Annotated in this window: 103 protein-coding genes (2 of these 103 only partly in view); 56 read left to right on the top strand and 47 right to left on the bottom strand. The window is 70.6% G+C overall.

Annotated elements, in window-relative coordinates; genetic code table 11:
* The 4 genes from AC3RX1_RS03035 to AC3RX1_RS03020 all read left to right on the top strand — a co-directional run.
* On the top strand, positions 1-934 hold the 3' portion of the coding sequence (locus tag AC3RX1_RS03035) for an RNA polymerase sigma factor (protein WP_491500085.1). 281 nt of this gene lie to the left of the window's left edge; the window shows 934 of its 1,215 coding nt (coding positions 282-1,215); the start codon falls outside the window, past its left edge; its stop codon occupies positions 932-934.
* 52 nt (positions 935-986) lie between these two features.
* Entirely contained in the window at positions 987-1,592 is a 606-nt protein-coding gene (locus AC3RX1_RS03030; protein ID WP_491499765.1) for a dihydrofolate reductase family protein, read from the top strand.
* A 139-nt stretch (positions 1,593-1,731) separates the two neighbouring features.
* Positions 1,732-2,286: a peptide-methionine (S)-S-oxide reductase MsrA gene (msrA, locus tag AC3RX1_RS03025; RefSeq protein WP_491500084.1), complete on the top strand. Its 555-nt coding sequence runs from the start codon at positions 1,732-1,734 to the stop codon at positions 2,284-2,286.
* Positions 2,287-2,385: 99 nt separating this feature from the next.
* Positions 2,386-2,571 carry a DUF2795 domain-containing protein gene (locus AC3RX1_RS03020; RefSeq protein ID WP_491499764.1) on the top strand — a complete coding sequence of 62 codons (186 nt, stop codon included), beginning with the start codon at positions 2,386-2,388 and terminating at the stop codon, positions 2,569-2,571.
* A 57-nt stretch (positions 2,572-2,628) separates the two neighbouring features.
* On the opposite strand, the gene AC3RX1_RS03015 is transcribed toward AC3RX1_RS03020, so the two are convergent.
* The 6 genes from AC3RX1_RS03015 to AC3RX1_RS02990 all read right to left on the bottom strand — a co-directional run bounded on the left by AC3RX1_RS03015 (position 2,629) and on the right by AC3RX1_RS02990 (position 8,765).
* On the bottom strand, positions 2,629-3,180 hold the full coding sequence (locus AC3RX1_RS03015) for a gluconokinase (protein WP_491499763.1): 552 nt from the start codon (positions 3,178-3,180) through the stop codon (positions 2,629-2,631).
* Positions 3,177-4,415 (bottom strand): D-mannonate dehydratase ManD, encoded by a 1,239-nt coding sequence (gene manD / locus AC3RX1_RS03010; RefSeq protein ID WP_491499762.1) that lies wholly within the window; start codon positions 4,413-4,415, stop codon positions 3,177-3,179. The genes AC3RX1_RS03015 and manD overlap by 4 nt, the downstream gene beginning before the upstream one ends.
* A gap of 13 nt (positions 4,416-4,428) precedes the next feature.
* Positions 4,429-5,574 carry a galactonate dehydratase gene (dgoD, locus tag AC3RX1_RS03005; RefSeq protein ID WP_491499761.1) on the bottom strand — a complete coding sequence of 382 codons (1,146 nt, stop codon included), beginning with the start codon at positions 5,572-5,574 and terminating at the stop codon, positions 4,429-4,431.
* Positions 5,575-5,578: 4 nt separating this feature from the next.
* Positions 5,579-6,463: a carbohydrate ABC transporter permease gene (locus tag AC3RX1_RS03000; protein WP_491499760.1), complete on the bottom strand. Its 885-nt coding sequence runs from the start codon at positions 6,461-6,463 to the stop codon at positions 5,579-5,581.
* The gene (locus AC3RX1_RS02995) at positions 6,460-7,386 is read right to left on the bottom strand and encodes a carbohydrate ABC transporter permease (RefSeq protein WP_491499759.1); all 927 of its coding nucleotides are present in this window, start codon (positions 7,384-7,386) and stop codon (positions 6,460-6,462) included. The genes AC3RX1_RS03000 and AC3RX1_RS02995 overlap by 4 nt, the downstream gene beginning before the upstream one ends.
* 86 nt (positions 7,387-7,472) lie before the next feature.
* Entirely contained in the window at positions 7,473-8,765 is a 1,293-nt protein-coding gene (locus tag AC3RX1_RS02990; protein ID WP_491499758.1) for an ABC transporter substrate-binding protein, read from the bottom strand.
* A gap of 145 nt (positions 8,766-8,910) precedes the next feature.
* Between AC3RX1_RS02990 and AC3RX1_RS02985 the strand changes: the two genes are divergently transcribed.
* The 3 genes from AC3RX1_RS02985 (at position 8,911) to AC3RX1_RS02975 (ending at position 10,820) form a co-directional block, all read left to right on the top strand.
* On the top strand, positions 8,911-9,699 hold the full coding sequence (locus AC3RX1_RS02985; RefSeq protein WP_491499757.1) for a FadR/GntR family transcriptional regulator: 789 nt from the start codon (positions 8,911-8,913) through the stop codon (positions 9,697-9,699).
* 55 nt (positions 9,700-9,754) lie between these two features.
* Positions 9,755-10,252 carry a DUF6328 family protein gene (locus AC3RX1_RS02980; protein WP_491499756.1) on the top strand — a complete coding sequence of 166 codons (498 nt, stop codon included), beginning with the start codon at positions 9,755-9,757 and terminating at the stop codon, positions 10,250-10,252.
* A 73-nt stretch (positions 10,253-10,325) separates the two neighbouring features.
* Positions 10,326-10,820, top strand: a complete 495-nt coding sequence (locus tag AC3RX1_RS02975; protein ID WP_491499755.1) for a metallophosphoesterase family protein — start codon at positions 10,326-10,328, stop codon at positions 10,818-10,820.
* Between the two features lie 34 nt (positions 10,821-10,854).
* Here AC3RX1_RS02975 and AC3RX1_RS02970 read toward each other — a convergent pair whose 3' ends face one another.
* Positions 10,855-11,391 carry a CGNR zinc finger domain-containing protein gene (locus AC3RX1_RS02970; RefSeq protein WP_491499754.1) on the bottom strand — a complete coding sequence of 179 codons (537 nt, stop codon included), beginning with the start codon at positions 11,389-11,391 and terminating at the stop codon, positions 10,855-10,857.
* Positions 11,392-11,430: 39 nt separating this feature from the next.
* Between AC3RX1_RS02970 and AC3RX1_RS02965 the strand changes: the two genes are divergently transcribed.
* Complete coding sequence (locus AC3RX1_RS02965; RefSeq protein WP_491499753.1) at positions 11,431-12,408, top strand: EamA family transporter; 978 nt, start codon at positions 11,431-11,433, stop codon at positions 12,406-12,408.
* Positions 12,409-12,468: 60 nt separating this feature from the next.
* Here AC3RX1_RS02965 and AC3RX1_RS02960 read toward each other — a convergent pair whose 3' ends face one another.
* Together AC3RX1_RS02960 and ctaD are read right to left on the bottom strand one after the other, a co-directional pair.
* Positions 12,469-12,912, bottom strand: coding sequence for an SRPBCC family protein (locus AC3RX1_RS02960; RefSeq protein WP_491499752.1), 444 nt, complete (start codon positions 12,910-12,912; stop codon positions 12,469-12,471).
* Positions 12,913-12,944: 32 nt separating this feature from the next.
* Positions 12,945-14,678, bottom strand: coding sequence for an aa3-type cytochrome oxidase subunit I (ctaD, locus tag AC3RX1_RS02955; RefSeq protein ID WP_491499751.1), 1,734 nt, complete (start codon positions 14,676-14,678; stop codon positions 12,945-12,947).
* Positions 14,679-15,056: 378 nt separating this feature from the next.
* Here ctaD and AC3RX1_RS02950 point away from each other — a divergent pair, with 378 nt between their 5' ends.
* A complete protein-coding gene (locus AC3RX1_RS02950; RefSeq protein WP_491499750.1) occupies positions 15,057-15,512 on the top strand; it encodes a hypothetical protein in 456 nt (151 codons plus the stop codon).
* Positions 15,513-15,712: 200 nt separating this feature from the next.
* Positions 15,713-16,108: a four-helix bundle copper-binding protein gene (locus tag AC3RX1_RS02945; protein WP_491499749.1), complete on the top strand. Its 396-nt coding sequence runs from the start codon at positions 15,713-15,715 to the stop codon at positions 16,106-16,108.
* A gap of 7 nt (positions 16,109-16,115) precedes the next feature.
* Here AC3RX1_RS02945 and AC3RX1_RS02940 read toward each other — a convergent pair whose 3' ends face one another.
* From AC3RX1_RS02940 to AC3RX1_RS02920, 5 genes are all read right to left on the bottom strand, one after another.
* Positions 16,116-16,463 (bottom strand): hypothetical protein, encoded by a 348-nt coding sequence (locus AC3RX1_RS02940; RefSeq protein ID WP_491499748.1) that lies wholly within the window; start codon positions 16,461-16,463, stop codon positions 16,116-16,118.
* A gap of 131 nt (positions 16,464-16,594) precedes the next feature.
* Positions 16,595-17,203, bottom strand: coding sequence for a flavodoxin family protein (locus AC3RX1_RS02935; RefSeq protein WP_491499747.1), 609 nt, complete (start codon positions 17,201-17,203; stop codon positions 16,595-16,597).
* A 74-nt stretch (positions 17,204-17,277) separates the two neighbouring features.
* A complete protein-coding gene (locus AC3RX1_RS02930) occupies positions 17,278-17,805 on the bottom strand; it encodes a DUF2231 domain-containing protein (RefSeq protein WP_491499746.1) in 528 nt (175 codons plus the stop codon).
* 158 nt (positions 17,806-17,963) lie between these two features.
* A complete protein-coding gene (locus AC3RX1_RS02925; protein ID WP_491499745.1) occupies positions 17,964-18,317 on the bottom strand; it encodes a hypothetical protein in 354 nt (117 codons plus the stop codon).
* Positions 18,318-18,378: 61 nt separating this feature from the next.
* Entirely contained in the window at positions 18,379-19,443 is a 1,065-nt protein-coding gene (locus AC3RX1_RS02920) for a YeiH family protein (protein WP_491499744.1), read from the bottom strand.
* Between the two features lie 62 nt (positions 19,444-19,505).
* Here AC3RX1_RS02920 and AC3RX1_RS02915 point away from each other — a divergent pair, with 62 nt between their 5' ends.
* The 3 genes from AC3RX1_RS02915 (at position 19,506) to AC3RX1_RS02905 (ending at position 21,218) form a co-directional block, all read left to right on the top strand.
* Positions 19,506-20,429 (top strand): LysR family transcriptional regulator, encoded by a 924-nt coding sequence (locus AC3RX1_RS02915; RefSeq protein ID WP_491499743.1) that lies wholly within the window; start codon positions 19,506-19,508, stop codon positions 20,427-20,429.
* 59 nt (positions 20,430-20,488) lie between these two features.
* The gene (locus AC3RX1_RS02910) at positions 20,489-20,791 is read left to right on the top strand and encodes a hypothetical protein (RefSeq protein ID WP_491499742.1); all 303 of its coding nucleotides are present in this window, start codon (positions 20,489-20,491) and stop codon (positions 20,789-20,791) included.
* 130 nt (positions 20,792-20,921) lie between these two features.
* Positions 20,922-21,218 carry a hypothetical protein gene (locus AC3RX1_RS02905; RefSeq protein ID WP_491499741.1) on the top strand — a complete coding sequence of 99 codons (297 nt, stop codon included), beginning with the start codon at positions 20,922-20,924 and terminating at the stop codon, positions 21,216-21,218.
* 90 nt (positions 21,219-21,308) lie between these two features.
* Here AC3RX1_RS02905 and AC3RX1_RS02900 read toward each other — a convergent pair whose 3' ends face one another.
* Positions 21,309-21,515 carry a hypothetical protein gene (locus AC3RX1_RS02900; RefSeq protein ID WP_491499740.1) on the bottom strand — a complete coding sequence of 69 codons (207 nt, stop codon included), beginning with the start codon at positions 21,513-21,515 and terminating at the stop codon, positions 21,309-21,311.
* Between the two features lie 132 nt (positions 21,516-21,647).
* Entirely contained in the window at positions 21,648-22,682 is a 1,035-nt protein-coding gene (locus AC3RX1_RS02895) for an NAD(P)-dependent alcohol dehydrogenase (protein WP_491499739.1), read from the bottom strand.
* A 212-nt stretch (positions 22,683-22,894) separates the two neighbouring features.
* Here AC3RX1_RS02895 and AC3RX1_RS02890 point away from each other — a divergent pair, with 212 nt between their 5' ends.
* The 16 genes from AC3RX1_RS02890 to AC3RX1_RS02815 all read left to right on the top strand — a co-directional run bounded on the left by AC3RX1_RS02890 (position 22,895) and on the right by AC3RX1_RS02815 (position 39,092).
* Complete coding sequence (locus AC3RX1_RS02890) at positions 22,895-23,929, top strand: zinc-dependent alcohol dehydrogenase family protein (protein ID WP_491499738.1); 1,035 nt, start codon at positions 22,895-22,897, stop codon at positions 23,927-23,929.
* A complete protein-coding gene (locus tag AC3RX1_RS02885) occupies positions 23,926-24,594 on the top strand; it encodes a DUF2291 family protein (RefSeq protein WP_491499737.1) in 669 nt (222 codons plus the stop codon). Before AC3RX1_RS02890 ends, AC3RX1_RS02885 begins: the two co-directional genes overlap by 4 nt.
* A gap of 3 nt (positions 24,595-24,597) precedes the next feature.
* Positions 24,598-26,142, top strand: coding sequence for a sugar ABC transporter ATP-binding protein (locus tag AC3RX1_RS02880; RefSeq protein ID WP_491499736.1), 1,545 nt, complete (start codon positions 24,598-24,600; stop codon positions 26,140-26,142).
* Positions 26,143-26,165: 23 nt separating this feature from the next.
* Positions 26,166-27,302: an ABC transporter permease gene (locus AC3RX1_RS02875; RefSeq protein WP_491499735.1), complete on the top strand. Its 1,137-nt coding sequence runs from the start codon at positions 26,166-26,168 to the stop codon at positions 27,300-27,302.
* A 41-nt stretch (positions 27,303-27,343) separates the two neighbouring features.
* Entirely contained in the window at positions 27,344-28,357 is a 1,014-nt protein-coding gene (locus AC3RX1_RS02870; protein WP_491499734.1) for a D-ribose ABC transporter substrate-binding protein, read from the top strand.
* Between the two features lie 98 nt (positions 28,358-28,455).
* A complete protein-coding gene (locus AC3RX1_RS02865) occupies positions 28,456-30,222 on the top strand; it encodes a dihydroxyacetone kinase family protein (RefSeq protein ID WP_491499733.1) in 1,767 nt (588 codons plus the stop codon).
* A 1-nt stretch (position 30,223) separates the two neighbouring features.
* Positions 30,224-30,718 (top strand): ribose-5-phosphate isomerase, encoded by a 495-nt coding sequence (locus AC3RX1_RS02860; protein WP_491499732.1) that lies wholly within the window; start codon positions 30,224-30,226, stop codon positions 30,716-30,718.
* A complete protein-coding gene (locus tag AC3RX1_RS02855; protein ID WP_491499731.1) occupies positions 30,718-31,485 on the top strand; it encodes a triose-phosphate isomerase family protein in 768 nt (255 codons plus the stop codon). Before AC3RX1_RS02860 ends, AC3RX1_RS02855 begins: the two co-directional genes overlap by 1 nt.
* A 22-nt stretch (positions 31,486-31,507) precedes the next feature.
* Positions 31,508-32,326, top strand: coding sequence for a DeoR/GlpR family DNA-binding transcription regulator (locus AC3RX1_RS02850; protein ID WP_491499730.1), 819 nt, complete (start codon positions 31,508-31,510; stop codon positions 32,324-32,326).
* Positions 32,323-33,153 carry a PfkB family carbohydrate kinase gene (locus tag AC3RX1_RS02845; RefSeq protein WP_491499729.1) on the top strand — a complete coding sequence of 277 codons (831 nt, stop codon included), beginning with the start codon at positions 32,323-32,325 and terminating at the stop codon, positions 33,151-33,153. The genes AC3RX1_RS02850 and AC3RX1_RS02845 overlap by 4 nt, the downstream gene beginning before the upstream one ends.
* Positions 33,154-33,238: 85 nt before the next feature.
* Entirely contained in the window at positions 33,239-34,390 is a 1,152-nt protein-coding gene (manA, locus tag AC3RX1_RS02840; RefSeq protein ID WP_491499728.1) for a mannose-6-phosphate isomerase, class I, read from the top strand.
* Positions 34,391-34,583: 193 nt separating this feature from the next.
* Positions 34,584-35,801 (top strand): FAD-dependent oxidoreductase, encoded by a 1,218-nt coding sequence (locus AC3RX1_RS02835; protein ID WP_491499727.1) that lies wholly within the window; start codon positions 34,584-34,586, stop codon positions 35,799-35,801.
* A gap of 241 nt (positions 35,802-36,042) precedes the next feature.
* On the top strand, positions 36,043-37,092 hold the full coding sequence (locus AC3RX1_RS02830; protein WP_491499726.1) for a glycosyltransferase family 2 protein: 1,050 nt from the start codon (positions 36,043-36,045) through the stop codon (positions 37,090-37,092).
* Positions 37,089-38,138 carry an iron-containing redox enzyme family protein gene (locus AC3RX1_RS02825; protein WP_491499725.1) on the top strand — a complete coding sequence of 350 codons (1,050 nt, stop codon included), beginning with the start codon at positions 37,089-37,091 and terminating at the stop codon, positions 38,136-38,138. Before AC3RX1_RS02830 ends, AC3RX1_RS02825 begins: the two co-directional genes overlap by 4 nt.
* Positions 38,135-38,332 (top strand): CDGSH iron-sulfur domain-containing protein, encoded by a 198-nt coding sequence (locus AC3RX1_RS02820; RefSeq protein ID WP_491499724.1) that lies wholly within the window; start codon positions 38,135-38,137, stop codon positions 38,330-38,332. The genes AC3RX1_RS02825 and AC3RX1_RS02820 overlap by 4 nt, the downstream gene beginning before the upstream one ends.
* Before the next feature lie 4 nt (positions 38,333-38,336).
* Positions 38,337-39,092, top strand: coding sequence for a DUF72 domain-containing protein (locus AC3RX1_RS02815; RefSeq protein ID WP_491499723.1), 756 nt, complete (start codon positions 38,337-38,339; stop codon positions 39,090-39,092).
* A gap of 137 nt (positions 39,093-39,229) precedes the next feature.
* Here the strand turns inward: AC3RX1_RS02815 and AC3RX1_RS02810 are convergent, their stop codons facing one another.
* The gene (locus AC3RX1_RS02810; protein ID WP_491499722.1) at positions 39,230-40,495 is read right to left on the bottom strand and encodes a phospholipase effector Tle1 domain-containing protein; all 1,266 of its coding nucleotides are present in this window, start codon (positions 40,493-40,495) and stop codon (positions 39,230-39,232) included.
* Between the two features lie 53 nt (positions 40,496-40,548).
* Positions 40,549-41,757 carry a bifunctional phosphopantothenoylcysteine decarboxylase/phosphopantothenate--cysteine ligase CoaBC gene (coaBC, locus tag AC3RX1_RS02805; protein ID WP_491499721.1) on the bottom strand — a complete coding sequence of 403 codons (1,209 nt, stop codon included), beginning with the start codon at positions 41,755-41,757 and terminating at the stop codon, positions 40,549-40,551.
* A gap of 35 nt (positions 41,758-41,792) precedes the next feature.
* On the opposite strand from coaBC, the gene AC3RX1_RS02800 reads away from it, so the two are divergent.
* Positions 41,793-42,515: an NRDE family protein gene (locus tag AC3RX1_RS02800; protein ID WP_491499720.1), complete on the top strand. Its 723-nt coding sequence runs from the start codon at positions 41,793-41,795 to the stop codon at positions 42,513-42,515.
* A 451-nt stretch (positions 42,516-42,966) separates the two neighbouring features.
* Here AC3RX1_RS02800 and AC3RX1_RS02795 read toward each other — a convergent pair whose 3' ends face one another.
* On the bottom strand, positions 42,967-43,581 hold the full coding sequence (locus AC3RX1_RS02795) for an FMN-binding negative transcriptional regulator (RefSeq protein ID WP_491499719.1): 615 nt from the start codon (positions 43,579-43,581) through the stop codon (positions 42,967-42,969).
* 145 nt (positions 43,582-43,726) lie between these two features.
* Between AC3RX1_RS02795 and AC3RX1_RS02790 the strand changes: the two genes are divergently transcribed.
* The 9 genes from AC3RX1_RS02790 (at position 43,727) to AC3RX1_RS02750 (ending at position 55,187) form a co-directional block, all read left to right on the top strand.
* Positions 43,727-44,380, top strand: coding sequence for a pentapeptide repeat-containing protein (locus tag AC3RX1_RS02790; protein WP_491499718.1), 654 nt, complete (start codon positions 43,727-43,729; stop codon positions 44,378-44,380).
* A gap of 296 nt (positions 44,381-44,676) precedes the next feature.
* Positions 44,677-45,861 carry a cation:proton antiporter gene (locus AC3RX1_RS02785; RefSeq protein WP_491499717.1) on the top strand — a complete coding sequence of 395 codons (1,185 nt, stop codon included), beginning with the start codon at positions 44,677-44,679 and terminating at the stop codon, positions 45,859-45,861.
* 252 nt (positions 45,862-46,113) lie between these two features.
* Entirely contained in the window at positions 46,114-46,809 is a 696-nt protein-coding gene (locus AC3RX1_RS02780; protein ID WP_491500083.1) for a GTP pyrophosphokinase, read from the top strand.
* A 162-nt stretch (positions 46,810-46,971) separates the two neighbouring features.
* Positions 46,972-47,460: a glutaminase gene (locus AC3RX1_RS02775; RefSeq protein ID WP_491499716.1), complete on the top strand. Its 489-nt coding sequence runs from the start codon at positions 46,972-46,974 to the stop codon at positions 47,458-47,460.
* Positions 47,461-47,549: 89 nt separating this feature from the next.
* Complete coding sequence (gene glgX / locus AC3RX1_RS02770; RefSeq protein ID WP_491499715.1) at positions 47,550-49,706, top strand: glycogen debranching protein GlgX; 2,157 nt, start codon at positions 47,550-47,552, stop codon at positions 49,704-49,706.
* Between the two features lie 94 nt (positions 49,707-49,800).
* Positions 49,801-50,394 carry an RNA polymerase sigma factor gene (locus tag AC3RX1_RS02765; protein ID WP_491499714.1) on the top strand — a complete coding sequence of 198 codons (594 nt, stop codon included), beginning with the start codon at positions 49,801-49,803 and terminating at the stop codon, positions 50,392-50,394.
* A gap of 1 nt (position 50,395) precedes the next feature.
* Entirely contained in the window at positions 50,396-50,869 is a 474-nt protein-coding gene (locus AC3RX1_RS02760) for a hypothetical protein (RefSeq protein WP_491499713.1), read from the top strand.
* 33 nt (positions 50,870-50,902) lie between these two features.
* Positions 50,903-53,371, top strand: coding sequence for a CHAT domain-containing protein (locus tag AC3RX1_RS02755; protein ID WP_491499712.1), 2,469 nt, complete (start codon positions 50,903-50,905; stop codon positions 53,369-53,371).
* A 250-nt stretch (positions 53,372-53,621) separates the two neighbouring features.
* Entirely contained in the window at positions 53,622-55,187 is a 1,566-nt protein-coding gene (locus AC3RX1_RS02750) for a S8 family peptidase (protein WP_491499711.1), read from the top strand.
* Between the two features lie 124 nt (positions 55,188-55,311).
* Here AC3RX1_RS02750 and AC3RX1_RS02745 read toward each other — a convergent pair whose 3' ends face one another.
* The 7 genes from AC3RX1_RS02745 to AC3RX1_RS02715 form a co-directional block, all read right to left on the bottom strand.
* Positions 55,312-56,058 (bottom strand): LysR family substrate-binding domain-containing protein, encoded by a 747-nt coding sequence (locus AC3RX1_RS02745; protein WP_491499710.1) that lies wholly within the window; start codon positions 56,056-56,058, stop codon positions 55,312-55,314.
* Between the two features lie 60 nt (positions 56,059-56,118).
* Complete coding sequence (locus AC3RX1_RS02740) at positions 56,119-56,526, bottom strand: LbetaH domain-containing protein (RefSeq protein ID WP_491499709.1); 408 nt, start codon at positions 56,524-56,526, stop codon at positions 56,119-56,121.
* A gap of 148 nt (positions 56,527-56,674) precedes the next feature.
* Complete coding sequence (locus AC3RX1_RS02735) at positions 56,675-57,547, bottom strand: DNA-formamidopyrimidine glycosylase family protein (RefSeq protein WP_491499708.1); 873 nt, start codon at positions 57,545-57,547, stop codon at positions 56,675-56,677.
* A 24-nt stretch (positions 57,548-57,571) separates the two neighbouring features.
* On the bottom strand, positions 57,572-58,252 hold the full coding sequence (locus tag AC3RX1_RS02730; RefSeq protein WP_491499707.1) for a TetR/AcrR family transcriptional regulator: 681 nt from the start codon (positions 58,250-58,252) through the stop codon (positions 57,572-57,574).
* Positions 58,249-58,623 carry an SPW repeat protein gene (locus tag AC3RX1_RS02725; RefSeq protein WP_491499706.1) on the bottom strand — a complete coding sequence of 125 codons (375 nt, stop codon included), beginning with the start codon at positions 58,621-58,623 and terminating at the stop codon, positions 58,249-58,251. The genes AC3RX1_RS02730 and AC3RX1_RS02725 overlap by 4 nt, the downstream gene beginning before the upstream one ends.
* Before the next feature lie 86 nt (positions 58,624-58,709).
* On the bottom strand, positions 58,710-60,131 hold the full coding sequence (locus AC3RX1_RS02720) for an aspartate aminotransferase family protein (RefSeq protein WP_491499705.1): 1,422 nt from the start codon (positions 60,129-60,131) through the stop codon (positions 58,710-58,712).
* Entirely contained in the window at positions 60,128-60,601 is a 474-nt protein-coding gene (locus AC3RX1_RS02715; protein WP_491499704.1) for an Lrp/AsnC family transcriptional regulator, read from the bottom strand. The genes AC3RX1_RS02720 and AC3RX1_RS02715 overlap by 4 nt, the downstream gene beginning before the upstream one ends.
* A 118-nt stretch (positions 60,602-60,719) precedes the next feature.
* Between AC3RX1_RS02715 and AC3RX1_RS02710 the strand changes: the two genes are divergently transcribed.
* Entirely contained in the window at positions 60,720-62,075 is a 1,356-nt protein-coding gene (locus AC3RX1_RS02710; protein ID WP_491500082.1) for an NAD(P)/FAD-dependent oxidoreductase, read from the top strand.
* Positions 62,076-62,243: 168 nt separating this feature from the next.
* On the opposite strand, the gene AC3RX1_RS02705 is transcribed toward AC3RX1_RS02710, so the two are convergent.
* The 3 genes from AC3RX1_RS02705 to AC3RX1_RS02695 all read right to left on the bottom strand — a co-directional run bounded on the left by AC3RX1_RS02705 (position 62,244) and on the right by AC3RX1_RS02695 (position 66,705).
* Positions 62,244-63,674 (bottom strand): aminobutyraldehyde dehydrogenase, encoded by a 1,431-nt coding sequence (locus AC3RX1_RS02705; protein WP_491499703.1) that lies wholly within the window; start codon positions 63,672-63,674, stop codon positions 62,244-62,246.
* Between the two features lie 95 nt (positions 63,675-63,769).
* The gene (locus AC3RX1_RS02700) at positions 63,770-65,137 is read right to left on the bottom strand and encodes an aspartate aminotransferase family protein (RefSeq protein WP_491499702.1); all 1,368 of its coding nucleotides are present in this window, start codon (positions 65,135-65,137) and stop codon (positions 63,770-63,772) included.
* A gap of 8 nt (positions 65,138-65,145) precedes the next feature.
* Positions 65,146-66,705, bottom strand: coding sequence for a CoA-acylating methylmalonate-semialdehyde dehydrogenase (locus AC3RX1_RS02695; RefSeq protein ID WP_491499701.1), 1,560 nt, complete (start codon positions 66,703-66,705; stop codon positions 65,146-65,148).
* Between the two features lie 196 nt (positions 66,706-66,901).
* Here AC3RX1_RS02695 and AC3RX1_RS02690 point away from each other — a divergent pair, with 196 nt between their 5' ends.
* Positions 66,902-68,518 carry a PucR family transcriptional regulator gene (locus tag AC3RX1_RS02690; protein WP_491499700.1) on the top strand — a complete coding sequence of 539 codons (1,617 nt, stop codon included), beginning with the start codon at positions 66,902-66,904 and terminating at the stop codon, positions 68,516-68,518.
* Between the two features lie 65 nt (positions 68,519-68,583).
* On the opposite strand, the gene AC3RX1_RS02685 is transcribed toward AC3RX1_RS02690, so the two are convergent.
* The 9 genes from AC3RX1_RS02685 to AC3RX1_RS02645 form a co-directional block, all read right to left on the bottom strand.
* A complete protein-coding gene (locus AC3RX1_RS02685; protein ID WP_491499699.1) occupies positions 68,584-69,771 on the bottom strand; it encodes an MBL fold metallo-hydrolase in 1,188 nt (395 codons plus the stop codon).
* A 264-nt stretch (positions 69,772-70,035) separates the two neighbouring features.
* Positions 70,036-70,374: a cupin domain-containing protein gene (locus AC3RX1_RS02680; protein ID WP_491499698.1), complete on the bottom strand. Its 339-nt coding sequence runs from the start codon at positions 70,372-70,374 to the stop codon at positions 70,036-70,038.
* A 2-nt stretch (positions 70,375-70,376) separates the two neighbouring features.
* Entirely contained in the window at positions 70,377-71,816 is a 1,440-nt protein-coding gene (locus tag AC3RX1_RS02675; RefSeq protein WP_491499697.1) for an NAD(P)/FAD-dependent oxidoreductase, read from the bottom strand.
* 174 nt (positions 71,817-71,990) lie between these two features.
* Positions 71,991-73,637 carry an amidohydrolase gene (locus AC3RX1_RS02670; RefSeq protein ID WP_491499696.1) on the bottom strand — a complete coding sequence of 549 codons (1,647 nt, stop codon included), beginning with the start codon at positions 73,635-73,637 and terminating at the stop codon, positions 71,991-71,993.
* Positions 73,638-73,858: 221 nt separating this feature from the next.
* Complete coding sequence (locus AC3RX1_RS02665) at positions 73,859-74,812, bottom strand: ABC transporter permease (RefSeq protein ID WP_491499695.1); 954 nt, start codon at positions 74,810-74,812, stop codon at positions 73,859-73,861.
* On the bottom strand, positions 74,809-75,699 hold the full coding sequence (locus AC3RX1_RS02660) for an ABC transporter permease (RefSeq protein WP_491499694.1): 891 nt from the start codon (positions 75,697-75,699) through the stop codon (positions 74,809-74,811). Before AC3RX1_RS02660 ends, AC3RX1_RS02665 begins: the two co-directional genes overlap by 4 nt.
* Complete coding sequence (locus AC3RX1_RS02655; protein WP_491499693.1) at positions 75,692-76,891, bottom strand: polyamine ABC transporter substrate-binding protein; 1,200 nt, start codon at positions 76,889-76,891, stop codon at positions 75,692-75,694. Before AC3RX1_RS02655 ends, AC3RX1_RS02660 begins: the two co-directional genes overlap by 8 nt.
* A 25-nt stretch (positions 76,892-76,916) precedes the next feature.
* A complete protein-coding gene (locus AC3RX1_RS02650; RefSeq protein ID WP_491499692.1) occupies positions 76,917-78,092 on the bottom strand; it encodes an ABC transporter ATP-binding protein in 1,176 nt (391 codons plus the stop codon).
* A 227-nt stretch (positions 78,093-78,319) separates the two neighbouring features.
* On the bottom strand, positions 78,320-83,062 hold the full coding sequence (locus AC3RX1_RS02645) for an Lhr family ATP-dependent helicase (RefSeq protein WP_491499691.1): 4,743 nt from the start codon (positions 83,060-83,062) through the stop codon (positions 78,320-78,322).
* An 84-nt stretch (positions 83,063-83,146) separates the two neighbouring features.
* Here AC3RX1_RS02645 and AC3RX1_RS02640 point away from each other — a divergent pair, with 84 nt between their 5' ends.
* On the top strand, positions 83,147-83,554 hold the full coding sequence (locus AC3RX1_RS02640) for a GreA/GreB family elongation factor (protein ID WP_491499690.1): 408 nt from the start codon (positions 83,147-83,149) through the stop codon (positions 83,552-83,554).
* A 101-nt stretch (positions 83,555-83,655) separates the two neighbouring features.
* Here AC3RX1_RS02640 and AC3RX1_RS02635 read toward each other — a convergent pair whose 3' ends face one another.
* Complete coding sequence (locus AC3RX1_RS02635) at positions 83,656-85,308, bottom strand: ABC-F family ATP-binding cassette domain-containing protein (RefSeq protein WP_491499689.1); 1,653 nt, start codon at positions 85,306-85,308, stop codon at positions 83,656-83,658.
* 328 nt (positions 85,309-85,636) lie between these two features.
* Here AC3RX1_RS02635 and AC3RX1_RS02630 point away from each other — a divergent pair, with 328 nt between their 5' ends.
* On the top strand, positions 85,637-85,834 hold the full coding sequence (locus AC3RX1_RS02630; RefSeq protein ID WP_491499688.1) for a hypothetical protein: 198 nt from the start codon (positions 85,637-85,639) through the stop codon (positions 85,832-85,834).
* A 16-nt stretch (positions 85,835-85,850) separates the two neighbouring features.
* Here the strand turns inward: AC3RX1_RS02630 and AC3RX1_RS02625 are convergent, their stop codons facing one another.
* The gene (locus AC3RX1_RS02625; protein WP_491499687.1) at positions 85,851-86,513 is read right to left on the bottom strand and encodes an alpha/beta hydrolase; all 663 of its coding nucleotides are present in this window, start codon (positions 86,511-86,513) and stop codon (positions 85,851-85,853) included.
* Between the two features lie 112 nt (positions 86,514-86,625).
* Here AC3RX1_RS02625 and AC3RX1_RS02620 point away from each other — a divergent pair, with 112 nt between their 5' ends.
* Both AC3RX1_RS02620 and AC3RX1_RS02615 read left to right on the top strand, forming a co-directional pair.
* Entirely contained in the window at positions 86,626-87,249 is a 624-nt protein-coding gene (locus tag AC3RX1_RS02620) for an NUDIX hydrolase family protein (protein WP_491499686.1), read from the top strand.
* A gap of 152 nt (positions 87,250-87,401) precedes the next feature.
* Complete coding sequence (locus AC3RX1_RS02615) at positions 87,402-89,015, top strand: DivIVA domain-containing protein (protein WP_491499685.1); 1,614 nt, start codon at positions 87,402-87,404, stop codon at positions 89,013-89,015.
* A gap of 121 nt (positions 89,016-89,136) precedes the next feature.
* On the opposite strand, the gene AC3RX1_RS02610 is transcribed toward AC3RX1_RS02615, so the two are convergent.
* From AC3RX1_RS02610 to AC3RX1_RS02600, 3 genes are all read right to left on the bottom strand, one after another.
* Positions 89,137-90,264 carry a threonine aldolase family protein gene (locus tag AC3RX1_RS02610; RefSeq protein ID WP_491499684.1) on the bottom strand — a complete coding sequence of 376 codons (1,128 nt, stop codon included), beginning with the start codon at positions 90,262-90,264 and terminating at the stop codon, positions 89,137-89,139.
* A gap of 117 nt (positions 90,265-90,381) precedes the next feature.
* Positions 90,382-91,071 (bottom strand): SDR family NAD(P)-dependent oxidoreductase, encoded by a 690-nt coding sequence (locus AC3RX1_RS02605; RefSeq protein WP_491499683.1) that lies wholly within the window; start codon positions 91,069-91,071, stop codon positions 90,382-90,384.
* A gap of 121 nt (positions 91,072-91,192) precedes the next feature.
* The gene (locus AC3RX1_RS02600; RefSeq protein WP_491499682.1) at positions 91,193-92,719 is read right to left on the bottom strand and encodes a DUF6421 family protein; all 1,527 of its coding nucleotides are present in this window, start codon (positions 92,717-92,719) and stop codon (positions 91,193-91,195) included.
* 93 nt (positions 92,720-92,812) lie between these two features.
* Here AC3RX1_RS02600 and AC3RX1_RS02595 point away from each other — a divergent pair, with 93 nt between their 5' ends.
* The 3 genes from AC3RX1_RS02595 (at position 92,813) to AC3RX1_RS02585 (ending at position 95,220) form a co-directional block, all read left to right on the top strand.
* Complete coding sequence (locus tag AC3RX1_RS02595; RefSeq protein ID WP_491499681.1) at positions 92,813-93,301, top strand: Lrp/AsnC family transcriptional regulator; 489 nt, start codon at positions 92,813-92,815, stop codon at positions 93,299-93,301.
* 81 nt (positions 93,302-93,382) lie between these two features.
* Complete coding sequence (locus tag AC3RX1_RS02590) at positions 93,383-94,585, top strand: sensor histidine kinase (protein WP_491499680.1); 1,203 nt, start codon at positions 93,383-93,385, stop codon at positions 94,583-94,585.
* Positions 94,582-95,220, top strand: a complete 639-nt coding sequence (locus AC3RX1_RS02585) for a response regulator (protein WP_491499679.1) — start codon at positions 94,582-94,584, stop codon at positions 95,218-95,220. The genes AC3RX1_RS02590 and AC3RX1_RS02585 overlap by 4 nt, the downstream gene beginning before the upstream one ends.
* Positions 95,221-95,268: 48 nt before the next feature.
* Here AC3RX1_RS02585 and AC3RX1_RS02580 read toward each other — a convergent pair whose 3' ends face one another.
* Positions 95,269-96,234 carry an acetylxylan esterase gene (locus AC3RX1_RS02580; RefSeq protein WP_491499678.1) on the bottom strand — a complete coding sequence of 322 codons (966 nt, stop codon included), beginning with the start codon at positions 96,232-96,234 and terminating at the stop codon, positions 95,269-95,271.
* A 149-nt stretch (positions 96,235-96,383) separates the two neighbouring features.
* Here AC3RX1_RS02580 and AC3RX1_RS02575 point away from each other — a divergent pair, with 149 nt between their 5' ends.
* The 5 genes from AC3RX1_RS02575 to AC3RX1_RS02555 all read left to right on the top strand — a co-directional run bounded on the left by AC3RX1_RS02575 (position 96,384) and on the right by AC3RX1_RS02555 (position 103,286).
* Positions 96,384-97,829: a GH1 family beta-glucosidase gene (locus AC3RX1_RS02575; RefSeq protein ID WP_491499677.1), complete on the top strand. Its 1,446-nt coding sequence runs from the start codon at positions 96,384-96,386 to the stop codon at positions 97,827-97,829.
* Complete coding sequence (locus tag AC3RX1_RS02570; protein ID WP_491499676.1) at positions 97,826-99,298, top strand: glycoside hydrolase family 43 protein; 1,473 nt, start codon at positions 97,826-97,828, stop codon at positions 99,296-99,298. Before AC3RX1_RS02575 ends, AC3RX1_RS02570 begins: the two co-directional genes overlap by 4 nt.
* A 268-nt stretch (positions 99,299-99,566) precedes the next feature.
* Positions 99,567-100,556, top strand: a complete 990-nt coding sequence (locus tag AC3RX1_RS02565) for an ABC transporter permease (protein WP_491499675.1) — start codon at positions 99,567-99,569, stop codon at positions 100,554-100,556.
* Between the two features lie 11 nt (positions 100,557-100,567).
* On the top strand, positions 100,568-101,488 hold the full coding sequence (locus tag AC3RX1_RS02560) for a carbohydrate ABC transporter permease (protein ID WP_491499674.1): 921 nt from the start codon (positions 100,568-100,570) through the stop codon (positions 101,486-101,488).
* 46 nt (positions 101,489-101,534) lie between these two features.
* Positions 101,535-103,286 (top strand): type 2 periplasmic-binding domain-containing protein, encoded by a 1,752-nt coding sequence (locus tag AC3RX1_RS02555; protein ID WP_491499673.1) that lies wholly within the window; start codon positions 101,535-101,537, stop codon positions 103,284-103,286.
* 86 nt (positions 103,287-103,372) lie between these two features.
* Here the strand turns inward: AC3RX1_RS02555 and AC3RX1_RS02550 are convergent, their stop codons facing one another.
* The 3 genes from AC3RX1_RS02550 to AC3RX1_RS02540 are packed head-to-tail and all read right to left on the bottom strand — an operon-like array spanning position 103,373 to position 107,468.
* Positions 103,373-103,978, bottom strand: coding sequence for a YesL family protein (locus AC3RX1_RS02550; RefSeq protein ID WP_491499672.1), 606 nt, complete (start codon positions 103,976-103,978; stop codon positions 103,373-103,375).
* A gap of 11 nt (positions 103,979-103,989) precedes the next feature.
* Entirely contained in the window at positions 103,990-105,000 is a 1,011-nt protein-coding gene (locus AC3RX1_RS02545) for a LacI family DNA-binding transcriptional regulator (protein ID WP_491499671.1), read from the bottom strand.
* Positions 104,994-107,468, bottom strand: coding sequence for a glycosyl hydrolase family 95 catalytic domain-containing protein (locus AC3RX1_RS02540; RefSeq protein WP_491499670.1), 2,475 nt, complete (start codon positions 107,466-107,468; stop codon positions 104,994-104,996). The genes AC3RX1_RS02545 and AC3RX1_RS02540 overlap by 7 nt, the downstream gene beginning before the upstream one ends.
* Positions 107,469-107,533: 65 nt before the next feature.
* On the opposite strand from AC3RX1_RS02540, the gene AC3RX1_RS02535 reads away from it, so the two are divergent.
* The 3 genes in view from AC3RX1_RS02535 to AC3RX1_RS02525 are tightly spaced (each overlapping or abutting the next) and all read left to right on the top strand, a layout consistent with a single transcriptional unit that may run on beyond the window.
* On the top strand, positions 107,534-109,576 hold the full coding sequence (locus AC3RX1_RS02535; protein WP_491499669.1) for a beta-galactosidase: 2,043 nt from the start codon (positions 107,534-107,536) through the stop codon (positions 109,574-109,576).
* On the top strand, positions 109,573-111,849 hold the full coding sequence (gene yicI, locus AC3RX1_RS02530) for an alpha-xylosidase (protein WP_491499668.1): 2,277 nt from the start codon (positions 109,573-109,575) through the stop codon (positions 111,847-111,849). The genes AC3RX1_RS02535 and yicI overlap by 4 nt, the downstream gene beginning before the upstream one ends.
* Positions 111,846-114,088, top strand: partial view of a glycoside hydrolase family 3 C-terminal domain-containing protein gene (locus AC3RX1_RS02525; RefSeq protein WP_491499667.1) — the 5' portion only. Its footprint extends 262 nt past the window's final position; the window shows 2,243 of its 2,505 coding nt (coding positions 1-2,243); the start codon lies at positions 111,846-111,848; its stop codon lies beyond the right edge, outside the window. The genes yicI and AC3RX1_RS02525 overlap by 4 nt, the downstream gene beginning before the upstream one ends.

Below are 114,088 nucleotides of genomic sequence, written 5' to 3'. Positions count from 1 at the left end.
CTGCCATCCCGCGCTCGCGATGGAGTCGCGGGTCGCGCTCACCCTCCGCATGGTCGGCGGGCTCACGATGCCCGAGATCGCCCGCGCATTCCTTGTGGGGGAGAGCGCTATGGGTCGACGGATCACCCGGGCGAAGACGAAGATCAAGGCAGCCGGAATCCCGTACCGCGTGCCGTCTTCGGAGGATCTGCCGACTCGGACCGCGGGTGTGCTGGCTGTGCTCTACCTCCTGTTCAACGAGGGCTACCTGGCGACCGGGTGCGACGCTGATCCCATTCGTCCCGGAATGATGGCCGAGTCGATTCGCCTCACTCGCCTCCTCCATGAGCTCCTGCCGCACGACGGAGAGGTGACCGGCCTGCTCGCGATGATGCTGCTCACGCATGCTCGATCAGCATCACGGCTCTCGAATGGCGAACTTGTCCCGCTCGCCGAACAGAGCCGGGCGTCCTGGGATTCACAGCTGATCGCCGAAGGCCACCGGCTGGTCCGGGAGCGCCTTGCAGCGGCAGCGGCCGGGTCCGCTCCAGGGCGCTATCAGATCCTCGCCGCGATCTCAGCCGTACACACCTCCGCCCCACACGTCCGCGACACTGACTGGTCGCAAATCCTCGCTCTCTACAACGAGCTCGCTCGCATCGATCCTTCGCCCATCGTCACTCTCAACAGGTCCATCGCCCTCGCCGAAGTCGAGGGCGCTGGGGTCGCCCTCGCCGGCCTCGACACACAGGCGGATGTCCTGGATGGGTACCACGCTTATCATGCGGCTCGCGCCGACCTCCTCCGCCGCCTCGGACTCGATCAGCAGTCCTACGCTGCTTACACGCGAGCCATTCAACTCGCAGGGAACACAGCAGAGGCTGCGTACCTGGCCCGTTGTCGTGACGGCCTGACGGCGGGCGGTTGGAACGAGGATGTCGCGGCCCGCGCGTAGTCTGTAGCGATGGACGCCGCCGACGTACTCAGCGCACGGGGGAAGAAGAGCGATGAATGACACCACCTGCCACATGTCGATCTCGCTCGACGGCTTCGTCGCCGGACCAGAGCAGAGCCGCGACCATCCGCTCGGGAAGCGCGGCCACGAGCTGCACGCGTGGCACCTCGGCGACGAGCGCGCCAACGACGCAGACGAGCTCGCGGCGGAGTGGCTGATGCGACCGCGAGGCGCCTACATCATGGGCCGCAACATGTTCGGGCCGATCCGCGGCGAGTGGGATGAGGACTGGCGCGGATGGTGGGGCACCGAGCCGCCGTACCACGCGCCGGTGTTCGTGCTCACGCATCACGCCCACGAGCCGATCGAGATGGAGGGCGGCACGACCTTCCATTTCGTCACCGCCGGCTTCGACGCGGCCTACGCGCGCGCCCGCGAGGTCGCCGGCGACAGCGGCGTGGACATCGCCGGGGGAGCCTCCACCGTCCGCCAGGCGCTCACGGCAGGCGTGATCGACGAGCTCACCCTCGACATCGCACCCGTCCTGCTCGGATCGGGGGAGCGGATCTTCGACGACGTCGATTCGTTCGGGTTCGAGCCGGTGGAGGCGCTGCATTCGCCGCTCGCCACCCACATTCGGTACCGCAGATCGACGTGACGAGCGGTCCTCGCCGAGCCCGTCATCCTGGCCGGGACCAAAATGCACATTCGCGGTGTTGTCAGTGATGACGCCCCCGCATCGGAGCGCGAAGAGGAGACTGGTGTCAGACGACGCCACGACACAGGAGGAGACGACCATGACGAGCGGAGCCAGCGACACCGGACAGATCCGCCGCGAACCCGGAACGGAGACCGCGGTCCTCGCCGGCGGCTGCTTCTGGGGGATGGAAGACCTCATCCGCCGCCAGCCCGGCGTGCTCGACACGCGCGTCGGCTACACCGGCGGCGAGAACGACCACGCGACCTACCGCAACCACCCCGGCCACGCCGAGGCCGTGGAGATCGTGTTCGACCCGACGAAGACGACCTACCGCGACATCCTCGCCTTCTTCTTCCAGATCCACGACCCGTCGACCCTCAACCGTCAAGGAAACGACGTCGGATCGAGCTACCGCTCGGCGATCTTCCCGCTCTCGCCCGAGCAGGAGAAGGTCGCGCGCGACACCATCGCCGACGTGGATGCGTCGGGACTGTGGCCCGCGAAGGCGGTCACGACGATCGAGCCCGCCGGCCCCTTCTGGGAGGCGGAGCCCGAGCACCAGGACTACCTCATCACCTATCCGAACGGGTACACCTGCCACTTCGCCCGCCCGAACTGGGTGTTGCCGAAGCGCGCTGCGACGGCCAGTTGACGCTCGGTCGCGGCGGAGGGGATGCTTGTCAACCCCTTCGCCGCGGTCGCGCCCGTCGCCTTAGCGTGATGCGACATTCCAACGATCACTGGAGGACGCATGGTCACCGCGATTGAACTGCAGAAGTACCTCGGCGGCGTCGACTACCCCGCCAGCAAGGACGACCTCGTTCAGGCCGCCCGCAAGAACGGCGCCCCGGACGATCTCATCTCGGCGCTGGAGAACGCGGACGGCGACTCGTTCGACGCGCCGACCGACGTCAGCAGCGCCGTCTCCGACGAGTGAGTTCGACCTCCTGACGGCGCCTGCCCGCACCGACCGGCAGGCGGGTGCGGCTGGGCGTCATGTGCGGGGCGTCGCCTGACCACCCCGGAACGACCGCCCGGCGAACGCCGCCACCAGATCCGTCACGATCCCGGCGGGCGGCCGCTCGACATCCATCGCGACTCCGGCCTCGTCCGCGGCCAGGGGTTCGAACGCGGCCAGCTGCGAGTCGAGAAGGCTCAGCGGCATGAAGTGATCGGCGCGCCCGGCGACACGCGCCGCCAGCACGCCGCGCCGAGCGTGCAGCTGCACGAGCCGAACGTCGGGCGCATGAGCGCGGATGGCGTCACGGTAGGCGCGCTTGAGCGCCGAGCACGCCATCACCATCCCGGTGTCGGCATGGGCGGCGAGTTCGCCGCCCACCCGCGCCAGCCACGGCCGGCGATCCTCATCGTCGAGCGGCGTCCCCGCCGCCATCTTGGCCACGTTGATCGCCGAGTGGAGCGAATCGGCGTCGCCGAACGGCACGCCCAGGGCCTCCGCGAGCGCCGCGCCGATGGTGCTCTTGCCGGCCCCGCAGACGCCGAGCACCACGATCAGCGGCGCCGCCGCCGCATCGCGGATGATCACCAGTCGTGTACGGTGCCGTCGGCGAGCCGGTTGTACGGCAGATACGCTTGCACATACGGGTACTTGCCCGCCTCGTCGGTGTTCAGCTCGACGCCGAGGCCCGGCTTGTCGCCGGGATGCAGCATCCCGTTCTCCCACGTGAACGACTGCTCGAAGACCTGATCCGTCTTCGCCCCGTGCTTCATGTACTCCTGGATGCCGAAGTTGTGGATCGCGAGGCCGAGATGCATCGCCGCGGCCATGCCGACGGGCGAGATGTCGGTCGGTCCGTGCATCCCCGACTTGATCTGGTACTGGGATGCGTAGTCCAGCACCTTCTTCAGGTGGGTGATGCCGCCGGTGTGGGTCACCGCCGACCGCACGTAGTCGATGAGCTGCTCCCGGATGATCTGCTGGTAGTCCCACACCGTGTTGAAGATCTCGCCGATGGCGAGCGGCGTCGTGGTGTGCTGGCGCACGAGCCGCAGCGCCTCCTGGTTCTCGGCCGGCGTGCAGTCCTCGAGCCAGAACAGGTCGTAGGGCTCGAGCGACTTGCCGAGCTGTGCCGCCTGGATCGGCGTCATCCGGTGATGCCCGTCGTGCAGCAGCGGCAGCTCCGGTCCGAACTCGCCCCGCACCGCCTCGAACACCGTCGGCACATGCCGCAGGTACGACCGGGTGTCCCAATCCTCCTCGCTCGGCCGCGCGCCGCGCTGCGCCGGCTCGTAGTCGTACCGCACGCCCGCGTTCGCCTCGAACGTCGCATTCGACGCGATGCCGTAGATCGACTTCAGTCCCGGCACCCCCGTCTGGACGCGGATGGCGCGGTACCCCTGCTCCTGATACGAGCGGATCGAGTCGAACAGCTCCTCGATGCTCTTCCCCGACGCGTGCCCGTAGGCCAGCAGCCCGTTGCGAGATGCGCCGCCCAGCAACTGGTACACCGGCAGCCCCGCTGCCTTGCCCTTGATGTCCCACAGCGCCATGTCCACCGCGGCGATCGCCGCCATCGTGACCGGGCCGCGACGCCAGTACGCCGAGCGATACAGGAACTGCCAGGTGTCCTCGATGCGGTGCGCGTCACGCCCGATCAGGAGCGGGACGACATGCTCCGAGAGGTACGCGACGACAGCGAGTTCGCGACCGTTCAGCGTCGCGTCGCCGAGACCGGTCAGCCCGTCGTCGGTCGTCAGCTTCAGCGTCACGAAGTTGCGGTCGGGGCTCGTGACGATGACTTCGGCCCGTTCGATCTTCATGAGTGGTCCTTCCTCACCATTCCGCCAGCGATCCGTCGGCGTGCCGCCAGATCGGCGACCGCCACTCGTGTCCGCGGCTGTCGGCTTCGCGCACGGCCGCCTCGTCGATCTCGATCCCGAGCCCGGGACCGGTCAGGCGCTCGATGGCGCCGTCGACGAACTTCAGCGGCTCCTTGTCGAGCACGTAGTCCAGCACCTCTGCGCCCTCGTTGTAGTGGATGCCGATGCTCTGCTCCTGGATGAGGTAGTTCGGCGTCGCGAACCCCACCTGGAGGCAGGACGCGAGGGCGATCGGCCCGAGCGGGCAGTGCGGTGCGAGCTGGACGTCGTACGCCTCGGCCAGCGACGCGATGCGGCGCACCTCGCTGATCCCGCCCGCGTGCGAGAGGTCGGGCTGCGCCACCGCGATGCCGGCCTGCAGCACGGGGAGGAACTCCTGCCGGCTGTACAGGCGCTCGCCGGTGGCCACCGGGATCGTCGTCGCGCTGACGAGCGCCCCGATGACATGCGAGTTCTCGGGAACCACCGGCTCTTCCAGGAAGAACGGATGGAACGGCTCGAGCAGCGGTGCGACCCGCCGGGTCGTCGCCAGCGTGAATCGGCCGTGGAAGTCGACGGCGATGTCGCGGGTGGGGCCGAGCACGTCCCGGGCGGCGGCCACGCGCTGGACCACGGCATCCAGTTCGGCGACCGAGCCGTTGCGACTCATCCGCCCGCTGGCGTTCATCTTCACCGCGGTGAGCCCGACCTCGATCTGCGCCTGGATGGCGTCGGCGATCTCCGACGGATCGTCGCCCCCCACCCAGCCGTACGCTCGGACGCGGTTGCGCACGGCGCCGCCGAGCAGCTGGTGCACCGGCACGTCGAGGTGACGGCCGGCGATGTCCCACAGCGCCTGGTCGATGCCGGCGACGGCGCTCGCGAGCACCGCGCCGCCGCGGTAGAACCCCGACTTGCTGAGCACCTGCCAGTGGTCCTCGATCCTGAGGGGATCGCGGCCGACGAGGTACTCGGCGAACTGCGTGACGACGGTCCGCACCGCGGCGGAATGGCCTTCGAGCGACGCCTCGCCCCAGCCGACGACGCCCGAGTCGGTCTCGATGCGCACGAACAGCCAGCGCGGCGCGACCATGAACGTCTCGACACGATCGATCAGCATGCGATCAGCCCTTCGTCGCGCCGGCGGTGAGGCCCGACACGATGTACTTCTGCGTGAACAGCGCGATCACCATGATCGGAACGGTCACCACGACCGCGGCGGCCATGAGTCCGCCCCAGTCGATGCTCGCGTACGAGACGAAGTTGAAGATCGCCACGGGGAGGGTCTTCGTGTTCGCACCGGAGAGCACGAGCGCGAACATGAAGTTGTTCCACGAGAAGATCACCGAGAGGATGCCCGACGTCGCGATCCCGGGGACGGACAGCGGCAGCGTGATCCTCAGGAACGCGCCGATCGGGGTCAGCCCGTCGACCTGCGCCGACTCCTCGAGCTCTTCGGGCAGCGAGTCGAAGAACGACATCATGATGTACACGATCAGCGGCAGCGCGACGAACATGTGCGACAGGATGAGGACGCTGTACCCTCCGACCATCCGCAGGTTCGCGAAGATGAAGTACCAGGGCACCAGCAGGCTGACGCCCGGGATGATGCGCGCCAGCAGCACGACGCCCGCGGACCGTCCCATCGAGAACCGGCTCATCGCGTAGGCGGCGGGCACCCCCACGAGCAGGGACAGCGCCGTGGACGCGAACGCGATCCATGCGCTGTTGAAGATGAACTGGAAGTAGTTGTTGCGGCCCAGCACGTTCGCGAAGTTGTCGAACGTCGGCGTGAACACCAGCGTCTTGCTCGCATCGTAGATGTCGACGTTCGTCTTGAACGACGAGAGCAGCATCCAGGCGAGCGGCAGGATGAAGACGAGCACGACGACGATCAGCGCGATCGCACGGAACCACGAGTAGGCGCGGGAGCGGATCGGCTTGCGTCGTCGCGCAGTCGGCGGCGCCGTGCGCGTCGGAGTCGGTGTCGGTGCGGTTGTCGTTGTCATTTCGACGCCTTCTCCTTTCTTCTCAGGGTGATGAGCCACATGATCCCGATGATCAGCAGGAAGAAGATGATGAGAACGGCGGATGCGACGCCGTACTCGTTGTAGTCGAAGCTCAGGCCGTACGCATAGACGTTCAGCGTCTCCACCTCGTGGAACGCGCCGCCGCCCTTGCCCTTCGTGGCGTACAGGATGTCGAAGGTCTTCAGCGCGTCGATGCTGCGCAGCAGCACCGCGACGATGACCGTCGCGCGCAGCAGCGGCAGCGTCACGAACCAGAATCGCTGCCAGGCGCTCGCTCCGTCGATGCGCGCGGCTTCGTCGGGCTCGTCCGAGAGCGACGTGAGACCCGCGAGCAGGATGAGCACGACCATCGGCGTCCACTGCCAGATGTCCATGAACATGACGGTCGGCAGGGCCGTCGCCTGGCCGGAGAGCCACGGCTGGGCGGGAATGCCGAAGTAGCCGAGCAGCTGATTCGCGAAGCCGATGTTCGGGTCGAAGATGAGCTTCCACATCATGCCGACGGCGACGGGCGTCGCGACGAGGGGGAGCAGGATCGCGACCCGCACCCAGCGCTCGCCACGGAACGGCCGCCACAGCAGCAGAGCGATGGCCATGCCGAGCACCAGCTCGATGACGAGCGCGCCGCCGGTGAAGATGAACGTGCGCCACACCGCCGGCCAGAACCGGTCGACGTCGGTGAACACGTCGATGTAGTTGCCGAGCCCGATGAATTCATGATCGGCCCGGACCGAGCCCTCCGAGTTCGTGAGGCTCAGATAGATGGTCCAAGCGAGCGGGATGGCGATGAGCAGGCCGACGATGATCATGGCCGGCGAGGCGAAGAGCCATTTCCGATGGCGGTTCGCCCAGTCCGAGAACGCCCGCTGCGGCGGGGTGCGAAGACCGGTCGTTGCAGACATCGTTCACCTCCTTGTGGATGAGGGGACCGGCGGTCCGGGGCCGAGCCATCACGACTCGACCCCGGCCGTCGCGGTGCGTCTGGTTGCTACTTGTTCTCGTCGTCGAGGAGGGCCTGGAACGCCTTGTTCCCGGCGTCGGCCGCGGCATCCGAGTCACCGCCGGTGATGGCGACGACGATCGGCTCTCCGACGATCTCGCGGGCCTCGGGCACCTTGATGACGAGCGGCCGATCGTGGCCCACGCCGTTCTTGGTGCTCACGGCGATCGCCTGGGCGAGGTCGGCCGGGTAGGTCGAGATGCCGTCGGGGTCTTCCCACACCGAGGTGCGCGATCCGGGGACTCCGGCCTTCTGGATCTCGAGCATCATGTCCTGGCTCGTCGCCCACTCGATGAACTTCCAGGCGTTGTCCTGGTGCGACGACGACTCGTTCACGCCGAGCGCCCACGAGGGCACGTTGTACGCCTTGGAACCGGCGGGGCCCGCCGGCATCGGCGCGAAGCCCACAGTGTCGGAGACCTTCGACTTCGCCGGGTCGGTGGCGTTCTTGTAGAGGCTGTCGGCCTCGGTGTAGAACGCGGCGCTGCCCTGCGTGAAGATGGCCATCGCCTCGGCCCAGCTCATGTCGGTGCTGACGTTGTCGGGCCCGAAGTCGTGGATCAGCTTGCCGTAGGTGGCGTACGCGGCCTTGGCCTCCGGGGTGTCGATGCTCGCGTTGCCGTCGGCGTCGGTGAAGTCGCCGCCGTAGCTGTACAGGAAGCTGGAGAACTGCGTGACAGCGGCCGACTTGCCCGTCCGCGCCACGAATCCTGCGACGCCCGGGTTGTCCTTCTTGATCTTCTCCGACGCGGCGAGCAGCTCATCCATGGTCTTGGGGACCTCGAGCCCCGCCGCCTTGAGCAGATCCTTGCGGTAGTAGAGGACCTCCTGCTCGGTGATGATGGGCACGCCGACGACCTTGTCCTTGTACGTCGTGGAGTTGACCGGGCCCTCCTGGAAGTCCGACCAGTTCCAGTCCTTGTTCTCCGCGACCCGGTCGCTGAGATCGGCCAGGTAGCCGTTCTTCGCGAAGAGCTTCCCCTCCTGGAGCGGGCGGTACATCATCACGTCGATGTCGTCGCTTCCCGCGTTCAGCTTCACGTTGTACTGATCGGAGAGCTGGTCCTCGCCGAACTGCGCGACCTGCACCTTGATCCCGGTCTTCTTCTCGAACTCGGGGATCTTGTCCTTGATGATGTCGGTCCACACGTGGTTGACGAGGGTGACCCGGAGGGTGTCGGAGCCCTCGGCGTCGCCCGCGCCGCTGCAGGCTGCGAGGCCGCCGGCCAAGAGGAGGGCTGATGTCGCCAGTGCGGCGGTTCGGAGTACAGATCGCTTCATTACGAGTTCCTCTGCGTTGATGGATGTGTGCGCTTCGCTGGCGCGGCGAGGTTCAGTCGCCTCGGCTACATCACCTCAATTGAGGCAACGTACCAAAAAAGATCATCTTTAAACAACCCTTGGGCGTGCTCAGTATGATCTATCCATGACAACGGACGTCAATGGGGCCCTGCCGGACGCCGAAGCCCCGCCGCCTCAGCGCAGCGGGCTCCATGCCCGGGTCCTCGACCAGCTGGGTCTCGCGCTGTGCACCGGCGAGCTGCCCGCCGGATCGGTCGTGCGGATCGACGAGCTCGAGCAGCGGTACGACGTCTCCCGCTCGGTGGTGCGCGAAGCCCTTCGCGTTCTCGCCGCCATGGGCATGGTCTCGTCGCGGCGTCGGGTCGGCGTGCAGGTGCTTCCGCAGACCGAGTGGAACCTCTACGACCCGCAGCTCATCCGCTGGCGACTCGCCTCGCCCGGCCGGATCGCACAGCTGCGCTCTCTCACCGAGCTGCGCAGCGCCGTCGAGCCCGAGGCCGCGCGGCTCGCGGCGATACGGGCGCCGCTCGCGGGTGCGAGCGAGCTCATGGGCCTCGCCGGAAAGCTGTGGGCGGCCGGCCAGGAGGGCGATCGAGACCGGTTCCTCGAGGTGGACATCGAGTTCCATCGCCTCGTCTTGACCACATCCGGCAATGAGATGTTCGCGAAGCTGCACACCCTCGTCGAGGAGGTGCTGGTCGGCCGGACCCAGTACGGTCTCATGCCCACGCATCCGCACGTCGAGGCGCTGCAATCGCACGTCGACGTCGCGAGCGCCATTCAGCGGGGGAACGCCGAGCACGCCCAGGCCGCGATGCTGCGCATCATGCAGCGCACGTTCCTCGAGATGAGCTCGATCTGGGAAGGAGGAGCGCCCGACGACGATGCGGCCGGGGGAGTGCCGACGCCATGACGCCGACCAGGGTCGTCGCCGTGGGATGCTGATCTGAGCGACGCCGGGAGGGCCGATGCAGGAACACGACGGGGACGAGCGAGACGCCACCGTGCACCGGGACGAGACGCGGGCCGAGCGCGCCGACCGCAACTGGCGCGACATCCTCCAAGAGCTCCGCGTCTCCCAGACCGGCACGCAGATCATCGCCGGCTTCCTGCTCACCCTCGCGTTCCAGCAGCGCTTCAAGGACCTCGACGAGGTGCAGGTCGGCGTCTACCTCACGCTCGTCGTGCTGGCGGCCCTGGCGACGGCGGTCGGCCTTGCACCGGTCGGTCTGCACCGGATGCTGTTCCGCCACCACCACAAGCAGCTCACGGTCCGCGCCGGCGACAGGATCCTGCGCGCGATGCTCGTGCTCGTCTCGCTCCTGACCGCCGGGGTCACGGGATTCATCTTCGACGTCGTCGTCTCCCGCACCGCCGGCATCATCGCCACGGGCGTCGTGCTGCTCGTGCTGATCGTCCTGCTCCTCGTCCTGCCTGCGATCCTGCGGCGGTACGCCGAGCGGTGACGGGCCGCCTGGTCAGCGCGGGCAGTGCGCTGACGGCTGGCATCCGTCCGGTGCTCGGCGCTACCGTCGAACCATGACGACACGCCTGCTGCTGGTCGCCGATACCCACGTGCCCAAGCGTGCCCGGGTGCTGCCCGCCGCGGTGCTGACGGCGGCGGACGAGGCGGACGTCATCGTCCATGCCGGCGACTGGGTCGAGGCATCCGTGCTCGATGAGCTCGCCGTCCACGGCGATGTGCTCGGCGTGTGGGGCAACAACGACGGCGCCGAGCTTCGTGCGCGTCTGCCCGAGGTCGCTCGGCGGCGCATCGAAGACGTCGACGTCGCGGTGGTGCACGAGACGGGCGACGCCCGCACACGGGAGCGCCGGATGGATGCCGCGTTCCCCGACGTCGACGTGCTGGTGTTCGGGCACAGCCACATCCCCTGGGACACGACGGCCCCGCGCGGCCTCCGGCTGCTCAACCCCGGTTCGCCGACCGATCGCCGGCGTCAGCCGCATCACACGTTCATGACCGCCACGATCGACGGGCCACAGCTGTACGACGTGAGGCTCGTCACGCTCTGAGGAGCCGGCTCCCGCCCGGCCGATCGCACGCCGCTCAGCCCGCGGCGCGGCGAGCCCGATACGCCGCGACGGCGTTGCGGTTCGCGCACGTCGTCGAGCAGTAGCGCTTCGACCGGTTGCGCGACAGATCGAGCGCGATCGCGTCGCAGTCGTCGTCGGCGCAGACCGAGATCCGGCTGCCCTCCTCGGCGCGCACCACGTCGATGAGCGCCATCGCCGTCTCGACGAGGATGCGCTCGGCCAGGGGGCGATCGTCCGACACGGCGTGCAGGTGCCAGTCGGCGTCGTCGTGCCGGGTGAGCCGCGGGGTGACCGTGACCGCGGCGAGGGCGGCGTTGATGTGCTCGACCATCTCGTCGCGCGGAGCCAGCAGCATCGTCCGCAGACGCGGCCGCAGCGCGCGGAGTGCGGCCAGCTCGCCCGCATCGTGGTCGATGCGACCGGTGTACGGATGCGTCTCGAGGAAGGCCTCGACGTCGGCAGCCGACGTCAGGGTGTCGGGCGGCTCGGCGGTGTTCGCGAGCTCGACGGCGCTCTGCAGCGACTCCTCGGTGTCATCGGCGAAGACCATGTTGACATCTTACACGGGACGCGAGTAGCGTCACTTGCCATGAGCACTATGGCCGATGACAGGCAAGCGACGTCTCGCATGGGCCTCGGCCTCGTGGTCGCACTCGGCGCCGCGTTCTCGTTCGGGATGTCGGGCGCGTGGGCGCGCGGGCTCATCGATGCGGGATGGACGCCGGGTGCTGCCGTCGCCGCGCGCGTGTGGGTCGCCGGTCTCGTGCTGCTCGTGCCGACACTGCTCGCGCTGCGGGGCCGCTGGGGCGCCGTCCGTCGGAACGCCGGGATGATCGCTGCGTACGGGCTCCTCGCCGTCGCGGCCACGCAGCTGTTCTACTTCCAGGCCGTCGCCGTGATGGACGTGGGAATCGCCCTGCTCATCGAGTACACCGCGCCGATCGCCGTCGTGCTGTGGCTGTGGATCCGCCGCGGCGAACGGCCGAACCTGCGCAGCGTCATCGGCGCCGTGGTCGCCTTCGCCGGACTCCTGCTGATGCTCGACATCGTCACCGGCGCCACCGTGAACGTGGTCGGCATCCTGTGGGCCCTCGCCGCCATGGTCGGCGCCGCCACCTACTTCGTGCTCTCGGCCCGCGACCACACCGGGCTGCCGCCCATCGCCCTCGCCGGCCTCGGGCTCATCCTCGGCGCCGTGTGCCTGACCGTCGCCGGCGCCGCGGGAGTGCTGCCGATGGTGTGGACGACGCACGATGTCGTCTATCGGTTCGGCGTCGTGCCGTGGTTCGTTCCGGTGCTCGCGATCGGCGTCGTCGCAGCCGCCCTCGCGTATGTCCTCGGCATCGCGTCGACGCGCATGCTCGGCTCGCGACTCGCATCGTTCGTCGCGCTCGCCGAGGTCATCGCCGCGCTGCTGTTCGGCTGGCTGCTGCTCGGGCAGCTGCCCGACCTTCTGCAGGCCGTCGGAGGGGTGCTCGTGCTGGCCGGCGTCATCGTCGTCAAGACGGGGGAGCCGGTGCCGACCGAGTTCGTGGAACCGGTGCCCGAGCACGACCTCGCCGGCTGAGTCGCAGCGGCCGGGCCGCTCGGGGGGCAGAGAGCTTCGGATGCCGCGACGCGGCGCCCGTCAGACCGGGTCGTTCATGCCCTCGCAGAGGAACGCCAGCCGCTGCAGCGTTTCAGTGTTCCGCCGCCACAGCATGAGATCGACGACGGGACCGGGCAGCAGCAGGGTCGGACCGCTCACCGGCTCCTCGTGCAGCTCGACGAGGGCTCCGCCATCCGACGGAGTGACCTCGATCACGACCCGCGCCGTGCCGATGAGCCACCCGCGCGCCTTCAGCACGGCACGGTGCGGCGGATTCCACTGGGCGATGCTCGTCGTGCCGTCGACGAGCATGGGCCACGTGCCGACGGAGTGGTGCAGCCGCGCCTCGGGGGCCGGCCACTCCTCGTCGACGTCACGCATCCGCGCCGTGCCGACCACCCACGAGGGGTACAGCCATCCGTCTGCCAGCACCCGGAACACGGCCTCGGGGGTGCACTTCAGCGTTCGCCGGTTGATCGCCATGGTTCTCCTCGGGCCGGTGCCGTGTCAGGCGCTCATCGCTCACTCGGCCCTGGCGCGCCCTCCGCAGCGACGGCGGCGTAGACGGGCGCGACGGTCTCCGGGTGGTTCAGGTCGAAGGCGGGTCGCTCGCTGCGGATGCGCGGAATCGCGACGAAGTTGTGCCGTGGCGGCGGGCAGCTCGTCGCCCACTCGAGCGATCCCCCATAGCCCCACGGATCGTCGACAGTGACCTTCGGGGCGTTCCGCGCGGTGATCCACACGTTGATGAGGAACGGGATCATCGACGAACCGAGCAGCATCGCGCCGATCGACGAGACCTCGTTCATCCAGGTCCAGCCGTCCGACGGGGCGTAGTCCGCGTAGCGCCGCGGCATCCCGTCGACGCCCAGCCAGTGCTGGATGAGGAACGTCATGTGGAAGCCGATGAACAGCATCCAGAAGTGCACCATGCCCAATCGCTCGTTGAGCATCTTGCCCGTCCACTTCGGCCACCAGAAGTAGAAGCCGGAGAACATCGCGAACACCACCGTGCCGAACACGACGTAGTGGAAGTGCGCGACGACGAAATAGCTGTCGGAGACGTGGAAGTCGAGCGGAGGCGAGGCGAGGATGACGCCGGTCAGACCGCCGAACACGAACGACACGAGGAAGCCGATGGCGAACACGATGGGCGTCTCGAATGTCACCGAGCCGCGCCACATCGTGCCGATCCAGTTGAAGATCTTCACACCCGTCGGCACCGCGATCGCCATCGACATGAGGGAGAAGAACGGCAGCAGCACGGCTCCCGTGACGAACATGTGGTGCGCCCAGACCGACACCGACAGGGCGGCGATCGCGATCGTCGCGAAGATGAGCGTCTTGTAGCCGAACAGGGGCTTGCGGCTGAACACCGGGAAGACCTCCGAGACGATGCCGAAGAACGGCAGCGCGATGATGTACACCTCGGGGTGGCCGAAGAACCAGAACAGGTGCTGCCACAGCAGTACGCCGCCGTTCGCCGGGTCGAACACATGAGCGCCGAGGATGCGGTCGGCGGCCGCACCGAACAGCGCGGCGGCGAGCACCGGGAACGCCATGAGCACGAGGACGCTCGTCAGCAGGACGTTCCAGGAGAAGATCGACATGCGCCACATCGTCATGCCCGGCGCGCGCATCGTGATGATCGTCGTGATGAAGTTCACCGCACCGAGGATCGTGCCGAAACCGCTGATGCCGAGGCCGAGGAACCACAGGTTCCCGCCGACGCCCGGCGAGAACGTGGCGTTCGCCAAGGGCTGGTAGGCGAACCACCCGAACGGCGCAGCGCCCTCGGGGGTGAGGAAGCCGGCGGTCGCGATCGTCGATCCGAACAGGAACAGCCAGAACGCGAAGGCGTTCAGCCGCGGGAACGCGACATCGGGGGCGCCGAGCTGGAGCGGCAGGATGGCGTTCGCGAAGCCGGCGAACAGCGGCGTCGCGAACATCAGCAGCATGATCGTGCCGTGCATCGTGAACAGCTCGTTGAACTGCTGTTTGGTCTCGACGATCTGTATCCCCGGCGCGAACAGTTCGGCGCGGATCAGCAGGGCCATCACGCCGCCGAGCATGAAGAACATCACCGAGGCGATGAGGTACATGTACCCGATCGTCTTGTGGTCGGTGGACGTGATCCATCGCACGACGATGTTGCCCTTCTGCTCCACCCGGGTGGAGTGGAGCAGCTCAGCCTGCTTGGGTGGGAGATCGGGCGCAGGGCGGGTGCGGCCGGGGATAGTCGTGGCCATGCTTGCATGCTGGCACCCGGTGCGCGCGAGGTGGCGCCCGTTGACGCGATGGATGAGACGGCTATAATGACGGGCCGTCCCGGGCGCGCCGGGGTGCTCGGGACCCTGGAGCTGCACGTTTCGACTGATGCGGCAGGGTTTTTCTGGCGCATGAGCGGCAACGTGCAGCCCCAGGTCGAAGATTGGCGCATCGGCATGATGCTGCAGCATTCGCGAGGAGGTCCGCGGTCGGAATCGGGGCGCGGCGTGGAGGTCGGGCGCGGCCTCGGGATCGGGCGCGGCGTGAGGACGGGCGCGGCGTGGGGCCGGCTGCTGCGGGAACGGAACCGAGCAGGATTCGAGAAGCGGCCGCGCCGCGGCATCCGTATCGTTTTCGACATGACGACCACTGAACGCAACACCAAGTCGGGTTTCACCTCGGAGGAGCGCGCCGCGATGCGCAAGCGCGCGGCGGAGCTGAAGGCCCAGGAGCGCCGGGGAATGAGCGACGAGCAGAAGTCACAGGCGGATCGCCAGGACCTCCTCGACGCGATCGCCGGCATGAACGACGCCGACCGCGCGCTCGCCGAGAAGCTCGACGAGATCGTCACGTCGGCCGCCCCGCAGCTCGGCTCGAAGACCTGGTACGGCTTCCCCGCCTACACGAGCGGCGGAAAGCTCGTGCTGTTCTTCAAGCCGGCCGCGAAGTTCAAGGACCGCTACGCGACGCTCGGCTTCGAGACCAACGCGCAGCTCGACGACGGACAGATGTGGCCGACGTCGTACGCACTCCTGCACATCGGAGCCGCGGAGGAGAAGCAGATCGCCGAGCTCGTGAAGCGCGCCGCCGGCTGATTCCGCGCGCCCAGGAATCCCGAGACGAGGGGATTCCGTCGACGAGAGGACGAACCGTTCCGGAATGCCCTCTTCTCGGCGGAATCCCCTCATGTGCGCGGGAGATGAACTGTCGACGCGGCGCCGTGCGAGGGCTACCCTGGGCCGCAGGCGGGCCTTCCTGCCCGTCTGACGGCCGAGCGCTGGCGACGGGAGACGTGATGGACGCGATGATGATGGACGCGATGAGTCGCGACATGAAGGCGATGCCCGGCATGGACACGATGGACATGTCGATGATGCAGGAGTGCATGGACGCGTGTTCCGCCTGCGAGCAGGCGTGCATGGTGTGTTCGATGCAGATGATGTCGTGCGCGCCCATGTGCATGAACTGCGCCGACATGTGCAACACCATGATGCGCGCGATGCTGCGCATGCAGGGGATGACCCCGCCCGTGATGGTCTCGATGCTCGAGGCCTGCATGGCGATGTGTCAGCTGTGCATGGACGCTTGCATGAAGCACGACGACCCGGTCTGCCAGATGTGCGCGCAGTCGTGCAAGGCATGCATGGACGCCTGCATGAAGATGCGCGACGCGATGCGGGCCGCAGCCTGATCCCTGGTCAGAGCGCGGCGACGTTGTACTGCACGCGGCCGATCGCCAGCACACCGTAGCGGGAGTGCAGGGCGACGGGCGTTCCCGGGGCGACCTCGTGGGTCGCGCCGCCCGCATTCCACACGGTGTGCGCCGCTCCGTCGAGGGCGACCAGACGGATGACGCCGCGCGCCGCGTCGACGTCGGACACGAGGGCGTCCGCCCACTCGGCCGGTGTGGCCGAGGCGAGCCGCGCCTGGATGAGGTGCAGGGCGTGGCCCGGCGCGTACGACGAGCAGGCTTCCCCGTGGGCGCACATGCACGCGACGCGCTCAGGCACCTCGAGGGGCGTCAGGCGGGTCAGCGGCGTGGTCACGAGGAACTCCTTCAGGTCGGGGTCCTTCGAGAGTACGGATGCCGCGGCCCAGCGCGAAGCCGAACGACACGGAGCGCAACATTGGCGCGGACGCTCAAGGCAACCGCGATCCCGTGCCGGCGGCCGGAGGGTCAGCCGGCCGGATAGGGCTCACCACGGAGCAGCCGGGCGAGGTGTGCCGTGTTGCGCGCGAGGGTCGCCGTCGTCTGGGCCACCTCGGTCGGCGTCTGATCGAGGTCCTTGTAGTCGGTCTTCTGCATCGCGGCGCCGTTCCAGTAGGTGCCGGCCTGGGCGGGGATCGTGAAGCCGACGTCGCCGAGCCCCTGGTAGAGATCGGCGATGATCATGTGGGCGCCGTCCTCATTGCCCACCACGGCGGCAGCGGCGACCTTGTCGAACAGAATCGGCCGCCCCGCGTCATCCGTCTCGGAGAGTTCGGCGTCGAGCCGCTCGAGCACGCGCTGCGCGACGCTCGACATGTGGCCCATCCACGTCGGGGTGCCGAAGACGAGGATGTCGGCTTCGAGGATGCGGCGGCGTACCTCAGGCCACTCGTCGCCGTCGCCCATGTCCTTGTTCACTCCCGGACGGATGTCGAGGTCGACGACACGCACCTCCTCGCCGGTGACGCCGTGTTCGGCGAGTGCCGTGAGCACCTGCTGGATCATGAGACTCGTGCTCGAGGGGGCCGGCGACGGCTTGAGGGTGCAGTTGAGGGCGAGGGCGGTGAGGTCGGTCATCGGTGCTCCTTCGTCGGGTGTTCGTCAGCGGGCGGTCGGTTCGTAGGGTCTGCCGGCTCGTCTCCTCCGTCTCGTCATCGCGTCTCGGGCGGAGTTGGCACGTAGCCCTCTCGTTGCGTCGTCTCGTCGGCGACCCGCACGCCGTAGTGGAAGACGAGCTTGCCGCCGAGCCACCCGGAGACGCCGATCGCGATGATCCCGATGATCGTGAGGATGAACCCTATGACGCTGATCGTGTCGTGGTCGGTGAACCAGCGGACGAGCAGGTTCACGAGGAAGAGCGCCGCAACCGAGAGGTTGATGATCATGTGGATCTCGGCGGTGCGGTGGGCGGTCGTCCTGTGTGCGAGCCGCGAGAAGTCGATGAGGCCGAAGATCGCGGCGAGCACCGCACCGATCAGGCCGATGAGGATGAGGATGCGCGACGCGATCGCGTACGGTTCCGGGTCGTCGGCGGCCAGGCCGATGATGTCGAAGACGAGGCTGGCGAGCCAGGTGCCGATCGGGATCACGACGATCACCGGATGGATCGGGTGGCCGTAAAGACCGGCGATCGGCGTGCGGGGGCGTTTGGCCTCGGCCATTGCTGTGCTGTCGTCCATGGCTCCTCCTGCCGCGGTTCCCTGGGGTCGAGACGCGCTCGTCGTCTGGCCCTGACGCTACGTGTCGAGAGGGGGTCGGCGAAGGGGGTTGACAGGGTCAGACGCCGTCAGCCGTGCTGTGCGAGCCGTCGAGGGATGCCGCGACTTGCGCGGTTCCCTCACCCTGCCCGGAACCGCACCGCCTCTCGCAGGAACGCGACCCACGCCGCCTCGGCCGACACGCCGACCCACTCGCGCATCGTGCGCGTGCCCATCGTCACGGGCTCCGCGTCGCCCGAGGCGATCGCCGCCGCCGCACGATCGCCGCGGATCTTGACGATGAGCCGGCCATCGTGCGCAATGAAGGCGATGTTCACGCCGTCCGCGGCGATCGACGGCCCACGGAAAAGCGATCCGATCGACAGCGCCGGCGCCGCGGGTCCCGGTGCGTCGCCGCCGCGCGCGTCAGCAGCCGCCTGCATCGCGGCGATGAGCTCCATGAGCCGATCCCGCCGCTCATCGATGGTCGTCATGTCGGATCCCTCCGTCGGGATGACGTCCATCCTGCCGCGGGCCGCGGACACGCGAAAGCGCTCAGCCGAGAGCGCCCGTCGCCCAGAGCACGGCGAGCGAGGTCGCAGTCACGAGGACCCAGAGGATGGCGCCCAGCAGAAGCGGCTTCAGCCCGGCGCGCTTGAGGCCCGCGGCATCCGTCGACAGTCCGATGCCCGCGAGCGCGACGGCGATGAGGAACACGCTCGCCTCGACGAGCCCCGCGCGGACGCCCGGTGCGATCACGCCGAGCGAATTCAGCACGGCGACCGCGACGAACCCGACGAGGAACCACGGCACGAGCCGCCCCACCTGGGCGAGCGACATGCCCGAGGACGCCGTGCGGCGCGCTTCGACGGCGGCGAGCGTCACAGTGATGGGGATGATCATGAGCGTGCGCACGAGCTTGACCACGACGGCGAACCCGAGGGCGCTCGCACTGAAGACGCTCGCCGTCGCCACGACCGAACTCGTGTCGTTGACCGCCGTGCCGGCGAAGAGGCCGAATGTGTGCGGGTCCATGTGCAGCAGGTGCCCGACGAGGGGGAAGAGCAGCACTGCCAGGACGTTGAACAGGAAGATCGTCGAGACCGCGTACGCGATCTCGGCGCTCGCTGCCGTGATGACCGGCGCGACGGCGGCGATGGCGGATGCGCCGCAGATTCCGGTGCCCACGCCGATGAGGGTGCGCAGGCGCGGCGCGACGCCGAGACCGCGGCCGATGGCCCAGGCGCCGGCGAGGCACACGGCGAGCGACGAGAGCATCACCGGAAGCGACTCGAGTCCCACCTGGAAGATGCTCGCGAGCGAGAGCTGCGCGCCGAGCAGGACGACGGCGCACTGCAGCAGGAACTTGCCGCTCCAGGCGATGCCCGGCCGCAGCCGTTCGGCGGGTCGGCGTACGAGGGCGACGGCGACGCCGATGACGATCGCCGGGACGGCTGCGCCGACGAGCGGTACGAACCGCCCGATGACAGTCGCGACGACGGCGATGCCGATGCAGACCGCGGCCCCCGGCCAGACCGCGATGGCGCGGGCGGTGGCGCGGCGCGAGACGGCGATGGCGTGACGAGGCAGAGCAGAGACGGTGAGGGGCACGGTCTCCATCCTGAAGCCTGCGCGAGGACCGCGGAAGACGGCGATACGCTGTGGCGATACAAGGAGGGGTTGTGGTCGATCGTCGCGTGCCGGCGCTGGCGGAACTCACGCTGATCGATGCCGTCGCGCGCACCGGGAGCATGTCGGCCGCCTCGCGCGAGCGGGGGATCAGCCAACAGGCAGTGTCGGCGAAGATCCGGGAGATCGAGCGGCGCCTCGGCGTGGAGCTGTTCGTGCGGTCTGCGCACGGCGCGAGGCTCACGACCGACGGTGACGCCGTGGTCGCGGCAGCGCGAGACGTCCTGGCCGCCGCGGAGCGGATGGGCGAGGCGCTCGATCTGCTCCACGCCCCGGCCGCCCGCACGCTCGTCGTCGGCGGCAGTCAGACGATCGCCGCCGGTCCGCTGCCGCGATGGATGCTGCGGCTTCGCGAGCGGCAGCTGGCGGCGGGGCTCGACCCCACCGCCGTGCGCCTCGTCACCGGCAACAGCGCGCAAGTCGCACGTCTGGTGCGGGACGGCGAACTCGACCTGGGGTTCATCGAGAGCCCGCTCATCCCGCCCGACCTCGGCTCGACCATCGTCGCCGTGGACCGCCTGGTCGTCGTGGTGCCGCCGAGCCACCGCTGGGTGGGGTCGGTCACCCTCGCGGAGCTCGCCGCGACGCCGCTGGTCGTCCGCGAGAGCGGGAGCGGGACCCGTGTCGCGTTCGAAGCGACGGTGACCGCGCGGCTCGCGGTCGGCCCGGCCGCCCCCGCGCTCGAGCTCGGCACGACGGTCGCGGTGCTCTCGGCCGTGGCGAGCGGCGTGGCGCCCGCTGTCCTGAGCGAGCTGGCCGTCGCCGACGCCGTCGGGCTCGGGCGTGTGCGCCGGGTCGAGATCGCCGGAGATCCGGTGCTGAGACCGCTCACGGCGCTGTGGCGCGGTGGCGCCGAGTCGCTGCGCGGCGCATCCCGGGCCCTCGTGGAGATCGCGGCGGAGGAGTCGCGGCGCTGACGGGGTGTGGGTGATCGCGTGTGCGACAATGGCGACGCATCCGTCTGGACCGAATGGGGATGAGCATGGACCTTCTGTCGCAGGGCGCGATCGCGCTGACGACGTGGGTCTTCCTGGAGGCGCATTCGACCTCGTTCGCGGTGCTCGTGGCGTCGCTGGCGACGATCGTGGTCATCGCGATCGTCGTCGCAGCGGTGCGGCGCGCGATCGTGCGATGGATGGGCGCGAGCTGGGTCGAGCTCATCGTGCGCGGTGCCGAGCGGCGGCAGAGCGCGCCGGCGTCGGTGACGCGCGACCGGCCTTCCGGCGGGCGCGGACCTCGTGCACCGGGTGCGGCATCCGGTCGTCTCGCCCCGCGCTGACGCTCCGCTGAGCGTCGTCGATCTGCGGGCCGCGCGTTCGTGGTCGGTGCGTCATGCGCCTTCGTGCGCCGCGCGGGCGAGACGACACAGGACCGTGCTCGTCTCCGACCGAAGGTCTGTCATGTCTGTGATGTCCACCCGTACCCTGCGGCGCCTGCGGCTGTCTCGTCTGCTGCTGCGCCGGCGTTCCACCCTGCTCGCTGCTCCACTGTGGCGCTTCAACACCTGGATGATCCTCGCCGCCGCCGCTCTCGTCGGCTTCGAAGGGCTCGAGGTGCTGCTCGGTGCAATGCTCATGGCGCCCGAGTTCGTGCCGCTGGTGCTGCTCGCCCTCGCACTCGTCTGGCTGGTGCGCGAGCGCCTCGGCGGTCTCATCCGAGAGCTGCGCCGCCGGCCGCCCCGCCGACCGCCCCGCCCCGGTCGTTGAGCGACGAGCGAAGCGAGGAGTCGAAACGACGTCCGGTCGCGAGTGGTCGTTTCGACTCGCTGCGCTCGCTCAACGACCGGGCGGCCGCTGTCAGTCGTGCGCGGGAGCCTCGGGGATGTTGTCCTCGCCCGGAGGCGCCGCGCGCTCTCCGCGGTCGTCGCGCGCGGCCGACTCGCCGTCGGTCGTGGGCATCTCCTGATCCTGGAACTGCCCGTCGGGCAGGCTCTCGCTCGCGGGCGGCGGGTCGTCGGGCTGCGCCGCCTCGGTGTCGTCGCGGTTCGTCGATGCATCGCTCATGGCATGCTCCTCTCCTTCTCGCGAGTACATCGCGGCGTCGTGGCCGCTCGTGAGGGGGCTGTGTTCCGTGCGAGGCGGCGCTATGATCGCCGCCCGATCGACGGATTCTTGCGGTACGAAGCGGCGTCTTCGTCAGCGTTGCGGTTCGACGATGCTCTTGATGGTGCCGGGCGCGGTCGTCGACGCGAGCGCAGTCCCGACGTCGGCGAGGCCGAAGGTGCCCGTGACCATCGCGTCCAGGTCGACCTGTCCGTTGGCAGCGAGGGCGACGGCAGCCGGCCACGTGTTCGCGTAACGGAAGACGCCGGTGATGACCAGCTCGTTGTTCTGGATGCGGGTGACCGGGAGTGCGAGCTCGGCGGCGCCCATCCCGACGAGCACGGCGACTCCGGCCGGTCGCAGCGCCTCGATCCCCGAGCGCACCGCCGATGCTGCGCCCGACGCATCCACGAACGCATCCACACATGACTCGGCGATGGCGGCGGCGTCCGCCACAGGGTCGAGGACCGTCGTCGCGCCGAAGCGCAGCGCCGCCGTACGTCGGTCGGGGCTCACATCCGTGAGGAGCACCTCGGCGGCACCGGCGGCCCGGGCCACCTGTGCGACGGCGAGGCCCACAGGTCCCGCCCCGGTGACGAGCACTCGAGTACCGATGTCGAACCGCGCCTTCCGCCCTGCGGCGATCGCCACCGACAGCGGCTCGAGGAGGGCTGCGGCGTGGTCGCTCACGGTGTCGGGAACGCGGTGGGCGAAGTGGGACTGGATCGTCACGAACTCCTGGAACGCGCCGTCGGTTCCGGGTACGGCGAAGAACCGCATGCGGGGATCGAGGTTGTAGTCGCCGCGCAGCGTCTCGACGGATGACGCCGAGGGATGCTGCGGCTCGACGGAGACTCTCTCGCCGATCCGCTCCGTGTCCACCTCGGAGCCGACGGCGACGATCACGCCGGCCGATTCATGACCGAGCACGAGAGGCTCCTCGACGACCCAGTCGCCGAGACGGCCGTCGGTGTGGAAGTGCACATCAGAGCCGCACACGCCGACGGCCGTCACCCTCACGAGCACCTCATCGGCCTCGGGCTGCGGGACTGGGCGCTCCTGCAGTCGGATCTCGCCCGCCTTCTCAAGCACTGCTGCGCGCATGGTGGTCGGGAGTGTGGTGGGCATCGGCGACTTCCTCTCGAGGTGGTGAGCTGAACGGTTGACAGCGCTCCTTCGCATTCCTATGGTGTATCTAACGTGATCGCTTGACAAGATCACAGAAGAAATAACACGAGGTGAACGACCACCGAATGCCGGGGCCCTGCGCAGCAGCAGGGCACGGAAGGGCAGCTCCGACCGCAGCCCGCGTGGAGGTCGCGCCGCGAACGGGAGCACAGATGCGCGCAGTTGTCTTCACCGCCCAGGGCGAGCTGGCCCTGCAGGAGCGGCCCACCCCGACGCCGGGGTACAAGGAGATCCTCATCGAGACCGCCGCCGTCGGGATCTGCGGCACTGACACCCACGTCTTCGACGGCGAGTTCGAGGGCACCGTCTTTCCTCTCGTGCCCGGACATGAAGCCACTGGCACGATCGTCGCGCTCGGCGAGGGAGTGAACGACGGGGTATTCGACTTCGCCGTCGGAGACCACGTCGCAGTGAACCCATCCACCACGTGCGGCGAATGCGAGTTCTGCCTGAACGGCCACTCGAACCTGTGTCCGCAGTGGAACGGACTGGGCGTCGTGGCGTCAGACGGCGCCTCGCAGCAGTTCTTCACCGCACCCGCGCGCAACGTGTACAAGCTCAAGCCCGAGACCGACCTCCACCAGGCGGCGCTCATCGAGCCGCTCGCATGCGCGATCCGCGGATGGGACGTGCTCCCTCGCCGCCTCGGCGACCACGTCCTCGTGTACGGCGCCGGAACGATGGGTCTGCTCATGGCCCAGCTCGCTTCCCGAGCTGGGGCAACGTCCGTCACGATCGTCGACCTCAACGAGGAGCGGTTGAAGACTGCGGCGGAGTGCGGCATCGAACTGCGCTACACGAGCGCCGACCAGGCCGACCGTGCCAAGTGGGACGTCGTGATCGACTGCACCGGAAACATCCGGGCGATCGAAGATGGGCTGACGCGGGTCAAGCCCGCCGGCTTCTTCCAGGACTTCGGCGTCGCTCCCGCCGATCGCACCGCGCAGTTCTCGCCATTCCGCGTCTACCGCGACGAGATCTCCATCGTCGGAACCATGGCGGTGCTCAACTCCTTCGGCCGCGCAGTCGAGCTGTTCGAGGCCGGAGCGATCAACGCCGCGGCGATGATCAGTCACTCGTTCACCCTCGACGACTACGCCGAGGCGCTCGAGATGTTCCGCAAGGGTCAGGGACGCAAGCTCCAGATCCGCCCGAACGACACCCAGTCCCGGGTCTTGATCGCATGAGCGCCGTCACCACGAGCGTCGCCGTCAGGGCGAAGGGCGTGCGCCCGCTCGTCAAGCGCCTCATCTGGGCCGCAGTCATCGTCGTGCTGCTTATCGCGATGGCGCTGAGCACCAAGATCGTGCCGGTCGGCTCCGACCTCGCCGAGGGCGCCAAGAAGTTCGACCCCGCCACGTACGGTTCGACCGAGTTCCCCAAGATGCGCGATTTCATCGCCGAGCATGCCGTCGACGCCGCCACGCTCGCCACAGCGGTGAAGGCGGATGCGTCGGCCGCCGCCAAGAAGTACGGCAACTCCGCCGACGGCGCGACCTACGTCATCCCCGTCTCCTTCACGGGCGTCGTCGGCAAGGTGCCGGCATCCGGCTACACCCCGATCACGGTCGCCGGACTGCCATCCGACATCAAGATCGGCCTGCAGCTCGGCCCGGCGATCAACGGGACCGAGTTGCGCGACGTGACCGGCAAGGTGACGCTGAACGACTTCGAGAATCAGATCCAGTACCAGGATGCCGGCGCGGCCATCAACGACGAGCTGAAGAAGACGCTCACCGCCATGAACGCCACGAGCCTGCAGGGAAAGACCGTCTCGGTCGAGGGCGCGTTCACTCTCATCAACCCCGAGCAGTGGAACGTCACGCCGGTGCAGATCACGCTGGAGAAGTAGAGCATGACCGCGACGCATCCGACGCCCTCCGAGCTCGGCACGCCGCTGCTCTCGGCGCGCCACATCGTGAAGACCTACGGCGGGATCAGGGCACTGAAGGGTGTGGACTTCGACGTGTACCCCGGGACGGTGACGACCCTGTTCGGCGAGAACGGCGCCGGGAAGTCGACCCTCATGAAGATCCTGTCGGGCGTGGAGCAGCCGACGGAGGGGACGATCCTGCTCGACGGTGAGGAGGTCGTCTTCGCCGACACCAACGACGCGCGGGATCACGGGATCTCGATCATCCACCAGGAGCTCAGCCTCTCGCCGAACATCTCGGTCCGCGACAACCTCTACATGGGCCGTGAGCTGCGGCGAGGTGTCACGGTGGACTTCCGCGAGCAGGAGCGCCGCAGTCGCGAGGTGCTCGCGGGGCTCGGACTGAAGATCGATCCGCACGTGCAGGTCTCGGAGCTGCGGCTCGGGGAGCAGCAGCTCGTCGAGATCGCGCGGGCGCTTCTCGCGGACTCCCGCGTGCTGATCATGGACGAGCCGACGTCGGCGCTCTCGGCGAACGAGGTGGAGATCCTGTTCCAGGTGATCGAGGACCTCACCGCGAAGGGCGTCGCGATCGTCTACATCTCGCACCACCTGGAGGAGGCGCTGCAGGTCACCGATCAGGCCGTCGTCCTGCGCGACGGCACCATGACGGCCAAAGCCCCTGCCGCCGACATCGATCTGGAATGGATCGTGCGCCACATGGTGGGCGAGCACTTCGACCTCGGCACGCCGCCCACCGGCTACGCGTTCGGCCCGGTCGCACTCGACATCGACGAGGTGAGCGTCGCTGACCCCAAGGAGCCCAGCCGCATGCTCGTCGATCGGCTCTCCCTGCAGGTGCAGGAGGGCGAGATCGTCTGCATCTACGGCCTCATGGGCGCGGGCCGCACGGAGCTTCTCGAGGCAGTCGCCGGCCGGCGACCGCTGGCCGACGGCCGCATCCGGATGCGCAAGGGCGAGATCACCCACCTCAGCCTGCGCGACCGGCTCGCCTCGGGGATCGGCCTCGTGCCGGAAGACCGGCAGCGCGACGGTCTCGTGCAGACGATGAGCGTCGGCCGCAACATCTCGCTCGCCGCTGTCAGCACCTTCGTGAAGGGCCTGTTCGTCTCGCGTGCGCGGGAGAGGGAGCACGTGGATGACGCCATCCGGGATGTGCACGTGAAGACGGATGGCGGTGGCGCCCTGATCGGCTCGCTGTCGGGAGGCAACCAGCAGAAGGTCGTGATCGGGAAGATCATCTCCACCGGTCCGAAGGTCCTGCTCCTCGACGAGCCCACCCGGGGGATCGACGTCGGAGCCAAGGCCGAGGTCTTCAGGCTCGTCGCGCAGCGCGCGAGCAGCGGCCTCGCCGTCGTCTACTCCACGAGCGAAGTGGGCGAGTGCCTGAGCATCGCGCACCGCATCGTCGTGATGGCGCGCGGCCGCATCGTCGCGGAATTCGACCCCACCGTCACCAAGGAACAGATCATGGCCGCCTCCGGCGAAGCGGTCGTCGAGGCCTGAGGGCCCCGGGCAAAGGAATCCACATGGCTGAAGCACTACTCTCCCGCAGGCGCCGCCCCTTCGAGGGCCTCACGGTCGGCGCCGTCCTCCTCGAGGCGCGGGCCTTCCTGGCGCTCCTCGTGATCTTCGCGGTGTTCTCGTTCCTGGCTCCGGCGGCGTTCCCGACCCTGTCCAACATCATCGTGATGTGCCAGCAGGTCTCGGTGTACGCGATCCTCGCGATCGGGATGCTGGTCGTCATCATGGACGGGGGCATCGATCTGTCCGTCGGATCGACGCTGGGACTCTCCGGGATGGTCGCCGGTCTCGCGCTGCAGGGCTTCCCGGTCGGCGGCGTCATCCTGTACCCGCCGGTGTGGGTCGTCGTCGTGCTCGCCGTCGCCACCGGCGCACTCGTCGGGCTGCTGAACGGCGTGCTCGTCGCCCGGTTGAACGTCGCTCCCTTCGTCGCGACCCTCGGCACGATGTACGTCGTGCGCGGCATCGCGCAGCTCACCACGAACGGCCTGACCGTCAACAATCTCGGCGGAAAGCCGGAGCTGGGCAACACGGGCTTCTCCTGGCTCGGATTCAACTCGATCCTCGGCATCCCCGTCGGCGTCTGGATCATGGTCGTCATCAGCATCGCCGCAAGCCTGCTGCTGAGCCGCACCGTCTACGGCCGCTGGCTGTACGCGCAGGGCGGCAACCGCCGCGCCGCCGAGCTGAGCGGCGTGCCGGTGCGCAAGGTCAGCGTGCGGGCGTACGTCATCGCCGGGGTGTGCGCGGCGATCGCCGGGGTCATCCTCACCAGCGAGCTGACCAGCGCCGGCCCCACCCAGGGCACATCGTACGAGCTCACCGCGATCGCCGCCGTCGTGATCGGCGGAGCGTCACTGGCCGGCGGCACCGGCAACGTGCGCGGCACTCTGCTGGGCGCGTTCGTCATCGGCTTCCTCGCCGCGGGGCTCACGATCGTCGGCATCTCGGCCTACGTGCAGACGGTGTTCACCGGCGCCGTGATCGTGCTGGCAGTGCTGCTGAACGGCATCCAGCTGCGCTCCCGCAGGGCACGCAAGACCGGGCAGAACACCGCCGGTCCGACCGGCTCCGCGGCACCGCCCGGCGCCACGCCGGCAGCGGCATCCGACAACGAACCTGCCATCACCAAGAACGCCTGACCTGCTCGGCAGGCACCCTCACCGAAGAGAGAAGGAACGACATGTCCCGCAAGAAGATCGTCGCGGCGCTGGCGCTCGGCGCCGCCGCCGCGCTCGCACTGAGCGGCTGCTCGGGCTCGAGCTCGGGCTCGCCCTCCGAGTCGGCAAGCTCGGGCGGCAAGGCCGGCGGCTTCATCCAGATCGTCGTCAACGATCCGTCCAACCCGTACTGGCTCACCGAAGGGAACGTCGCCCAGGCCGAGGCCGAGAAGCTCGGCTACACGGCCTCGGTCGCGGCCTCCAAGGGTGACGTGAACACGGAGTCGACGATCATCGACACGGCGATCGCCAAGCACGCCGCCGGCATCATCCTCGACCCGGCCAACGCCGACGGATCGATCGGGAACATCAAGCGCGCCATGGACAAGAAGATCCCCGTGTTCCTCGTGAACGCCGAGATCAACCAGCAGGGCGTCGCTCTCGCTCAGCTGGTGTCGAACAACGCGCAGGGCGCGGCGCTCGGAGCTCAGCAGTGGATCAAGGTCGCCGGCACCAAGGGCCAGTACGCCGAGCTGTTCGGCCTGCCGTCGGACAACAACGCCGCGACGCGCTCGAACGGCTACAAGACGGTGATCTCGCAGTATCCCGACTGGAAGAAGGTCGCGCAGCAGACCGCCAACTGGGACCGCGCGCAGGGTCAGCAGAAGATGCAGTCCATTCTTCAGGCGCACCCGGGCATCAACGCCGTGATCTCGGGCAACGACGAGATGGCGCTCGGCGCGATCGCCGCGATCAAGCAAGCCGGCAAGAAGCTGTCGGTCGACGGCACGGCGAACGGCATCGTCGTGGGCGGCTTCGACGGCTCGCCCGACGCGATCGACGCCATCAAGGCGGGGGAGCTCGCCTACACCGTGCTGCAGCCGGTCGCCACGTTCGCGCAGAAGGCTGTGCAGCAGCTCGACGAGTACATCCGCACGGGCAAGAAGCCCGCGCAGGAGAAGCAGTCCTTCGACTGCATCCTCATCACGAAGGACAACGTCGACAAGATGACCGGTCCGTTCACCTACTCGGGCTGAACAACCCTCTGACGGCCGTTCGCTCCCGTTCGGCCACCCGGGGCGGGTGCGCACCCGCCCCGGGACCCTCACGTTCTTCCGCTTCCGACGAGGACACCATGAGCTACGTTCTGAACGACCCGGCATCCTTCGCCGACGAATCCGCCGACGGCTTCGTCGCGGCGCACTCCGGACTCGTGCGCCGGGTGCGCGGCGGAGTCGCCCGGGCCGCGGCGACACCCGCCGGCGAGGTGGCGGTTGTCATCGGCGGTGGGTCGGGGCATTACCCGGCGTTCGCCGGACTCGTCGGACCCGGAATCGCGCACGCGGCGGCGATGGGCAACGTCTTCGCTTCGCCGAGCGCACAGCAGGTGCACGGCGTGGCGAAGGCGGTGGCCACGGAGGCCGGAGTGCTGTTCAGCTACGGGAACTATGCCGGCGACGCCCTGAATTTCGACCAGGCCCAGGAGCGGCTGCGCGCCGAGGGCATCCCATGCCAGACGGTTCGGGTCACCGACGACATCTGCAGCGCTGCGGCGGACGAGCGCGAGAAGCGCCGCGGCATCGCCGGTGATCTCGTGGTCTTCAAGGCGGCCGGATGGGCAGCCGAGCAGGGCCGCACCCTCGAGGAGGTCGCCCGGTTCGCGAGCCGCGCCAACGACCGCACCCGATCGATCGGCGTCGCGTTCTCGGGCTGCACCCTGCCGGGCGCCTCGGAGCCGTTGTTCACCGTGCCCGCGGGCCAGATGGCAGTGGGGATGGGAATCCACGGCGAGCCCGGTCTCGAGACCATCCCGCTCATGCCCGCCGCCGACCTCGCACAGCTCCTCGTGGAGCGGCTGCTCGCCGAGACGCCCGAAGGCGCCGATGACCGCGTCGGGGTGATCGTCAATGGCCTCGGCGCCGTGAAGAACGAGGAGCTGTTCGTGCTCTACGCCGCAGTCGCCGCCGCTCTCGAGCACGCAGGGCTGCGGATCATCGACCCGGAGGTCGGGGAGTACGCGACGAGCTTCGAGATGGCCGGCGCCTCGCTCACCCTCGTCTGGCTCGACGACGACCTCGAGCAGGCGTGGCGCGCCGCCGCCTACACGCCCGCCTACCGCAAGGGCGCCCGGGAGGTCTCGGCCCCGGCCCGGCCTGTGGAGGACGAGGCGTCGGATTCCGGCGGCATCGGGCCGGCCGGGCCGGGTGCCGCCGCCGCGGGGGCGACCGCAGCCGCTGCGCTCTCCGCAATCCGCGCCGTCATCGACCGGGAAGTCGACGAGCTCGGACGCCTGGATGCCGTCGCCGGCGACGGCGACCACGGCATCGGGATGCAGCGAGGCGCCCGGGCCGCGGACGACGCCGCCGCGGCGGCCGTCCGTGCGGGCGCCGGGGCCGGCACGGTCCTCGCCGTGGCCGGCGACGCCTGGGCCGACAAGGCGGGGGGAACCTCGGGAGCACTGTGGGGTGCAGGCCTGCGCGCCGCCGGAGAACGCATCGGCGACGACGATGCCCCGGACCCGCGGGCAGTCGCGGCGGCGGTGAGCGCGGCCCGCGAGGCGGTGCAGCGCTTCGGCAGGGCCGAGACCGGCGACAAGACGCTCGTGGACGCGCTGGTGCCGTTCGCGGAGCGGCTGGCGGCGCGTGTGGAGGCAGGCGACGACCTCGCGGCGGCATGGACCGACGCGGCACGGGCCGCGACGTCGGCGGCGAACGCCACCGCCGAGCTGCTGCCGCGCATGGGCCGAGCGCGCCCGCACATGCACAAGAGCCTGGGCACCCCCGATCCGGGGGCCGTCTCGCTCGCCCACGCGATGACCGCGGTCGGCGCCGCGCTCGCCCAGGCCGCGGGCGAGCGCAGCGGTCATCGCGACCGCGGAGGAAACGAAGAGAAGGAGAACTGAGATGACTCGCACCTGGCGTGTGGTGGTGGGATCCGACGATGCCGGCTTCCAGTACAAGGAGGCGCTCAAGGCAGACCTGCAGAACGACCCGCGCGTCGCGGAGGTCATCGATGTGGGCGTCGACGCCGAGTCGCACACCCCGTACCCGACAGTGGGCATCGCCGCGGCCGAGAAGGTCGCGGCGGGGGAGGCCGACCGCGCGCTGCTGGTCTGCGGCACGGGGCTCGGGGTCGCGATCGCGGCCAACAAGGTGCCCGGCATCCGCGCGGTGACGGCGCACGACAGTTTCAGCGTGGAGCGCAGCGTGCTGAGCAACAACGCCCAGGTCCTCACGTTCGGGCAGCGTGTCGTGGGGCTCGAGCTCGCACGGCGCCTGGCGCGGGAGTGGCTCGGCTACGAGTTCGACACGGCGTCGGCGTCGGCGGCGAAAGTCGCCGTGCTCGAGGAGTACGAGCAGGCGCAGAGCGACGAGCCGCCGGTCGGGAATCAATCCTGATGGGCCGACGCCCCGCTCTCACTCTCGGCGTCAGCCTCAAGCTGTACCTCGACATCCCGCACACCGTGCGGTGGGCGCAGGCCGTCGCGGCGATCGCCGCACGGCATGCGGCCGTGCGCGCCGGCGATGTGCGGCTGTTCGCCCTCCCGTCGCTGCCCGCGCTGGAGGGGACGCGCGAGGCCCTGGCCGGCAGCGGCGTGGGGGTGGGGGCCCAGGACCTCTTCTGGGAGGACCGGGGCCCGTACACGGGCGGCGTCAGCGGCGCCGATCTGCGCCGCGCGGGCTGCACATTCGTGGAGATCGGGCACGCCGAGCGTCGGTCCGTCTTCGGCGAGGGCGACGAGATCGTGCGCCGCAAGTTCGCCGCGGCGGTGCGCAACGGCCTTGTTCCGGTGCTGTGCGTCGGGGAGGGCGACAGCGTGGAGAATGCCGCCGACGACTGCGTGGCACAGTTCCAGGCGGCGATGCACGGGCTGTCCGACGATGCCACGGTCGACGAGCTCATCGTCGCGTACGAGCCGGTGTGGGCGATCGGCGCCGAGCACCCGGCCCCGGCCGACCACGTCGCCACGGTCGCCGGCACGCTTCGTGACGCAGTGGCGCGCGATGGGCGCGTCGCCGACGCATCCGTCATCTATGGCGGAAGCGCCCAGCCCGGGGTGCTCGCCGAACTCGACGGAACGGTCGACGGCCTGTTCCTCGGGCGCTTCGCCCACGACCCGAAAGACTTCGAACGCGTGATCGACGAGGCCGCGGCGCTACTGTAATCGCAAGACCGAGAGGATCGACGTGAGCGCACCGACGACCCCCCAGGCGTCGCGGCAGAGTCGCCAGCAGGCGCGGCAGCGGGCGATCACCGAGGCAGTGATGGCTGAGGGCGCCGTCAGGATCGAGCAGCTCGCCGATCGCTTCAACATCAGCGTGATGACCGTGCACCGCGACCTCGACGAGCTCGAAGGCCGCGGACTGCTGCGCAAGGACCGGGGCGTCGCGACCGCCATGTCGACGGCCCTCGTGGAATCGAGCGACGTCTACCGATCGAGCCGTCAGCTCGCCGAGAAGGACGCTCTCGCCCGCGCGGCACTCGAGCTCATCGAGCCCGGTCAGGCCATCATCCTCGACGACTCGACGACGACCCTGCATCTCGTGCCGCTGCTGCACACCAAGACGCCGCTGACCGTCATCACGAACACGCTCACGATCATGGACGAGCTCAAGGGCGCGCGCGGGATCACGCTCCTGTCGGTCGGCGGGCAGTTCTACAACTGGTGCTCGGCCTTCATGGGGCGCATGGCGGTCGAGGCGTTCGCATCGCTGCGGGCCGACGTGCTCGTGATGTCGACATCGGCGATCACCGACGACATCGCGTTCCATCAGACGCTGGAGACGGTCGACGTGAAGCGGGCGATGTTCGAGGCCGCCGGCACACGCATCCTGCTCGCCGACCACACGAAGTTCGACAAGCGCGCGCTGCACGCGATGCTGCCGCTCAGCGACTTCGACGCCGTCATCGTCGACGCGGACACCGACAAGGGGCACGTCGAGCGGCTCCGCAAGCGCGGAGTGAACGTGATCGTCGCGCCCCGCGTGAAGGAAGCGCGCGCGTGAGCGTGCGACTCGACGTCCTCGGCGCGATCAATCAGGACGTCGTCGCGCGGGTGCAGCGGGCACCGGCGCTCGGCGAGACCGTGGCCGACGGCATCCTGATCCATCAGCCGGGCGGGAAGGGCGCGAACCAGGCCGCTGCGGCAGCCCGACTGGGAGCCGCGGTGCACATGCTCGGCGCGGTCGGCGACGACGCGGCGGGGCGGCAGATGCTCGACGCGCTGTCGGCCGCCGGTGTCGATGCCTCGGCGGTGCAGGTCGTCGACGACGCAACGGGCACGGCGCTGATCGTGGTGGACGCCGCGGGCGAGAACTCCATCGTCGTGTGTCCCGGTGCCAACGCGCGCATCGACGCCGCCCGATTCGATCGTGACCCGGCCGTGCCGGTGCTCGCGCAGCTCGAGGTGGCCCCCGACGTCGTCGACCACATCGCGCGCACGAGCACGGGGCTGTTCGCCCTCAACGTCTCACCGGCGCGCGAGCTGAGCGGCGTGCTCTGGGACCGCGTCGGCCTGTTCATCGTGAACGAGGGCGAGTACGCCGCGCTGCCGCGGCTGGCGACCGCGCCGCTCGTCGCGCTGACGCTGGGCGCGGACGGCGCCGTCTTGCTGCGGCGCGGCACGCGCGTCGCGGCCGCGCCGTCGACGCCGACATCGGTCGTGAGCACCGTGGGGGCGGGGGATGCGTTCGCCGCGGCGCTGACCGTCGGACTGCTGCGCGGCATCGACGAGGAGCGCGCCCTGCGCGCCGCGTGCGCCGTCGGCGCGGCTGCTGTCGCCGACGAGCGCAGCCAGCCCGTACTGCAGCCGCTGGACGCGTACCTCGGGTAGCGTTCCCTGTTCGGTGCGCCGACGCATCCGTCTCGTCGCATCCGACGACCGAACGCCTACGCTGGAGCCGACCCGAAAGGACGCGATGACGGCTCTCATCCCGCTCACCAACACTCCCCGTGACTACGCGTGGGGCACCGTCGACGGCGTGTCGCGCGCGCTCGGATGGCCGGCCACCGGCGGGCCGGAGGCCGAGTTGTGGCTGGGTGCGCATCCGCTGTCACCCAGTTCCCGGGTGGACGCAGAGCCGGACGGATGGCGTGACCTCGCCGAATGGGAGGCGCAGGCGGGCACCGCGCTGCCGTTCCTGCTGAAGCTGCTGGCGGCGTCGTCCCCGCTGTCGCTGCAGGCGCATCCCACTCCTCAGCAGGCGGCCGAGGGCTTCGCACGTGAGGAGGCCGCCGGCGTCCCGTTGACGGCGCGCGAGCGCAACTACAAGGACGCGAACGCGAAGCCGGAACTCATCGTCGCGGTCGACGACGGGTTCGAGGCGCTGTGCGGATTCCGGACCGAGGCCGAGACGGTGGCGCTCATCGACGCGCTGGCCGCGGCATCCGACGACGGGGACGCGCTGCAGCCGTGGCGGGAGCGGAGCGCCGAGGGCGTGCGCGAGGCGTTCACGTGGCTGCTGGACGGCGGCGCCGAGGTCGACGCGGCCGTCGCGGTCGCGAGCGCGACGGCCCAGACGCATCCGCGGCGGTTCGAGCTCGTCGACCGGCTCTCCCGCGAGTATCCCGGCGACCCCGGAATCCTCGTGGCGCAGATGCTCAACCACGTCACGCTCGCCGCCGGGGAGGCGCTGTGGCTCCCGGCCGGGAACATCCACGCCTACCTGCGCGGCACCGGCGTCGAGTTGATGGGGCCGAGCGACAACGTGCTGCGCGGGGGTCTGACCCCCAAGCACGTGGATCGAGCGGAGCTGCAGTCGGTTCTCGACTTCACGTCGGGCCCGCCGTCGCGCCTCGTGCCCGTCGCGGCCGGTGACGGCGCGGTCTCGTACCGGCCTGCCTCGGTGCCGAGCGGCGAGGGCGTCGGCTTCGAGCTGCTGCTCATCACGGAGGACGCCACGGTGCGCACGGCGTCGGCCGCCATCGCGCTCGTCGTGGAGGGGTCGTTCACGCTGTCGGTCGACGACACGGATGCCTCGGCCTCGCGCGGCGGCATCCTCCTCATCGACGAGCCCGCCGAGGTGCGCGCGACCGGCTCCGGCCGGCTGTTCATCGCGACCGGCGTCTGAGAGGCGGAACCGCGCGCGGAATGGGGGGGCAAACTCGGTAAACCGTGGGGCAACTCGGCGAACCGTGGGGCAACTCGGCGAACCGTGGGGCAAGCCGGGGAACGGCGGGGCAACTCGGCGAACCGTGGGGCAACTCGCGGAACGGCGGGGCAACTCGCGCCCTCGCGGCGGCCCGGGGGCGTAGTCTGCGAGCGTGCACACTGACGTCTGCATCGCCGGGGGCGGACCGGCCGGGATCATGCTCGGGCTGCTGCTCGCCCGCGCGGGGATCGACGTCACGGTGCTCGAGAAGCACGACGACTTCTTCCGCGACTTCCGCGGCGACACGGTGCATCCCTCGACCCTGAACCTCATCGACGACCTGGGCCTGCGCGAACAGTTCGACGCGATCGAGCACACGCCGCTGCGCACGCTCGACGTCGTGCTGAACGGCATCCGCATCCACCTCATCGACTTCTCGACCCTGCCGCCGCCGAACCGCTTCGTGACGCTCATGCCGCAGTGGGATCTGCTCGACCTGCTCGCCGACGCCGCGGCGACGCATCCGTCCTTCCACCTGCGGATGGGCACCGAAGCCGTCGACGTCATCGAGCGCGACGGGAGGGTGCGGGGCGTGCGCGTGCGCAGCACAGAGGGGGAGTCGACGATCGAGGCTGCCCTGACGGTCGCCGCCGACGGCCGCGACTCCACGATCCGGCGCGCGCTCGGCCTCGCGCCGCACGAGACGCCCGTCGACACCGATGTGCTGTGGTTCCGGGTGCCCCGGCCCGAACAGCCGCTTCCCGACACGCTCGGATGGGCGAACGCCTCCGGCCTCGTCGTCACCATTCCGCGCCCGGGTTACCTGCAGTGCGCGCTGCTCATCCCCAAGGGCTCGCATGACGAGATCCGAGCCGCCGGGATCGGGGCGTTCCGCGACCGGGTCGTCGACGTGGTGCCGCGGTTGCGCGACGTGATCGGCGAGATCGCCTCGTTCGACGATGTGAAGCTGCTGGCCGTGAAGATCGACCGGCTCGACCGCTGGTGGCGGCCCGGTGCGCTGTGCATCGGCGATGCCGCACATGCGATGTCACCCGTGTTCGGGGTGGGCATCAACTATGCGGTGCAGGATGCGGTGGCCGCCGCGCGCGTGCTGGTTCCGGCGCTGCAGGCCGGGCCGGATGTGATCGATCGCGCATGCGAGGCCGTGCAGGACCGCCGGGCCCGGCCGACGGCGCGGATGCAGGCCATCCAGCGCGCCGCACACCGGCTGCTCGGGACCGGCCGCGTCGCCCGCCTCGTCGATCACCCGCCGACGCTCCTGCAGCGCAGCGTGATGCGGGTGATGCTGCCCCGCGTCCGGCCGATCGCCGCCCGCCTCGTCGGATACGGCTTCCGCCCTGAGACGCTCGCGTCGGCCCCTGAATCCTGACGGCGATCCGCGCGGCCGCGACGAAGGGGCCGCGCGAGCGCGGCCGGACTGTTCGCCTGTCGCAAATCGACCTTCTCAGCCGGCGGGAAGGTCGATTTGCGACAGGTGAACGGTCCAGGGACGCCGATGTGCGTTCCGGGCCGGGGGCGGCGGAGGACGGCGCCGAGACGTCGACCTACCGCTCACCGGGGTCGAAGACAAGTCCCTCCTGCGGGGCGCCGGCCGGCACCACACTGACGCGATGGAGCGGCAGGCGGGGCGACTCGACGCGGAGTACGTGCTGCCGCTGCGCTGGGAGAGCGACGGCGGGCTCGCCGAGCTGACCGACTACCTCCGCCGGTTGAGCGCATGGATCGACGTGACCGTCGTCGACGGATCGGCCGAGGGGGTCTTCGCGGTCCACCACGCCGCGTGGACGACCGTCCGGCACGTCCGGCCCGCGGTGGCAGGCACCAACGGCAAGGCCCGCGGCGCGCTCACCGGCATCCGCCTCGCCCGCCACGACCGGATCGTGATCGCCGACGACGACATCCGGTACGACAGAGCCCTCCTCGTCGCGGTGCTCGACCGGCTCGGCGACGCCGACTTCGTCCGGCCGCAGAACGTGTTCCGTCCCGCACCGTGGCATGCCCGATGGGACACCGGGCGCATCCTGCTCAACCGCGCCCTCGGCGGGGACTACGGAGGAACCGTCGCCCTCCGCCGCGCGGCCCTGCGCGGCGGAGGGTACGACACCAGCGTGCTGTTCGAGAACCTCGAGCTGGAGCGGACGGTCCGCGCCCGCGGCGGTCGAGTCGTCGTCGCCCGCGACGTCGTCGTGCCTCGCCGGCCGGGCTCCGTGCGCGGCTTCGTCGGCCAGCGCGTGCGCCAGGCGTACGACGACTTCGCCCAGCCGGTGCGCCTCGTCGGCGAAGCGGCGCTCCTGCCGATCGTGGCGGGGCTCATCGTCACGGGCCGTGCGCGCCTCCTCGCCGGGCTCGCCGCGACGGCCGTCGCCCTCGCCGCGGCAGGACGGCGGCAGGCGGGAGGCGGCGCCCACTTCGCCGCATCCGACCCCCTCTGGGCACCCGTCTGGCTCGCCGAACGCGCGGTCGCGGTGTGGATCGCCATCGGGGCCCGTGTGCGCGGCGGCGTGTTGTACCGGGGTCGGCGCATCCGCTGCGCCGCGAACTCGCCGGGCGCCCTGCGCCCTGCGGCGGTCTACCGCTCGGGGTCGCGGGAGTCAACCCTGCGGCGCATTCCCGACGACCCCGGCAGGGTGGGACGACGTCCACACCTGGAGGAATCGTGACCACTGCCTTCGCCGCTCCCGTCGGTGTCGACATCCCGTTCCATCCCCGCGGACCGCTCAGCGCCGCCGTGCTCACCCCACCGGCCGGCCCATCACCCGACGTCGACGCGCTGGCGCTCGCGCAGCGGGTGTGTCTCGAGGCCGACGACCCCCTCGTCGACGACGACATCCAGCTCGCGCTCTTCTGCCTGTACGCCGCCTCGTACCGACTGTTCCCCGGCATCGCGCCCGACCGCGAGTGGGACCCGGGACTGGTCGCCGTGCGCCGCGTGCTCGAGAGCGCGGTGGAATCGGCGCTCCGCACACGCACCGCCGCCGTGGCGGTTCCCGAGCCCCGCCGCGACCTGGTCGCGGACGCCCTGTTCGAGCTGACCTCGGCCGACACCGGGCCGAGCCTCTCACGCTTCATCGCGAAGAAGGCGACGAAGGAGAACGTGCGCGAGTTCCTCATCCACCGCTCGGTGTACACGCTGCGCGAGGCCGACCCGCACTCGTGGGCGATCCCGCGACTGACCGGCGCGCCGAAGGCGGCTCTCGTCGAGATCCAGTCCGACGAGTACGGCGGCGGCCGGCCCGACCGCGTGCACGCCACGGTGTCCGCGAAGGCCATGCGGGGCGCCGGCCTCGACGACGGCTACGGCCGCTACCTCGACGAGATCCCAGCCGTGACGCTGGCGTCGTTCAACGCGATGTCGATGTTCGGCCTCAACGGCAGGCTCGTCGGCGCCATCGTCGGGCACCTCGCCGCGTTCGAGATGACGTCGTCCATCCCGAACCGCCTGTACGGCGAGGGGATGCGTCGCCTGGGCTACGGCGACGATGTGCTCGACTACTTCGACGAGCACGTCGAAGCCGACGCCGTGCATGAGCAGATCGCCGGGCGCGACCTCGCGGGGTCGCTCGCCGAGCAGCGGCCGGAGCTCGTCCCCGACATCATGTTCGGTGCCGCCGCGTGTCTCGCGCTCGACGGCGCGATCGGCGCGCACATGCTCGACCGCTGGGCGGCCGACGCGAGCTCGCTGCGCATCCCGGAGGCGGCGGCATGACGCAGCAGACGACGACCATCACGCCGTGCCCGGATGGGCCGCTCCTCGTGCGCGGACCGTTCGAGATCGTCGACGACGCCGGGGAGCCCGTGCCGCGTCACCGGCGGACCGTCGCCCTGTGCCGGTGCGGGATGTCGACCATCAAGCCGTACTGCGACGGGACCCACAAGGTGACCGGCTTCCGGGCCGACTGACGCGATGGCTGGCGCGTCGCGCCCGATGACGCCCGACGTCCGGGTCGGGACCTCGGGGTGGAGCTACGACCACTGGCGCGAGGTGCTGTACCCGCGCGGCACCCCGCCCGGGCGCCGGCTCGAGGCCTACGCCGCCGCGTTCGACACCGTGGAGCTGAACACGAGCTTCTACCACTGGCCCCGCGCCGAGACGTTCGCCGGGTGGCGCACCCGGGTGCCCGCCGACTTCCTGTTCACCGTGAAGGCGCCACGCGGGTTGACGCACGCCCGGCGCCTGCGCGATCCCGACGTGTGGATGCCGCGCCTCGCCGACGGGATGGCCGCGCTCGGCGAGAAGGCCGGGTTCCTGCTCTTCCAGCTCGCCGCGCAGGTGGAACGCGACGACGAGCGGCTCGACGCCCTCCTGCGGGTGGTGCCCTCGCAGGTGCGCGCGGCCGTCGAGCTGCGGCATCCGTCCTGGAACGACGACGAGGTGTTCCGGCTCCTCGAGCGACACGGCACCACGTACTGCGTCATGAGCGGTGCGGGGATGCCGTGCGTGCCGCGTGCGACGACGGATGCCGTGTACCTGCGCTTCCACGGACCGGATCCGCAGCGGCTCTACGTGGGCTCGTACTCGGAGGCGGAGCTGCAGGAGTGGGCGGCGCGGATCGCGCAGTGGCGCTCGAGCGGGCACAGCGTGGTCGCGTACTTCAACAACGACATCGGGGGAGCGGCCGTGCGCGACGCGCTCCGCCTGCGCGAGCTCGTCTCCAGCTGAGGTCCCTGAGCGAGGCTGCGCGCAGCACGACCGAGTGAAACGTCAGGTCCCTGAGCGAGGCCGCGCGCAGCACGGCCGAGTCGAAGGGCCGGTCCCCCTTCCCGTCAAGCCGGCTCCGCCCCGGCGCCCATCGCGGGTCAGCCGCGGGCGCCGGCCATCGCGAGCGGGCGAGTGGGCGCCGGCGCCGGCCTGCCCACCCTGACCGGCGGCGGCGCAGCGTGCGCAGCGTGTGCAGCCGGCTGGGTCGCGACATCCGTCACCGGCACGGCGAGTCGCGGCTCCCACCACTGCGGATCGGTCCAGCGATCCGGCGCGCCCGCGCGTGCGAGCTGCGGGAGATACTCGGGATGCGCCAGCCGCCGTTCCTGCACGGAGGAGTGCAGCATCGCGTCGTCGGGGATCCGCCGGCGCAGCGGCAGCAGCAGGTTCCACGCCCACGAGTTCGCGTGCGCAGGAGCCCTCCGCGCATACTCCTTCTCCACGCCGCAGTACCGCTTGTAGGTAGCGGCGGCCTGGGCATCCCGCAGCCGGAGCCGGTCGTACACGCCGTCGAACACCCACTTCAGCGCGATCGTCGCGAGCTCGTGGTTCTCGAACGTGCCGCCGACATCGCAGTGCACACCGGGGAACCACGCCTCCTCGAGCTCGGGGCGGCGGTCGACGGGCAGGTACCGGAAGGGCCGACGAGCCTCGTCGATCGACACGGCATGGCGGCCGCGTACGACGTTCCACAGCGAGCAGGTGTCGGGCCAGTCCAGGCTGCCGAGCCCGCCGAACCATGCCTCGACGGTGTCCCAGATGCCGAGATATTCGACGGGGATGGCGTGGACGTCCTTCACGAGCTCGTCGGGCACGGATGCGGCGAAGCCGCCCGTCGCGGCCGACACCGGTTCGCCCGCGGTACCCCAGCAGAGGGCGTCGGCGAACGCCTTCGCCTCGCGGGCGCGCTTCGCGATGGCCGCGCGCGTGCCGCCCGGCTTGACGTACTGCGCGACGGCGTAGTCGACGAGGTGCTCGGAACCCGAGCGCAGCAGTCCCGGCCGCGCCAGCAGGGCGGCGAGCGCCCGGGCCGTGTAGGCGCCGCGGCTGAAGCCGAAGATGAACACGCGGTCGCCCGGCCGGTAGTGCTCCACGAGCCAGCCGTACGCGCGACTGACCTTGGCACGCATCCCGAACCCGAAGGCGAGTCCGCACAGCTGCGACAGCCGGCGCTCGATCGCGCCGCGCGCAGTGGCGGACGGCAGCGTGCCCACGCCGGGGTCGTAGTAGGCGATCTGCGCTTTGGGATCGTCGAGATCGAGCATCATGAACACCTTCGCGGCGTTCGTCGGATGGTGATCGAGCTCGTTGCTCGTGCCGTCGAGGCACACGACGATGTTCTTGGGGCAGTAGTCGGCGTCCATGGGAACCTCCCTACGGCGAGGAGGGGGCGCGAGCTGCGGTTGATACGCCCGCGTCAGGCGGTGGGGCGCACGGCGAGCACGGCGTCCCAGATCGCGTCGGCGACCTCGCGCTTGGTTCCAGATGCCTCGGCCACCGCGGTCCCGTCGGGCCCGAGCACCACCACGGCGTTCTCGCCGGCTTCGAAACCGGTGGTCCATCCCACCTCGTTCACCACCAGCAGGTCGCAGCCCTTGCGTGCGATCTTGCGCCGGCCCCGCTCGAGCAGTTCGTCGCGGTCGACAGCCGTCTCCGCGGCGAACCCCACGATCGTCTCGCTCGCGCGGCGGCCCTCCACGAGCCCCGCCAACACGTCGTCGGTCTCGACGAGTGCGAGCGTGCGGGTCGGGCCGTCCGCGTCCTCCTTGCGCAGCTTGAGGTCCGATCGGTCGGACGGCCGGTAGTCGGCGACCGCCGCGGCCATGACGACGACGTCGGCGGCGGCCGACGCATCCGTCATCGCGTCCTTCAGCTCGGCCGCCGTGCCGACGCGCACGACGTGGATCCCCGCGACGTCGCCGAGCACGACGTCATCGACGTGCGCCGCGACGAGGGTCACGGCCGCTCCGCGCGCGGCGGCGGCCCGCGCCAGCGCGACGCCCTGCCGTCCGCTCGACCGGTTGCCGAGGTACCGCACCGGGTCGATCGGCTCGCGGGTCCCGCCGGCCGACACCGCGACGCGCAGTCCGGCGAGGTCGTGCGGGAGCAGCACGGCGAGGGCGCGCTCGAAGATCTCCTCGGGCTCCACCATGCGGCCCGGCCCGGAGTCGCCGCCGGTGAGTTCGCCGTCGGCCGGGCCCACGATGTGCACGCCGCGCGCGGTCAGGGTCGCGATGTTCGCCTGGGTCGCGGGATGCTGCCACATCTCGGTGTGCATCGCCGGCGCGACGACGACCGGCGCCGCGGTGGCAAGTAGGGTGGTGCCGAGCAGGTCGCCGGCGAGGCCGGCGGCCATCTTCGCGAGGGAGTCAGCAGTGGCGGGTGCGACGATCACGAGATCGGCCTGGCGGCCGAGCGCCACGTGGCGCACCTCCGGCACGTCCTCGTGCACCGAGGTGGTGACCGGGTGGCGGCTGATCGCCTCCCACGTCGGCAGCCCGACGAAGCGCAGCGCGTCGGCGGTCGGGATGACGTGCACCTCGTGACCCGCCTTCACGAGCAGCCGCACGAGCTGCACGGTCTTGTACGCGGCGATGCCGCCGGTGACCCCTACGACCACGAACATGGGTCGATCCTCCCACGACCGTCGGGCGGCGCGGCATGTGCACGGTGATCGTCCGGGTCCCGGAGAACGCCGCCGAGCCGGTGCGGATGCTCGCTGTGCGCGACGAGGACCCCGAGCGCCCTTGGGAGTCGCTCGGCGAGCGGTGGCCCGATCATCCGGGCGTGGTCGGCGTACGGGACGTGCGTGCGGGCGGCGCATGGCTGGCGGCGGATGCGTCGGCCCGCCGCGTCGCCGTGCTGCTGAACCGGCACAGCCCCGACGTCCCGGCCGGCGTCACCCCGATCTCGCGGGGACGGATCGTGCTCGACACGATCGAGGGGCGGGAGCCGCAGCCCTCCGTCGCGGTGCCGGGGTTCAACCTCGTCGAGGCGGCGCCCGGGATCGTGCGCGTCGTGACGTGGGACGGCGAACGGCTCACCGACGACGTCGTGCCGCCGGGGACGCACATGATCGCCCACCACGACCTCGACGACCCGCGCACGGCGCGCATCGTCGCCTGGCACGACGCGTTCGCCGAGGCATCCACCGCCCGCGACGACTGGGCCGCGGAGTGGCTGGACGTTCTCGCGCGGAGCGCCGCGCTCGACCCGCACGACGAGCGGGCGATCATCCGCGACAACCGGCCGCTCGGCTATCCGACGCAGTCGCTGCTGGTGTGCACGGCGTCCGTCGGAGCGGACGGCGCCGATGTGCGGTACGCCGCCCTCGACCATCCCGGCCGGTGGAACCCGATCGAGCTGGTGCCGCCCGTCCGGTAACGCGTCGTGTGTGCGGCCGATGCGGGTGGCGTCGTCTGCGAGACGAGCGGCCGGAACCCGCCCCCGGCCCGCCCGGCCCAGCGCGCCCCGGCCCGCCCGGCCCAGCGCGCCCCGCCCCGCCCCGGCCCGGCGCGGCCCGCCCCGCCCCGGCCCGCCGCCCGCCCGGCGCCAGCCCCGCGCCGCCACGATGCTGCAGCATTCTGGCCAATGCTGCAGCATCCTGCTCGAGCGCCAGGATTCGTTTCGGCGCTGCAGTTTCCCGCTGATGCGCCAGGAAAAGGCACGCGCATCAGCGGGAAACTGCCGCCCCAGGCCGGCCCACCGGCGGCTGCGCCCCGGAGGTCGCGCGGATCGGAGCGTGGACGGACGGCTCCGCACTGCGCACCCGGGGACCGCACGCCGATCGGAGCGTGGGCGGCCGGCTCCGCGGCGCGCGCCGCGCGCCCAGCCGTCAGAGCGCGCCGTCGCGCACGTGCGCGGCCGGGACGGGGCGCCCCTCGGCTTCGTAGCCGGCGACGACGCCCGCACGGTCGGCGTCCGACCGGTTCTGGCTCCACTTCGCCTTCGCATCGACCTCCTGCACAGCGAGCTCGACGCCGACGATCGCCCGCAGCTGCCCGCGGACATACTTCTCGGGCGCGTCGGTGACGGCCCACGGATGCGTCCGCCCCGCCTCGTGCCGGTCGGTCAGCGCCGTGACGGCCTGCTCCAGCCATGCGGCATCCTCGTGCACCGTCACAGAACCGCGCAGCTGCACGGCGGAGTAGTTCCACGTCGGCACGACCTTGCCGTGCTCGGCCTTGGCCGCGTACCACGAGGGAGTGACATAGGCCTCGGGCCCATACACGACGACCACGCCCGGTGCGCCGTCGGCGATGCGCTTCCAGTGCTCGTTCGCGCGCGCGAAATGCGCGATCACACGGTCGCCCTCCCACAGGATCGGCAGCAGCGTGGCATCGGGAACGCCGTCCGTGCCGGCCGTCACAAGAGTGCCGACGGATGCGGCGGCCACGAACGCGCGCGCGGCGCCGACGTCGTCGATGCGGTTGAAGTGGGGGACGTACATGACTCGAGCGTACGCGGCGGCGATGGCCATGCGGCGGGGCGGCCCGGGCGGTCGACAGGGGGCGGCGGGGCGGCCCGGGGTCGCAGCGCGGGATGCTGCATCCGCCGCCGGATCGGGCAGACTCGTCGAGACAGTCAGGAGCGCCATGAAGATCGCCCAGCCGCCGACCATCCACCCGCTGCGGCTCGACGACCTCGCCGACGGCGACCCCGCGCGGCTGACCGCGCACGCGATGTACGAGGCGACCCGCTTCGCCGACGCCGACGTCTCCGGCGCCGACCTCTCCGGCGTGACGTTCACCGAGTGCGCGCTCGTCGGGCTGAACGCGCACGAGACCCGGTTCAAGGCCGCGCGGTTCATCGAGACGCGCATCGAGCGGATGACGGCACCCGCGTTCGATGCGGCGCGTGCGGCGTTCCGCGACGCCGAGATCGACCAGTCGCGGATGGGATCGATGGAGCTCTACGACAGCGAGATCCAGTCGCTCGCCGTCAGCCGCAGCAAGCTCGGCTTCGTCAACCTCCGCTCCGCGCGGATCAAGGACGCCCGCTTCACCGACTGCACGATCGACGAACTCGACCTCGGCGACGCCGAGCTCAACCGCGTCGCGTTCGTCGACTGCGCCGTCGGGACACTCCAGGTCGGCAGCGCACGTCTGCGCAACGTCGACCTGCGAGGGCTGGATGTCGCGACCATCGGTGGCGTGGACGGTCTGCGCGGCGCGACCATCAGCTCCACGCAGGCGGTGCTGATGGCCACGGTGCTCGCGGAGCACCTCGGCATCGCCGTCGACGACTGACGGGCGCGGTGGATCGATCCGCGCCGAAATCGGGGCGCGTCCGTCCGCGTCCCCCACGTCGCCGCCCGCATCGTGCCGAGGCGGCGTCGTGTGCGACATGCCCGCGAACGCCCGTCGGCGCGCGGCGTCCCCGTCGAGGCCGGCCGTGGTCAGCTCCGCGTCTCAGAAGCGGCCTTCCGCGTCCGGCCGGAGCGGTGACTTCTGGGACATGCCCGAGTGATCCGGGCGCGACGGGCGCGGCGACATCCGGGCCGCGACGCCCACACCCGGGCGACACCCGACGCTAACCTGATCGCGTGAACGCGAGTCTCGTGTTGATTCCGCTGATGGCAGTGCTGGCACCGGTCGCGGCACGTGCCCTCGGACGGTGGGTGGCCATCCCCGTCGTCGTGTTCGAGCTCGTGCTCGGCATCCTCATCGGGCCCTCGGTGCTCGGCTGGGCGCAGCCGTCGGAGTTCGTGCATACGCTGTCTGACTTCGGCCTGGCGATGCTGTTCTTCGTCGCCGGCACGGAGGTGAACCTCGGAGCACTGCGCGGCCGCTCCGGACGCGGCGCGATCTGGGGCTGGCTCATCAGCCTCGCCGCCGGCGTCGCGCTCGGCTTCGTCGTGAGCCCCGGCGAGGGCGCCGTCATCATCGGCATCGCGCTCGCGTCGACGGCCCTGGGCACGCTGCTTCCCGTCCTCCGCGACGCCGGTGAGCTGCCGACTCCGTTCGGACGCGCCGTCAGCGCGCTCGGCGCGGTCGGCGAGTTCGGCCCCCTCATCGCGATCTCGGTGTTCCTCGGCGGACGCTCGCCGGGCGCCGCGACGATCGTGCTCGCCGCGTTCGCCGTCGTCGCGGCAGGCGCTGTCTGGTACGCGTTCGCCGCGCCGCAGGGCGCGCTGCACCGGTTCGTGAGCGCGACGCTGCACACGTCGGGGCAGTTCGCCGTGCGCGTCGTGCTCGTGCTCCTCGCCGCACTGGTCGCGCTCAGCGTCTTCCTCGACATCGACATGCTGCTGGGCGCGTTCACCGCCGGCATCGTGTGGCGGCTGCTCATCCGCGACGCCGACGAGGGCGACCAGCACGAGGTCGAGAGCAAGATCGAGGCCGTCGGCTTCGGCTTCCTCGTGCCGATCTTCTTCATCTACACCGGCGTGACCTTCGACCTGCGCTCGCTGCTCGAGGCCCCGCGCCTGCTCGTGATGGTCGTCGTCGCGCTGATCGTGCTGCTCATCGTCCGCGGCCTTCCGTCGCTGCTGGCGGCGCCCGAAGGGTCGCGGATGCGTGACCGCATCGCGATCGCGCTCATGGGCGCGACCGGACTGCCGATCATCGTCGCCGTGACGGCGATCGGCGTCGACAAGGGCATCCTGTCCAGTGCCGCCGCGGCGGTGCTCGTGGGGGCCGGGATGCTGTCGGTGCTGCTCTTCCCGCTCATCGCGATGGCGCTCCGCGGCGAACGCGTCATGGCGGACGAGCTCGACGACGACGCGTGAGCCGCCCGGCCGGTGTGCCCGCGATCCGGTCCCGCATCGCCGCGACGCGGCCGCGGCATCCGTCTCGCATCGGTCGCACGGGCGGCGGCCGCCGCATCCGTCTCTCGCCACTCGGGCGATGCATAGGAAGCGGGCTCTTCTGCTGACCCCATTCCCAGCCGCCGTCCGTAGGGTGGCGTCATGCTCGACCAGCCGGACATCGCCGCCCCCGCCGTCGCTCCCGAGGTCCCCGACGTCGACACGCCGATCGAGATGTCGCCCGCGCAGATGCGGGCGATGCGGGATGATCTGCAGCGGTTCCTCCTGCCGTACCGGTTCGGTCTGCAGGAGGTCACCACGAAGATCGACATCCTGCGTGACGAGTTCCTCTACCTGCACGATTACAACCCGATCGAGCACGTCTCGAGCCGGGTGAAGTCGCCGGACAGCATCGTCGAGAAGGTCGCGCGCAAGGGCATCGACCCGGATTTCGAGTCGATCCGGTCGCAGATCACCGACATCGCCGGCATCCGCATCACGACGAGCTTCACGGCCGACGCCTACCGGCTGTTCGACCTGCTGACGGCGCAGGCCGACATCTCCGTCCGGCGTGTGAAGGACTACATCGCGCGGCCGAAGCCGAACGGGTACAAGAGCCTCCACGCCATCGTGCATGTGCCGGTGTTCCTGTCGACCGGCCCCGTCGATGTGCCGGTCGAGGTGCAGTTCCGCACGATCGCGATGGACTTCTGGGCGAGCCTCGAGCACAAGATCTACTACAAGTACCAGCAGCAGGTTCCGGCCGAGCTGCTCGCCGAGCTGAAGGAGGCCGCGGAGTCGGCCGCCCAGCTCGACGACCGCATGGAGCGGCTGCACCGCGAACTGCACGGCGGCATGCGGCAGCTCGAGGCGCCCGCGCCGCGCAGCCTCGACGGCGGCCCGGCCGACGGGCGCATCCTCATCATCTGAGGAAACACCGTGGATGCGCCCCTGGACGTGCGGTGCGGGCGTGCAGAACTCCGTCGATCCGTGCCGTGCGAGCCGGGAACGCCCCGGAAAGACGCGGGTCGTGGGGACCATCCATCCCAGATGAGCGGCGTTCTGCACGCCCCGGGCCGATACCCTGGCCGCGTGGACGTGGCCGAGCTGCTGGACGACGCGCGCCGCCGCCTGGCGGGGGCGCGCCGTGAGCGCCTCGGCGAGCTGGTCGTCCCGCGGCGAGTGCTCGGACTGGCACGCGCGCCGCGGATCGTGCCGCGCGGCAGCGCCTGGCACCTCGGCGCCCTCCTGCTGACCGACGACGAGCTGCTCGCCACCGGTGAGATCGTGCGGGCGCGCGAGGAGGTGCGACGCGGGTTCACCGCCGAGTCGCAGCGCGAACGGGCGGCTCTCGCCGGCGCCGCGCGACGCGGCGGCTTCGCCGAGGGCGAGGTCGTGCACATCGGCTGGACCGTGCTGGATGTCGCCGCACTCGGTCGCGGCGAGACATCCGGGCCGCTCAGCCTGGTGGACGGGGTGCCCCACATCCGGTGGAGCCGTACCGGCGGGCTGGCACGCCTCGACGGATATCTGAACGAACGCGTCGAGTTGCTCGTCGCGCCGCCGGCGGGCGCCAGCTGACCCGGTCCGCACCCCCGGCTGCGGGTCCCCGGGCTCCGCGCGCCACACCGTGCCCGGTAGTCTGGGCGGGGTCGAAGAGAGGGATGCCTGTGGAATCGTGGCCTGGAACGCCGTACCCGCTGGGGGCGACGTATGACGGCAACGGCACGAACTTCGCCCTCTTCAGCGAGGGCGCCGAGCGCGTGGAGCTGTGCCTCTTCGACGACGCGGGCACCGAGACCCGCGTCGAGCTGACCGACGTCGACGCGTACGTCTGGCACGCCTACCTGCCGCAGATCTCACCCGGTCAGCGCTACGGCTACCGCGTCCACGGCGAGTACGACCCCGCATCGGGCAAGCGGTTCAACGCGGCGAAGCTCCTCATCGACCCCTACGCGAAGGCGGTGGAGGGACACACGACGCTGGGGCAGCCGCTGTTCGGCTTCGACCTGGACGACCCCTCCCAGCGCAACGACGACGACTCCGCCGGTTCGACGATGAAGTGCGTCGTCATCAATCCGTACTTCGACTGGCACGGCGACAACCCGCCGCGTACGCCCTACTCCGAGACCGTGATCTACGAGGCGCACGTGAAGGGCCTCACCGAGCGGCATCCCGACGTCCCCGAAGAGATCCGCGGCACGTACAGCGCCATCGCCCACCCGGCGATCATCGCGCACCTGCAGAAGCTCGGCGTGACGGCGATCGAGCTCATGCCGGTGCACCAGTTCACGAACGACCAGACCGCCGACGGCCGCTCGAACTACTGGGGCTACAACACCATCGCGTTCCTCGCGCCGCACAACGGCTACGCATCGACGGGCGACCGCGGCCAGCAGGTGCAGGAGTTCAAGGCGATGGTGCGGGCGCTGCACGCCGCCGGCATCGAGGTGATCCTCGACGTCGTCTACAACCACACCGCGGAGGGCAGCGAGAAGGGCCCGACCCTGTCGATGCGCGGCATCGACAACGCCGCGTACTACCGGCTCGACGCGAAGGATCCGAGCAAGTACACCGACTACACCGGCACCGGCAACAGTCTCAACGTCACCCATCCGCACACGCTGCAGCTCATCATGGACTCACTGCGGTACTGGGTGCTCGAGATGCACGTCGACGGATTCCGGTTCGATCTCGCGTCGACGCTCGCCCGGGAGTTCTACGAGGTCGACCGCCTGTCGGCGTTCTTCGACATCGTGCAGCAGGATCCGGTGATCTCGCAGGTCAAGCTCATCGCCGAGCCGTGGGATGTGGGGCCCGGCGGCTACCAGGTCGGGAACTTCCCGCCGCTGTGGACCGAGTGGAACGGGCAGTACCGCGACACCGTCCGCGACTTCTGGCGCGGCGAACCCCAGGCGCTGGGGGAGTTCGCCTCGCGGTTGACCGGGTCGAGCGATCTGTACGCCACCTCGGGGCGCAAACCCGTCGCATCCATCAACTTCGTCACCGCGCACGACGGGTTCACGCTGCGCGACCTCGTCTCGTACAACGAGAAGCACAACGAGGCCAACGGCGAGCAGAACCGCGACGGCACCGACGACAACCGGTCGTGGAACTGCGGCGTCGAGGGCCCGACCGACGACGACGCGATCCTCGTGCTGCGGGCGCGCCAGCAGCGCAACTTCATCGCGACGCTGATGCTGAGCCAGGGCGTGCCGATGATCTCGCACGGCGACGAGCTCGGTCGCACGCAGCGCGGCAACAACAATGCGTACAACCAGGACAACCAGCTCACCTGGATCGACTGGGAATCGGCCGATCACCCGCTGGTCGAGTTCACCGCCACGGTCGCGAAGCTGCGGCGCGCGCATCCCACCTTCCGCCGCAGCCGCTTCTTCGACGGCCGGCCGGTGAGCCGTGAGGAGGGCGGTCCCGTTCCCGACATCGCCTGGCTGCGGCCCGACGGCACCGAGATGCGGCCGGATGACTGGGAGTCGGGCTTCGGCCGGGCGATCGCCGTGTTCCTCAACGGCGACGGCATCGACGAGCGCGACGGACGGGGTCGCCCGATCACCGACCGGCACTTCTTCGTGCTGTTCAACGCAGGGGACGAGGACATCGACTTCCACCTGCCGCGCGTGAGGGCGAGCCCGAGCTGGGATCTCATCCTCGAGACGGGCGCGAGCGGCAACCGCCGGGGCCCCATCGCGCCCGGTGAGGTCGTCACGGTGCAGGCGCGGGCCATGGCGGTGCTCGGCGCGCATCTCGACGAGGAAGAGGATGTCGATCACTCGGCCGCCGCGTCGGTCGCGCGGTCGCAGCCCTGAGCCGAGCCTCGAAAGGCGCAGGAACCGGCCGACGCCGTCATGTATCACGGCGGCCTCTTCCGCCCTCTGGCCCGGTGTGGAGACAATTGTCGGTATGACCTCGCTCGACGACGCCGTCACCGCCGATCAGGAGCCCACGCGCTGGGAGCGCGCCGGGTCGCTGTTCGCGGCGTGGCGCGACGGCGACGCGCGGGCGATGGATGAGCTGGTGCGGCTGATGACGCCGACCCTGTGGCACGTCGTGCGCGCGTACGGACTCGACCGCGCGCTGGCCGAGGACGTCGTGCAGACGACCTGGCTCACGCTGGTGCGCCGCCACGAGAGCATCGCCGACCCGCGCGCGGTCTCGGGATGGCTCACCACGTGCGCCCGCCGGGAGGCCTGGCGCGCCGGACGCGCGCAGCGCCGCGCCGACGTCACCGAGACCGAGGAGCTCGAACCGCAGCTTCCGACGCAGGAGTCGGCCGAGGCATCCGCCACCCGGTCCGCCGATGCGCAGCGGCTCTGGGACGCGGTCGCGCAGCTGGCGGAGCGGTGCCGGCGTCTGCTGCGCGTGATCGCGTTCGAGGAGCGCCCCGACTACGCGCGGCTCGCCCAGGAGATGGCGATGCCGATCGGGTCGATCGGCCCCACGCGGCAGCGGTGCCTGGGCAAGCTCCGTGCGCTTCTCGGCGAAGGGATGGTGTGACATGGCGACCGAGGACTTCGCCGCCGACGCCGAGATGTTCGCCCGCCTGCGCGCGGCGTGGCAGGAGCACGACCCTGTGCCGGCCGGGCTCGTCGACCGGATGGTCGCCGCCGTGGCCGTCGAGGATCTCTCGCGGGAGTACGCCCTGCTGACGATGGTCGAGACGCAGTACGCCGACGTGCGCGGCGACGGCGACGGCGACACCGCCACGCTGCAGTTCAGCGACGGCCGCACGAGCGTGCTGCTGCACGTGAGCGTCACCGAGAGCGGCGATCGCCGCATCGACGGGTGGGTGGATGCGGCGGCCGCCGCGGTGCTGCTCGTGCAGGGCGACCGCGAACGCCGCACCGAGCCCGGCGAGCACGGTCGATTCGCGTTCGACGGCGTGCGCCCGGGACTGTACCGGGTGCGCCTGTCGGTGCCGGGTCGCGAGGGGCGGACGACCGAGTTCCAGACGCCGCAGTTCGAGGTCTGAGCGCCCGAGCGCGGCCTGCGTCATGATGGTCAGGTGAGGCCGACTGGGGAGCAGCTGCATCGGCGTGCCGTGGAGGAGGCGATCCGCGGGCGCTTCGCCCAGGCCGAGCGCACCCTGACACGGGCGGCGGCGCTCGCCGACGACGTCGATCTGCGCGCGCGGGTCATGGGCACGCAGGCGCTCGTGCTGCGCCGCACCGGCCGTCCCGCCGACGCCGAGGCGCTGTGCCACCGCGGTCTCGCGCTGCCCGGCACCTCGGCGCACACCCGCGCAGTGCTGCTCGGCCAGCTCGGCGCGCTCGCACTCATGAGCGGACGCCTGCACGAGGCGGAGCAGCAGCTGACGGAGGCGATCGAAGGGCTCGACGTCGAGCCGGTCGCCCAGGCGCGGGTGCGCATGAACCGCAGCGTCACACGCCTGCAGCTGCGCGACCTCGACGGGGCGGCCGACGACCTCGAACGCGCCGCCCGCATCTTCACCGAGGCGGACCTCACCGTCGACGGCGGCCAGGCCGACCACAACCGCGCGTACGTCGCGCTGCTGCAGGGCGACCTGATCGCCGCGCTGCGCGGCATGCAGGATGCGCGGCCGCGGGCGGCCGCGTCCCCCGTGGCCGCCGGGATCTGCGATGCCGACCGCGCCGAGGTGCTGCGCGACGCCGGGCTCCCGCGCGAGGCGGAGCGGCTGCTCGCCGCAGCGGCGGCGGTGTTCGGGGCGCACCGTATGCCGCAGCTGCGGGCCGAGGCCGAGTTCCAGCTCGCCTGCTCGCTGCTCTCGCACGATCCGTCGCGCGCCGCAACGGTGGCTGCCGCCGCCGCGCGGCGCTTCGAGGCCGTCGCGAGCGACGTCTGGCGCGCACGGGCGGAAGGGGTCAGGATGCGCGCGGCGCTCGCGCTCCCCGCCGCGCGCCGCGCCGCCCGGGTCGCCGCCGCTCGGCGCATCCCCACGACGGACGAGGTCGCGGCACTCGCCGCCCGGCTCGATGCCGCCGGAGTCGCAGCCGAGTCCGCGGCGCTGCGGCTCACCCTGGCCATCTGGCAGGCGCGGCACGGGCGCGTCGACGAGGTCGCGCGGATTCGCGTGCCGTCGGCCGCGCCGATTCAGGTGCACCTGCTCGCGCACGAAGCACGAGCCGCGCGTGAGACGGCGAGGGGGAAGGATGCGTCGGCCCGCCGCCACGCCGCGGCGGGGCTCGACGAGCTCGGCGCGTGGCGCACCGCGTTCGGCAGCCTGGACCTGCAGACCTCCGTGGCGATGCACGGCAGCGGTCTCGTGCTCGCCGGGCTCGCCAGCGCCGTGCGGTCGCGCCGCGCCGACGTCGTGTTCGAGTGGTCCGAGCGCGCCCGCCAGTTGAGCCAGCAGGTCGCTCCGCTGCGACCCCCTCCCGACCCTGAACTGGCCGCTGACCTCGCCGAGATGAGGATGCTCCGCGCCGACGACCCGAACTGGGTGACGAGCCCCCGGGGAGTCGCATTGCGGGAACGCGCGCGCACCCGGCAGTGGGCGCAGACGGCGGCCGGCGACGCGTATCGCCGCGTCGACGTCGAGGAGCTCGGCGCGGCGCTCGACGAGCGCACGGCGTTCGTGGCCTACATCTACTCGGGCGACGCCCTCACGGCGCTCGTCGTCACGCCGGAGGGGCGGCGCATCGTCACGCTGCCGGGCATCGCCGCGATCCGTGGCCTGATGCCGGGGTTGCGCGCCGACCTCGACATGGCGGCGACCGTCCGCACGGGGCCGATGGCCGCGATCGTGCGGCGATCGCTCGACGGGCGGCTCGCTGCGCTCTCCGCCGCGCTGCTCGAGGCGCCGCTCGCGCACACCGACGGCCGCCGTCTCGTGATCACGGCGCCGGGCATCCTGTCGGGCATCCCGTGGGCGATGCTGCCCGCGATGCGCGGCCGCGCGTTCACGCTCGCCTCGTCGGCGTCGCAGTGGCTGCTCGACCGGCCGGCGTCATCGCGGGCACGCAGTGCCGGCTTCGCCGCCGGGCCGGGCATCGCGCGCGGCGACGAGGAGATCCGCTCGGCGGCATCGACGTGGCAGGCGGCGGACTCGTTGACCGGTGCCGACGCGACCGTCGACGCCCTCACGGCGCTCGCCGGCCGCACTGACGTGCTGCACGTCGCCGCCCACGGTCAGCACGCCGTCGACAACCCGCTGTTCTCCGGCCTCGAGCTCGCCGACGGCACGCTGTTCGGGTACGACATCGACCGCATCCCGCGCGTGCCCGCGACCGTGATCCTGTCGGCGTGCGAGAGCGGGCGGTCCTCGGTGCGGTGGGGCGAGGAGGCGATCGGCATGGCTCGCATCTGGCTGTCGGCCGGCGCGCGGTGCGTCATCGCCACCCCGGTCGCGGTCGACGACGATGCCGCGTGCGAGCTGTTGGGCGCGATGCACGAGCGGCTGGCGAACGGGGACGCTCCCGCCGAGGCGCTGGCCGCCGCATCCGCCCGCACCGGCCTTGTCACCTCGTTCCAGGCGCACGGCGCAGGTTTCTGAGAATCGGATGTATCAGGCCGCCCGGCACCGGCTCTGCCACTGTGGGACGTTCGCAGCGCCCAGGGCCTACGACTGGGGAGTCAGGTCCGAGGGGGCGGCGCTGCGAGTGCGCTGACGTGCAACTGGGAGCCGTCACGCAGCCCGACGGGGAGGATCTCGGCTCGGCCGGGATCCTCTCTGTTTTCGGGTGCCCGCAGACCGCTAGAGTCCGGATCACGGGGAGCGCGCTGGCGCAGGCGAGGAGGCCACCATGGAAGAGAAGAACAGTCCGGATGCGTCGGACCGACGGCAGCAGAAGCCGGCCAACTGGCAGGAGCGCGAGAACATCATCAAGCCGCTCGGGGTGGTGCTGCAGCCGCCGGCGGAGGAGGACCCGCGGCGCATCTTCCCGACCGTGTACATCCCGGACCGCCTGCTCGTGGCCGGCTCGCGCGACGTGAACGAGGTGGTCCGCGACCTGAACCGGGCGTTCCAGCGTGCGGGCTGGCGCTTCGAGCCGCAGCCGACGATCACGATCGAGCGCAGAGCCGCACGCGAGCGGCGGCCGGCGGTGACGCGCGTGCAGGTCGTTCCGCAGGGCGCGGCCGCCGAATCGGTGCCCGACGCGTGGGCAGTGCTCACCGCGGCCGAGCGTAGTGGAGTCGACCTCGACGGCGTGGGGCTCGACCATCTGCTCACCGTTGCGCCGATCGGCATGAATCCGTTCATGTCGACGAATCCGTTCACCTCCACGAACCCGTTCACATCGACGAATCCGTTCACCTCCACCAACCCGTTCACGTCGACGAACCCGTTCGGGTCGACGAATCCGGCATCCGCCGGCCTCGGCGGGTACGCGCTCCCGGGCTTCGGGGGGCGGCAGGTCGTCACCTGGATCGGCGAAGCCCCGCACCGCGACGCCGACCGCACGCGCGAGCGGCCCGTGGTCATGATCGTCGACACCGGCTGCGCGCCGCACCCGTGGTTCGCCGGGGGAGTCGTCGACACGCGCGTGACGTGCGACGGTACCGCGATCGGCATCGACGATGCCGCGACGACGCCGGACCTCAATCCCGACCTCGTCGGACCTCTCGACGGCGAGATCGACCCGGTCTCCGGCCACGGCACGTTCCTCGCCGGCATCGTGCATCAGGTGTGCCCTGACGCCGACATCCTCTCGGTGCGCATCGCCGACAGCCTCGGGCGCGTCATCGAGTCGGACCTCATCGACGCCATGGAGAAGGTGGCCGAACTCGTCACGCGGTATGCGAACGGCGAGAAGGGCGGCCGCAGGATCGACGTGCTCAACCTCTCGCTGGGCTACTACCACGAGACGCCGGACGACGTGCTGTACAGCGCCGCGCTGCGCCAGGTGCTGCTCGAGGTCGCCGGGGCGGGATGCACCGTCGTGTGCAGCGCGGGCAACGATGCGACCGACCGGCCGATGTTCCCCGCCGCGTTCCCGGGCGAGGACGGGGCGGCGCCGATGCTCGCCGTCGGCGCGAAGAACCCGAACGGCCGCACCGTGGCGCTGTTCAGCAACACGGCGCCGTGGGTCGACCTCTACGCTCGCGGGGTGTCGGTGCTCTCGACGTTCCCGAGCTTCGACGGGGGAGCGCAGGCGGTCACGCGGCGTGACGCGCACGGGCAGCGGCGCGAGTCGCTCGATCCCGACGACTTCACCGGCGGCTACGCGGTGTGGAGCGGCACGTCGTTCGCCGCCCCGTACGTCGCCGGGCGCATCGCGCAACTCCTCGACGGCTTCCACGACGAACCCGACACCGCCACCCGCGCCACCCGCGCCGCCGAGATCGTCGACCGCCTCCGCGCCGAGTAGCGCGCCCCGGAGTTCACCGAGGGAGGAGACGAGACGGAGGGAGGACGGTACCGCGGATATCGTCCTTCGCTCGTGCCGTTTCCCTCCCCCGTCGGGCCGTCTCACCGACGCGCCGCAGTGCGGGTCAGCGGGAGGAGTTGGCGGTGCGGCCGCGGGCGATGCCGACGAAGGTCTCGACGAGCGGCGTCGTCGCCTCCGCCGGCCAGGCGAGCGCGACGGTCGACGCGGGACCGCCGCGCAGCGGGCGAAACGTCACGTCCTTGCGGTGGTGCAGCCGCGCCAGCGACATGGGCACGACCATGATGCCGACGCCCGTCGCAACGGTGGCAACGGCATCCTCCGTCGTCGCGGGCGCCGCGAAGGCCGGAGCGACGGTGCCGGATGCGTCGAACCCGAGCACGTCATCGGCCGAGCGGATGAGCACCTCCCCGGCGAGGTCGTCGGCATCGAGTTCATCGGCCGCGCTCAGGCTCGAGTCGGCCGACATCACGACGACCGGCTGCTCCTCGTAGAGCGGGATGACATGAAGGCCTTCGGCATCGATCGGCAGGCGCACGAGAGCCGCGTCGACCTCGCGGTCGACGAGCGCCGCGCGCTGAGTGGCGACGGCGAGCGGCGCGAGTTCGAGGGGATTGTGCGGCATCCGCTCCCGCCAGATGTCGATCCACTTGCCGGGTGTCGCGCCCTCGATGGCGCCGAGCCGGAACGGTCCGGGGGGAGCCGGCGGGGTCTGCGGCGAGGGGTTCGGAGTCCGCTTCGGGCGTGGCTGGGCCGTCGGCTTCCCCTTCGACGGGGTCGGTCTCGATGCGCGCCGCAACGTGCCTTTGCGCGGTCGCCCCTTGCCGCCCGGGGCTGATCGCTGCGTGGCCATGACTCTCAACCTAGCGCCGCCGCCCGCGTCGTCGGTGCGGCGGCAGCCGGGACGGCAAGATCAGGCGGCCAGGCGCAGTCCCCGACGGTCGGTGGCGATGCGCTCGCCGTCGCCGATCGTCTCGTCGTCGCCGATCAGGGAGCCCACCGCGACGATGGCGTGGTCGCCGACGTGTGTGCGCACGCCGATCTTGGCCTTCGCGCCGATCGCGGCTCCGGGGCCGATGTGGGCGTGCGGTGCGATGTCGGCGTCCACGCCGATGACGGCATCCGTCTCCACCCACACGCCGCGGCCGATATGCGCGCCCGCGGCGATCTGCGCACCCGGTTCGACATACGCGCCCGCCTCCACGACGGCGCTCGGGTGCACCTTCGCTCCATGGGCGATGAGTCCGCGGCCGTTCGCGTGCTTGCGGTAGCGGAGGGTGTCGCCCTGGTCGTTCTCGATGTCGATGTAGTTCTTGCCCACTGTTCCTCCCGCGGCATCAGCTGGTGCCGCTAATAGGAATAACCCTGTAAGAAATGATCTCATTCCCTCCCGGCAAAGCGAAACCGGGTGTCACGCGAGAAAGGACTCGGGCGCAGGCGGACGGATGGCGCGGCCGTGCCGCCCCCGCTCAGCGCTGGCATGAGGGGCACCAGAACACATTGCGCTCGCGCGTCGGATCGGCGCCGAGATGCCCGTGTGCGATCGGCGTGCCGCAGCGCAGACACGGCCTGTTCTCGCGGCCGTACACCCAGCGCGTGCGCCCGCGGCGGCTGTCGCCGGTGAAGACCCGGATCGGCCGATCGCGGTTCGCGCGCAGCATGCGGGCGGCGGTGTCGACGAGCGCCGCCGTGTCGACGTCGGCCGCCGGAGTGGTGGGCAGGATGCCGCGCACGAACAGCACCTCGTTCGCGTATTCGTTGCCGAGGCCGGCGAGGTTCCGCTGGTCCTGCACGGCGACGTGTGCCGGACGCGTATCGGCCGCGAGCCGGCGGGCGGCCTCGGCGGGATCCCAGTCGGGTTGCAGCGGATCCGGGCCGAGGTGACCGACGAGCGTCGACTCGTCGCTCGTCCGGACGACGGCGATCTCGGCGAGATCGAATCCCACGGTGTCCCAATCCGCGGTCGACAGCACTGCCCGCGCAGTGTGGGCAGGACGCGGCCACCGGGCGCCCGGAGCGAGCACCCGCCACGTGCCCTCCATCTTCAGGTGGGAGTGCAGCGTCCACTCGCCGATGCGGTGCAGGATGTGCTTCCCCCGCGGCACGACCTCGCGGACGACCTGCCCCGACAGGTCCACCGTCGCCGCTTGGGCCCACGCGCCCCGGAGGCTCGACGCAGCGCGAAGCGATGCGTTGAGCCCCCGGAGGCTCGACGCAGCGCGAAGCGATGCGTTGAGGGGGCGTGGGGAGGGAACCCGGAGGTCGAAGCGGGTGAGTTCGTGCCCGGCCAGCGCGGCGTGCAGGCGGCGCGCGGATTGCCAGACGGTGTCGCCCTCAGGCACGAGCCCGCTCCCGTCGTGCGGCGGTCATGCAGGCGCCGCGGCGGTGAGTCCGGCGACGAGGAGCGTCGCGATCGCACGCAGGCTCTCCGGCGCGTGCAGCTGCGCGGGCACGTCCTCGGGCGGCCTCGGCTGCGTGGGGGCGTCGTCGTCCGCATCGCCTTCGCCCGACGCGGTCAGCGGCCGCGCCGTGATGATCGCGGCCCAGGCCGCGGCGGCCGCCCTCACGGCATCTGCCGCGACCGGGGCGGACACGCTCACGGTCAGGACGCGTGCGATCGCGTCATGCAGTGCGTGCCGGTAGCGGGTGAGCACCCGCTGCGCATGCGAGCGGGTGTGCGCCTCGTGCCACACGACCTCGCGCAGGACCGCCGAATCGGCGTGTGCACGCAGTACGTTCTCGCCGATGTTCATGAGCGACTGCACGGGATCGCCCGGCACCGCGAGATGCCCGTCGTCCGGCACCGCGCCGAGACGCTCGTCGAGCAGCACGGCGAGGATGTCGGGCTTGGTCGGGAAGTAGTAGAACAGCAGGCCCTTCGGCACCGCGGCCGCGCGCGCGATGCGCGCGGTCGAGGCGCCGTCGAAACCCGACTGGGCGAACAGGGATGCCGCAGCATCGAGGATGCGCGTTCGCGCGTCCCCCGCCGCGGCATCCGTGTGAGCACCCGGTGCGACCGGGTGCCGATGCGCCGCGTGGGCGGTCATGCGTGGGCGGCGCGAGGGCCGCCGTGCGTCGTGTTGTGCATCTTCTCGGCCGGGGCGAGAGCCCACAGTCCGGCGATGACGCCGACGCCGCCGCAGATCCACGAGGTCCAGGCCGGTCCGGCCATCCCCGCGTATCCGCCCACCCAGGGCGAAATGAACAGCAGCGCTGCGATGACGGCGACGATCCACTCCATCGACACCAGGGCCGGTGCAGCGAGGCTCCAGACCGCCGCGGCGATCATCAGGATGCCCAGGACGATCATCATCGAGATCGAGGCCCCGGTGCGCGGGGTCGTCCAGATGCTCGCGAGTGCGGCGTAGAGTCCCGCCGCGACCGCCACCCAGTCCTGCCAGCGTGTCCACCTCTTCATTGAACTCATCCTCCTCTTCGTCAGATGGCTCCCGAATCGGGGGTCGCCTCCCACTCTACTCTCTTGATTGACCAGTCGGTCAAGACCTAGAGTCGCGTCCACGCCTCGGTGAGCACTCCGCGCAGGATCTGCTCGATCTCGTCGAACTCGCTCTGACCGATCGTCAGCGGGGGCGCCAGCTGCACGACGGGGTCGCCGCGGTCGTCGGCCCGGCAGTAGAGTCCGGCGTCGAACAGCGCCTTCGAGAGGAAGCCGCGCAGCAGGCGCTCCGACTCGTCGTCGTCGAACGTCTCCTTCGTCGTCTTGTCCTTCACCAGCTCGATGCCGAAGAAGTAGCCGTCGCCGCGCACATCGCCGACGATCGGCAGGTCGAGCAGCTTCTCGAGCGTCGCCCGGAACGCCGGCGAGTTCTCCCGCACGTTCTGCAACAGCCCTTCCTCTTCGAAGATGTCGAGGTTCTCCAGCGCGACCGCCGCCGACACGGGGTGTCCGCCGAACGTGTAGCCGTGCGGGAAGGACGCGTCGCCGTGCGCGAACGGCTCGTAGATGCGATCGCTGACGATCGTGCCGCCGAGCGGCGAGTAGCCGCTCGTGACGGCCTTCGCGAACGTGATCATGTCGGGCTGGTAGCCGTACGCGTCGCAGGCGAAGTACTCGCCGATGCGACCGAACGCGCAGATGACCTCGTCGGAGACGAGCAGCACGTCGTACTTGTCGCAGATCTCGCGCACCCGCTGGAAGTAGCCGGCGGGCGGGGGGAAGCATCCGCCGGAGTTCTGCACCGGCTCGAGGAAGACGGCGGCGACGGTGTCGGGCCCCTCGAACTGGATCATCTCCTCGATGCGATTCGCCGCCCACTGTCCGAACTGCTCTGGAGTGCCGCCGGGAAAGCCCATCTCGTCGGCGCGATAGTAGTTCGTGTTCGGCACGCGGAATCCGCCCGGGGTGACCGGCTCGAACATCGACTTCATGCCGGGGAGGCCGGTGATCGCCAGGGCTCCCTGCGGGGTGCCGTGGTAGGCGATGAACCGGGAGATGACCTTGTGCTTGGTGGACTTGCCCTGCAGCTTCCAGTAGTACTTGGCCAGCTTGAAGGCGGTCTCGACGGCCTCGCCACCGCCGGTGGAGAAGAAGACGTGGTTCAAGTCGCCGGGCGCGTAGCCGGCGATGCGGTCGGCCAGTTCGATCGCCGCCGGATGCGCGTACGACCAGATCGGGAAGAACGCCAGCTGCTCCGCCTGGCGGGCCGCCGCATCCGCCAGCCGCGTGCGTCCGTGGCCGGCGTTCACGACGAACAGTCCGGACAGTCCGTCGATGTACTTCCGGCCCTGCGAGTCCCAGATGTGGTGGCCTTCGCCGCGCGTGATGATCGGCACGCCGGGGCCGTCGGTCATGACCGACTGGCGGGCGAAGTGCATCCAGAGATGGTCGCGAGCCATCTCCTGGAGCTCCGCCTCGGTGCGGTGCGCGGTGCTCTGTGCGGTCGCGGTGGTGGGTGTGGAGTTCATCGTGTCCCCCAGTTGTAGAGCTGTTTGTGGAGTCGGAGGTAGACGAACGTCTCGGTGGAGACGACGCCGTCGAGCCCCCGGATGCGGGTGTTGAGGATGTCGATCAGCTCGTCGTCGCTCGTGCAGACGAGCTCGACGAGGAGGTCGAACGACCCGGCCGTCATGACGACGTAACTGACGCTCGGGATGTCGGCGAGGGAGTCGGCGACGACGCCGATGTCGCCCGCGACCTTGATGCCGATCATCGCCTGGCGGGCGAACCCGAGCTGCAGCGGGTCGGTGACCGCGACGATCTGCATCGCGCCGCTCTCGGTAAGCCGCTGCACGCGCTGGCGCACCGCCGCCTCGCTCAGTCCCACGGCGCGGCCGATGTCGGCGTAGGAGCGTCGGCCGTCGTCCTGCAGCTGCTCGATGATCGCCTTCGAGGTGTCGTCGAGTGGTGCGGCCGTCGTCCGCGGCGTGCCGGGCATCCTTGGCCTCCTTCGCGTGCCGCCACGGTATCAGTTGCCGGATGCGTCAGACAAGAGCGAATCCGAAGCTAGAATGGCGATCGGATTCCGAAATCGCACATGAGCAAGGGTGGTCAACGTGCGCAACGGCGGTGTGTCCTTCTGGTGGGGTCAGCTCGGCGAGCCGGTCGCGCGGGCCCCGCTGCCCGGCGACGTCGAGGTGGATGTCTGCATCGTGGGCGGTGGATACACCGGCCTGTGGACGGCGTACTACCTGCGCCGGGCCGACCCCTCGGTGCGGGTCGCGGTCGTCGAGTCGCGGTTCGCCGGATTCGGCGCGTCGGGTCGCAACGGCGGCTGGCTCACCAACTCCGTCACCGGGGGCCGGGAGCGGTACGGCAGGGAGGGCGGCATCCGGCAGCAGGCGGCGCACAACGACGCCGTCGACGAGGTGATCAGGGTCGCCGAGGTCGAGGGGATCGACGCCGACATCGCGAAGGGCGGCGAGCTGAACGTCGCGTACGCGCCGGCTCAGCTCGCCCGGATGCGGGCGTTCGCGGCGGCCGAGGCACCCTGGCCCGGAGCGGACGTGGTCGAACTCTCCGCTGCCGAGACCGCCGCGCGGGTCGGTGTCGACCGGCCCCTGGGTGCGGTGTGGCACCCGCACTGCGCACGCGTGCACCCGGCCAAGCTCGTCCGGGGGCTCGCAGCCGCCGTCGAGCGCGCCGGCGCCGTCATCTACGAGGACACGCCGGCCCTCGCGATCTCGCCCGGTCGCGTGCAGACCGCGCGTGGCACCGTGCGGGCGGCTCACGTCGTGCGGGCGACGGAGGGGTTCACGGCGAATCTGTCCGGCCAGCACCGCACGCTGCTGCCGATGAACTCGTCGCTCATCGTGACGGAGCCGCTGCCCGAGTCGGCCTGGCGCGAGATCGGATGGACGCACGCCGACACCCTCGGCGATCTGGCCCACGTCTACACGTACGCGCAGCGCACCGCCGACGGGCGGATCGCGTTCGGCGGACGCGGGGTGCCGTACCGCTACGGCTCGCGCGTCGACACCGACGGTCGCACGCAGGTGCGCACGGTCGCCGGGCTCACGCGGCTGCTGCACACGGCGTTCCCGGCTGCCCGCGAGGTGTCGATCGCCCACGCCTGGTCGGGAGTGCTCGGAGTGCCGCGCGACTGGGCTGCGTCGGTGGGGTACGACCGAGCGACGGGGCTCGGCTGGGCCGGCGGCTACGTCGGCACGGGAGTCACGTCCACGAACCTCGCCGGGCGCACGCTCGCCGACCTCGTGCTCGGGCACGACACGGATCTCGTCCACCTGCCGTGGGTCGACCACCGCGCGCGGCGCTGGGAGATCGAGCCGCTGCGCTGGCTCGCGGTGAACGCGATCTACGCCGCGTACGGCATCGCCGACCGGCAGGAGTCGCGCGGGCGGGCGACGACCTCGCCCGTCGCCCGCCTGGCCGACCTGATCTCGGGCCACTGAGGCGCGCGCCGGGCCGCGGCATCCGTCGGCCGTCTGCCGTCGGCCGTCTGCCGTCACCGAGGGAGGAAGTGGAACGGAGGGAGGACGATCGTGTGCCGATCGTCCTCCCTCCGTCCGGATTCCTTCGCTCGTGACGTCGGAGTCTGGCGCGCGATGCCGCAGGCCGGGTTACTGCAGGCTCGCCATGACGTGCTTGATGCGCGTGTAGTCCTCGAAGCCGTAGATCGAGAGGTCCTTGCCGTAGCCGGACTGCTTGAACCCGCCGTGCGGCATGTCGGAGACGAACGGGATGTGCGCGTTGATCCACACGCAGCCGAAGTCGAGCGCGCGGCTCATCCGCAGGGCGGTGGTGTGATCGCGGGTCCAGGTCGAGGCGGCCAGCGCGTAGGGGACGCCGTTCGCGAGGGTCACCGCATCCTCCTCCGTCTCGAACGGCTGCACCGTGAGCACGGGCCCGAAGACCTCGGACTGCACGATCTCGTCGTCCTGACGCACTCCCGACACGATCGTCGGCTCGAAGAAGAAGCCCGTCTCGCCGTGGCGCCGGCCACCCGTCTCGATGCGGGCGTGGGCCGGCAGCCGGTCGATGAATCCGCTCACCCGGTCGAGCTGCCCGGCGTTGTTCAGCGGACCGAAGAACACATCCTCGTCGGGCGCCCCGGTTCGGATGCTGGCGCGCACGTGCGAGACGAGCTGGCCGATCAGCTCGTCGTGCACCGAGCGGTGGACGATGACCCGCGTGGCGGCGGTGCAGTCCTGGCCCGCGTTGAAGAACGCCGCTTCGGCGATGCCGGCGGCGGCGCGGGCCAGGTCTGCGTCGGCGAATACGACGGCCGGGGCCTTGCCGCCAAGCTCGAGGTGCACGCGCTTCAGCTGCTTCGACGCCGATTCGGCGACGGCCATGCCGGCGCGCACCGATCCGGTGATCGCGACGAGCTGGGGCGTCGGATGTGCGGTGAGCAACGCCCCGGTGGCCCGGTCACCGAGCACGACGTTGAAGACCCCGGGCGGAAGGATCTCGGCCGCGAGCTCCGCGAGCCGCACGGTCGTCGACGGCGTCGTCTCGCTCGGCTTGAGCACGATCGTGTTGCCGGCCGCGAGTGCCGGCCCGATCTTCCAGATCGCCATGTTCAGCGGGTAGTTCCACGGCGTCACCTGGGCGACGACCCCGATCGGCTCGCGGCGCACGTACGAGGTGAAGCCTTCCGCGTACTCCGCCGCGGCGCGTCCGTTCAGCTCGCGGGCTGCCCCTGCGAAGAAGCGGAGCTGGTCGATCGACTGGTCGATCTCGTCCGCCACGAGGGTCGCGCGGGGCTTGCCGGTGTCGGCCGACTCAAGGTCGGCGAACTCCTCGGCGTGCTTCGCGAGGGCGTCGGCGAGCCGGAACAGCGCCAGCTGTCGCTGCGCCGGCGTCGCGTCGCGCCAGGCGGGGAAGGCACGGGATGCCGCGGCGAACGCCGCGTCGACGTCGTCGGCGGTCGAGACGCCCACGTGCCCGCGCACCTCGCCGGTCACCGGCGAGACGAGCTCGAGCAGCGCCCCGGAGGGGGCGACGGGCCGCCCGTCGATGAGGTTGTGCAACGTCGGGGTGGCGGTCATGCCTTCATCCTTCCTTGACCGGACCGTTCGCCTGTCTGAGATCGACCTTCCCGCGTGAACGAGGGTCGATGTGCGACAGGTGAGCGGTCCCCTGGTCACATGTGCTCGTCGGCGGCGTGCAGCGCGGTGTCGATCACGTCGAGGCCGCGGACCAGGTCGTCCTCGTCGATGATCAGCGGCGGTGCGACGTGCACGCGGTTGAAGTGGGTGAACGGCCACACGCCGGCGCGCTTGCACGCCGCCGCGACCGCCGCGACCGGCGCGGCCTCCGGACCCGACGCGTTGAACGGCACGAGCGGCTCGCGCGTCGCCCGGTCCTTGACGAGCTCGATCGCCCAGAACAGGCCGCGTCCGCGCACATCGCCGACGCTCGGGTGGCGCCGCGCGATCTCACGAAGCCGCGGCTCGACGACGCGTGACCCGAGGTCGCGCACCCGCTCCAGGATCCCGTCGCGCTCGAACACCTCGAACGTCGCGATGCCGGCGGCGCACGCCAGCGGATGCCCCGAGTAGGTCAGCCCGCCGGGGAACGAGACGGTGTCGAAGTGAGCGGCGATGCGGTCGGAGATCACGACACCGCCGAGCGGCACATAACCGGAGTTGACGCCCTTCGCGAACGTGATGAGATCGGGCACGACGTCGAACGCGTCGAACGCGAACCACTCGCCGATGCGGCCGAAGCCGACCATGACCTCGTCGGCGATGTAGACGATGCCGTAGCGGTCGCACAGCCCGCGCACCCCGGTCAGGTACCCGGGAGGCGGCACGAGCACGCCGTTGGTGCCGACGACCGTCTCGATGATGATCGCGGCGATCGTCGACGCCCCTTCCAGCACGATCGTCTGCTCGAGGTGCTCCAGCGCGCGCGCCGTCTCCTCCTCGGGTGAGGACGAGTGGAACGGCGACCGGTACGGGTACGGGCCGAAGAAGTGCGCCACGGAGCCGTCGGACGGCTCGTTCGGCCACCGCCGCGGGTCGCCGGTGAGGCTGATGGCGGTCGCGGTGTTGCCGTGGTAGCTGCGATACATCGCCAGCACCTTGCGGCGGCCGGTGAACTGCCGGGCCATCCGTACCGCGTTCTCGTTCGCGTCGGCGCCGCCGTTCGTGAAGAACACCTTCTCGAACCCGTCGGGGGCGATCTCGCTGATGCGCCGGGCGAGCTCGCCGCGCACGTCGTTGGCGAGCGACGGCTGGATCGTGGCCAGCTGTCCGGCCTGGCGCTGGATGGCCTCCACGAGATCGGGATGCTGATGCCCGAGGTTGAGGTTCACCAGCTGGCTGGAGAAGTCGAGGTACGAGTTGCCGGCGTAGTCCCAGAACGAGGCGCCGTCGCCGCCGGCGACCGGCAGCGGATCGATGAGCGCCTGTGCGCTCCAGGAATGGAAGACGTGGCCGCGGTCGTCGGCCCGCACGCGGGCGTCCGCGGCGAGGTCGACCGGGGCGGTGGTGAAGGTGTCGCTCATGGTGATCGTCAATCGTTCTGCGGGAAGCCGAGGTCGATGCCGCGGTGGGAATGGGTGTCGGCGGCCGGGTCGGTCCACCGCGTGGTGATGGCCTTCTCACGCGTGAAGAAGTCGAACCCGTGACTGCCGTAGGCCTTCGCGTCGCCGAACAGGGAGCTCTTCCACCCGCCGAACGAGTGGTAGGCGACCGGTACGGGGATCGGCACGTTGACTCCGATCATCCCGACCTGCACCTCCGACTGGAACCGCCGCGCGGCCCCGCCGTCGTTCGTGAAGATCGCGGTGCCGTTGCCGAACCGGCCGGAGTTGATGAGGTCGAGGCCCTCCTGGAACGTCGCCACCCGCACGATCGAGAGCACCGGACCGAAGATCTCCTCGGTGTACGCCCGGGAGTCGGTCGGGATGTTGTCGATCAGCGTGGGGCCGAACCAGAACCCGTCGTCGTGCCCGTCGACGGTGAACCCGCGCCCGTCGACGACGATGTCGGCGCCGTCGGCCTCCGCGATGTCGACGTACGACGACACCTTGTCGCGATGCGCGGCCGAGATCAGCGGGCCCATGTCGGGCTCGCCCGCGGCGGACGCGCCGTCGCCGATCCGCAGCCTGGCGATCCGCTCCTGGATCTTCGGCGACAGCTCGTCCGCCACGTCGCCCACCGCCAGCACGACCGAGACGGCCATGCAGCGCTCGCCGGCCGCGCCGTACCCGGCGTTCACCGCCTGGTCGGCGACCAGGTCGAGATCGGCGTCGGGCAGCACGAGCATGTGGTTCTTCGCCCCGCCCAGGGCCTGCACGCGCTTTCCGGTGCGGGATGCCTCTTCGTAGATGTACTGGGCGATCGGCGTGGATCCGACGAACGAGACCGACTGCACGGCATCCGCGCGCAGCAGCCCGTCCACCGCCTCCTTGTCGCCTTGCAGCACGGTGAACACACCGTCGGGGAGACCCGCCTCCGCCCACAGCGCGGCGAGCCACAGCGCCGCCGAGGGGTCCTTCTCGCTCGGCTTGAGGATGACGCTGTTGCCCGCGGCGATCGCGACGGGGAAGAACCACAGCGGCACCATCGCCGGGAAGTTGAACGGCGAGATGATCGCGGTGACCCCGAGCGGCTGCCGGAGCGTGAAGACGTCGACCCCGCTCGAGGCGTTCTCCGTGTACCCGCCTTTCAGCAGCGACGGGAATCCGCAGGAGAGATCGACGACCTCGAGCCCGCGTGCGACCTCGCCGGCCGCGTCGGAGAGCACCTTGCCGTGCTCGGCGGTGATGATCGCGGCCAGCTCACCGCGCCGCGCGTTCAGCAGCTCACGGAACGCGAACAGCACCGCCTGCCGCTTGGCGACCGACCAGCGCGACCACACCTCGAATCCCGCCTGCGCCGACGCGATCGCCTCGGCGATCTCGTCGTCGTCGGCCAACGCCACGCGGCCGGTGACCTGCCCGGTCGCCGGGTTGAACACCGGGGCGGTGCGGCCTCCGGCCGGCACCCGTGGGGCTCCGTCGATCCAGTGCCCGATGACCGGTGCCTCCGGCGTGGCGTCGTCGACGGACTGCGGCTGGGTGATGGTCATGGATATCCCTTCCCGGGTCGACGCCTCGGTGCGTCGACGTGTGCGCATGCGCTGGTCGGACAGATCGACCGGCAGCATCCGTCTCAGTGTTGCAGGGCGATCTCACACGCGGGAGTGGCTATCCGTCGCGATCTGAGAGGCGGATCGGACGTACTGTCCGGGCTATGCTGAGTCAGCTCCGACCCGAGGGAGAGTCATGGTGACCGACGACGACACGCGCGCGGATGCCCAGATCGTGCTGCCCACCCTGCGCGAGGTGCTGCAGCTCGACGCGGTGACGCAGGGAGTGCCGGAGGTGCTCAGCGGTCACGATCGGCTCGACGCCCACGTGCGATGGGTGCATGTGTCGGACAGCGCGGGAGTCGCTCGGCTGCTCAACGGCGGCGAGCTGCTGCTGTCGACCGGCTCGGCGTGGCCGCAGGACCCCGACGAGCTGCGCGCGTTCATCGCCGAGCTCGTCGCGGTGGGCACCGCGGGCCTCGTGCTCGAACTCGGCACCCACTACCGCTGGACGCCCGCGGTGATCATCGACGCGGCGCGACAGCACGGCCTCACGCTGGTCGCGCTGCACCACGAGGTGAAGTACGTCGCGATCACGGAGGCGGTCCACCGCCTGATCATCGACCGGCAGACGGCGGCGCTGCGGGCGCGCGACGAGGTGCGCGACCGCTTCACCGCCCTGGCGCTGCGCGGGTCGCCCGCCGACTACGTCGTGCAGCAGCTCTCGGTCACGCTGGAGGCCCCGGTCGTGCTGGAGAATCTCGCACACGAGGTGATCGCGGCGGAGGTGCCGCCCGCTCGCGAGGAGGAGCTCTTCACCGACTGGGAGCGCCGGTCGCGGAGCGCGCACCAGACGGCGGACGCCCGCGGCGAGACGCCCGACGGCTGGCTGCTCGTGCCGGTGGAGGCGCGCGGCACGCGGTGGGGGCACCTCGTCGCCCTCCCGGGGCCGGAGCATCCCGCCGGGCGGCTCGGCGTGCTGCAGCAGGGGGCGATCGCGCTGGCGCTCGGACGGCTCGCCGACGGCTCGAAGGACGAGTGGGAGCGCCAGGCGCGACGGCGTCTGCTCGAGCGCCTCGTGACGGGACGGTTCATCAGCGTCGCCGGCGCCGCCGCGCGTCTCGGGGCTGCCGGGCTTCCCGTGCGCGACCGGCAGCTGTACGGGGTCGTCATCGCCCGCGCGTCGGTGGCGGGAGGACGGGCGGATGTCGCGGCCCGCGCGATCGGCGGACGGGCGATCGCCGGCCCGGCGCCGACGTCGCGACCGGCGACTGCGGTGCTGCTGTCGCTGCCGCCCGACGACGCCTTCGACGACGCGGCCGTGCGGGAGTTCGTCACCAAGGCCGTGGGGGAGGCCGCCGCTCATGCCGTCGCCGCGGTCGGCTCGCCGGCGCGCGGTCTCGACGAGGCGCTGGTCTCGCTGCACGAGGCGGTCGACCTCGTGCACGGCGGTCCGGGAGCCGACCGGGGCGGCCCCGAGATCCGGCGCGCCGACGCGCGGCCCCTCGTCCACCTGGTCACATCGCTGCGTGACGATCAGCGCCTGCTCGAGCACGGCGAGCGCATGCTCGCGCCGCTGATCGACTACGACCTCACGCGCGATGGAGACCTGCTCGACGTCCTGACGGCGGTGCTGACGCATCCCGCCAACCGCACCGCGGCGGCCGCGGCATCCCACCTGTCGCGCTCGGTGTTCTATCAGCGCATCGCGCTCATCGAGCAGCTGCTGGAGATGGACCTCGACGACGGCGAGACGCAGACCGCGCTGCACCTCGCGCTGCTCGTCCGACGGAGCGCGCCCTCCCGGCGCTGATCAGCGCGACGCTCGGAACGGCCGACGGCTGAGTGGGGCCGAGTCGAGGGGCTGCCGCCCGTGGCCTACCGGCGCCTGCCCACGGGGATCTGCATCAGGTCAGTGCCGAGTTCGATCTCGCCGCGGTAGCCGGCCGCCCGCGCGCTGTTGCGCAAGAGCTTGCGCCACTCGCTGTCCGAGACCACCGACGCGTCGGCGGGACTGAGGTGTGTCGCGACGAGCTTCGCGACATCCGCCTCGCGGGCCACCGCACCGAGCTCCGCCACGTCGGTGTGCACGAGCTTGATGTGCTCGATGACCGGTGCGGGATAGCCGAGCTTCGGCAGGGCAGCGAAGTCCGCCGCCTCGTGGAGCAGCAGGTCTGCGCCCTTGGCGAGGGTCGGGATGTTCGGGGTGCGTGCCGTGTCCCCCGAGAAGACGACACTGCCGTAGTCGGTGTCGAAGCGGTATGCCAGCGCCGGCCAGACCGCACCGTGCGGAACGAGGATGGCGGTGACCTTCACGCGGTCGTCCTCCATGACGGGGAAGGGTGCCATGACCGGTGCCGGGTTCGCCGGGGACGCGCCGGCGGACGCCGGGGGCAGCACATCGTGCACGTGCAGCATCGTGACGGGGTCGACGCCGAAGTGCTCGGTGAGGAAGAACGTGGTGGAGGCCGCGAAGCTCTGGTTGGCGAGGGCCGTCTGCTCGACGGTGCCGGGCACGCTGCCAGTCGCACCGGCCAGCTTCGACGGCTCCCCGGCTGGGCCCGGTCCCCACACTCCGATCGGCGACTGGAACCCCTGCGGACCGACGACGCCCGCGGACAGCAGCGGGAACGAGAAGTAGTCGACCGTGTGGTCGGAATGCAGATGCGTGAGGAAGATCCCGGTCAGCGACGGCATCGACAGTCCCGCGCGCATGAACTGGGTCACGGCTCCGCGGCCGCAGTCGATCACGTACGTCTTGCCGTCGACGACGAGGGCCGACGAGATCCCGTTGCGGTAGGCCTGCGGGGGCGGGCCGCCCGCGGTGCCCAGCAGGGTCACCGACAGCCCCCTGGTATCGGCCGGCCGGCGGGAGGCTTCGGCGGCCGAGGCAGAGGCGGAAGGCCGCAGCAGACCCGTGGTCGTCGCGAGGACGGCGGATGCCGCGGCGGCGCCGAGGAGCCCGCGTCGGGAGATGCCTGACCTCGGCGCGTCGTGGTCGTCAAGAGTGCCGTCGGGGTGCGTCGTGGCGTCGTCGCACATGATGCGTCCCATCTCCTTCGTCATCGAAGGCGCCGTCGTCGTGGAGGGCGCCGGCCGTGAGGCGTCGCTCCATTCGACACCCCCTCCGGTGCGCGGCAAAGGCGGTTCGGCCGATGGTGGGTATCAGCGACGCCGATGCCGGGCGGAGCGCGATCGCCCCGCCGGGGCACGGGCGCTGCTCGGTGGCCGGCTCTTCCCGTCGCAGAAGCAGGCTGGATCCGCTCATCGTCGGCCGCTCAGGCAGCAGGGGGCCGATCGCGCCTGCTTCTGCGACGCCGAGCGGCGGGATCAGGCCACGTACACCTTGCGCAGCGTCTCGCGGATCGTCCAGACGGTGCGCATCCCCGCCGTGAGCCGCACGATGACGCCGGGGCGCAGCTCGACGGCGGGCAGGGACGGTTCCGTGAACTCGAGCAGCCCGGTGCCCGACACCACGACGAACACCTCGTCGTCCTCGACGTCCGTCGAGACGCCGGGGGAGTGCTCCCACACGCCGATCGTGCGTCCATCGGTGGCGTCCAGCTCGACGAAGCCCGCCCGGGGCGCGCCGGCCCGCACCTGCTCGGCGGCGATCGGCTCGTCGTCGATGGGAAGCGACGCGGCGACCACCCCGGCTCCGGCATCCATTCTCATGAGTCGAACCCCAATCCCAGCGCGTCGAGCGTCTTCAACAGCAGGTTGCGGCGCCCCTCCCGGTGGTCGGCGCGATCGAGCGACCAGCGGGTCGCGTTGATGCCGATCGCGGCCGCGGGCTCGGGCGGGAAGGGCAGGGGGCGCTTGCGCACCATCTGCAGCGACGTGCGCTCGTTCTCGATGCCGTCGAGCAGGTCGAGCATGACCTCGCCGGCGAAGCGGGTCGAGCCGACGCCGAGACCGGTGAAGCCGGCGGCGTAGGCGACGCGGCGCCTGCGCGCGGTGCCGAAGAACGCCGTGAACTGCGTGGACGTGTCGATCGCGCCGGCCCACTGGTGGGAGAACCGCAGGCCCTCCAGCTGCGGGAACGTCGTGAAGAAGTGCGTGGCGAGCCTCCGCCACGTCTCGGGTCGGTTCTCGTACTCGGCGCGCACGCGGCGCCCATAGTGGTAGATCGCGTCGTAACCGCCGAAGAGGATCCGGTTGTCGCGGGTCAGCCGGTAGTAGTGGAACTGGTTGGCCATGTCGCCGATCCCCTGGCGGTTGCGCCATCCGATGGAGGCGAGCTGCTCGACGGTGAGCGGCTCGGTCATGAGCACGTAGTCGTAGACGGGAACCGTCATGAGACGGTTCCGGGCCAGCAGCGACGGGAACACGTTCGTCGCGAGGACGACCCGGCCGGCGCGCACGCTGCCCGCCTCGGTGACGACCGTGGCGCCGGCGTCGCCCGGCGTGCGGAGGTCGACGACGCGCGAGCGCTCGAAGATCTCGACGCCGCGCTCCTCGCATACCCGCGCGAGCTCGGCCGCCATGCGCGCGGGATGGACCATGCCGCACGTGCGCTTCTCCCAGACCGCCGCGAGGTACGTCGGCGAGTCGACCTCGGCGCGCACCGCCTGCTCGTCGAGGTAGACGACGTCGTCGTCGCCCGCCGCCTCATCGCGCCACTCGTGCAGCCACTCCAGCTGGTGCGGCTCGAGCGCCGGCGCGAGCTGGCCGGTCCGCTCGAAGTGGAAGTCCATGCCGTACCGCGGCTCCGACGCCTCGATCGCATCGAGGTTCGCCATCCCGAGGCGCTCCAGGGTCGGCATCTCGTCGGGCCAGCGCACCATCCCGTTCTCATGGCCGTGGGTGAGGCTCGACTCGCAGAAACCGCCGTTGCGGCCCGATGCGGCCCACCCCACTCGCTGGGCCTCGAGCACCACGATGCGGGCATCCGGCATCCGCTCGCTCGCGAGCAGCGCGGTCCACAGGCCGGTGTAGCCGCCCCCGACGACCACCAGGTCGGCGTCGTGCGCACCGGTCAGCGGCGGCCGATCGGGTGTCAGCTCGGGCGGCAGATCGTCGCGCCAGAAGACGGAGTGGGCGGTGTGCGCGAGCGCATGGGAGACGACGGATGCGTCGGGTCGATGCCGTTCGAAGACGGTGGTTCCCACGGGTATCAGCTCCGATCGAGGTGGGTGGATTCCATCCTGGCCGAGCGGGCACGCCGGCACACCGGCATCGTGTCGGGATCTCGCCGGACGGCCGGACGGAGTGTCGTGGCGACGAAGGTCGGCCGCGACATCCCGCTCCTGCGCGGTCGTCGAGGGATGCCGCGGCCCGGCCGCTCACTCCGCGGCGAACACGCGCTCGCCCTCGACGAACGTCTGCAGCACGCGCGTGGCCCCGATCTCGTCGGCGGGACCGGCGAAGGGATCCCGGTCGAGGAGCGCGAAGTCGGCGTACTTCCCGACCTCCACCGTGCCCGTCGACTCGTCGAGGTGGTTCACCCAGGCCGACCCCGCCGTGTACGCGGTGAGCGAGGTGGCGAGGTCGATCGCCTGCTCGGGGAGGAACGGGTCGTAGTCGCCCTCCTCGTATCCGGGAGCCGCCGTGCGGTTCACTGCCGTGTGGATCGCCGCCAGGGGGTTCGGGCTCGACACAGACCAGTCGCTGCCGGCGGCGAGCACAGTGCCCGCGCGCAGCAGGTCCCCGAACGGGTACTGCCATCCGGCACGACGCTCGCCGAGGAACGGCAGCGTGAGCTCCACCATCTGCGGCTCCAGCGTCGCCCACAGCGACTGCATGTTCGCCGCGACCCCGAGCTGTCGGAACCGGGGCACGTCCTCGGGGTGCACGACCTGCAGGTGGGCGATGTGATGCCGGTTGTCGCCGCGTCCGTTGCGGGCGACGGCGTGGGCCACGGCATCCAGGCACTGCCGGACCGCCCGGTCGCCGATCGCGTGGAAGTGCACCTGGAACCCGAGCGCGTCGAGCTGGGGCACCGCCTCGTTCAGGACCTCGGGGTCGACGAACGAGATGCCGGAGTTGTCGGTGGGATGCCCATGCCCGTCGCAGTACGGCTCGAGCATCGACGCGGTGAAGTTCTCCGCGACGCCGTCCTGCATGACCTTGATGCTCGTCGCGGCGAACCGGCCGCCGCGGTACCGCTCCCGGCGTTCGACGAGCGAGGGGATCTGCTCGAGGCCCGCGGCACGGTCCCACCAGAGCGCGCCGACGACCCGCGCGGTGAGGCGCCCGTCGGTCCCGGCGGTGACGTAGGCGGGACCGGGATCGCCGGCGTCGCCATAGGCGCCGATGATCGCGTCCTGCCAGCCGGTGATGCCGAACGAGTGCAGATAGCGCTGGCCTTCGAGGAGCGCCTCGACGAGACGCTCCGGCGGCTCGGTCGGAAGGAGCCGGTTGACGAGCGTCATCGCGCCCTCGTGCAGCGTGCCGGTCGGCTCGCCATCGGCGTCGCGCTCGATGCGGCCGTCGGCGGGGTCGGGGGTGTTCCTGTCGATGCCGGCCAGCCGCAGCGCGGCGGAGTTCACCCACGCGCCGTGGCCGTCGCGGTTGGGGAGGAAGGCCGGCCGGTCGCGGACGACGGTGTCGAGGGCGGATGCCGTGGGCGTGCCGCCCGGGAACGCCGACATCGCCCAGCCGCCGCCGAGCACCCACTCGTCGTCGGGACGTGCCGCGGCGTACGCCGCGAGCGCGTCGAGGTACTCGCGCTCGGTCGAGTACGGCGACAGGTCGCAGCGCAGCCGGTCGAGCCCGCCCCACACCGCGTGCACATGCGCGTCCTGGAAGCCCGGCACGAGCATCCTCCCGCGCAGGTCGACGACCTCCGTGCCCGGTCCGACGAGGTCGTCGACGTCGTGGCCGACGGCGACGATCCGGCCGCCCGCCACGGCGACCGCGGTCGCCCGGGAGCGCACGGTGTCGGCGGTGAACACGGGCCCGCCGCGGAAGACGAGGTCGGCGTACGGCATGGTGACTCCTTCGGTGGTGGTGCGATGCGTGTGGTGTGGGCGTGGTGCGGTGCGCGGTGGCTTCGCCGAGTTGCCCCTCGGTTGCGCGAGTTGCCCCTCGGTTGCGCGAGTTGCCGCCGCGTTGGCCGAGTTGCCCCTGCGTTCGGCCGAGTTGCCGCCGCGTTCGCCGAGTTGCCCCCGCGTTGGCCGAGCCGCCCCTCGGCTGCGCGGGTCGCCCGGCGTCAGCCGCCGGCCATGGTGCGGGCGATGTCGGTGGCGGAGTCGCCGGCGCGCTTGAGGACGATCGCGACGACCGACAGCGCCAGCAGCGTGACGATGAGCATGATCGTCGACACACCGGCGATCTCCGGTCGCAATCCGCTGCGCAGCGAGCTGAGCACGTACACCGGCCACGGCGTCGAGCCCGAGACCTGCACGAACGCCGAGACGATCGTGTTGTCGAGACTGAACGTGAACGACAGCAGCAGCCCCGCGAGCACTGCCGGCATCGCGAGCGGCAGCGTGACCTTGAGGAACGTGCGCAGCGGCGGCGCGTACAGGTCGGCGGACGCCTCCTCGAGGTTGGCCGGGAGCCCGACCAGCCGGGCCCGCACGATGTACGTGACGACCGCGACCGAGAACAGCGAATGCCCGATCACGAGCCGGAACGTGCCGTCGTTGAAGAGCGACATCCCGAGGTCCTGGCCGAGGAAGACGAGCCAGGGCAGCAGCGAGACCGCGTCCACGATCTCCGGGGTGACGGCGACGAGCAGCAGCATCCCGATGAACCAGAACGTCCACTTGCCCGGGCGCCGCGCCAGCGCGATGCCCGCCAGCGTGCCGAGCAGCGATGCGAGCACAGCGGCGATCGCACCCGTGCGCAGCGACACCATGACCGCGTCGGCGATCACCGGCTTGCGGAACAGGGCGAGGTATCCGTCGAATCCGAAGCTGTCGAACGCGACCAGGAGGCGGCCGTTGTTGAACGAGTAGATGACGATCACGAGGATCGGCGTGAAGAGGAAGACGTACACCAGCACGCTCCACGCCGTGAGCAGCCGGTCGGTCACCGCGCGCCGCTGCCGGTGCTGCAGGGGTTCCGATCGGTCGCCGCCGGCGCGGGCGAGACCGGCTCCCTCCTCGAGGTCGACGGCGGCGGCCGGCAGAGTGCCCATCCCGGGCTCGACGGACGTCATGACGCGAACTCCTCGACGGTGATGCGGTTGCGCAGGCGGAACGGAAGGGCGAGCAGCCACAGGATGCCGGCGATGAGGGCGACCGATCCGAGGATGATCAGGATCAGCATCACCGCCATCGCCGAACCGAGCGCCCAGTTCTGCGCCGTCTGGAACTGGGAGGCCACCAGCTGGCCCACCATGTTGCCCTTCGCACCACCCAGCACGGTGGCCGTGATGTAGTCGCCCATGAGGGGGATGTAGACGAGGAGCGCCCCCACGACGATGCCCGGGCGCGCGAGCGGGAACGTCACACGGGCGAACGTGCGCCAGCGGTTCGCGCCGAGGTCCTTCGACGCCTCCCGCACCGGCAGATCGACCCTGTCGAACGCCACGAACAGCGGCAGGATCATGAGCGGCAGGTAGTTGTACACGACGCCGAACAGCACGGCAGGGCGGGTGTAGAGGATGTCGAGGGGTGCGAGCCCGATCGCCTGCATCGCCTGAGAGATCCAGCCCTCCGGCGACAGGATCACCATCCAGCCGATCGTCCGCACGAGGAAGTTCGTCCAGAACGGCACCAGCACGAGCGCGAGCAGGATCCCCTTCATGCGCGCGGGCGCCTTCAACGCCATCCAGTACGCGACGGGTGCGCCGATGAGGAAGCACAGCAGCGTGCCGCCGATGCCGATCCAGAGGGTGTTCCAGAACGTGTCGAAGAAGGTCGGAGTGAGCACCTCGGCGTACCGGTCGAGCGACAGCCTGTCGTTGGCATGGGTGCCGAACAGCCCGGGCTTGTAGCCGAAGCTGTACCAGAACACCACCAGGACCGGTGCGATGAAGAAGGCCGCCAGCCACAGCCACGCGGGCACCGCGAGGATGAAGCCCGGCAGCCGTGCTCTACGCACCCGCTGCCGCCTTCGCCTTGTTGTAGATGTCGACCGTGCGGGTCTGCGCCTCGTTGACGGCCCCGTCCTTCATCGTCGCGAGCTGCTCGGGAGTGAAGAAGACGAGGTCCAGCATCTCCAGACCCTCCTTCTTCGCGGTCTCCTCGATGTCCTTCGCCCCCGTGTGATAGCCGATGTAGTCGACGTTCTTCAGCTGGTTCTCGGGCGTGAGCACGAAGTTGATGAAGGCGTGGGCGGCCTCGGGGTGCGGCGCGCTCGCGACGATCGCCCAGTTGTCCATCCACAGCTCGGTGGTGGGGGAGCCGAGCACCCACTGCCACTTGTCGGGCTCCTTCGACGCCAGGATGCCCTGCCGCGCGTCGCCGTTCCAGACCTCGATGAGGGTGTGGGCGCTCTGCGGGATGGCCCCGCTGCCGGGATACGAGTCGAAGGCCGCGATGTGGGGTGCGAGCTTGTTGACGATGAAGTCCTCGCACTTGTCGATCTCGGCGTTGTCGGTGGTGTTCCAGTCGATGCCGTTGGCCCAGTAGTACATGCCGGTGATCTCGGCGGGGTCGTCGAGCACGCTCGTCTTGCCGCTCGCCTCGTTCTGCGCGCAGTCGAGGAAGTCGTTCCACGTCTTCAGTTCGCGGGTGATCTTCGTCTTGTCGTACACGAAGCCGGTCGTGCCCCACGCCTTGCAGATCGAATACTCGTTGTTCTTGTCCCACCCGCGGCCGAGGTACGCGGGGTCCATGTACTTCAGGTTCGGGATGAGGTCCTTGTTGAGCTTCATCAGCAGGTTGTTCTGTACCATCTGCGGGATGTAGACGCCCGTCGGCACGATGATGTCGTAGCCGCCGGTCCCCTTCGCCGCGACGAGCTTCGCGATGAGCTCCTCGTTCGAGCCGAACGAGTCGACCGTGAGCTTCGGGCCGAGCTGCTTCGTGAACGCGCTGAGCACCTCGGGTGCGTCGTAGTCGCCCCAGGAGTACATCGACAGGGAGCTCTCGAGCTTGCCGCCCGTCGCCCGCGGGCCGGGCTGGGCGCCGCCGCCGGTGCCGCCGCCACCGCCGGGCGAGCATGCCGCGAGCAGCGCGGTGCCGCCGACGACGCCCATGAGGGAGAAGAAGCCGCGCCGCGTCATATCGGAGACGATGCGGTTCGCCGCGCCCTGATCGGCCAGGATGCGGACGGGGTGGTGTTCGGTCATGGCTGTTCCTCTCGCCGTTCGGGTGTCAGCGCGTACGGATGCTGCGGGTGGTGGGCGGCTCCACGAAGCCGCCGTGCGTGGGGTCGTCGTCGACAGGGAAGATCTGCACGGATTCGGGGCGCCACGTGCACCATACGGTGCTGCCCACTGCCACGCGCGGGGCATCCGGGGTCGGCCGCCGCGAGATGATCGACATCTCGCGGCCGAACTGCACGAGGTACTGCATCGTCTCGCCGAGGTGGGAGACGCCGATGATGCGCCCCTCGGCCACGTTCACATCGACGTCGGGGCGTTCGGTCACGATGTCGACGAACTCGGGGCGGACCGCAGCGCGGGCCGCGACACCCGGCTGGACCGTCGAGATCCGCTGGGCAGGGCGCAGCACCGCGTGCGCTGCCTGCACCGCCGTGCCGTCCGGGGTGACGGTCCCGTCGAAGAAGTTCTGCTGCCCGACGAACGCCGCGACGTACGCCGAGGCCGGCGCGCTGTAGATCGTGTCGGAGTCGGCGAGCTGCTCGATGCGTCCGGCGCGCATCACGGCGATCCGGTCGCTCATCGAGAGCGCTTCGCCCTGGTCGTGCGTGACGAACACGAACGTGATGCCGAGCTGAGCCTGGATCAGCTTCAGCTCCAGCTGCATCTCCTCGCGCAGCTGGCGATCGAGGGCGCCCAGCGGCTCGTCGAGCAGCAGCACGGCCGGGCGGTTCACGAGCGCCCGGGCCAGCGCGACGCGCTGCTGCTGGCCGCCCGAGAGCTGGGTGGGTCGGCGGTCGGCGAACGAGCGCATCTGGACCATCCCGAGAGCGGATGTCACACGCTCGCGGATCTCGCTCTTCGGCACGCGCTTCTGCTGCAGCCCGTATGCGACGTTCTCGGCCACCGTCATGTGCGGGAACAGCGCGTACGCCTGGAACACCGTGTTGACGTTGCGCTTGTACGGCGGCTGCCCCAGGACGGACCGTCCGGAGATAAGGATGTCACCGGCGTCGGGATGCTCGAATCCGGCGATCATGCGCAGTGTGGTGGTCTTCCCGCATCCAGAAGGGCCGAGGAGGGAGAGGAACTCTCCGGCGCGGATGTCGAGCGACAGATCGTCCACCGCGGTCTGGTCGCCGTAGCGCTTCGTCAGGTGATCGAGCTGCACTGCTCCCGTCTGCTCGTCGACGGTGGTGCCGGGGCGGACCGGGCTGGTGGTGGACACCTGAACCTCCCTCTGGGCTGCATCGCCCTGTGCGGGCTGCCTCGCCCTGTGGAGTGATTCAATCCTGGGGGAACGCCGCATGCAAGACGAGGCACTCCGGAAACGGACGGATGCGCCGGGTGGCGCTCGGGCGCCAGACAGTCTGTCCGGCCGACGCTCGCGCGGGCTGAGCGTGCGCGTCATCTGCGTCGGGCGGCGGCATCCGGAAGCGGCTCATGGAGATCCGCTCAGGAGCGGCCGGTCGCCTTGCGCAAAGTGAGCCCGCGCGTCGATTCCACGAATCCGGCGGCCCGCAGCGCGCGGCCGATCGGGGTGCCGAACACGAGCTCGCCGTTCACCTGCTCGATCGTCAGCGTCTCCAGCCGGCGGGCTCGCGCGGTGTCGCCGAGGCTCCGGCACGCCGCGGCGAGCACCTCCTCGTCTTCGGTGAAGGCGAGGGCCGTCTTGCCGCCGCGCTCGAGGTACAGGGTCAGCATCCCGTCGACGAGCACGACGAGCGCTCCGGCCTTGCGGCCCGGGCGATGCGCGGAGCCTTCGAGAGGCGGCCACGCGAGCGCCGCGCCATACGGATTCGCCGGGTCGGTCGCCGCCAGGGTGAGCGCCGCCAGAGGCGCCGGATCGGCCACCGCGGCGAACTCGCGCAGCCGGTCGATCGTCGCGGACGCCGCGAACTGCGCGGCGCCGAGCTTCTCGATGACGTAGCCGCGCCGGCAGTGCCCGGCCTCTTCGAAACCCGCGAGGATGCGGTACATCTGCGCGAAACCGCCGGGCACCTGCTCGGCCTGCACCGCACCGCGCGTCACGACGCCGTAGCGGTCGAGCAGGAGGCTCGCCGTCGTGGTCGCGCGCAGCGCCGGATCGTCCTCCGGGTCGGGCAGCAACGACCAGCGGCCGCCGATCGCCGGGGGACGCGGGGGAGCCGAGGCGCGCGGCAGCGATGCGCCGCGGTACATCCGCGCGCGGGGCGTGCGACGCGACACCCTGTGCGCCTGCGAACCGCCCGACAGCAGGGTCCGCAGCGGCGCGAAGGTGTCGTTCGTGACGCGGCCGGCCCACGTCAGTGCCCACAGGGCCTCGATGACCGATTGCTCGTTCTCGGCATCCGCCAGCGTGCGCAGCTGGCCCGCGAAGTACGCGCCGCCCGCGCCGAGGATGTTCACGAGACGCTCCTCGAGCGCCCCGGGCGCGAGCTCGCCCACCGGCTCGGCGAGGGTGAGGGCGACCGCGTCGGCGGGGTGCAGCGCCACCCAGCCGTCGCGACCCGGAAGCGCACCGTGCCCCGACCAGACGAGCTCTCCGGTCGCGGTCAACTCGTCGAGCATGCCCGGCGTGTAGTCCCGCACGCGGGACGGCAGCACGAGTCCCTCCCAGGCGCTCGCTGGGATCGGCACGCCGGCGAGCTGCTCGACGACCGCGGCGACGCCGTCGATGCCCTCGAGGGGACGCGTGATGTGCTGCCATGCGGGCAGGAACCGCGCGAGCGCCGGCTGGGGCACCGGCTCGACGCTGCCCCGGATCGCCGCGAGGCTGCGCATCCTCAGCCGGCGGAGCGCCTCCGTGTCGCACCACTCCGTCTCGTCTGAGCCGGTGGCTTCGGGCAGGAAGAAGCCGCTCGTCACGCGGCCGGCGGCCTCCAGGCGCTGCAGCGTGTGCCGCGCCACGGCGACGCCGACGCCTAGTCGTTCGGCCACCGCCTCCGCACGGAAGGGGCCGTGCGTGCGGGCGAACCGGGCGACGAGCTCGCCCAGCGGATCGGGGACCGGCTCGAGGAACGCAGTCGGGATGCCGACGGGGAGCGCGGTTCCGAGTCCGTCGCGGAGGCGTCCGGCGTCTTCGATCGCCGCGATCCGGGCGTCGCCGCCGATCGTGACCCGGATGGCGCGGTGCGCGGCGACGAGGGCGTCGAGGTGCGATTCCCCCAGGCCCCTGAGCGAGCCCGGAGGGCGAGTCGAAGGGGCGTCGCGACCGTCCGGCCCTTCGACTCGCTGCGCTCGCTCAGGTGGGACATCGTCCTGAAGCCGATCGGCCACCTCCGTGGCCGTCAGCGGGCCGAGCAGCCGAAGCAGGTCGGCGACACCCTCCACCCCCCGCACGCGGCGCTCGGGGTCGAGGCGCTGCACCTCGCGCTCGAACTGCGCGATCACCTCCGGGTCGAGCAGCTCGCGCATCTCGACCTTGCCGAGCAGCTCCGACAGCAGCGACGGGTCGACCGACAGCGCCGCCGCGCGCCGCTCGGCGAGCGGCGAGTCGCCCTCGTACATGAACGCGCCGACGTAGCCGAACAGCAGGTCGCGCGCGTAGGGCGAGGGCAGCGGCGTCTCGACCTCGATGAGGCGGATGCGGCGCTCGCCGATTCCGCGCATGAGGCGCAGCAGCGCCGGAAGGTCGTAGACGTCCTGCAGCACTTCGCGCAGCGTCTCGAGGATGATCGGGAACGTCGGGTGGCGGCGCGCCACCTCCAGCAGCTGTGCGGCCCGCTGGCGCTGCTGCCAGAGCGGACTCCGCTTGCCGGGGTTCAGCCGTGGCATGAGCAGCGCGCGCGCCGCGCACTCCCGGAAGCGCGATGCGAACAGCGCCGATCCGCCCACCTCGTCGGTGACGAGCTGGTCGATCTCCTCGGCGTCGAAGACGAAGAGGTCGGCGCCGGGCGGCTCGGCGGTCGCATCGGGGATGCGGACGATGATGCCGTCGTCGCCGGCGACCGCAGATCCGTCCACTCCGAGCCGTTCCCGGATGCGGGCGTTGACCGCGAGCGCCCACGGTGCATGCACCTGCATGCCGTACGGCGAATGAAGGATGATCCGCCAGTCTCCGACCTCGTCGCGGCCGCGCTCCACCGTCAGCGCCCGGTCGGTCGGGAGGGTTCCAGTCGCCTCGCGCTGCTCGGTGAGGTAGCTCAGCAGATTGTCCATGGCGTACTCGTCGAGCCCCGAATCGGCGAGCCGGTCGCGCGCCTTCTCGGTGCCGAGCGCCGCGACCTCGCGAGAGAACCGGCCCATCGCTTCACCCAGCTCCGCCGGTCGGCCGATGCCGTCGCCGTGCCAGAACGGCACCTTGCCGGGTTGACCGAACGCCGGCACCACGTTGACCCGGTCGTGCGTGATCTCGACGATGCGCCAGCTCGTGGTGCCGAGCGTGAAGACGTCGTTCACCCGCGACTCGTAGACCATCTCCTCGTCGAGCTCGCCGACGCGCGCCCCGACCTTCTCGCCCGCCACGAACACGCCGAAGAGCCCGCGGTCGGGAATCGTGCCACCGCTCGTCACGGCGATGCGCTGTGAGCCCGGGCGCCCGGTGAGAGTGCCATGGTCCCGATCCCACACCACTCGGGGACGCAGCTCGGCGAACTCGTCGGACGGGAACCGGCCGGCCAGCAGGTCGAGCGTCGCCTCGTATGCCGAACGCGGCATCGTACGGAACGGCGCACTGCGCCGCACCGTCTCGTACCATCCCTCGACATCGACGGGGCCGACGGCGCAGGCCGCCACCGTCTGCTGCGCGAGGATGTCGAGCGGGTTCTGGGGCACGGCGATCGCCTCGATCTGGCCCGCGAGCATCCGCTCCGTCACCACCGCCGTGTGCAGCACGTCGCCGCGGTGCTTGGGGAACAGTGCCGCCCGGCTCGTCTCGCCGACCTGATGTCCCGCGCGGCCGATGCGCTGCAGCCCGGATGCGGCGGAGGGCGGCGCCTCCACCTGGATCACGAGGTCGACGGCGCCCATGTCGATCCCGAGCTCGAGACTGCTGGTCGCGACGACGCACCGCAGCACGCCGCTCTTCAGCTCGTCCTCGACGATCGCCCGCTGCTCCTTCGACACCGAGCCGTGGTGCGCCTTCGCGAGGACGGGGGCCACCGTCGTCGGGGCCGCCGGCACGCGGGTCTGCGCAGGCGTGGTCGGGTCGGGCACCTCGAGCCCGAGCCGTTCTGCGTAGATCTCGTTGAGCCGGCCGGTGAGCCGCTCGGCAAGGCGCCGTGAATTGGCGAACACGATCGTGGAGTTCTGCTGCAGCACCCGGTCGACGATCGCCTCTTCGACATGCGGCCAGATCGATCCGGTCATCTCGGTGTTCTCGGATCGGCCGCCGCCGTCGGCGGCGTACCACTCGGCGTCCTGATCCTCGCGGATCGCCTCTTCCGGCGCCGAGCCGGCCGCGGCGCCTGGTCGGTCGGCGGCCTCGGCGGCGGGCGCGGGCGGCGGGTTCAGCATGTCGTCGACGGGCACGACGACCTGCAGCTCGAAGGTCTTCGAGGCGCGCGGCGCGACGATCTCCACCGGAGCGGCGCCGCCGAGGAATCGTGCGACCTCGTCGATCGGCCGCACCGTGGCCGACAGGCCGATGCGCTGGGCGGGCTTGTCGAGGAGGTCGTCGAGCCGTTCGAGGCTCACGGCGAGATGCGCACCGCGCTTCGTCGCCGCCACCGCGTGCACCTCATCGACGATGACGGTGTCGACGCCACGCAGCGTCTCGGCGGCCTGGCTCGTGAGCATGAGGTACAGCGACTCGGGCGTCGTGATGAGGATGTCGGGCGGATCGGCGACGAGGCGGCGGCGATCGGCGGCCGGCGTGTCACCCGACCGCACCCCGACCGTGACGTCGGGCAGCGGCACGCCGAGCCGGCGCGCCTGTTGCGCGATCCCCACGAGCGGAGAGCGCAGGTTCCGCTCGACGTCGACGCCGAGGGCCTTCAACGGCGAGATGTAGAGCACGCGCGTGCGGCGTGTCGGCTTCTTCCCGCCCTTCGTCGTGGTCTTGGGCGGCGGCGACGCATCCTGATCGTGGAAGACCCGGTCGATGGCCCAGAGGAACGCCGACAGCGTCTTGCCCGAGCCGGTGGGAGCGACGACGAGCGCGTGCTTGCCCGCGGCGATGGCCTCCCAGGCTCCGCGCTGGGCGGCGGTGGGATGCGCGAAAGCACCGCGGAACCACTCCCGCGTCGCGGCGCCGAAGCGGTCCAGCACATCGCTCATCCCTCCATCTTCGCCGGAGCGTCCGACATCCGGGCTATGGTGGAGGTTCTTTGCCACATACCCGCGCATGCGGAAGGAGCAGCCATGTCGAATCCGGCACAGACGGTCTGGATGACCCCGGCCGCCCTCGCGGCCCTCGAGAAGGAGCTCAGCGAGCTGACCGCGGCGCCCGGCGATGAAGCCACGCAGCTGCGCGTGGTCGAGCTGCGTGAACTGATCCGTCGCGCGGAGGTCGGAACGAAGCCCGACGACGGCGTCGTGGAGCCCGGCATGCGCATCACTGTGCGATTCCACTCCGACGACTCGGTCGAGACGTTCCTGCTCGGCAGCCGCGACATCGCGGTGGGCGACCCCGACCTCGAGGTGTACTCGCCCAGCTCGCCGCTCGGCACCGCCATCGACGGGCATCGCGTCGGCGACGAGGTCACGTTCGCGGCGCCGGGCGGCGCGTCGATGACGGTGACGATCGTCGCCGCGACGCCGTTCGCCTAGCGAACCCTGACCGGGCGGCGGGGGTCACGCGCAGCGCGCCCCCCGCGCGACGCCGGCCGTCACCGTGGTCCTCGATCCGCGCCCCGCGCCGGCCGGCGGTGTCACACCACCTCCGCGACGCCGTCCCGGGTGAGCTCGAGGGTCGTGTCGATGCCGAGCCTGTCGAGGAACGCGTCATCGTGGCTCACCACGAGCACCGCCCCCCGATAGGCGGAGAGCGCTGCCACCAGCTGTTCGACCGTGTCGAGGTCGAGGTTGTTCGTCGGCTCGTCGAGCACGAGCAGCTGCGGCGGCGGGTCGGTCAGGAGCAGCCGGGCCAACGCCACTCGGAACCGCTCGCCGCCCGACAGTGACGACACCGGCCGGTCGACGGCATCCCCGCGGATGAGGAATCGCGCGAGGCGGTTGCGCACCTGGCCCGGCGGCACGTCGGGCGCCGCCGCTCGCACGTTCTCGAGCACCGAGGCGGCGTCGTCGAGCCCGTCGACGCGCTGCGGCAGGTAGCCGATGCGGTCGGTGAACGCTGTCGCGTGTGCAGAACTCCGGCGATCCGCGCGAAACCCGGCCGAATCGACCTGATCGCGGCTTTCGCCGCCGGAATCACCGGAGTTCTGCCCGCCCGAGGCGACGAGCCGCTCGAGCAGCGTCGTCTTCCCCGCCCCGTTCGGACCGACGAGGGCGAGCCGCTCGGGACCTTGGACCACCCAGGAGCGCTCCCCGTCGCCGATCTCGGCGATGCGCCGCCCGGCCGGCACGCCGGGATCGGGAAGGTCGATCGTCACGGCGTCGTCGTCGCGCACCCGGCGTTCGGCGGCGTCGAGCGCGGCCCGCGCCGTCGCCTCCTTCTCGCCGACCTCGGTGCGCAGCTTTCCCGCCGAGACCTGAGCGGCGCGCTTGCGGCCGTTCATGATGATCTTCGGCTCCCTCTTCTCGACGAACGCCTTCTGCCCGTAGGAGGCACGGCGCGCGAGCTTCGTCTCGGCCTCGATGCGCTGCCGCTTCTCCCGCTTGAGCACCTGCGCGGCGGCGCGTTCCGCCTGCCGAGCCGCGCCCTGCTCGGCGTCGAGCCACTCCCGCCACTGCGAGTACGGCCCGCCGAACACCGACAGCTCGTTCTCGTAGAGCTCGGCCGTGTCGTCCATCAGCTCGAGCAGGGAGAGATCGTGACTCACGACCACGAGCGTTCCGCGCCACGCCCTGACCATGTCGTACAGGCGTGCGCGCGCGTCGCGATCGAGGTTGTTCGTCGGCTCGTCGAGTAGCGTGATCGGCGCTTCGCGCAGCCGGATGCCGGCCACCGCCGCCAGCACCGCCTCTCCGCCCGACAGCTCGCCGACCGTGCGGTCGAGGGCGCCGTCGGGAAGACCCGCTTCGGCGAGGGCGGCGATCGACCGCGCCTCGATGTCCCAGTCGGGGCCGACGGTGTCGAAGTGGCGCGGATCGACGTCGCCGGATTCGATCGCCCGCACCGCGGCGAGCGGTGCGGCGACGCCCAGCAGCTCGGCCACCGGGCGATCGGTGCCGAGGGTGAGCTGCTGGGGGAGCAGGGCGATCTCGGACGCGGCGGTCACCTGGCCGCTCGTGGGGACGAGCGATCCGGCGATGAGACGCAGCAGCGTGGACTTTCCGGAGCCGTTGCGGCCGACCAGACCGGTGCGGCCGGTGCCCATGGCTCCGGAGACGTCGTCCAGCGCGATGGTGCCGTCGGGCCAGGCGAAACAGACGTGGTCGAGGACGATGGATGGGGTAGGCATGAGTGCCCTCCGCGGGGTCGAGTGTCGGAGTGCGCCGACACCGATGCCCGAGGCATCCCGAAGAGGGAGGAATCAGATCGACGGTCGGCGCGCGAACGTGCTGCAGAGGCAGCGGATTGTTCGGTGACGGCGCGACACGTCGAAGAATCGACGGATCAGCGCAGCGTCAGCACGCGGCGGCGATCTCGGTCATTCCATTCCTCACGTCAGGGACAGGACCGAGACACTGTAGCAGACCCGTCCGACCTCCGGCCCGGGGAGCGGCGCGCGGACGATCTCCGCCGAGCGGGGGAAGTGGGGATGCCGCGGCATCCGTACGCTCGACGGCATGAGCACTCCGAACAACCGTGACACCGCCGGGACGGCGGCAGCCATGCTCGCAGTCGGCATCGGGTGCGGCGTGGCGATCGGCGTCGCCCTGGACAACGTGGCCTTCGGCATTGCGATCGGGGTCGCGATCGGCATCGCGCTCGGCGCGTGCACGACGTCACTCGGGCGACGTCGTCGTCGGCGCGATCGGCCATGAGCCGTGGCCGGCCGGCTCAGAGCGCGGCGAGCCGCTTCTCCAGGAACACCCGGACGTCGCCCAGCTCCTCCTCCGACACGCTGTGCGTGAGTCCCGGGTAGACGCGTCCCGACAGATCGGTGTGGGCCGGGAGCCACTGCGTCGTGTGCTCGACGAGGGCCGGCGGAATGACGTCGTCCTGTGCTCCGCGACCCCAGAACACGGGGAGACGGCGCGCCGCGAGCTCCGCGTCGTGCGGGAGCGGACCGGGGGCGACGTAGCCCGACAGGTTGACGGCGAACGCGAAGCGCTTGGGACGCATCCGCAGCGCCTGCAGCGCGACCGACGCACCCTGCGAGAATCCGACGAGGCCCACGGCCCGAGAGCCGGCCGAGGCATCCACCCAGTCCAGGACAGCGGATGCCGCAGCCGTCACCCGAGCCGGATCGTGGCCCGCCAGATCCGCGTCGAGGACGTCCTCGATCGGGTACCAGGAGTAGCCGGGGGCCGGCCACGGCGGCGCGAGCGGCGCGCGCACCGCGGCGAGGTCGAATCGGTCGGGCAGGAACGGCGCGAGACCGAAGAGGTCGTTCTCATCGGCGCCGTAGCCGTGGAGCAGCACCAGGAGCGGCCGGTCGTCGTGGTCGCCATGGGTCTGCGACCACAGCACGAGGTCGGGATCGATGTGCAGGTCGTCCATGGGGCCATCCTGCCAGGAGGCGCCGACGCGGGCGGTCGCACCTTGGGGTGTACCGGGCACAGGCGATGGCCGCCTCCCGCAGCGTGCGGACGACGTGGGGTATACAAGAGGCATGCCGGTGCGCACGCCTGATCCCGACCCCGAACCCGAGGAGCACGACTCCGAGCCGTTCGCGTCGGGCTCGCTCGACGGCTTCGGCACGCCGGCCGCGGGGAACACGAATCCCGGGTGGCTGAGCGACATCGAGCTCGCCGAGGCCCGTCGGCGACTGCCGATGCTCTACGTCGAGGCGGTGCCCGTGCGCACCGACGGCATGGGGGTCGTGACCCAGGTCGGTCTGCTGCTGCGCGCCACTCCGCTCGGCGAGATCACCCGCACGATCGTGTCGGGGCGCGTGCGGTACGGCGAGCCGATCCGCGACGCCCTGTTCCGGCATCTCGAAGACGACCTGGGGCCGATGGCCTTCCCGTTGCTGCCCGCGCAGCCCGCGCCGTTCACTGTCGCCGAGTACTTTCCGATGCCGGGTCTGGGCGCGTTCCACGACGATCGGCAGCACGCCGTGTCGCTCGCGTTCGTCGTCCCGGTCACCGGCACGTGCGACCCGCGGCAGGACGCTCTCGAGGTGACCTGGCTCACTCCTGAGGAGGCGGCATCCGACGCGGTCGCCGCCGACATGGAGGGCGGCCGGGGGACGCTCCTGCGCATGGCGCTCGCGAGCGTCGGCGCGCTGCGCTGAAAGGTGCCGGCGGGGCGCGAGAGCGGGCCGCCCGACCGCATCCGGATCACAGTCTCGCCGGGTAGTCTGCAGGTGTCCGTGTGCCGTGATTCTGCGGCTGAGCCGGCGTTCCCCCCTGCGCCCCGAGTGCGCCCCCGAGAGCGGAGACCTCTATGTCCGACCACACCAGCCCGAACGATGACGCCGGCGAGGAATCGTCGTTCGACAGCATCCTGGGTTCGGTGGCCGGTGCCGTCGACACGAGCTTCACCACGGCGTTCCGCGGCTACGACAAGGACGAGGTCGACGCGGCGGTCGCTGAGCTGAAGACGCAGGTGCGGGCGGCGGGCGACGAGGCGGCGAACCTCAAGGACGAACGCCATCGCCAGGCGAGCACGATCGCCGAGATGCGGCGCCGCATCGACGATCTCGAGCGCGAGGTGCGCACCGCCGCATCGCGCGAGGGCGAGGAGGTCAAGCGGCTGAAGGTGCAGGCGAAGGATGCCGATGCCACCCGCCGTGCCGAGGTGGAGCGCGTGCGCGCCGAGATGGCCGAGGAGCGCACCCGGATCGAGGCCACGGCGACGCAGTTGAAGGCGGATCTCGCCGCCGCGCATGCGCAGACGGCGGCGGCCCAGAAGCAGGTGCAGGCGCTGACCGACGAGCTGAGCGGCGCGGCGGCGGCGTCGCCGAACCGCAGCCAGTTCGAGGAGATCCTCCGCGTCGCCGAGGAGCAGGCCTCCACCCTCATCCGCAATGCGAGCGTGCAGGGCGATCGGCTGCTCGAGGCCGCCCGCGAAGAGGTCGACAACCGTCGCGTCCAGGCGCAGACCGAGGCCGAGGCCGTGATCGCGCAGGCGCAGCACGAAGCGCAGCAGGTACGGCTGCGCATCGAGACCGAGCTCGCGGCCCACCAGGCGCTGCTCGAGCGCGAGGCGACGCACTCGGCCGAGAAGGTCGAGCAGGCCGAGCGCGAGGCGGCGGCGATCCGCTCCGAGGCGGAGAAGGGGGCGGCGGCGCTGCGCTCGATGGTCGCGCGCGAGACGACCCGTGACCGCGCCGAGGCCGAGGAGGCGGTCCGCGAGCTGCGGGTGCGGACGCTCGACTTCGAGGCGTCGCTCACCCGGCGCCAGGACGACGCGCACCAGGAGTTCCTCGTGCTGCACAACCAGGCCGTCGCGCACGCCGAGCGCATCACGCAGGATGCCAACGAGCAGGTGGCGGCGTCTGTGGAGCACGCCAAGCGTGTCACCGCCAAGGCCGACGACTTCGATAAGCTGGCCCGGGCCCAGGCGCAGCAGATCGAGGCCGACGCGCACGTGCGCGGCGCGGAGGTCCTCGAGCAGGCACGCACGAAGGCGCAGAAGATCATGGACCTCGTCACCGAGAACGCGCAGGACGTGCTGCGCGACGCCGAGGACCGCGCTCGTCAGTTGCGCTGGCAGCAGCATCAGCTCACGAGCTTCCTCGCCGAGGTGAAGGAGCTCATCCGCCCCTCCATGGCCGTCGGCGGCGCGGCGCCTGTTGCCGGGGCAGGGGCGACGGATGCGTCGGTCGACGCATCCGTCGACGGCGATCGCGATGAGGCGGCGGCTGCCGAGGGCGTGGAGGCTGCCGATGCCGACGGCACTGGTGCCGATGCCGAGGCTGTGGAGGACGAGGTCGAGGAGCCGAGTGGTTCCGGTGACGCGGACGATGCTGCAGCCGACGGCCAGGGCGATGAGGGCCAAGGCGATGACGGCGACGAGGAGCCGGAGGACGACGAGGACGAGGAGCCGGCGGCCTGAACGGCGCCGCATCCGCTGTCACCAGATCAGGCGATGAGACGGAGGGAGGACGATTTCGCGCGAATCGTCCTCCCTCCGTCCGGTTTCCTCCCCCGGTGCCGGACGGCACGGCGGAAGTCGGTCAGGCGGCGGTCTCCCGGGCGATCGCCGCGACGAAGGCGTCGATGTCGGCCTCCGTGGTGTCGAACGAGCACATCCAGCGCACCTCGTTGCGCGCAGCATCCTCCCCACGTCCACTCGAAGCATCGCTGTCGCGCTGCTCCGAGCCTCCGGACGCGGGGCCCCAATCGTAGAAGCGGAATGACGAGCGCAACCGGTCGGCGACGCCGGCGGGAAGCGTCGCGAACACGCCGTTCGACTCCGTCTTCTGCGTGAACCCCACCCCGAGGATCGAGCCGTCGGCGAGTCCGGCCTCGACGCCGGCGCGCAGGCGCTGGGCCATCGCGTTCGCGTGTCGGGCGTTGCGCAGCCACAGGTCGCCGTCGAGCAGCGCGACCAGCTGCGCGGAGATGAAGCGCATCTTCGACGCCAGCTGCATGTTGAGCTTGCGCAGATATGTGAGGCCCGCGGATGCGTCGGGGTTGAGCACCACGATGGCCTCGGCGCCCATCGCCCCGTTCTTGGTGCCGCCGAAGCTCATCACGTCGACGCCGACGTCGCGGGTGAACGCCCGCAGCGGAAGGTCGAGGGCGGCGGCCGCGTTGGCGGCGCGAGCGCCGTCGAGGTGCACGCGCATCCCGTGCGCGTGTGCGTGGTCGCAGATCGTGCGCAGCTCGTCGGCGGTGTAGAGTGTTCCGAGCTCGGTGGACTGGGTCACCGAGACCACGAGCGGCTGAGCGCGGTGCTCGTCGCCCCACCCCCACGCCTCACGATCGATCAGGTCGGGGGTGAGCTTGCCGTCCTCGGCGGGAACCGTGAGGAGCTTCATCCCGCCGATGCGCTCCGGCGCACCCTGCTCGTCGACGTTGATGTGCGCGGTCGAGGCGGCGATCACAGCGCCCCAGCGGGGGAGCATCGACTGCAGACCCGTGACGTTCGCCCCCGTGCCGTTGAACACCGGGAACGCCTCGACGCCCTCGCCGAGGTGCGCCGTGAACACCTCCTGGAGGCGGGCGGTGTAGACGTCCTCCCCGTAGGAGATCTGGTGTCCCTCGTTCGCCGCGGCGATCGCCGCCAGCACCTCGGGGTGGACGCCGGAGTAGTTGTCGGAGGCGAAGCCGCGCAGGTTCGGGTCATGCAGTGAGGTCACGGAGATCCAATCTAGTTCGTGGTTCGGAGCGCTCGACGCGGCAAGAGCAGGCCCGATCGTCGGTTCGGCGTCCATCCGGGCGCGTTCGCGTCGATCCAGCCTGCTTCTGCAACGCGATCACGCGGTGAGGTCGATCACCGTGTCGTTCACGTCGGCGGCGGCGGCGTCCCACAGCGCGACGAAGCGGTCGGCGAGCGCCTGCTCCCGGCCGTCGAGCGATTTCACGCGGAAGATGACGGATGCCGCGGCCAGCGGCTCGTCGGCGTCCCGCGCCGCCTTCGCGAAGCCCTGTGCGACGGCGCGCGTCCATGCCTCACCGGCGGCTTTCACCGCGGCATAGTTCGCTCCGCCGGCGAGCGGGCGCGCGACGGCCGTCGACGAGACGATGGCGAGCCGCGCCGCATCCGATGCCCGAAGATCGTCGTCGAACGCGCGTGACACATGACGCAGCGCCGTCAGTGAGCGCTCCAGGAAGCGGAAGTCGTCGTCGCTCTGTCCGGCGAGACCGCCGCCGCCGCGCCATCCACCGACGAGGTGCAGCACCCCGTCGACATGGATGCCGTCGGCGTGCAGCCGTTCCGCGAGCCCGTTGACCGAGTGCTCGTCGACGAGGTCGCACGACTCGGTCATCCACGCGGCGCCGGCGCCCGTCGGATCGACCTGCTCCGCGAGGGCCTCGAGCTTGACCGGGTCGTGGCCCACCGCGATCACGAACGCCCCCGCGTCGCGCAGCGTCTGCACGACGACGCGCCCGACCGTGCTGGTGGCTCCCGCGACCAGTACGGTCCGTCCGCTCAGATCTGCCATCTTCGCTCCCTTTCCCCGGCTCACCCCGGCGGGTTCACATGAAACCGCCCGTTGCACATCATCCTGGCGTCGGATTGATGTGCAATCGTCGAATTCATGTGAAATCGACGAGGGGGAGGGGTCACTCGTCGGTGGCGCGGATGCCCTCCGTCGAGGCGATCACGTCGCGCATCTTCTTCTCGAGCGCCTCGTAGAACATCGAGAGCGGGAACTCGTCGTCGAGCACCTGATCGGTGTAGCCCTTCGGCGGCCCGGCGAGGACCTCGTCCGGCAGGCCGCGCGCCCATGCCGAGGCGGGGTGCGGGGTCAGCACCGAGCGCACGAGGTCGTACGCGGCGAGCCAGTGCGCCGTCTTCGGCCGGTCGATCGACTTCCAATACAGGTCGTCGATCGTGTCGCCGAGCGCGACCACGGCACGCGCCACGTCGTCCTCCCCTCGCTCACTCGAATCACCGCTGGCGCGCCGATCCGAGCCTCCGAGCGTGGGGCCCCAATCGAACGCGAGCGCCGTGTCGGTCCAGTGCAGCACATCGCGCTGGTGCAGCCACGCGAACAGCAGCTGGCCGCCGAGCCCGTCGTAGTTCCGCACGCGCGAGCCGGTGATGGCGAAGCGGAAGATCCGGTCGAAGATCACGGCGTACTGCACGAGCTTCGCGTGCTCCAGGATCTGCGCCTCCACCGCCGACAGCTGCTCGGTCTCGGTCTTCGCCTCGAGCCGCTTCTGGATCGCGACCGACTCCCGGAACGCCGTCATGTCGCAGCGCATCTCCTCCAGGGAGTACAGGAAGAACGGCATCCGCTGCTTGATCATGAACGGGTCGAAGGGCAGGTCGCCGCGCATGTGCGTGCGGTCGTGGATGATGTCCCACATCACGAACGTCTCCTCGGCGAGCCGCTGGTCGTCGAGCATGCGGGCGGCGTCGGCGGGCAGGTCGAGCTTCGTGATCTCGGATGCCGCGCGCACGACGCGGCGGTAGCGCGCGGCCTCACGGTCCTGGAAGATCGCACCCCACGTGAACGTCGGGATCTCCCGCATCGCGACGGTCTCGGGGAAGAGCACTGCGGAGTTCGTGTCGTACCCGGGCGTGAAGTCGACGAGCCGCAGCGAGACGAACAGCTTGTTGCCGTAGTCCCCGGCTTCGAGCGCGGCGACGAACTCCGGCCAGATGACCTCGACGATGAGCGCCTCGACGTATCGATTGCGCGACCCGTTCTGCGTGTACATCGGGAACACGACGAGGTGCCGCAGCCCGTCGACGCGATGCTGCTCGGGATGGAACGCGACGAGGGAGTCGTAGAAGTCCGGCACGCCGAAGCCCTCGTCCGCCCACCGGCGGAAGTCGCGAACGGATGCGTCGAGGTAGTCCGCGTCGTGCGGGAACGCCGGCGCCATCGCGGCGATCGAGTCGACGATCGTGTCGACGAGTTCGGCGGCGCGGTCCTTCTCCTCCGGTACCGAGCCGTCCTGCTCCTGCAGCTCCTGCAGCGCCGTCGCCGCGTCCTTCAGGGCGACCCAGGCCGCCGAGGTCTCGATGTCCCGGGCGTCTTCGACGACCCCTTCGTCTCGCTTCGCTCGCTCAGGGCGGCGCTCGGGCTCTCCGACGATGGCCTTGTCGGCACGGGTCTCGTGCGTCTGGCTGATGGACATGGAACCTCCGATCGTTGAGGATCAGGCCGCCGAAACGGCCACACGACGTAACTCTTCCGGGCTGAAGAGCGATTCACCGGTAATCTTACGGGAATGACGGATGCCTCCACCACCCCGGTCGCGCCCCTCGACGCCGCTGACGCCCACATCGTCGCCGAGATCTCGCAGGACGCCCGCGCGACGCTCGCCCACCTGTCCGAGCGGGTCGGGCTCTCGGTCTCGGCGGTTCAGGCGCGCCTGCGGCGCCTCGAATCCCGCGGCGTCATCGCCGGTTACCGGCCGATCCTCGACGCCGAGGCGGTGGGCCGGCCGTTGTCGGCGTTCATCGAGATCACCCCGCTCGATCCCGCCCAGCCCGACAACGCGCCGGAGCTTCTCGAGCACCTCGAGGAGATCGAGGCGTGCCACTCGATCGCGGGAGACGCCGCTTACATGCTGTTCGTCCGGGTGGCGTCGCCGCGCGAGCTCGAGCGCCTGATCCGCGACATCCGTCTCGCCGCGGGCGTCTCCACCCGCACGACCGTCGTGCTGCAGACGTTCTACGAGCACCGTCCGATCCTCCCCGTCGCCCGGAAGGACTGAGGCCGCGGACGAGGAATGCCGCAGCCGGAATACATCGCGCGACGGATGCCGCGACCCGGCGCCTCCCGTAGCGTGAGAGTCGTGTTCCGGCGTCTGTACCCCTACCAGCTCGCGGTCGATGTGACCGGAGCGGTCCTGTTCGCCCTCGTCGCCGTGCCGCTGGAGGTCGCGCTCGGGCAGGGGACGACCCTCAACATCCCGATCTCGGTGCTGCTGGCGGTCGTCTTCGGTACGGCGCTCGCGCTGCGCCGAGCATCACCCGCCCTCGCGCTTGGGATCGCCTGGTTCGGGGCGATCGTGCAGATGTCCTTCGGTCGCACGCCGGGATTCGTCGACCTCGTGGTGTTCGCGGTGCTGTACACCGCCGCGGCATACGGATCGCGGCTCCTGTTCTGGCTCGGGTTCTCCTCGGCCGTAGGCGGCGCGATCGTGGCGACCGTCTACCTGTACATCGTGCTGAACTCGAACGACATCACGTGGCAGACGCTGACCGTCGCGGCGGCCGTGATGATCGCGGCGACGTTCGCGCTGCTGCTCGCGTGGACCGTCGGCGCCCTGGTGCGAACGGCGCGCCGCGCGCGGGCAGGCCGGCTCGCGCAGGAGCAGGCGGAGGCGGAGACCGCCGCCGAGCAGGAGCGGGCCCGCATCGCGCGCGACATGCACGACGTGGTGGCGCACTCCCTCGCCGTGGTGATCGCGCAGGCCGATGGCGCGCGCTACGCCGGGGCCTCCGATCCCGGCGCGCAGACCGCGGCGCTCGGCACGATCTCGACGACGGCGCGGGCGGCGCTCGCCGACGTGCGCGTGCTGCTCGCGCAGCTGCGTCACCGCCAGGAGGAGGGGCCGCAGCCCACGGTGGCCGATCTGGAGGCGCTGTTCGGCCACGTGCGGGCGGCGGGCGTCGATCTGCGCGTGACGATCGACCCGGCCCCGCAGGCCGAGGCGCCCGCGGCGGTGCAGCTGGCGGTGTACCGGATCGTGCAGGAGGCGACGACCAACGCCCTGCGCCACGGCGGTGCCGGCCCGGTGGAGGTGTTCCTCGCCTGGCATCCCGATCACGTGCGGCTCGAGGTGCGCAATGCGCTGCGCGGCGGATCGGGAGGGGCCGCCGCATCCGGCGACCGGGCGGGGGCCGACGCATCCGTTCCGCTCGATCCGCCGCGCGGCCATGGGCTGATCGGCATGCGGGAACGGGCGCTGCTCGTGGGCGGCACGCTCGAGGCGGAGGCCGCGGACGGCGTGTTCGTCGTACGCGCGACCCTCCCGATGGGAGGAATCCGATGATCCGGGTCGTGCTGGCGGATGACCAGGCCCTGTTCCGCGCGGGCATCCGCATGGTGATCGACTCCCAGCCCGACCTGCAGGTCGTCGGGGAGGCGTCCGACGGGCGGGAGGCGATCGACGTCGTGCGGGCGACACGTCCGGACGTCGTGCTCATGGACATCCGCATGCCCGTGATGGACGGGCTCGCCGCGACCGGGGAGCTGCTGACCGCGGGCGAGACGGCCCGCATCGTGATGCTCACCACGTTCGACCTCGACGAGGCGGCGGCGCGGGCGATCCGGCAGGGCGCGAGCGGGTTCCTCCTCAAGGACGCCGACCCCGAGTTCCTGCTGGCGGCGATCCGCACGGTGCATGCCGGGTCGGCGGTGATCGCTGCTGCGGCGACCCGTGAGCTGTTCGCACAGACGACGGATGCGTCGCCGGTGCCGATCCCGGACTCCTACGGTGAGCTGACCGAGCGGGAGCGGGAGATCTTCGCGCTCGCGGCGCGCGGCCTGTCGAATGCCGAGATCGCCGCGCGCGAGTACCTGTCGGAGGCCACAGTGAAGACGCACATCAGCCGCATCCTCACGAAGCTGGCGCTGCGCGACCGCGTGCAGCTCGTCGTCTTCGCGTTCGAGCACGGCTTGGCCTGACGCCTCCGCTCGCGCCCCCAGCCCGCCGCCGCCGGTTTCGGGCCGGGCTCAGAGACGGGCAGCGAGCCAGCGGGTCTGGCGCACCCACTGCTCGGTCTGTCCGCCTTCGTGGCCGTTGAACTCGTAGACCTCGATCGCGTTGTCGCCGCTGCCGCAGTGGTTGAACGCGGCGAAGATGCTCGAGGGCAGCACGACGCCGTCCATCATCCCGACCGAGAACAGCGCGGGGGCGGTGATGCGGCGCGCGAAGTTCACGCCGTCGAAGTACGACAGCGTTGCGAAGACGTTCTCCACCTCGTTGCGGTGCACGGCGAGGTAGCGCTCGATCTCGCGGAACGGATGGTCGGGAGTGAGATCGACCGACCGGCGGAAGTGGCACAGGAACGGCACATCGGGCATCACCGCCGCGACGCCCGGGTGCAGGCCCGCCGCGGCGAGTGAGATGCCGCCGCCCTGGCTGCCGCCGGTCACCGCGATGCGCGCCGCGTCGACGAAGGGGAGCTCGGCGGCCGTGTCGATCAGCCGCACGGCGTCGGTGAACAGCCGCCGGTAGTAGTACGTGTCGGGGCTGCCGATGCCGCGCGTCATGAACCCCGACACCGCGGCGCCCGACCCGTGCGGATCCGGGGTGTCGCCGCCCGAGCCCCACCCGCTGCCCTGACCGCGGGTGTCCATCAGGATGTGCACGTAGCCGGTCGCCGCCCACTTCAGCTGCTCGCCCGGGATCCCGCGGCCGCCGCCGTACCCGATGAACTCGACGACGGTGGGAAGCGGGGTGTCGGAGGCCGGTCGCGTCACCCACGCACGGATGGGGTCCCCGGCGAACCCGCTGAACGTGAGGTCTTGGATCACGAACTGCGAGATCGGCGTGTCGACGGGCGCGAGCGTCGGCGGTGCCGCCACGGCGCGGGCCTCCTCGATCGTGCGACGCCAGAACGCGTCGAAATCGGCGGGCTCGGCCACGTCGGGGCGGTAGGTGCGGAGGTCGTCGAGAGACATGTCGGTCAGCGGCACGAACGCCACCGTACAGCACGCGTGAAGCAGGTGTTGCGCACGGAAGACGTTCGGCCTACCCTGAATCGAAGCGTTTCGACCGCCAGCGCGCCGCACAGCGGCGGCGGCGCCGGGAAACGCCGTTCCGACCCGATGACGAGTGGAGAGACGTGCGCACCGACGCCCCGCCCCAGCCCCGCCCCACAGCCCGCGCCGCCGATTTCCGGGGTAGCGGCCTGCGCTTTCCCACCGGGTTCACCTTCGGGTCCGCGACAGCCGCGTACCAGGTCGAGGGAGCCGCGCAGGAAGACGGCCGCGCCGCGTCGATCTGGGACACCTTCAGCCGCACGCCGGGCGCCGTCTGGAACGGCGACACGGGTGACGTCGCCTGCGACCACTACCACCGCTGGGAGTCGGACCTCGACCTCATGGCGGAGTTGGGTCTTCACGCATACCGCTTCTCGGTCTCGTGGCCGCGCATCCTCCCCGATGGCCGGGGAGCCGTGAACCAGCGCAGGATCGACTTCTACTCGCACCTCGTCGACGGGCTGCTGGCGCGCGGCATCCGTCCTGTCGCGACGCTGTACCACTGGGACCTCCCGCAGGCGTTGGAGGATGCCGGCGGGTGGCCGGAGCGGGCAACGGCCGACGCGTTCGCGGAGTACGCGGGAGTACTCGGCACAGCGCTCGGCGACCGCGTGCACACCGGGACGACGCTCAACGAGCCGTGGTGCACCGCTTACCTCGGCTACGGCCAGGGCGGCCACGCACCGGGTCGTCGAGAGCCGGCGGCAGCGCTCGCTGCGGTGCACCACCTGAACCTCGCGCACGGTCAGGCACTGCAGGCGCTGCGGGCGACATCGACGGGCTCGCCGGAGTACTCCGTGACGCTGAATCTGCACGTCGCCCGCGGGGATGCTGAGGCTGTGCGGCGGATCGACGCCGTCGGGAATCGCGCCTTCACCGGCCCGATGCTTCGCGGGACGTACGACGACGACCTTCTCGCCGACACCGCGGCCCTCACCGACTGGTCGTTCGTGCAGGATGGCGACCTCGCGGCCATCCACCAGCCGATCGACGTGCTGGGTGTGAACTACTACTCGACGAACACCGTGCGGATGTGGGACGGCGAGAGCCCCCGGCAGTCGGCCGACGGCCACAAGCCCGCGGAAGGCGGGACAGCCTGGCCCGGGAGCGACGGCGTCGTGGAGTTCCTCGAGCAGTCCGGCCCGCACACCGCGATGGGCTGGAACATCGCGCCCGACGGCCTCCTCGATCTGCTCACGTCGCTGCGCGACCAGTTCCCCGGCCAACCGCTCATGATCACCGAGAACGGCGCCGCGTTCGACGATGTGGTGGCCGACGGCGCTGTGCACGACGCCGAACGCGTCGACTACCTGCGTCGTCACCTCACCGCTGCGCATCGCGCGATCGAGGACGGTGTCGACCTGCGCGGCTACTTCGTGTGGTCGCTCCTCGACAACTTCGAGTGGGGCTACGGGTACGCCAAACGCTTCGGCGTCGTGCGGGTCGACTTCGACACGCAGGAACGCCTCGTGAAAGACTCCGGCCGGTGGTTCCAAGAGCTGGCGACGACGGGAGTCATCCCCGCATGAGCGCGGTGACGGATGCGGCGCTCACGCCGATCATTCCGGGCTTCTTCCCCGACCCGACGATCTGCCGCGCCGGCGATGAGCTTTTCATCGCCCACTCCTCGTTCGAGTACTCGCCGGGCGTCCCGCTGTGGCGCAGCTCCGACCTTCTGACGTGGCACGAGGCGGGGCATGTCCTCGACGGGGACCACCACCTCCTGGCGGGCGACGCAGGTGCGGGCGGTGGCGTCTACGCGCCGACGCTCCGACACCACGACGGACGCTTCTGGATGATCACGACCAACGTCTCCGGAACACCCGGCCAGCTCGTGACATCCGCCGCGCGCATCGACGGCGAGTGGGCACCCAGCCGGATCGTTCCGGGGCTTCCCGGCATCGACCCCGACCTCGCCTGGGACGACGAGGGCTGCCTGGTCACGTACAGCTCCAACGATCCCGACATGCCCGGCATCGCGCAGGCGCGGATCGACCTCGACAGTGGCGCCGTTCTCGAGCGGCCGCGCTCGGTGATGCGCGGCACCGGCCTCGCATACCCCGAAGGCCCTCATCTGTTCCGTCGGGGCGACTGGTGGTACCTGCTGTTCGCCGAAGGGGGCACCGAGCGCGGTCACTGCGTGAGCGTCGCCCGCGCGCGTACGGCGACGGGACCGTTCGAGCCGCGCCCGGCCGGTCCGATCTTCACGCGGCGCAGCACGACATTCCCCGTGCAGAACACCGGCCACGCCGACATGGTGGAGCTCGCCGACGGCGGGTGGGCCATGGTCTACCTCGGCGTCCGTCCGCGCGGGGCGACGCCGCTGTTCCACGTGAACGGGCGCGAGACGTTCCTCGCCGGGATCGAGTGGGAGGACGATTGGCCGGTCGTGGTTCCCGACCAGTACCTCATCCCGCCGCCGCACACGGCGTTTCAGGACATGTTCGAGACCGAGCGGCTGCACCCGCGTTGGATCTCGCCCGGCGCTGCGCTGTCGGCGTTCGCAGCGACGCAGCCGGGCGGCGGCGTCGAGATCCGTCGCGCACACAGCGCGAACGGCGCGCCGGCGATGCTCGCCGTGCGTGCCCGTGACCCCCGCTGGGTCTACCGGGCGACGACCCCGGTGCACGACGGCGCCGCGGTGCGGATCCGGATGGACGATCGGCACTGGTGCGAGGTGCTGCTGACGGATGGCCGGGCGCAGGTCCGCGTGGAAGTGGGCGGTCTCGGCCGGGTCTTCGCGGATACTGTGCCGCTCTCGCCGGGGCCGGTGACGCTGTGGGCTGCGGCGGAGGATCCGTCGTCCGGCGGTCCCGACGACCTCGTCCTGGGGGTCGAGGACGTAACCGGACGGCGTGCCGTCGCGCGGGTCGACGGGCGCTACCTGTCGACCGAGGTGGCGGGCGGTTTCGTCGGCCGTACGATCGGTCTGCGCGCGGAGACCGCCCCGGTGCGCTTCGACAGCGTGGAATACCACCCGACGGACCGGAACGCCTGATCATGGACGTTCGAGCCGTGGCGACCCACCGAGCCGGTGAGAGCGCTCTCAATCGTTACCGTCGCGTTACGCCGACGAGATTGACGATTCAGCGTTCACGTGGTTTCTTTGATCGAAGCCGGAATCGAAGCGGTTCGACAGATCGCTCGGTGGACGACCGGCACGCTGCAGCATCCGTCCCCGCGGCTGCCGCGGGAGCACAAAGGAGTGACATGCGACGACACGACGCGCCCCGGCTCGCAGCCGGCGACGAACGAGAGATCGCCCGATGACCGCCACCGCGGTCGTGACCGAGGTCGCGGCCTCGCAGGTCGACCAGAAGGGCGAGCGCATCCAGCGCAAGCGCGAGAAGCAGGCGGGCGGACGCCGGTCGTTCGGGATGTTCCTGTGCATCGTCCCGTTCCTCATCCTCGTCTTCCTGTTCTCCTACTTCCCGCTCTATGGGTGGATCTACTCGCTCTACGACTACAAACCCGCGCTGGGCCTCGGTGGCAGCGAATTCGTCGGCCTGCAGTGGTTCGAGATGCTCGTCAGCTCGCCCACGCAGCTCGCGCAGATCGGGCAGGTGCTGCTGAACACGCTTGCGATCAGCTTCCTCGGGATCGCGACGTCGATCCTGCCGCTGGTGTTCGCCGTGTTCCTCAACGAGATCAAGTCGACGTGGTTCCGCAACGCCGTGCAGACCCTCACGACGCTGCCGAACTTCATCTCATGGGTGCTGGTGTACATGATCGCGTTCTCGCTGTTCTCCAGCACCGGGCTGGTCAACGGCATCCTGACCGACTCCGGCCTCATCACCGCGCCGATCAAGTTCCTCGACACCGACCAGCACGTCTGGATCACGATGACGCTCTGGAGCATCTGGAAGGGGCTCGGCTGGGGTGCGATCATCTACCTCGCCGCGATCGCCGGCATCGATCAATCGCTGTTCGAATCGGCGCGCATCGACGGCGCCGGCCGCTTCCAGACCATGTGGTACGTGACGATCCCGCAGCTCATGCCGACCTACCTGGTCCTGCTGCTGCTGTCGGTGGCGAACCTGCTGAACAACGGGATGGAGCAGTACTTCGTGTTCCAGAACGCGTTCAACAAGGAGCACATCCAGGTGCTCGACCTCTACGTCTACAACATCGGCATCACCGGCAACAGCCTGTCGATGGCGACAGCGATCGGCATGCTCAAGAGCGTCATCTCGGTCGTCCTCCTGCTCACCGTCAATGCGATCGCCAAGCGCGTTCGCGGCCAGTCGATCGTCTGAGGGAGGCCACGATGTCCGCTGTCGCGACCGGCGTGCGCACGAAGCGCACCGGGGACCTGCTGTTCTCGATCATCAACTACGGGGTCTTCATCCTCCTGGTGTTCGTGTGCGCGTACCCGTTCTACTTCCTCATCATCAACTCGGTCAGCGCCAACGACGTCTCGGCGCTCGGCGATGTGCGGTGGTGGCCGATCGGGTTCCACCTCGCGAACTACAAGGAGGTGTTCCAGCTCGAGGGTCTGCCGTTGGCGGCTGTCGTCTCCGTCGCCCGCACCGTCATCGGCACCGCGGCGACGGTGCTCGCCTCCGCGTTCCTGGGTTTCATGTTCACGCAGAGCCGGATGTGGGGCCGCCAGTTCTGGTACCGCTTCGTGATCATCACGATGTACTTCAGCGCGGGGCTCATCCCGGTGTTCATCATCATGAAGACGCTGGGACTGACGAACAACTTCTGGGTGTACGTGCTCCCGTTCATCGTGCAGCCGTTCTTCATCATCCTGGTGAAGACCTACGTCGAGGCGATGCCCGAGTCGCTGCAGGAGGCAGCGGAGGTCGACGGGGCGAACATCGTGCAGATCTTCTTCCGGATCTACCTGCCGAACATGACCCCGATCCTCGCGACGGTCGCGATCTTCGCGGCGGTGGCGCAGTGGAACTCGTTCCAGGACACCCTGATCTACGTCACCGATCAGGGCCTGTACACGCTGCAGTACCTGCTCTACATGTTCATCAACCAGGCCAACAGCCTCGCCCAGGCCGCGCAGAACTCCGGCGGCAACCTGAGCGGGATCATCTCGGCCGCCACCTCGCAGACGCCGACATCCATCCGGATGACGGTCTCGGTGATCGTCGTGCTGCCGATCATCTTCATCTACCCCCTGTTCCAGCGCTTCTTCGTGAAGGGCATCATGCTGGGCGCCGTCAAGGGATGACGGCGGCCATGACCCACCAGAGAAAGTCCCCCGAGAAAGGAATGCAATGAAGCTGAAGAGGAAGGTGGCGATCGGCGCCATCGCGCTCCTCGCGGCCGGGCTGCTCAGCTCCTGCTCCGCAGGATCGGCCCAGCCGGAGAGATCGACCGTGTCGACGTTCCCCGCGAAGTGGGACAAGGAGATCACGATCGACGTGTTCGACGGTCTCGCGAACTACATGGGCGTCCAGCAGGGCTGGTTCGCCAAGCTCGTGAAGGACAAGTTCAACATGAAGCTCAACATCATCGCGCCCAACGTGGCCGGCGGTGGTGACACGCTCTACAACACCCGCGTGGCGGCCGGGAACCTCGGCGACCTCATCATCACCGACAAGGGCCAGAAGCTCGACGAGCTGGTCAAGGGTGGGCTCGTCATGGACGACAGCCCGTTCTACCCGGCGATGAAGAACGCGGCGACGTACGACAAGGCGGTCAAGAACCTGAACGACGGGAAGGACGGCGTCTACGCCTTCCCGACGTCGGTGTCGTCGCTGAAGCCCACCGAGCCGTCGGAGGGCATCGATCCGACCTTCGGCCCGTTCATCCGCTGGGACCTCTACAAGAAGCTCGGATACCCGCAGATCAACACGTTGGAAGACCTGCTGCCGGTGCTGAAGCAGATGCAGGATGCCGAGCCCACGGCGCCCAACGGCAAGAAGGTGTATGCGCTGTCGCTGTTCAAGGACTGGGACGGCAACATGATGAACAACGCCAAGCAGCCCACCTGCTTCTACGGCTACGACGAGCTGGGCTTCGTGCTCGCGAAGGCCGACGGATCGGACTACCAGGGCATCCTGGATTCCGACGGGCAGTACATGCGCACCCTCAAGTTCTATGAAGAGGCGAACCGGATGGGACTCGTCGACCCCGAATCGACGACCCAGAACTACGACACCCTGTGGTCGAAGTTCCAGAACGGCCAGGTGCTGTTCTCGTGGTGGCCGTGGCTCGGCCAGGCGGCCTACAACACCGACGGCAACACGAAGGCCGGCAAGGGCTTCGAGATCGCACCCGTCAAGGACATGAAGGTCTTCTCGTACGGTGCTGAGGCGTACGGCGGAAAGCAGGTGCTCGCGATCGGCTCGAAGGCGAAGGATCCCGAGCGCATCGCCGCGTTCGTCGACTGGCTCTACTCGTCGGAGGGTGCCTACTCGAACAACAGCCAGACGATGGGTGCCGCCGGTCCCCAGGGCCTCACCTGGGACCTCGACAGCACCGGACAGCCGGCGCTGACCGACTTCGGCAAGAAGGCGTTCATCGAGGGCAAGGGCGATGTGCCGGCCGAGTGGGGTGGCGGCGACTACACGAAGGGCTCGTCGGCGCTGAACGTGACGACGGTGCTGCCGGTGGCGACCGATCCGAACACGAAGCAGACGTACAGCTACAAGTCGTGGCCGACCTACCAGAAGCTCGTGCAGACACCGCTCAGCACGGACTGGTCGAAGCAGATGGGCGATGCGACGTCGACGATGGACTACCTGAAGAAGAACGATGAGCTGCTGGTCGCTCCCGGCGCGAGCTACACGGCCCCGGCCGACAGCTCCGAGATCGAGACGCTGCGCAATCAGGTCAAGGCGGTCGTCGTGCAGTACTCGTGGCAGATGTCGTTCGCCAAGAGCGACGCCGACTTCGAGAAGCTGAAGAACGAGCTCACGGACAAGGCGAAGGGCCTCGGCTACGACAAGGTGCTCGCCTTCGACATGGACAACGCGAAGGCGCAGAACGAGGCACGCGTGAAGGTGGCGACCGAGTTCAAGTGACCGGCTGAGCAGAGGGCCCGGGGCGCAGTGCTCCGGGCCTTCTGTGGTTCCCGTCCCGCGCAACCGACGGCGCCGAGATGCAACGGTCAGGCGGCGTGGCGGGCGAACACGCTGCGGAACAGGAACGCCGTGGCGTAGGCGCCGACCGAGAAGCCCACGGTGGCGAGGATGACCAGGAACACCGGGAACAGCAGCGTGATGCACACGAGCGCGACCGGGATGAGGACGATGCCGAACGTACGCACCGGCTCGGCGCCCGGCAGCAGCAGCGCGTTCTTCAGCGTCTGCCGCACTCCCGACGAGTAGCGGGCGACGAGCGCCATCGCATACATCCAGGCGACGACGCCGTACACCGCTGCGAGCACAGCGACCACGCCGGCCGCTCCCGACAGCAGACCCGGATTGGCGAACCAGAACACCGCGCTGAACCCGAGCACCGCCGCCGGCAGGAGCAGGATGAGCGAAAGGAGGCTCGACCGCCGGAAGTTGCGCGCGAAGGCGGGGAAGTAATCCTTCAGGGGTCGTCCGCTCTCGTCGTCGGAATAGCGGATCGTGACCTCGTACAGCGCGCTCGTCGCGCTGCCGATCGTGACGACCGGGATGCACATCACGAGGTACAGCACGTTCAGCGTGACGAAGGTGAGGAAGCCGGTGACGCCCTGGAGGGCGCGGCTCTCGGGATTGATCTGCATCGCCGCGCGTCTCAGACCGTCGAGGGCTGCGCGTCGGATGGCTGCGGGGCGCCCTGGGAGGCGAGAGCCGGCGGCAGCAGCACGACCTTCGGCGGCTCGGCTCCGCCGAGGATCTCCATCAGCGCCGACGCTCCCGCCGCGCCCATCGCCTCCGCCGGGATCGCGATGCTGTCGGCCAGGCCCGGGACGGTTTCGGCCATCTCGGCCGGGCACAGCGCGATGACATCGCGGGCGCCCGCCCGGTCGTCTCCGGCGAGACGCGCAGCGATATGCGGCAGCGCGCCCTCGTTGTGGATCAGGATGCCGGTCACGGCGGGCTCTGCTGCGAGCACGTCGTCGACGATCTCGACGGCATCGGTTCCACTCGGGCACGGATGCACGGAGCCGACGATCCCCGCATCGTCGCACCCCGCGAGGAAGCCGCGGGTCAGCCTGTCGGCGTATGATGTGTGCCGGTCGAGCACCTCCGCGGGGGCGCCGAGCAGCGCGATGCGCGTGTGCCCGAGCTCGGCGAGTCGCGCCGCAGCGAGGCGCCCGGCCGACTCGAAGTCGAAGTCGACGCACACGAGACCGTCGGCTCCCGTCGGCAGTCCGATCAGCACGCTCGGGATGGGCAGCGCCTCGAGTGTCGCGATGCGGGGATCATCGGATTCCACATCCATCAGCAGCAGGGCATCGACCATCGAGGCACGGGCGGCGTGCGTGAGACCGACGGCGTCGTCGCTCGTCAGCAGCAGCAGATCGTAGTGATGCGCGCGGGCCTCGCGGACGATGCCGGCGACGATCTGCATGACGACGTGCACGTCGACGCCCGCCCGCAGCGGGGCCTGCAGCCCGATGACGTTCGTCGAGCGCGATGCCAGCGACCGGGCGCTCGCGTGCGGGCTGTATTCGAGCTTCTCGATCGCCTCCTGCACCCGGTCGCGGGTCTCCTGCGAGATCGTGCGCTTGCCGCTCATCACATAGGAGACGGTCGAGATCGAGACGCCGGCGGTGCGGGCGACGTCGGCGATGGTCACCATGCTGGCTCCTTCAGGTCGGTCGGTGCGGCTTCGGCAGGGGGATGAGCGCCGGGAGCCGGGTCGAGATCGATGAGCAGCGGGCGCCCCGGCTCGAGGTGCACGCATCGTGGCGGCTCGCCCGGAGCCACCACGTCCATCGTGGCGGGTCGGCGGCTCTCGAGCCGGATGCGGCGCGCCCGCCCCGCCGCCCACTCCAGGTCGACGACGACCCCGCCGCGGGCACGGATCCCTTGGATAGTCCCGTCGGGCCAGGCCGCCGGGAGGGCTGCCAGCACCCGGATCACGTCGTCGTGCGACTGGACGAGCGCCTCCGCGATCGCCGTGGTCACCCCGAGGTTGCCGTCGATCTGGAACGGCGGATGCGCGCTGAACAGGTTCGCGTACAGGCCGCCGCGGTGGCTGCCCGCGGCTGCGTCGGCCGTCCGCAGCGACATGTCGATCCGCTGCGCAAAGCGCTCGCCGTCGCCGAGGCGTGCCCACATCGCCGCACGCCAGGCCAGGGCCCACCCGCTCGACTCGAGCCCGCGGCCGGCGATCGAGCGCGCGGCGGCCGCGGCGAGCCCGGGTGTGCGAGCCGGCGTGATCTGCGAGAACGGGAACAGTCCAACGAGGTGCGAGAGGTGCCGGTGGCCGGGTTCGGCGTCGGGGTGGGGCGGGTTCCACTCCTCGAGGGCGCCGTCGGGGGAAATCGCTGGATCGGGCAGCAGAGCGACGATGTCGGAGAGCGCAGCGACCTCGGCGTCGTGTCGCCCGAGCGCCGTGGCCGCGCGGGAGCAGACATCTGCGAGTTCGCGCAGCAGCGCGACATCCATCGTCGCCGTGACGCCGACCCCGCGCGGTGTGCCGCCGCCGTCGACGTAATGGTTCTCGGGAGAGGTCGAGGGGCTCGTCCAGGCCGCCGTCCCCTCGGTCTGCACCCAGGACAGGGCGAAGCGCGCGGTCTCGCGCAGCACCGGCCACACGCGGTCGCGGAGGTCGTCGAGGTCGCCGCCGAACGTGTAGCGGTCCCAGAGGTGCAGGGCGAGCCACACGCCGCCGAGCGGCCAGAACGCCCACGCCGGGTCGCCGTGACCGCCGCCCACGGGTGCGACCCCGCCCCACGCATCGGCGTTGTGGTGGGCGACCCATCCGTCGACCCCGTACAGCTGGCGGGCGACGGTCTTCCCCGTCGTCTGCGACACGCGTTCCACGAATCGCAGCAGCGGTTCGTGGCATTCCGGAAGGCCGGTCGTCTCCGCCGGCCAGTAGGCCATCTGCAGGTTGATGTTCGTCGTGTAGGCGCACGACCACGGGCCGGGCAGCTCGGCGTTCCACAGCCCCTGGAGGGTCATCGGCAGGCCCGTGCCGCGGGAGGCTGCGGTCAGCAGATACCGGCCGTAGTGGAAGACCAGCGCCGCAAGTCCCGGGTCGGGCCGCTCCTCGGCCCGGGCGACGCGCACGTCGGTGTCGATCAGGGCGGCGTCGGACGGAGAGGGCAGCTCGAGTGTGCAGCGTTCGGCGAGCTCCTCGTGCGCGGCGGCGTGCGCGGCACGCGCGGTATCCGCTGTCGCGGGGTCGAGATGGGCCGCGGCTCCCGCGACGGTCGCGCGGGCACGGGTGACGGCGTCGGCCCTGTCTGCCGGTTCCCCGGGGAGAGGGGGAGCAGTGGCGGTGCCGATCACGAGGGTGTGGGATGTCGCTGCCGCCGTGAGAAGGCGCCCTTCGTGCAGTCGCGCCGGCCCGTCCGAGCGCACGGCGATCGCCGCGGTGCGGCCCGACGCGGGGTCGTAGCGCACAGGCGCGGGCGGGTGCTCATGACCGGGGGCGACATCGACCGGCAGCAGCAGCGGGGCGACGAGCTCGCCGTCGATGAGGCCGGGCGCGTCGGCGGGCCGGAGCAGGCTGTCGATCGCCACCGACACCTCCACGTCAGCGGAGGCGGTGATGCGGTGCACGATCGCTCCGGTCGGCATGTCGGCCCAGGTCTCGTGCAGCACCTGGAGGCCGCTGGGGGTGGCGTATTCGCAGCTCGCGACACCCGTGCGCAGGTCGAGGAGGCGCCGGCATCCGTCCGCCGGCGGGGAGAGATGCTCCCCGGCAGACGCTGCACCGGTGGCTGCGTCGGCGGAGGACTCCTCGCCGCGGAGGGCGACATCGATCCAGCCCAGGGGGAGGTACGCCTGCACCCAGGGGACCTGCTGGCGCTGCAGGAGGCGCTCGGCCTCTGCGACGTCGCCGTCGGCGAGCGCCGCACGGATCGCGTGAAGAGCGCCGGCCCCGCGATCGACGACGCCGCGCAGAGGATCGGCGCCGGGGGAACCCGACCATGCGGTGATGTCGTTCAGCCAGAGCCGCTCGCCGCCGATGCGTCCGGCGCACATCGCCCCGCGGGTGCCGTTTCCGATCGGCAGGGCGTCGGTCCAGCGGCGCGCGGCGCGCGTGTAGCGCAGGACGTGGAGGGCCTCGCGGCTCTGCGTGGACAGCGGCACGAAAGCTAGTATATGGTCTGGTTGTTGAAACGCTTCGACAATCCTGCACCGAGAGCCTGGAGCCCATGTCATCGACGACGAGCGACCCCGCCCGATTCGACGCCCTCACGGCCGAGATCGGCATCTGCTTCGGCGGTGACTACAACCCCGAGCAGTGGCCCCGCGAGGTGTGGGCGGAGGACGCCGAGCTGATGCGGCAGGCGGGTGTGAACCTCGTCACCGTCGGGGTGTTCAGCTGGGCGATGATCGAGCCGGAGCCGGGAGCTCGCGAGTTCGGGTGGCTCGACGAGGTGCTCGACATCCTGCACGCGGCCGGCATCGGCGTCGACCTCGCGACTCCCACTGCATCGCCGCCGCCCTGGCTCGGCGCACGGCATCCCGACACCCTTCCCGTCGACAGCGACGGTGTGCGTCTTGCCGTAGGTTCCCGCAACCAGTTCTCGCCTGCCTCGCGCACCTATCGCGACCACGCGCTCGCGATCACCCGCGACCTCGCCGAGCGCTACGCCCGGCACCCCGCCGTGCGCATGTGGCACATCGGCAACGAGTACGGACAGCTCGACTACGGCGACGAGGCTGCGCGCGAGTTCCGCCGCTGGCTGCGCGAGCGGTACGGCACGATCGACGCGCTCAACAGCGCATGGGGAACGGCGTTCTGGTCGCAGCGCTACACCGACTTCGACGAGATCGTGCCGCCGCGCCGCATGCCGTACGTCGTGAACCCGACGCAGTCCCTCGACTTCCGCCGCTACAGCTCCGACCAGATGCTCACCTGCTACGCGGAGCAGCGCGACACGATCCGCGGCACGGGCGCCCTTCAGCCGATCACGACGAACTTCATGGGCTTCTTCGCGCACGTCGACTACCGGAGGTGGGCCGACCACGTCGACGTGATCGCCGACGACCAGTACCCCGATCCATCGTCGCCGCACGCGGCAGCCGACATCGCCCTCGTGCAGGACCTGATGCGCTCGCTCGGGGACGGTCGGGGGTGGATGCTCATGGAGCAGTCGGTGAGCGCGACATCCTGGCGCCCGCACAACCTTCCGAAATCGCCGCAGCACGCCCGGCTCGACTCCCTGCAGGCCGTCGCCCGCGGTGCCGACGGCATCTGCTTCTTCCAGTGGCGGCAGTCGACCGCCGGCGCCGAGCGGTTCCACTCCGCGATGCTGCCCCACGCCGGGGCCGACACCGCTGTGTTCCGCGGCGTCTGCCGCCAGGGCGCCGACATGGCGCGGCTGCGGCCGCTGGTCGGAACGCGTGTCGAGGCGCCCGTTGCGATCCTCTTCGACTGGGACTCGTGGTGGGCGGCCGAAGAGCCCGCCCGCCCGACCGAGCGCCACCGCACGATGGACCAGGTCGCCGGCTGGTACCGCGCGCTCTGGCGCCGCGGCATCGCCGCCGACATCGTCGCGTCGACGGCCGACCTCAGCGGCTACCCGGTCGTGCTCGTCCCGCACAGCTACATCGTCACCCCGGGTGCCGCGGCAACCCTCACCCGGGCGGTCGAAGCCGGCGCCGAGCTCGTCGTCGGGCCGTTCAGCGGCGTCGCCGACAGCCGCGGCCATGTGCTCACCGGACGTTCGCCCGCGCTCCTGCGCGACCTCGTCGGAGTGAGCGGCGAGGAGTGGTGCGCACTGCCGGACGCCGACGTGGCCGTCGAGCTCACGGGCACGTGGGGGCCGTCTGGGCGGCACTGGGCCGCGACGCTCGGTGAGCGCCTGCGCAGCGACGGTGCCGAGGTGCTGGCTCGCCATGCCGACGGTCCGCTGCAGGGCGACCCCGTCGTCACGCGGCATCGTGTGGGCAGTGGGAGCGCGTGGTACCTCGGTGCGGTGGTGTCGGACGACCTGCTCCACGCCGTGATCGACGATGCGCTCGACGCGGCGCAGGTCGGCGGAGCGCTGCCCAGCGTGCGGCTCCTCCCGGAGGGGCTCGAGGCGGTGCGCCGGGGCGGTGCGCTGTTCCTGCTGAACCGCGGGGAGCAGATGGTGCGGGTCGAGGTGCCGCCGGGCCTCGTCGACCTGCTCACCGGAGAACACGCCGGGGATGCCGTGGGCATCGACCCGGGAGAGGCGAGAGTGCTGAGCGAAAGGCAGGACCGGTGAAGTTCACCGATGGCTACTGGCTGACAAAGCCCGGGATGACCCCGCTGTTCGCTGTGGAGGTCGACGACATCCGCGTCGACGAGGCGGCGGGCACGATGACCGTGTACGCGGCGACAGCCGCCATCCGTCACCGCGGCGACACCCTCAACCGGCCCATGATCACGCTCACGTTCGGCTCACCGGCGGAGGGCATCGTCTCGGTGCGCGTGCAGCGGCACGCGGGCGGCGTGGATCGCGGCCCGCACTTCCCCCTGCAGCGGCAGGAGGGGCACCGCGCGACGGTGCGCGTGGACGACGCCGAGGGAGTCCTCGACGCGGGCGGCCTGACGGTGCGCGTCGCGCGGTCGGGCCCGTGGCGCATCGACTTCGAGCAGGACGGTGCGGCGATCACGAGCTCGTTGCCGCGTTCGGTCGGCCACATCACCGGTACGGGAACGTGGGTGCACCAGCAGCTGTCGCTCGCTCCCGGCGAGCGCGTGTACGGTCTCGGCGAGCGCTTCGGCGCGTTCGTCAAGAACGGCCAGGTCGTCGATACCTGGAACGAGGACGGCGGGACCTCGAGCGAGCAGGCGTACAAGTCGGTGCCGTTCTACGTGTCGAGCCGCGGCTACGGCGTCTTCGTCGACACCCCCGACGCGGTGTCGTTCGAGGTCGGCAGCGAGGTGAACTCGCGCGTGCAGTTCTCGGTGCCCGGCGAGACGCTCGACTACCACGTGATCGCCGGGCCGACCCCGAAGGATGTGCTGCGCAGGTACACCGGCCTCACCGGCCGTCCCGCCCGGGTGCCGGCGTGGTCGTTCGGCCTCTGGCTGACGACATCCTTCACCGCCAGCTACGACGAGAAAACCGTCACGAGCTTCATCGACGGGATGGCCGAGCGTGACCTGCCGCTGAGCGTCTTCCACTTCGACTGCTTCTGGATGCGCGAGTACCAGTGGACCGACTTCGAGTGGGATGCGCGCACGTTCCCCGACCCCGACGGACAGCTCGCGCGCCTGCACGAGCGCGGGCTGAAGGTCTCGGCGTGGATCAATCCGTACATCGCCCAGCGCTCGGCGCTGTTCGAGGAGGCGGCGGCGGCCGGCTACCTGCTCAAGCGCACCGACGGCGGCGTCTGGCAGTGGGACATGTGGCAGGCCGGAATGGGCATCGTGGACTTCACGAACCCGGCGGCGACCGAGTGGTATGTCGGCAAGCTCACGGCGCTCATGGACCAGGGCGTCGACAGCTTCAAGACCGACTTTGGTGAGCGCATCCCCGCCGAGGGTGTTCGTTGGCACGACGGCTCCGATCCCCGCCGCATGCACAACTTCTACCCCCGCCTGTACAACGAAGCGGTGTTCCGGGCGCTCGAACGGCACCGCGGCGAAGGCGACGCCGTGGTCTTCGCGCGCTCGGCCACGGCCGGCACGCAGCAGTTCCCGGTGCACTGGGGCGGCGACAGCGACTCCACGTTCCCGTCGATGGCCGAGACGCTGCGCGGCGGGCTGTCGCTCGCGATGAGCGGCTTCGCGTACTGGAGCCATGACATCGGAGGCTTTGAAGGCACGCCCGGCGCGGGGCTCTTCAAGCGCTGGGTCGCGTTCGGCCTGCTGTCGTCGCACTCGCGGCTGCACGGCTCGTCGTCGCTGCGGGTGCCGTGGGAGTTCGACGACGAGGCGGTGGACGTCACCCGCCTGTTCACCAAGCTCAAGATGCGGCTCATGCCCTATCTGGCCGGTGCCGCGGAGCTCGCGCACACCGACGGCATCCCGATCATGCGGCCGATGGTGCTCGAGTTCCCCGGCGACCGCTCGGGCTTCGACGCCGACACGCAGTTCATGCTCGGCGACGCGCTGCTGGTCGCCCCCGTGTTCACCGAGGCCGGCGACGTCGAGTACTACCTGCCCGAGGGGGCATGGACGTCGCTGCTCGACGGCACTGTGCAGGACGGCCGGCGCTGGGTCGCCGAGAACCACGGCTACACGTCACTGCCGCTGCGGGTGCGACCGGGCACAGTGCTGCCGTGGGGCGCGGTCGACGACCGCCCCGACTACGAGTGGGCGGATGGTGTGACGCTGCGCTGCTTCGCGCTTCCCGAGGGGTACGACGCCGTGACGACGGTGCCGGGGCTCACCGGGGACGCGACGACGTTCCGGGTGCGGCGCGACGGCGACATCGTCACGGCGCGCAGCGACGATGCCCGTGGGCCGTGGATGCTGCAGGTCGGCAGCATGACGGTGTCGGCCGAGGGGGCCGGCGAGATCTCGATCACCGAGGAGGATGCGCAATGAGCGCCGAGCGATTCCGCGACACCGATCTGCCGCTGCACGAGCGCGCGCAGGACCTGCTCGGCCGGCTCACGGCCGACGAGCGCATCGCAATGCTGCACCAGGTCGCCCCGGCGATCGAGCACCTCGGGCTCGCCGAGTTCCACACCGGCTGCGAGGCGTTGCACGGCGCGGCGTGGATGGGCACCGCGACGGTGTTCCCGCAGCCGGTGGGCCTGGCCGCGACCTGGGACACCGCCCTCGTGCGCCGTGTCGGCGAGGCGACCGCGACCGAGGTGCGCGCCAAGCACGCCGCGGATCCGGTCGTGAGCCTGAACGTGTGGGCGCCGGTCGTGAACACGCTGCGTCACCCCGGCTGGGGCCGCAACGAGGAGGGCTACTCAGAGGATCCGCACCTGACCGCCCAGCTCGGCGGCGCGTACGCGCAGGGGCTCCGCGGCGACCACGAGCGCGTGTGGAAGACGGTCCCCGCGCTCAAGCACTTCCTCGGCTACAGCAACGAGACCGACCGGTCGGCGACATCCTCGAACATGTCGCTGCGCACGCTGCACGAGGAGGAGCTGCCGGCCTTCCGCGGCCCGATCGAATCGGGTGTCGCCGGCGGGATGATGCTCGCGTACAACCGGGTGAACGGCATTCCCGCCCACACCCAGCCCGAGCTCGTCGCCGAGGCGCGGTCGTGGAGCGACGAGTCGATCGCGGTGGTGTCGGATGCCGGCGCTCCGACATTCGTCGTGACGGTGCAGCGCGCTCAGCCCGACCACGCGCACGCGGCAGCGGCCCTCGTCCGGTCGGGGATGGACTCGTTCACCGACCACGAGGCCGACGCGACGCCGACGATCGCGCATGTGCGCGCGGCGATCGAGCAGGGGCTGCTGTCGATGGACGACGTCGACAGAGCGGTGCTGCGGCTGCTCGAGATGCGGCTGCGGACCGGGGAGTTCGACGGCGACGACGATCCCTACCGGAGCATCAGCGCCGACGCGATCGATGCTCCGGCGGCCCGCGCGCTCGCTCGGGAGGCCGTCGCGCGCTCTGTCGTCGTGCTGCGCAACGACGCCGCGCTGCTGCCGCTCGCCGAACCGACGTCGATCGCCGTCGTGGGACCGCTCGCCGACCTCGTGCTCACCGACTGGTACTCCGGGACCCCGCCCTATGCAGTGGGGATCGCGCAGGGGCTGCGAGAGCGCTACCCGAACGCCCGGGTGGACGTCGTCACGGGCGCCGACACGGTGACGCTGCGGGCTGAGAGCGGCGGCCACGTCGCGGCGTCGGCAGACGGGTCGGTCGTCGACGCCTCCGCCGGCGAGGCGTCCGCCGCGGTGCAGTGGGACGTCACCGACTGGGGCGACGGCATCCTGACCCTGCGTTCCCACGCCAGCGGCGCGCTGCTGACCGGCGGCGCCTGGCCGATGCGCGCCGACGCCGAGCGGGTCGGCGGCTGGGTCGTGCAAGAGAGCTTCCGCCGCCACGTCCACGACGACGGCACCTGGTCGCTGCTGCACCTGGGCTCGGGCCGATGGGTCCGGGTCGTGCGCGACGTGGGTCTGCTCGTCGCGGAGGGAGTGACGCTCGCCGACGCCGGCCGGTTCACCCCGCAGATCGTCCGTTCCGGGGCGCGGGCGGTGACGGATGCGGCGGCCGACGCCGAGGTCGTCGTGGTGGCCGTGGGAAACGATCCGCACCTGGCCGGGCGTGAGACCGAAGACCGGCCGCACCTCCTGCTGCCGAGCTCGTTCGTCGACATCCTGCGCGCCGCGCAGGAGGGCAACCGGCGCAGCGTGCTCGCGATCGTGTCGAGCTACCCGTACGTGCTCGGCGAGGGAGCGGCTGCCGCCGAGACGATCGTGTGGTCGAGTCATGGCGGGCAGGAGCTCGGGCACGGCGTCGCGGATGTGCTCTCCGGTGACCGCGAGCCGCAGGGGCGGCTCGCCCAGTCGTGGCCGGCCGACCCCGCCCAGGCCGGCGACCTGTTCGACTACGACACCCTCGCGCAGCAGGCGACATATCGGCACCAGCCCGAGCCGTACGCGTTCGCGTTCGGCCACGGACTGACCTACAGCGCCGTGTCGTACGAGGGCGTCACACTTGACGTGTCCGAGGTCGAGGCGCCGTCGCCGACGCACCGGCATCCCGGGCTCGAACCCCGCACCGACGAGCACATCGCGGGCGCGACCGTCACGGTGGCGAACACGGGCGGGCGCCCGGTGGACGAGCTCGTGCAGCTGTACGCGCTCGCCGA

Source organism: Microbacterium altimontanum (genome assembly GCF_058349865.2).
Note: the sequence above shows the minus strand (reverse complement) of the source record. Positions and strands in the feature narration are given on the sequence as shown.

Excerpts from the sequence above, each read along its gene's own strand:
- AC3RX1_RS02630 (WP_491499688.1), top strand. The coding sequence starts at position 85,637 with ATGAGCACTCCGAACAACCGTGACACCGCCGGGACGGCGGCAGCCATG.
- AC3RX1_RS02730 (WP_491499707.1), bottom strand. The coding sequence starts at position 58,252 with ATGACCGCCCACGCGGCGCATCGGCACCCGGTCGCACCGGGTGCTCAC.
- AC3RX1_RS02995 (WP_491499759.1), bottom strand. The coding sequence starts at position 7,386 with ATGTCTGCAACGACCGGTCTTCGCACCCCGCCGCAGCGGGCGTTCTCG.
- AC3RX1_RS02765 (WP_491499714.1), top strand. The coding sequence starts at position 49,801 with ATGACCTCGCTCGACGACGCCGTCACCGCCGATCAGGAGCCCACGCGC.
- AC3RX1_RS02900 (WP_491499740.1), bottom strand. The coding sequence starts at position 21,515 with ATGAGCGATGCATCGACGAACCGCGACGACACCGAGGCGGCGCAGCCC.
- AC3RX1_RS02895 (WP_491499739.1), bottom strand. The coding sequence starts at position 22,682 with ATGCCCACCACACTCCCGACCACCATGCGCGCAGCAGTGCTTGAGAAG.
- AC3RX1_RS02870 (WP_491499734.1), top strand. The coding sequence starts at position 27,344 with ATGTCCCGCAAGAAGATCGTCGCGGCGCTGGCGCTCGGCGCCGCCGCC.
- AC3RX1_RS02920 (WP_491499744.1), bottom strand. The coding sequence starts at position 19,443 with ATGGAGACCGTGCCCCTCACCGTCTCTGCTCTGCCTCGTCACGCCATC.
- AC3RX1_RS02745 (WP_491499710.1), bottom strand. The coding sequence starts at position 56,058 with ATGGCCACGCAGCGATCAGCCCCGGGCGGCAAGGGGCGACCGCGCAAA.
- AC3RX1_RS02570 (WP_491499676.1), top strand. The coding sequence starts at position 97,826 with ATGAGCGCGGTGACGGATGCGGCGCTCACGCCGATCATTCCGGGCTTC.
- AC3RX1_RS02930 (WP_491499746.1), bottom strand. The coding sequence starts at position 17,805 with ATGGACGACAGCACAGCAATGGCCGAGGCCAAACGCCCCCGCACGCCG.
- AC3RX1_RS03020 (WP_491499764.1), top strand. The coding sequence starts at position 2,386 with ATGGTCACCGCGATTGAACTGCAGAAGTACCTCGGCGGCGTCGACTAC.
- AC3RX1_RS02665 (WP_491499695.1), bottom strand. The coding sequence starts at position 74,812 with ATGACGTCCGTCGAGCCCGGGATGGGCACTCTGCCGGCCGCCGCCGTC.
- manA (WP_491499728.1), top strand. The coding sequence starts at position 33,239 with ATGACGGCTCTCATCCCGCTCACCAACACTCCCCGTGACTACGCGTGG.
- AC3RX1_RS02560 (WP_491499674.1), top strand. The coding sequence starts at position 100,568 with ATGTCCGCTGTCGCGACCGGCGTGCGCACGAAGCGCACCGGGGACCTG.
- AC3RX1_RS02750 (WP_491499711.1), top strand. The coding sequence starts at position 53,622 with ATGGAAGAGAAGAACAGTCCGGATGCGTCGGACCGACGGCAGCAGAAG.
- manD (WP_491499762.1), bottom strand. The coding sequence starts at position 4,415 with ATGAAGATCGAACGGGCCGAAGTCATCGTCACGAGCCCCGACCGCAAC.
- AC3RX1_RS02990 (WP_491499758.1), bottom strand. The coding sequence starts at position 8,765 with ATGAAGCGATCTGTACTCCGAACCGCCGCACTGGCGACATCAGCCCTC.
- AC3RX1_RS02695 (WP_491499701.1), bottom strand. The coding sequence starts at position 66,705 with ATGACCATCACCCAGCCGCAGTCCGTCGACGACGCCACGCCGGAGGCA.
- AC3RX1_RS02950 (WP_491499750.1), top strand. The coding sequence starts at position 15,057 with ATGACGACCACTGAACGCAACACCAAGTCGGGTTTCACCTCGGAGGAG.
- AC3RX1_RS02800 (WP_491499720.1), top strand. The coding sequence starts at position 41,793 with ATGTGCACGGTGATCGTCCGGGTCCCGGAGAACGCCGCCGAGCCGGTG.
- AC3RX1_RS02535 (WP_491499669.1), top strand. The coding sequence starts at position 107,534 with ATGTCATCGACGACGAGCGACCCCGCCCGATTCGACGCCCTCACGGCC.
- AC3RX1_RS02975 (WP_491499755.1), top strand. The coding sequence starts at position 10,326 with ATGACGACACGCCTGCTGCTGGTCGCCGATACCCACGTGCCCAAGCGT.
- AC3RX1_RS02645 (WP_491499691.1), bottom strand. The coding sequence starts at position 83,062 with ATGAGCGATGTGCTGGACCGCTTCGGCGCCGCGACGCGGGAGTGGTTC.
- AC3RX1_RS02865 (WP_491499733.1), top strand. The coding sequence starts at position 28,456 with ATGAGCTACGTTCTGAACGACCCGGCATCCTTCGCCGACGAATCCGCC.
- AC3RX1_RS02960 (WP_491499752.1), bottom strand. The coding sequence starts at position 12,912 with ATGGCGATCAACCGGCGAACGCTGAAGTGCACCCCCGAGGCCGTGTTC.
- AC3RX1_RS02885 (WP_491499737.1), top strand. The coding sequence starts at position 23,926 with ATGAGCGCCGTCACCACGAGCGTCGCCGTCAGGGCGAAGGGCGTGCGC.
- AC3RX1_RS02720 (WP_491499705.1), bottom strand. The coding sequence starts at position 60,131 with ATGAACTCCACACCCACCACCGCGACCGCACAGAGCACCGCGCACCGC.
- AC3RX1_RS02945 (WP_491499749.1), top strand. The coding sequence starts at position 15,713 with ATGGACGCGATGATGATGGACGCGATGAGTCGCGACATGAAGGCGATG.
- AC3RX1_RS02795 (WP_491499719.1), bottom strand. The coding sequence starts at position 43,581 with ATGTACGTCCCCCACTTCAACCGCATCGACGACGTCGGCGCCGCGCGC.
- AC3RX1_RS02890 (WP_491499738.1), top strand. The coding sequence starts at position 22,895 with ATGCGCGCAGTTGTCTTCACCGCCCAGGGCGAGCTGGCCCTGCAGGAG.
- AC3RX1_RS02670 (WP_491499696.1), bottom strand. The coding sequence starts at position 73,637 with ATGCCGTACGCCGACCTCGTCTTCCGCGGCGGGCCCGTGTTCACCGCC.
- AC3RX1_RS02545 (WP_491499671.1), bottom strand. The coding sequence starts at position 105,000 with ATGGTGACCATCGCCGACGTCGCCCGCACCGCCGGCGTCTCGATCTCG.
- AC3RX1_RS02880 (WP_491499736.1), top strand. The coding sequence starts at position 24,598 with ATGACCGCGACGCATCCGACGCCCTCCGAGCTCGGCACGCCGCTGCTC.
- coaBC (WP_491499721.1), bottom strand. The coding sequence starts at position 41,757 with ATGTTCGTGGTCGTAGGGGTCACCGGCGGCATCGCCGCGTACAAGACC.
- AC3RX1_RS02980 (WP_491499756.1), top strand. The coding sequence starts at position 9,755 with ATGCAGGAACACGACGGGGACGAGCGAGACGCCACCGTGCACCGGGAC.
- msrA (WP_491500084.1), top strand. The coding sequence starts at position 1,732 with ATGACGAGCGGAGCCAGCGACACCGGACAGATCCGCCGCGAACCCGGA.
- AC3RX1_RS02830 (WP_491499726.1), top strand. The coding sequence starts at position 36,043 with ATGGAGCGGCAGGCGGGGCGACTCGACGCGGAGTACGTGCTGCCGCTG.
- AC3RX1_RS02780 (WP_491500083.1), top strand. The coding sequence starts at position 46,114 with ATGTCGCCCGCGCAGATGCGGGCGATGCGGGATGATCTGCAGCGGTTC.
- AC3RX1_RS02615 (WP_491499685.1), top strand. The coding sequence starts at position 87,402 with ATGTCCGACCACACCAGCCCGAACGATGACGCCGGCGAGGAATCGTCG.
- AC3RX1_RS02550 (WP_491499672.1), bottom strand. The coding sequence starts at position 103,978 with ATGCAGATCAATCCCGAGAGCCGCGCCCTCCAGGGCGTCACCGGCTTC.
- AC3RX1_RS02820 (WP_491499724.1), top strand. The coding sequence starts at position 38,135 with ATGACGCAGCAGACGACGACCATCACGCCGTGCCCGGATGGGCCGCTC.
- AC3RX1_RS02905 (WP_491499741.1), top strand. The coding sequence starts at position 20,922 with ATGTCCACCCGTACCCTGCGGCGCCTGCGGCTGTCTCGTCTGCTGCTG.
- AC3RX1_RS02965 (WP_491499753.1), top strand. The coding sequence starts at position 11,431 with ATGAGCACTATGGCCGATGACAGGCAAGCGACGTCTCGCATGGGCCTC.
- AC3RX1_RS02680 (WP_491499698.1), bottom strand. The coding sequence starts at position 70,374 with ATGGATGCCGGAGCCGGGGTGGTCGCCGCGTCGCTTCCCATCGACGAC.
- AC3RX1_RS02600 (WP_491499682.1), bottom strand. The coding sequence starts at position 92,719 with ATGTCCATCAGCCAGACGCACGAGACCCGTGCCGACAAGGCCATCGTC.
- AC3RX1_RS02875 (WP_491499735.1), top strand. The coding sequence starts at position 26,166 with ATGGCTGAAGCACTACTCTCCCGCAGGCGCCGCCCCTTCGAGGGCCTC.
- AC3RX1_RS02635 (WP_491499689.1), bottom strand. The coding sequence starts at position 85,308 with ATGCCTACCCCATCCATCGTCCTCGACCACGTCTGTTTCGCCTGGCCC.
- AC3RX1_RS02620 (WP_491499686.1), top strand. The coding sequence starts at position 86,626 with ATGCCGGTGCGCACGCCTGATCCCGACCCCGAACCCGAGGAGCACGAC.
- AC3RX1_RS03000 (WP_491499760.1), bottom strand. The coding sequence starts at position 6,463 with ATGACAACGACAACCGCACCGACACCGACTCCGACGCGCACGGCGCCG.
- AC3RX1_RS02970 (WP_491499754.1), bottom strand. The coding sequence starts at position 11,391 with ATGGTCTTCGCCGATGACACCGAGGAGTCGCTGCAGAGCGCCGTCGAG.
- AC3RX1_RS02810 (WP_491499722.1), bottom strand. The coding sequence starts at position 40,495 with ATGGACGCCGACTACTGCCCCAAGAACATCGTCGTGTGCCTCGACGGC.
- AC3RX1_RS02760 (WP_491499713.1), top strand. The coding sequence starts at position 50,396 with ATGGCGACCGAGGACTTCGCCGCCGACGCCGAGATGTTCGCCCGCCTG.
- AC3RX1_RS02935 (WP_491499747.1), bottom strand. The coding sequence starts at position 17,203 with ATGACCGACCTCACCGCCCTCGCCCTCAACTGCACCCTCAAGCCGTCG.
- AC3RX1_RS02985 (WP_491499757.1), top strand. The coding sequence starts at position 8,911 with ATGACAACGGACGTCAATGGGGCCCTGCCGGACGCCGAAGCCCCGCCG.
- AC3RX1_RS02725 (WP_491499706.1), bottom strand. The coding sequence starts at position 58,623 with ATGAAGAGGTGGACACGCTGGCAGGACTGGGTGGCGGTCGCGGCGGGA.
- AC3RX1_RS03030 (WP_491499765.1), top strand. The coding sequence starts at position 987 with ATGAATGACACCACCTGCCACATGTCGATCTCGCTCGACGGCTTCGTC.
- AC3RX1_RS02855 (WP_491499731.1), top strand. The coding sequence starts at position 30,718 with ATGGGCCGACGCCCCGCTCTCACTCTCGGCGTCAGCCTCAAGCTGTAC.
- AC3RX1_RS02925 (WP_491499745.1), bottom strand. The coding sequence starts at position 18,317 with ATGACGACCATCGATGAGCGGCGGGATCGGCTCATGGAGCTCATCGCC.
- AC3RX1_RS02595 (WP_491499681.1), top strand. The coding sequence starts at position 92,813 with ATGACGGATGCCTCCACCACCCCGGTCGCGCCCCTCGACGCCGCTGAC.
- AC3RX1_RS02685 (WP_491499699.1), bottom strand. The coding sequence starts at position 69,771 with ATGACGAAGGAGATGGGACGCATCATGTGCGACGACGCCACGACGCAC.
- AC3RX1_RS02815 (WP_491499723.1), top strand. The coding sequence starts at position 38,337 with ATGGCTGGCGCGTCGCGCCCGATGACGCCCGACGTCCGGGTCGGGACC.
- AC3RX1_RS02555 (WP_491499673.1), top strand. The coding sequence starts at position 101,535 with ATGAAGCTGAAGAGGAAGGTGGCGATCGGCGCCATCGCGCTCCTCGCG.
- ctaD (WP_491499751.1), bottom strand. The coding sequence starts at position 14,678 with ATGGCCACGACTATCCCCGGCCGCACCCGCCCTGCGCCCGATCTCCCA.
- AC3RX1_RS02625 (WP_491499687.1), bottom strand. The coding sequence starts at position 86,513 with ATGGACGACCTGCACATCGATCCCGACCTCGTGCTGTGGTCGCAGACC.
- dgoD (WP_491499761.1), bottom strand. The coding sequence starts at position 5,574 with ATGCTGATCGATCGTGTCGAGACGTTCATGGTCGCGCCGCGCTGGCTG.
- AC3RX1_RS02585 (WP_491499679.1), top strand. The coding sequence starts at position 94,582 with ATGATCCGGGTCGTGCTGGCGGATGACCAGGCCCTGTTCCGCGCGGGC.
- AC3RX1_RS02910 (WP_491499742.1), top strand. The coding sequence starts at position 20,489 with ATGAGCATGGACCTTCTGTCGCAGGGCGCGATCGCGCTGACGACGTGG.
- AC3RX1_RS02790 (WP_491499718.1), top strand. The coding sequence starts at position 43,727 with ATGAAGATCGCCCAGCCGCCGACCATCCACCCGCTGCGGCTCGACGAC.
- AC3RX1_RS02700 (WP_491499702.1), bottom strand. The coding sequence starts at position 65,137 with ATGAGCGACACCTTCACCACCGCCCCGGTCGACCTCGCCGCGGACGCC.
- AC3RX1_RS02715 (WP_491499704.1), bottom strand. The coding sequence starts at position 60,601 with ATGCCCGGCACGCCGCGGACGACGGCCGCACCACTCGACGACACCTCG.
- AC3RX1_RS02640 (WP_491499690.1), top strand. The coding sequence starts at position 83,147 with ATGTCGAATCCGGCACAGACGGTCTGGATGACCCCGGCCGCCCTCGCG.
- AC3RX1_RS02690 (WP_491499700.1), top strand. The coding sequence starts at position 66,902 with ATGGTGACCGACGACGACACGCGCGCGGATGCCCAGATCGTGCTGCCC.
- AC3RX1_RS02655 (WP_491499693.1), bottom strand. The coding sequence starts at position 76,891 with ATGACCGAACACCACCCCGTCCGCATCCTGGCCGATCAGGGCGCGGCG.
- AC3RX1_RS02605 (WP_491499683.1), bottom strand. The coding sequence starts at position 91,071 with ATGGCAGATCTGAGCGGACGGACCGTACTGGTCGCGGGAGCCACCAGC.
- AC3RX1_RS02860 (WP_491499732.1), top strand. The coding sequence starts at position 30,224 with ATGACTCGCACCTGGCGTGTGGTGGTGGGATCCGACGATGCCGGCTTC.
- AC3RX1_RS02705 (WP_491499703.1), bottom strand. The coding sequence starts at position 63,674 with ATGACCGCCACCCCGACGTTGCACAACCTCATCGACGGGCGGCCCGTC.
- AC3RX1_RS02565 (WP_491499675.1), top strand. The coding sequence starts at position 99,567 with ATGACCGCCACCGCGGTCGTGACCGAGGTCGCGGCCTCGCAGGTCGAC.